The 115,343-nt window shown below is 50.4% G+C and carries 108 protein-coding genes (2 of these 108 cut by a window edge); 18 read left to right on the top strand and 90 right to left on the bottom strand.

The annotated features are described in order from the left end of the window. From T458_RS41715 to T458_RS57215, 4 genes are all read right to left on the bottom strand, one after another. Nucleotides 1-1,011, bottom strand: partial view of a DUF3900 domain-containing protein gene (locus tag T458_RS41715; RefSeq protein ID WP_084568034.1) — the 5' portion only. 126 nt of this gene lie to the left of the window's left edge; 1,011 of the gene's 1,137 nt are visible here — the first part of the coding sequence; its start codon is at nt 1,009-1,011; its stop codon lies off the left edge, out of view. Between the two features lie 142 nt (nt 1,012-1,153). After that, nucleotides 1,154-1,309, bottom strand: a complete 156-nt coding sequence (locus tag T458_RS57210; RefSeq protein WP_023557015.1) for a hypothetical protein — start codon at nt 1,307-1,309, stop codon at nt 1,154-1,156. A 58-nt stretch (nt 1,310-1,367) separates the two neighbouring features. After that, nucleotides 1,368-2,636, bottom strand: coding sequence for a DEAD/DEAH box helicase (locus T458_RS41720; protein ID WP_023557016.1), 1,269 nt, complete (start codon nt 2,634-2,636; stop codon nt 1,368-1,370). A 114-nt stretch (nt 2,637-2,750) separates the two neighbouring features. Further along, a complete protein-coding gene (locus T458_RS57215; protein ID WP_023557017.1) occupies nt 2,751-2,894 on the bottom strand; it encodes a hypothetical protein in 144 nt (47 codons plus the stop codon). A gap of 129 nt (nt 2,895-3,023) precedes the next feature. Between T458_RS57215 and T458_RS41725 the strand changes: the two genes are divergently transcribed. After that, nucleotides 3,024-4,109, top strand: coding sequence for a phosphodiester glycosidase family protein (locus tag T458_RS41725; protein ID WP_031305810.1), 1,086 nt, complete (start codon nt 3,024-3,026; stop codon nt 4,107-4,109). 57 nt (nt 4,110-4,166) lie between these two features. Here the strand turns inward: T458_RS41725 and T458_RS41730 are convergent, their stop codons facing one another. Next, nucleotides 4,167-5,738 carry an ABC-F family ATP-binding cassette domain-containing protein gene (locus T458_RS41730; protein WP_023557019.1) on the bottom strand — a complete coding sequence of 524 codons (1,572 nt, stop codon included), beginning with the start codon at nt 5,736-5,738 and terminating at the stop codon, nt 4,167-4,169. A gap of 25 nt (nt 5,739-5,763) precedes the next feature. After that, nucleotides 5,764-6,627, bottom strand: coding sequence for a HEPN domain-containing protein (locus tag T458_RS41735; protein ID WP_023557020.1), 864 nt, complete (start codon nt 6,625-6,627; stop codon nt 5,764-5,766). Nucleotides 6,628-6,802: 175 nt separating this feature from the next. On the opposite strand from T458_RS41735, the gene T458_RS41740 reads away from it, so the two are divergent. Together T458_RS41740 and T458_RS41745 are read left to right on the top strand one after the other, a co-directional pair. Further along, nucleotides 6,803-6,952, top strand: a complete 150-nt coding sequence (locus T458_RS41740) for a small acid-soluble spore protein P (protein ID WP_023557021.1) — start codon at nt 6,803-6,805, stop codon at nt 6,950-6,952. A gap of 123 nt (nt 6,953-7,075) precedes the next feature. Next, the gene (locus T458_RS41745; protein ID WP_023557022.1) at nt 7,076-7,801 is read left to right on the top strand and encodes a hypothetical protein; all 726 of its coding nucleotides are present in this window, start codon (nt 7,076-7,078) and stop codon (nt 7,799-7,801) included. Nucleotides 7,802-7,826: 25 nt separating this feature from the next. Here T458_RS41745 and T458_RS41750 read toward each other — a convergent pair whose 3' ends face one another. From T458_RS41750 to pdhA, 5 genes are all read right to left on the bottom strand, one after another. Further along, the gene (locus T458_RS41750) at nt 7,827-7,991 is read right to left on the bottom strand and encodes an aspartyl-phosphate phosphatase Spo0E family protein (RefSeq protein WP_023557023.1); all 165 of its coding nucleotides are present in this window, start codon (nt 7,989-7,991) and stop codon (nt 7,827-7,829) included. 134 nt (nt 7,992-8,125) lie between these two features. Next, the gene (gene lpdA / locus T458_RS41755; RefSeq protein WP_023557024.1) at nt 8,126-9,535 is read right to left on the bottom strand and encodes a dihydrolipoyl dehydrogenase; all 1,410 of its coding nucleotides are present in this window, start codon (nt 9,533-9,535) and stop codon (nt 8,126-8,128) included. A gap of 6 nt (nt 9,536-9,541) precedes the next feature. Next, complete coding sequence (locus tag T458_RS41760) at nt 9,542-10,948, bottom strand: dihydrolipoamide acetyltransferase family protein (protein ID WP_023557025.1); 1,407 nt, start codon at nt 10,946-10,948, stop codon at nt 9,542-9,544. Nucleotides 10,949-11,052: 104 nt separating this feature from the next. After that, a complete protein-coding gene (locus tag T458_RS41765; protein ID WP_023557026.1) occupies nt 11,053-12,033 on the bottom strand; it encodes an alpha-ketoacid dehydrogenase subunit beta in 981 nt (326 codons plus the stop codon). A 3-nt stretch (nt 12,034-12,036) separates the two neighbouring features. Beyond that, nucleotides 12,037-13,122 (bottom strand): pyruvate dehydrogenase (acetyl-transferring) E1 component subunit alpha, encoded by a 1,086-nt coding sequence (pdhA, locus tag T458_RS41770; protein WP_023557027.1) that lies wholly within the window; start codon nt 13,120-13,122, stop codon nt 12,037-12,039. Nucleotides 13,123-13,412: 290 nt separating this feature from the next. Here pdhA and T458_RS41775 point away from each other — a divergent pair, with 290 nt between their 5' ends. Further along, on the top strand, nt 13,413-14,147 hold the full coding sequence (locus T458_RS41775; RefSeq protein WP_023557028.1) for an alpha/beta hydrolase: 735 nt from the start codon (nt 13,413-13,415) through the stop codon (nt 14,145-14,147). Between the two features lie 7 nt (nt 14,148-14,154). Here the strand turns inward: T458_RS41775 and T458_RS41780 are convergent, their stop codons facing one another. Next, on the bottom strand, nt 14,155-14,346 hold the full coding sequence (locus tag T458_RS41780; RefSeq protein WP_023557029.1) for a hypothetical protein: 192 nt from the start codon (nt 14,344-14,346) through the stop codon (nt 14,155-14,157). A 93-nt stretch (nt 14,347-14,439) separates the two neighbouring features. Further along, entirely contained in the window at nt 14,440-15,477 is a 1,038-nt protein-coding gene (gene ltaE / locus T458_RS41785) for a low-specificity L-threonine aldolase (RefSeq protein WP_023557030.1), read from the bottom strand. Nucleotides 15,478-15,590: 113 nt separating this feature from the next. Here ltaE and T458_RS41790 point away from each other — a divergent pair, with 113 nt between their 5' ends. Continuing rightward, entirely contained in the window at nt 15,591-15,893 is a 303-nt protein-coding gene (locus tag T458_RS41790) for a HesB/IscA family protein (protein WP_023557031.1), read from the top strand. Between the two features lie 66 nt (nt 15,894-15,959). On the opposite strand, the gene T458_RS41795 is transcribed toward T458_RS41790, so the two are convergent. The 4 genes from T458_RS41795 to yneA all read right to left on the bottom strand — a co-directional run bounded on the left by T458_RS41795 (nt 15,960) and on the right by yneA (nt 19,393). Then, nucleotides 15,960-18,194: a HelD family protein gene (locus tag T458_RS41795; RefSeq protein ID WP_023557032.1), complete on the bottom strand. Its 2,235-nt coding sequence runs from the start codon at nt 18,192-18,194 to the stop codon at nt 15,960-15,962. A 43-nt stretch (nt 18,195-18,237) separates the two neighbouring features. After that, a complete protein-coding gene (gene crcB, locus T458_RS41800; RefSeq protein ID WP_023557033.1) occupies nt 18,238-18,615 on the bottom strand; it encodes a fluoride efflux transporter CrcB in 378 nt (125 codons plus the stop codon). Nucleotides 18,616-18,727: 112 nt separating this feature from the next. Further along, nucleotides 18,728-18,925, bottom strand: a complete 198-nt coding sequence (locus T458_RS41805) for a DUF896 domain-containing protein (RefSeq protein ID WP_023557034.1) — start codon at nt 18,923-18,925, stop codon at nt 18,728-18,730. Nucleotides 18,926-19,009: 84 nt separating this feature from the next. Next, nucleotides 19,010-19,393 (bottom strand): cell division suppressor protein YneA, encoded by a 384-nt coding sequence (gene yneA / locus T458_RS41810; protein ID WP_023557035.1) that lies wholly within the window; start codon nt 19,391-19,393, stop codon nt 19,010-19,012. A gap of 176 nt (nt 19,394-19,569) precedes the next feature. Here yneA and lexA point away from each other — a divergent pair, with 176 nt between their 5' ends. Next, nucleotides 19,570-20,193 carry a transcriptional repressor LexA gene (gene lexA / locus T458_RS41815; RefSeq protein WP_023557036.1) on the top strand — a complete coding sequence of 208 codons (624 nt, stop codon included), beginning with the start codon at nt 19,570-19,572 and terminating at the stop codon, nt 20,191-20,193. Between the two features lie 67 nt (nt 20,194-20,260). On the opposite strand, the gene T458_RS41820 is transcribed toward lexA, so the two are convergent. Next, the gene (locus T458_RS41820) at nt 20,261-20,743 is read right to left on the bottom strand and encodes a DUF456 domain-containing protein (RefSeq protein WP_023557037.1); all 483 of its coding nucleotides are present in this window, start codon (nt 20,741-20,743) and stop codon (nt 20,261-20,263) included. A 195-nt stretch (nt 20,744-20,938) separates the two neighbouring features. On the opposite strand from T458_RS41820, the gene T458_RS41825 reads away from it, so the two are divergent. Next, complete coding sequence (locus T458_RS41825; protein WP_023557038.1) at nt 20,939-21,574, top strand: LysE family translocator; 636 nt, start codon at nt 20,939-20,941, stop codon at nt 21,572-21,574. A 1,371-nt stretch (nt 21,575-22,945) separates the two neighbouring features. Here T458_RS41825 and glnA read toward each other — a convergent pair. The 7 genes from glnA to infC form a co-directional block, all read right to left on the bottom strand. Beyond that, nucleotides 22,946-24,280, bottom strand: coding sequence for a type I glutamate--ammonia ligase (glnA, locus tag T458_RS41840; protein ID WP_023557041.1), 1,335 nt, complete (start codon nt 24,278-24,280; stop codon nt 22,946-22,948). Nucleotides 24,281-24,313: 33 nt separating this feature from the next. After that, a complete protein-coding gene (locus tag T458_RS41845) occupies nt 24,314-24,724 on the bottom strand; it encodes a MerR family transcriptional regulator (protein WP_023557042.1) in 411 nt (136 codons plus the stop codon). Nucleotides 24,725-24,882: 158 nt separating this feature from the next. Next, nucleotides 24,883-26,160 (bottom strand): methionine gamma-lyase family protein, encoded by a 1,278-nt coding sequence (locus T458_RS41850; RefSeq protein ID WP_023557043.1) that lies wholly within the window; start codon nt 26,158-26,160, stop codon nt 24,883-24,885. Nucleotides 26,161-26,167: 7 nt separating this feature from the next. Then, complete coding sequence (gene hflX, locus T458_RS41855; protein WP_023557044.1) at nt 26,168-27,460, bottom strand: GTPase HflX; 1,293 nt, start codon at nt 27,458-27,460, stop codon at nt 26,168-26,170. Nucleotides 27,461-27,510: 50 nt separating this feature from the next. After that, a complete protein-coding gene (locus T458_RS41860; RefSeq protein ID WP_023557045.1) occupies nt 27,511-28,467 on the bottom strand; it encodes an AAA family ATPase in 957 nt (318 codons plus the stop codon). 40 nt (nt 28,468-28,507) lie between these two features. Next, the gene (locus T458_RS41865) at nt 28,508-29,284 is read right to left on the bottom strand and encodes a DUF4184 family protein (protein ID WP_023557046.1); all 777 of its coding nucleotides are present in this window, start codon (nt 29,282-29,284) and stop codon (nt 28,508-28,510) included. A gap of 9 nt (nt 29,285-29,293) precedes the next feature. Then, nucleotides 29,294-29,782, bottom strand: a complete 489-nt coding sequence (gene infC, locus T458_RS41870; RefSeq protein WP_023557047.1) for a translation initiation factor IF-3 — start codon at nt 29,780-29,782, stop codon at nt 29,294-29,296. 145 nt (nt 29,783-29,927) lie between these two features. Here infC and T458_RS41875 point away from each other — a divergent pair, with 145 nt between their 5' ends. After that, nucleotides 29,928-30,410, top strand: a complete 483-nt coding sequence (locus T458_RS41875) for a MarR family winged helix-turn-helix transcriptional regulator (RefSeq protein WP_023557048.1) — start codon at nt 29,928-29,930, stop codon at nt 30,408-30,410. Between the two features lie 48 nt (nt 30,411-30,458). Further along, nucleotides 30,459-31,688 carry a multidrug effflux MFS transporter gene (locus T458_RS41880; protein WP_031305815.1) on the top strand — a complete coding sequence of 410 codons (1,230 nt, stop codon included), beginning with the start codon at nt 30,459-30,461 and terminating at the stop codon, nt 31,686-31,688. 71 nt (nt 31,689-31,759) lie between these two features. On the opposite strand, the gene hfq is transcribed toward T458_RS41880, so the two are convergent. The 9 genes from hfq to miaB all read right to left on the bottom strand — a co-directional run bounded on the left by hfq (nt 31,760) and on the right by miaB (nt 42,580). Further along, nucleotides 31,760-31,999: an RNA chaperone Hfq gene (gene hfq, locus T458_RS41885; protein WP_007719110.1), complete on the bottom strand. Its 240-nt coding sequence runs from the start codon at nt 31,997-31,999 to the stop codon at nt 31,760-31,762. 29 nt (nt 32,000-32,028) lie between these two features. Beyond that, complete coding sequence (gene miaA / locus T458_RS41890; protein WP_031305817.1) at nt 32,029-32,988, bottom strand: tRNA (adenosine(37)-N6)-dimethylallyltransferase MiaA; 960 nt, start codon at nt 32,986-32,988, stop codon at nt 32,029-32,031. Beyond that, entirely contained in the window at nt 32,985-33,770 is a 786-nt protein-coding gene (locus tag T458_RS41895) for a class I SAM-dependent methyltransferase (RefSeq protein ID WP_023557051.1), read from the bottom strand. Before T458_RS41895 ends, miaA begins: the two co-directional genes overlap by 4 nt. Nucleotides 33,771-33,819: 49 nt before the next feature. Then, complete coding sequence (gene mutL / locus T458_RS41900; RefSeq protein WP_023557052.1) at nt 33,820-35,814, bottom strand: DNA mismatch repair endonuclease MutL; 1,995 nt, start codon at nt 35,812-35,814, stop codon at nt 33,820-33,822. A gap of 30 nt (nt 35,815-35,844) precedes the next feature. Next, a complete protein-coding gene (gene mutS / locus T458_RS41905; RefSeq protein ID WP_023557053.1) occupies nt 35,845-38,421 on the bottom strand; it encodes a DNA mismatch repair protein MutS in 2,577 nt (858 codons plus the stop codon). 79 nt (nt 38,422-38,500) lie between these two features. Next, on the bottom strand, nt 38,501-39,787 hold the full coding sequence (locus T458_RS41910; protein WP_023557054.1) for a putative amidoligase domain-containing protein: 1,287 nt from the start codon (nt 39,785-39,787) through the stop codon (nt 38,501-38,503). Between the two features lie 138 nt (nt 39,788-39,925). Beyond that, nucleotides 39,926-40,486: an outer spore coat protein CotE gene (gene cotE, locus T458_RS41915; protein WP_023557055.1), complete on the bottom strand. Its 561-nt coding sequence runs from the start codon at nt 40,484-40,486 to the stop codon at nt 39,926-39,928. 134 nt (nt 40,487-40,620) lie between these two features. After that, nucleotides 40,621-41,064, bottom strand: coding sequence for a YlbF/YmcA family competence regulator (locus T458_RS41920; RefSeq protein WP_023557056.1), 444 nt, complete (start codon nt 41,062-41,064; stop codon nt 40,621-40,623). Between the two features lie 4 nt (nt 41,065-41,068). Beyond that, entirely contained in the window at nt 41,069-42,580 is a 1,512-nt protein-coding gene (gene miaB, locus T458_RS41925; RefSeq protein ID WP_023557057.1) for a tRNA (N6-isopentenyl adenosine(37)-C2)-methylthiotransferase MiaB, read from the bottom strand. Between the two features lie 298 nt (nt 42,581-42,878). Here miaB and T458_RS41930 point away from each other — a divergent pair, with 298 nt between their 5' ends. The 5 genes from T458_RS41930 (at nt 42,879) to T458_RS56940 (ending at nt 48,720) form a co-directional block, all read left to right on the top strand. Further along, complete coding sequence (locus T458_RS41930; protein WP_051410075.1) at nt 42,879-44,705, top strand: sigma-54-dependent Fis family transcriptional regulator; 1,827 nt, start codon at nt 42,879-42,881, stop codon at nt 44,703-44,705. Between the two features lie 138 nt (nt 44,706-44,843). Continuing rightward, entirely contained in the window at nt 44,844-45,920 is a 1,077-nt protein-coding gene (locus T458_RS56925) for an ABC transporter ATP-binding protein (protein WP_023557059.1), read from the top strand. Nucleotides 45,921-46,030: 110 nt separating this feature from the next. Next, on the top strand, nt 46,031-46,831 hold the full coding sequence (locus T458_RS56930) for an ABC transporter permease (RefSeq protein ID WP_252989852.1): 801 nt from the start codon (nt 46,031-46,033) through the stop codon (nt 46,829-46,831). A 1-nt stretch (nt 46,832) separates the two neighbouring features. Continuing rightward, a complete protein-coding gene (locus tag T458_RS56935) occupies nt 46,833-47,612 on the top strand; it encodes an ABC transporter permease (protein ID WP_122914106.1) in 780 nt (259 codons plus the stop codon). Between the two features lie 25 nt (nt 47,613-47,637). After that, nucleotides 47,638-48,720 (top strand): polyamine ABC transporter substrate-binding protein, encoded by a 1,083-nt coding sequence (locus tag T458_RS56940; protein ID WP_144083857.1) that lies wholly within the window; start codon nt 47,638-47,640, stop codon nt 48,718-48,720. A 63-nt stretch (nt 48,721-48,783) separates the two neighbouring features. On the opposite strand, the gene T458_RS41950 is transcribed toward T458_RS56940, so the two are convergent. Together T458_RS41950 and T458_RS41955 are read right to left on the bottom strand one after the other, a co-directional pair. Then, a complete protein-coding gene (locus tag T458_RS41950; RefSeq protein WP_023557061.1) occupies nt 48,784-50,262 on the bottom strand; it encodes an aldehyde dehydrogenase family protein in 1,479 nt (492 codons plus the stop codon). A gap of 32 nt (nt 50,263-50,294) precedes the next feature. Beyond that, nucleotides 50,295-51,662 (bottom strand): putrescine aminotransferase, encoded by a 1,368-nt coding sequence (locus T458_RS41955; protein WP_023557062.1) that lies wholly within the window; start codon nt 51,660-51,662, stop codon nt 50,295-50,297. Nucleotides 51,663-51,943: 281 nt separating this feature from the next. On the opposite strand from T458_RS41955, the gene T458_RS41960 reads away from it, so the two are divergent. From T458_RS41960 to cbpB, 3 genes are all read left to right on the top strand, one after another. Then, nucleotides 51,944-53,185: an S-layer homology domain-containing protein gene (locus tag T458_RS41960; protein ID WP_023557063.1), complete on the top strand. Its 1,242-nt coding sequence runs from the start codon at nt 51,944-51,946 to the stop codon at nt 53,183-53,185. 117 nt (nt 53,186-53,302) lie between these two features. Continuing rightward, nucleotides 53,303-54,145: a lipoate--protein ligase family protein gene (locus T458_RS41965; RefSeq protein WP_023557064.1), complete on the top strand. Its 843-nt coding sequence runs from the start codon at nt 53,303-53,305 to the stop codon at nt 54,143-54,145. A 269-nt stretch (nt 54,146-54,414) separates the two neighbouring features. Further along, nucleotides 54,415-54,885 (top strand): cyclic-di-AMP-binding protein CbpB, encoded by a 471-nt coding sequence (gene cbpB / locus T458_RS41970; RefSeq protein WP_023557065.1) that lies wholly within the window; start codon nt 54,415-54,417, stop codon nt 54,883-54,885. Between the two features lie 47 nt (nt 54,886-54,932). On the opposite strand, the gene T458_RS41975 is transcribed toward cbpB, so the two are convergent. From T458_RS41975 to T458_RS41985, 3 genes are all read right to left on the bottom strand, one after another. Continuing rightward, complete coding sequence (locus tag T458_RS41975; RefSeq protein WP_144083858.1) at nt 54,933-55,988, bottom strand: YheC/YheD family endospore coat-associated protein; 1,056 nt, start codon at nt 55,986-55,988, stop codon at nt 54,933-54,935. A 136-nt stretch (nt 55,989-56,124) separates the two neighbouring features. Further along, complete coding sequence (locus tag T458_RS41980; RefSeq protein WP_023557066.1) at nt 56,125-56,685, bottom strand: tRNA 5-(aminomethyl)-2-thiouridylate-methyltransferase MnmM; 561 nt, start codon at nt 56,683-56,685, stop codon at nt 56,125-56,127. Nucleotides 56,686-56,724: 39 nt separating this feature from the next. Continuing rightward, a complete protein-coding gene (locus T458_RS41985; RefSeq protein WP_023557067.1) occupies nt 56,725-57,474 on the bottom strand; it encodes an MBL fold metallo-hydrolase in 750 nt (249 codons plus the stop codon). Nucleotides 57,475-57,526: 52 nt separating this feature from the next. Between T458_RS41985 and T458_RS41990 the strand changes: the two genes are divergently transcribed. Continuing rightward, nucleotides 57,527-58,567 carry a YkvI family membrane protein gene (locus T458_RS41990; RefSeq protein WP_023557068.1) on the top strand — a complete coding sequence of 347 codons (1,041 nt, stop codon included), beginning with the start codon at nt 57,527-57,529 and terminating at the stop codon, nt 58,565-58,567. Between the two features lie 62 nt (nt 58,568-58,629). On the opposite strand, the gene T458_RS41995 is transcribed toward T458_RS41990, so the two are convergent. From T458_RS41995 to ispG, 51 genes are all read right to left on the bottom strand, one after another. Then, entirely contained in the window at nt 58,630-59,496 is an 867-nt protein-coding gene (locus T458_RS41995) for a 2-oxoacid:ferredoxin oxidoreductase subunit beta (protein ID WP_023557069.1), read from the bottom strand. After that, nucleotides 59,468-61,246: a 2-oxoacid:acceptor oxidoreductase subunit alpha gene (locus tag T458_RS42000; protein ID WP_023557070.1), complete on the bottom strand. Its 1,779-nt coding sequence runs from the start codon at nt 61,244-61,246 to the stop codon at nt 59,468-59,470. The genes T458_RS41995 and T458_RS42000 overlap by 29 nt, the downstream gene beginning before the upstream one ends. Nucleotides 61,247-61,772: 526 nt before the next feature. Further along, nucleotides 61,773-62,033 carry a stage V sporulation protein SpoVS gene (gene spoVS, locus T458_RS42005; protein ID WP_003385776.1) on the bottom strand — a complete coding sequence of 87 codons (261 nt, stop codon included), beginning with the start codon at nt 62,031-62,033 and terminating at the stop codon, nt 61,773-61,775. A gap of 117 nt (nt 62,034-62,150) precedes the next feature. Then, nucleotides 62,151-62,945 (bottom strand): TIGR00282 family metallophosphoesterase, encoded by a 795-nt coding sequence (locus T458_RS42010; RefSeq protein WP_023557071.1) that lies wholly within the window; start codon nt 62,943-62,945, stop codon nt 62,151-62,153. Between the two features lie 96 nt (nt 62,946-63,041). Beyond that, entirely contained in the window at nt 63,042-64,586 is a 1,545-nt protein-coding gene (gene rny, locus T458_RS42015; protein WP_031305822.1) for a ribonuclease Y, read from the bottom strand. A gap of 283 nt (nt 64,587-64,869) precedes the next feature. Further along, nucleotides 64,870-65,517, bottom strand: a complete 648-nt coding sequence (locus T458_RS42020) for a RecX family transcriptional regulator (RefSeq protein ID WP_023557073.1) — start codon at nt 65,515-65,517, stop codon at nt 64,870-64,872. 73 nt (nt 65,518-65,590) lie between these two features. Beyond that, nucleotides 65,591-66,649 (bottom strand): recombinase RecA, encoded by a 1,059-nt coding sequence (gene recA / locus T458_RS42025; protein ID WP_023557074.1) that lies wholly within the window; start codon nt 66,647-66,649, stop codon nt 65,591-65,593. A 161-nt stretch (nt 66,650-66,810) separates the two neighbouring features. Continuing rightward, complete coding sequence (locus T458_RS42030) at nt 66,811-68,400, bottom strand: DEAD/DEAH box helicase (RefSeq protein ID WP_023557075.1); 1,590 nt, start codon at nt 68,398-68,400, stop codon at nt 66,811-66,813. Nucleotides 68,401-68,407: 7 nt separating this feature from the next. Then, the gene (locus tag T458_RS42035) at nt 68,408-69,649 is read right to left on the bottom strand and encodes a competence/damage-inducible protein A (protein ID WP_023557076.1); all 1,242 of its coding nucleotides are present in this window, start codon (nt 69,647-69,649) and stop codon (nt 68,408-68,410) included. Between the two features lie 109 nt (nt 69,650-69,758). Then, on the bottom strand, nt 69,759-70,334 hold the full coding sequence (pgsA, locus tag T458_RS42040; protein ID WP_023557077.1) for a CDP-diacylglycerol--glycerol-3-phosphate 3-phosphatidyltransferase: 576 nt from the start codon (nt 70,332-70,334) through the stop codon (nt 69,759-69,761). Then, a complete protein-coding gene (rimO, locus tag T458_RS42045; protein WP_023557078.1) occupies nt 70,335-71,681 on the bottom strand; it encodes a 30S ribosomal protein S12 methylthiotransferase RimO in 1,347 nt (448 codons plus the stop codon). A gap of 114 nt (nt 71,682-71,795) precedes the next feature. After that, the gene (locus T458_RS42050) at nt 71,796-72,677 is read right to left on the bottom strand and encodes a helix-turn-helix domain-containing protein (RefSeq protein WP_023557079.1); all 882 of its coding nucleotides are present in this window, start codon (nt 72,675-72,677) and stop codon (nt 71,796-71,798) included. A gap of 12 nt (nt 72,678-72,689) precedes the next feature. Further along, nucleotides 72,690-73,469, bottom strand: coding sequence for a YmfK family protein (locus T458_RS42055; protein WP_023557080.1), 780 nt, complete (start codon nt 73,467-73,469; stop codon nt 72,690-72,692). 108 nt (nt 73,470-73,577) lie between these two features. Next, nucleotides 73,578-73,847, bottom strand: a complete 270-nt coding sequence (locus T458_RS42060) for a DUF3243 domain-containing protein (RefSeq protein WP_023557081.1) — start codon at nt 73,845-73,847, stop codon at nt 73,578-73,580. Between the two features lie 100 nt (nt 73,848-73,947). Further along, entirely contained in the window at nt 73,948-74,682 is a 735-nt protein-coding gene (ymfI, locus tag T458_RS42065) for an elongation factor P 5-aminopentanone reductase (RefSeq protein WP_023557082.1), read from the bottom strand. Nucleotides 74,683-74,691: 9 nt separating this feature from the next. Further along, the gene (yfmH, locus tag T458_RS42070; protein WP_023557083.1) at nt 74,692-75,984 is read right to left on the bottom strand and encodes an EF-P 5-aminopentanol modification-associated protein YfmH; all 1,293 of its coding nucleotides are present in this window, start codon (nt 75,982-75,984) and stop codon (nt 74,692-74,694) included. Between the two features lies 1 nt (nt 75,985). Next, a complete protein-coding gene (gene yfmF / locus T458_RS42075; RefSeq protein ID WP_023557084.1) occupies nt 75,986-77,281 on the bottom strand; it encodes an EF-P 5-aminopentanol modification-associated protein YfmF in 1,296 nt (431 codons plus the stop codon). A 119-nt stretch (nt 77,282-77,400) separates the two neighbouring features. Then, nucleotides 77,401-77,556, bottom strand: a complete 156-nt coding sequence (locus T458_RS57220; protein WP_023557085.1) for a hypothetical protein — start codon at nt 77,554-77,556, stop codon at nt 77,401-77,403. Between the two features lie 55 nt (nt 77,557-77,611). Beyond that, nucleotides 77,612-78,778 carry a stalk domain-containing protein gene (locus T458_RS42080; RefSeq protein ID WP_023557086.1) on the bottom strand — a complete coding sequence of 389 codons (1,167 nt, stop codon included), beginning with the start codon at nt 78,776-78,778 and terminating at the stop codon, nt 77,612-77,614. An 81-nt stretch (nt 78,779-78,859) separates the two neighbouring features. Then, nucleotides 78,860-79,816 (bottom strand): ABC transporter permease, encoded by a 957-nt coding sequence (locus T458_RS42085; RefSeq protein WP_023557087.1) that lies wholly within the window; start codon nt 79,814-79,816, stop codon nt 78,860-78,862. After that, nucleotides 79,816-80,886, bottom strand: coding sequence for an ABC transporter permease (locus T458_RS42090; protein ID WP_023557088.1), 1,071 nt, complete (start codon nt 80,884-80,886; stop codon nt 79,816-79,818). Before T458_RS42090 ends, T458_RS42085 begins: the two co-directional genes overlap by 1 nt. After that, complete coding sequence (locus T458_RS42095) at nt 80,879-82,393, bottom strand: ABC transporter ATP-binding protein (RefSeq protein ID WP_171819401.1); 1,515 nt, start codon at nt 82,391-82,393, stop codon at nt 80,879-80,881. Before T458_RS42095 ends, T458_RS42090 begins: the two co-directional genes overlap by 8 nt. Before the next feature lie 116 nt (nt 82,394-82,509). Beyond that, on the bottom strand, nt 82,510-83,571 hold the full coding sequence (locus tag T458_RS42100; protein WP_023557090.1) for a BMP family lipoprotein: 1,062 nt from the start codon (nt 83,569-83,571) through the stop codon (nt 82,510-82,512). Between the two features lie 39 nt (nt 83,572-83,610). Continuing rightward, the gene (locus tag T458_RS42105; protein ID WP_023557091.1) at nt 83,611-84,336 is read right to left on the bottom strand and encodes a GntR family transcriptional regulator; all 726 of its coding nucleotides are present in this window, start codon (nt 84,334-84,336) and stop codon (nt 83,611-83,613) included. A 219-nt stretch (nt 84,337-84,555) separates the two neighbouring features. Next, nucleotides 84,556-86,934, bottom strand: a complete 2,379-nt coding sequence (locus T458_RS42110; RefSeq protein ID WP_051410076.1) for an FtsK/SpoIIIE family DNA translocase — start codon at nt 86,932-86,934, stop codon at nt 84,556-84,558. A 121-nt stretch (nt 86,935-87,055) separates the two neighbouring features. Next, on the bottom strand, nt 87,056-87,286 hold the full coding sequence (locus T458_RS42115) for a YlzJ-like family protein (protein WP_023557094.1): 231 nt from the start codon (nt 87,284-87,286) through the stop codon (nt 87,056-87,058). Then, nucleotides 87,283-88,119, bottom strand: a complete 837-nt coding sequence (locus T458_RS42120) for a ClpP family protease (RefSeq protein WP_023557095.1) — start codon at nt 88,117-88,119, stop codon at nt 87,283-87,285. The genes T458_RS42115 and T458_RS42120 overlap by 4 nt, the downstream gene beginning before the upstream one ends. A 151-nt stretch (nt 88,120-88,270) precedes the next feature. Further along, nucleotides 88,271-89,947, bottom strand: a complete 1,677-nt coding sequence (locus T458_RS42125) for a ribonuclease J (protein WP_023557096.1) — start codon at nt 89,945-89,947, stop codon at nt 88,271-88,273. A gap of 139 nt (nt 89,948-90,086) precedes the next feature. Then, on the bottom strand, nt 90,087-90,971 hold the full coding sequence (dapA, locus tag T458_RS42130; protein WP_023557097.1) for a 4-hydroxy-tetrahydrodipicolinate synthase: 885 nt from the start codon (nt 90,969-90,971) through the stop codon (nt 90,087-90,089). A gap of 39 nt (nt 90,972-91,010) precedes the next feature. After that, nucleotides 91,011-92,237, bottom strand: coding sequence for an aspartate kinase (dapG, locus tag T458_RS42135; protein WP_023557098.1), 1,227 nt, complete (start codon nt 92,235-92,237; stop codon nt 91,011-91,013). An 11-nt stretch (nt 92,238-92,248) separates the two neighbouring features. Further along, nucleotides 92,249-93,289: an aspartate-semialdehyde dehydrogenase gene (locus tag T458_RS42140; protein WP_023557099.1), complete on the bottom strand. Its 1,041-nt coding sequence runs from the start codon at nt 93,287-93,289 to the stop codon at nt 92,249-92,251. Between the two features lie 56 nt (nt 93,290-93,345). Next, nucleotides 93,346-93,942, bottom strand: a complete 597-nt coding sequence (locus T458_RS42145; protein WP_023557100.1) for a dipicolinate synthase subunit B — start codon at nt 93,940-93,942, stop codon at nt 93,346-93,348. Continuing rightward, nucleotides 93,935-94,837: a dipicolinate synthase subunit DpsA gene (gene dpsA, locus T458_RS42150; RefSeq protein ID WP_023557101.1), complete on the bottom strand. Its 903-nt coding sequence runs from the start codon at nt 94,835-94,837 to the stop codon at nt 93,935-93,937. Before dpsA ends, T458_RS42145 begins: the two co-directional genes overlap by 8 nt. A gap of 135 nt (nt 94,838-94,972) precedes the next feature. Beyond that, on the bottom strand, nt 94,973-95,233 hold the full coding sequence (locus tag T458_RS42155) for a YlmC/YmxH family sporulation protein (RefSeq protein ID WP_023557102.1): 261 nt from the start codon (nt 95,231-95,233) through the stop codon (nt 94,973-94,975). A gap of 80 nt (nt 95,234-95,313) precedes the next feature. Further along, on the bottom strand, nt 95,314-96,573 hold the full coding sequence (locus tag T458_RS42160; protein WP_023557103.1) for a M16 family metallopeptidase: 1,260 nt from the start codon (nt 96,571-96,573) through the stop codon (nt 95,314-95,316). 113 nt (nt 96,574-96,686) lie between these two features. Next, nucleotides 96,687-97,667 carry a polysaccharide deacetylase family protein gene (locus T458_RS42165; RefSeq protein WP_023557104.1) on the bottom strand — a complete coding sequence of 327 codons (981 nt, stop codon included), beginning with the start codon at nt 97,665-97,667 and terminating at the stop codon, nt 96,687-96,689. A 137-nt stretch (nt 97,668-97,804) separates the two neighbouring features. Next, complete coding sequence (gene pnp / locus T458_RS42170) at nt 97,805-99,946, bottom strand: polyribonucleotide nucleotidyltransferase (RefSeq protein WP_023557105.1); 2,142 nt, start codon at nt 99,944-99,946, stop codon at nt 97,805-97,807. Nucleotides 99,947-100,207: 261 nt separating this feature from the next. Next, the gene (rpsO, locus tag T458_RS42175; RefSeq protein WP_023557106.1) at nt 100,208-100,477 is read right to left on the bottom strand and encodes a 30S ribosomal protein S15; all 270 of its coding nucleotides are present in this window, start codon (nt 100,475-100,477) and stop codon (nt 100,208-100,210) included. A gap of 138 nt (nt 100,478-100,615) precedes the next feature. Then, entirely contained in the window at nt 100,616-101,557 is a 942-nt protein-coding gene (locus T458_RS42180) for a bifunctional riboflavin kinase/FAD synthetase (protein WP_023557107.1), read from the bottom strand. Nucleotides 101,558-101,559: 2 nt separating this feature from the next. Continuing rightward, the gene (truB, locus tag T458_RS42185) at nt 101,560-102,486 is read right to left on the bottom strand and encodes a tRNA pseudouridine(55) synthase TruB (RefSeq protein ID WP_023557108.1); all 927 of its coding nucleotides are present in this window, start codon (nt 102,484-102,486) and stop codon (nt 101,560-101,562) included. Further along, nucleotides 102,479-103,474 carry a DHH family phosphoesterase gene (locus T458_RS42190; RefSeq protein ID WP_023557109.1) on the bottom strand — a complete coding sequence of 332 codons (996 nt, stop codon included), beginning with the start codon at nt 103,472-103,474 and terminating at the stop codon, nt 102,479-102,481. Before T458_RS42190 ends, truB begins: the two co-directional genes overlap by 8 nt. Beyond that, on the bottom strand, nt 103,464-103,829 hold the full coding sequence (gene rbfA, locus T458_RS42195; RefSeq protein ID WP_023557110.1) for a 30S ribosome-binding factor RbfA: 366 nt from the start codon (nt 103,827-103,829) through the stop codon (nt 103,464-103,466). Before rbfA ends, T458_RS42190 begins: the two co-directional genes overlap by 11 nt. Nucleotides 103,830-103,851: 22 nt before the next feature. Continuing rightward, nucleotides 103,852-104,133 carry a DUF503 domain-containing protein gene (locus T458_RS42200; RefSeq protein WP_023557111.1) on the bottom strand — a complete coding sequence of 94 codons (282 nt, stop codon included), beginning with the start codon at nt 104,131-104,133 and terminating at the stop codon, nt 103,852-103,854. Beyond that, on the bottom strand, nt 104,133-106,667 hold the full coding sequence (gene infB, locus T458_RS42205; protein WP_023557112.1) for a translation initiation factor IF-2: 2,535 nt from the start codon (nt 106,665-106,667) through the stop codon (nt 104,133-104,135). Before infB ends, T458_RS42200 begins: the two co-directional genes overlap by 1 nt. Nucleotides 106,668-106,688: 21 nt before the next feature. After that, on the bottom strand, nt 106,689-106,988 hold the full coding sequence (locus tag T458_RS42210; protein ID WP_023557113.1) for a YlxQ family RNA-binding protein: 300 nt from the start codon (nt 106,986-106,988) through the stop codon (nt 106,689-106,691). Then, complete coding sequence (gene rnpM, locus T458_RS42215) at nt 106,985-107,275, bottom strand: RNase P modulator RnpM (protein WP_023557114.1); 291 nt, start codon at nt 107,273-107,275, stop codon at nt 106,985-106,987. The genes T458_RS42210 and rnpM overlap by 4 nt, the downstream gene beginning before the upstream one ends. Before the next feature lie 2 nt (nt 107,276-107,277). Beyond that, on the bottom strand, nt 107,278-108,369 hold the full coding sequence (gene nusA, locus T458_RS42220; RefSeq protein ID WP_023557115.1) for a transcription termination factor NusA: 1,092 nt from the start codon (nt 108,367-108,369) through the stop codon (nt 107,278-107,280). A gap of 42 nt (nt 108,370-108,411) precedes the next feature. Continuing rightward, nucleotides 108,412-108,870 carry a ribosome maturation factor RimP gene (gene rimP, locus T458_RS42225; protein WP_023557116.1) on the bottom strand — a complete coding sequence of 153 codons (459 nt, stop codon included), beginning with the start codon at nt 108,868-108,870 and terminating at the stop codon, nt 108,412-108,414. 172 nt (nt 108,871-109,042) lie between these two features. Continuing rightward, the gene (locus tag T458_RS42230) at nt 109,043-113,353 is read right to left on the bottom strand and encodes a PolC-type DNA polymerase III (RefSeq protein ID WP_023557117.1); all 4,311 of its coding nucleotides are present in this window, start codon (nt 113,351-113,353) and stop codon (nt 109,043-109,045) included. Between the two features lie 103 nt (nt 113,354-113,456). Beyond that, complete coding sequence (locus T458_RS42235) at nt 113,457-115,202, bottom strand: proline--tRNA ligase (RefSeq protein WP_171819403.1); 1,746 nt, start codon at nt 115,200-115,202, stop codon at nt 113,457-113,459. A gap of 58 nt (nt 115,203-115,260) precedes the next feature. After that, nucleotides 115,261-115,343, bottom strand: the 3' portion of a protein-coding gene (gene ispG, locus T458_RS42240) for a flavodoxin-dependent (E)-4-hydroxy-3-methylbut-2-enyl-diphosphate synthase (RefSeq protein WP_023557119.1). It continues 988 nt past the right edge of the window; the window shows 83 of its 1,071 coding nt (coding positions 989-1,071); its start codon lies off the right edge, out of view; it ends in the stop codon at nt 115,261-115,263.

Genomic DNA, 115,343 nt, shown 5'->3' on the forward strand with positions numbered 1-115,343 from the left:
GGGTTTGACAAATTCCACTGGAGAGACCCCTCGCTCGAACTGCAGCATTTCTCCCTCCAGCAGCACCAGATAACGACCGTTTACCTTGGCAATATGCAGACTCGATCCATAATCTGCGAGCAAGGTGCGAATCGTCATGTGATCCAGCTTGAATTTCAGTTCTACTTCGGGCTGGCGATCCGTAATGATCTGCATGGCTTCCATCACCGTCTCATGCTCCCATTTTTCCGCCAGCTCTCGCTTGGGACTTGCCGCGATCAGTTCGATGGCTTCTTCCTCGCGCAGCCGTTCTTCCGTCTCTTCCGGATAGGTGAAGGCAATATGCTGTCTCGCCAGGGAGATCACTTCTTCGGAGACCAACTGCGGAACCGATTGCGGGTATTCGATGAAACGCAGAAATTCCTCAAAGTAACGAGCGTGAGAAAACTGATGAATCTTTACATGATAGGGGTCATTCATCCCTGATTCAATCATATACGGATACATGATCGATTTCATGTTTTTCGCGTTGATGGCCATTTGCACATTGGCAATCAGACTTTTTTCGTCGGTAATGACGGCTGTTTTTTGTTCAAAATCGCATTTGAGGATAAACACGTACCGTTCGTCCAGCAGCTCCAGACGCGTCCGCACGATGATCAGCACGCCTCCCCTCACCTGCGAGGTGCGCAAATACGACTGAACCAGCTCCTGGCAAGGCTCTTTGCTCTCTGCTGACGTGTCTGCCTGGACTAACCGCGAAAGCAGCGCGTAGTTGGGGTTGGAATCAAGCGGATGGCCCGGCTCGAGGACGAATCGCCCCAGTTTCGTCGGGGTGCCGTCGCTGCGCGGATTTTCTTCCACTTTTCTCTTGGCGATACGGGCAAATTCACCGTCCAAAAAGTCGCGAAGTTCGCTCTTCTCGTACTCATCGGGATTCAGATGCCTCGTCATTCTCACCAGTTTGGGAGAGTCCTCACTCTCCGGCTGCTCGATCAAATAAAAGGACAACCAATCTATATGAAATTTCATCATCATTTCGCTCCTGTCTTTACTGCAACGAAATGATTATATCAAAAGGCGCGCATGCGGTCAGGCTTTTTCAGACAAAGAAAAGAGCGGAGCGCGTCTGCCGTGATTGATTCACCGCATCGCTCCGCTTTTTACCAAATAGCTACTCCGAGATCGGCTCCTGTTTGGCCTTCTCCATCATGTCCTTGCGTTCATTGGCTTCGCTACGAAGCGTCTGACGCTCCTGCTTCGTCAACACCTCGCCGCCGACAGGACCGTTTACCAGCAAGTCTTCTTCATGCAAACGATCTTTGCGCATGGTTCCCTCCAACAGACAAGAGTAATGTCTGTTCTACTTTGTTCCATTGATGCGCTTTCTATGTACGCGGCTTGCCGATTTTTCCGTTTTTCGTTCCTGCTCCCGCTTTGGAGACAGCAGGCTTCGACTTTCCTGTTTTTGCTGGTTTTTGCCGCGTTTCCGTTTGTTTCTCTGCAGGCTTGCCGCCACGACTTTCTTTCGGATCTTGCAACGCTCCGTGCGCCATGATTTTTTCTGTAATGCTCAAGCCCGTCTGTTTGGCAAATTTGCGGATGATAAACAGCTCCTGGGAAGTGATCACGGAAAAAACCAGTCCAGCCCGTCCCATGCGCCCTGTACGCCCGCTGCGGTGCACATACGTATCTGCGTCAGGGGCCGGGTCGTAGTGAACGACGCACTCCACACCGGGAATATCGATCCCTCTTGCAGAGACATCTGTCGTAATCAGAACGGGAAATACGCCATCACGAAATTGTTGGATCGTGCGCGCCCGATCCTCCTTCGTGGCCTCCCGATGCAGCAAACGGCATGGGAGGTGATGGTAATTCAGTTTGGAGACGATTTCATCCACCTTGTCAATCTGATTGACGAATACAATCGACGAACGCACATTCACGAGACGCAGCAGTCGGCGCAAGGTATCCACCTTTTTACGCGGATCGGTCAGCAGATACAGATGGGCGACTCCTTGTGCTCCCTCAGGTGCCGAAGCGCGGATGACAACCTCGTCTTTGGTGACCGCCGAGGCCTGGTCGATGATCGCTTCCGGAATCGTCGCAGAGAAAAACAGCCGCTGGGTGTCGCGCAAGGTCCGCTTCATCACATCGAATACAGGTTTGCCGAAGCCTGCATCCAGCATACGGTCAGCCTCGTCGACTACAACCGTTTTGACTTCATGCAGCTTGACTTTGCGCTGATCAATCAATTCCAGCAGCCTGCCTGGCGTGGCTACGATAAGCATCGGTTTTTTCTTCAACTTCTCGATCTGGCGCTTTACATCCACGCCCCCGATCAGTGGGAGAACAGCCGTATCTTGCCCAGGGAGCAATCCCTCAGCCACTCGGGCGATCTGCATGACCAACTCATGCGTCGGAGCCAATACAATGGCCTGTACATCCTTTTTATCGATATCTGCCTTGGACAGAATCGGCAGCAGATAGGCATAGGTTTTGCCTGTTCCGGTCGGCGATTCGACCAAGGCGTCTTTTCCTTCCCATATGACAGGAATCGCCTCTGCTTGCACAGGGGTCGGCGTCTCCATATTTTGTTCACGCAAACGTTCGAGAAGTGGTGCAGCAACATGTAAATCAGCAAACGTGGTACTCACAAGAACCCTCCTGGCATGAAAATCTTGCATTGGGTAAGCTTACCACACTTTGCCCGGAGAAAACAGAGGTCACGCAACAAGGCGAAATCCTTTTAGGACCTCGCCCGTTCAACCCTATCCGTTATTGGAATCCATACGGGTCTCCTGCTTTTCCTGCAGGTCGTGTCGATCCCGGCTTGTTGTCTGATTCCGGGTCCCTTTATCACTATTTTGGTACTCCTCTACTTCCTTCTGAAATTCTTCGTCGTATCCTCGCACAAGCCTCACCTCCTGCCTTTAGCTTTCCCGGCAGCCACTTTTCTTCATTCCTTGTAACTTTTTACCCGATTTTTCGTCCTAATGTAGTAGAAAGTTATCCGAGAAAGTAGGAATGACATGAGTGACACGATTCATACCTTATCGCGGACCCGTACGCGCAAAAAAGCCGCTCGGCGTAGACCCCTGCGTTGGGTGAAGCGTTTTTTTCTTGTTTCTACCCTCTGTTTTACCACTTTGGCCTTTTTGGGACTTCTTTTTCTATTTGGAACCAAGACAGGGGTAGAACTTCGCGAATGGGCTGCCGGTACCTTGCTGACCACGCAGCATGATTACTGGGCTCCGTACACTTTTTTACCTGAAGAAAAGCTGCAGGCTCTGAAACAGCAAATTACGAATCCAGAGGTGATCAATTCGGTTCCGGAGTCGGAACCAGATCCGCAAACCGACGTCATTTACGGACCCTTGCCTGTGCCAATGCCTGAACCGGAAAAACCGCGTGAGTTGATCGAAATCGAAGATATATACGTATCCAAGGGCAGTTATTTTTTCAGAGGCAAAATCATGTACATCAGCGATCCCAATCGGGTTCATCTTCTGGTGACCAACCGCAAGGACCGTGGGGATCTGCTGGACGAGTTCGCGAAAAAAACCAATGCACTTGGGATCGTCAATGCGAGCGGATTCCATGATCCAGACGGATACGGAAAAGGCGCTACTGCCTACGGAGTCGTGATCAAGGATGGGAAAATCCTGCAGGGCTACAATCCCAGATCAGGAGAGACCGCCCTTGGCATCACATACGATGGAAAGCTGGTGACAGGCAGCTACAGTGCCGAACAACTGGTCAAAATGGGTGTTCGGGATGCCATGAGCTTCCGTCCACAGTTGATCGTAAACGGCAAGAATCTCTTCGCAGACAAGCCTGCTAAAAGCTGGGGCATTCAACCGCGCACCGCGATCGGACAGAAAGAAGACGGAACGATTGTTTTCGCAGTTATCGACGGCCGCCAGCCCAGTCACTCCATCGGCGCCAGCATGAATGACATGGCCGAGCTTTTGGAGCAGCGCGGCGTCGTGACCGCGATGGCGATGGATGGCGGTTCCAGCTCGATGATGCTGTATAACGGAGAGGCAATCACCAGTACCTCTTCCCCTTATCATCGCGGGCGGTATTTGCCCAACGCATGGGCCGTGATGCCTGAGAGCGCTGAATAAAACAAATGCAAAACAGGCAGTCCCGAGAGATACCCGGGCTGCCTGTTTTCTTCATGCTTACAATTTAATGGGTGCCTTGCTCTGTGCCAGGCTCCATTCTTCTACATTCCATACCTGCGTCACCCAGTCTTCGTAGAATTCCGGTTCGTGGCAGACCAGCAGGACAGTGCCTTTGAATTCTTTTAATGCACGTCTCAATTCTTCCTTGGCGACAACATCCAAGTGGTTCGTCGGCTCGTCAAAAACCAGCCAATTGCTTTCACGCTGGAGCAGCTTGCATAGACGCACCTTCGCCTGCTCGCCCCCCGACAAGGCGTTCATGTTGCGGTTGATATGCTCGTTTTTCAAACCGCATCGAGCCAATGCGCCACGCACTTCATGGTTGGTCATGGAAGGAAATTCATTCCATACCTCGTCCAGGGCTGTGATCGGTTTGGCCTTTACTTCCTGTTCAAAGTAAGCAGGATGCAGGAAATCGCCGCGTTCCAGCTTGCCGCCGAGCGGAGGGATGATACCCAACAAGGTTTTGAGCAGCGTAGATTTTCCGACACCGTTCATCCCGACAATCGCGACTTTCTCGCCACGCTCCAGCTTGACGCTCAGCTTGGGCAGCAAAGTGTGGGAATACCCGATCTCCAGATCCTCTGTCTCGACGACGAAGCGGCTGCTCGCACGGGATTCCTTGAAATGAAAGGTCGGTTTCGCAGCTGATTCCGGTTTGTCGATGCGCTCCATCCGGTCCAGCTGCTTCTGGCGGCTTTTTGCCCGACCTGTCGTGGAGGCACGCGCTTTGTTTCGCGCAATGAAATCCTCCATTTTTGCAATCTCTTCCTGCTGCCGCTCAAATGCGTCGATGTGCTGGCTGCGCTTCATCTCAGACTGCGCCAGGAATGATTCATAGTTCCCTGTATAGCGGTTCAGCTTCGTAAATTCCAAATGATAGATCACGTTGACGACCTCGTTCATAAAGGACGTATCGTGAGAAATCAGCATGAATGCATACGGATATTCTTTGAGGTAATTCTTCAGCCAGACGATATGCTCCTCGTCCAGGTAGTTCGTCGGCTCATCAAGCAAGAGCACAGTCGGCTGCTCCAGCAGCAATTTGGCCAACAGTACCTTGGTGCGCTGTCCCCCCGACAATGAAGCGACATCTCGATCCAGTCCGATCGCGCTCAATCCCAGCGCGTTAGCGATCTCTTCCACCTTGGCATCGATCAGGTAAAAACCGCTTGTCTCCAGACGATCCTGAATCTCGCCCATACGCTCCAGCAGCTCTTCCAACTCCTCGGGAGAGGCGTCCGCCATTTTTTCCCCGATCTCCATCAATTCCTTTTCTTGCTCGAGCAATGGCGCAAAGGCATCCTTTAGCACATCACGGATGGTTTTTCCCGCTTCCAGCTTGGTATGCTGATCCAGATAGCCATACTGGACTTTCGGCATCCATTCGATGCGGCCGTGGTCTGCCATGTTTTGGCCCGTTAAAATCCCCATCATCGTCGATTTCCCGGTTCCATTAGCCCCGACCAGACCTACGCGGTCTCCGGGCTGCAAACGAAAGGAGACATCGCGAAACAAAATGCGGTCCCCAAATCCGTGGGACAAGTTTTCCACTATCAAGACACTCATAAATTCCTCCTGATTGTAAGCTCACTTAGGCGTTTAGCGTAATTCTTTCAAATCGTTTGGGAGAGTAGCGCTTCACATAGTCCTCACCAGCCATAATCAAGTGATCCAAGCGAACGCGCAGCTCCTGCACAGTGATTCCTTCCATCGCCGTATTTAAAATGGCCGATCGCGCCATCATCCGCAGCAGGTTCACTTCATTGCTGATTTTTTGCCCAAATATTTTTCCGCTGTGAACGATCTCTGAGCGCTGATTATACGATTTTTTGATGAACTCGGCAATCCTTTCCCGCTCTTCAAACGTGGTACCAAAATAATAAGCCATGCGCAGGCGCAATTTATAGGTGATCTCCCCTTTTTTTCCGTCAGGGGCAAAGAGAGATTCCAAGGCAATCCATAAATCGAGCAATTGGTCTTCTGTTCTCTTTTTTTCGAGCGACAGTGTATATCTGCGAAAAGCCAACGAAGGCAGCTTTTGATCCAGCAGAGAGACGAAGATCTCCTGGGCATTGGAATCAAAAACAAACCTGTTGCCATCGAGTGAGCGTTTCAGATAATTGATTCCGAACATATCGGGTTGAATCGTAACCACATAAGGGATCGAACAAATTCCATTCATTACAGACATGTTCAATTTGCCTTCCATTTCTTCGATCCAATCCTGATCATCCTTGATTCTCATATCGGGGGTATCCGCGACGAGAAACAGGCTCATGGGATCAACCCGTTTATCAAACAATCGTTTGTTTTCGTCCATTTCATTGCGCAGGTACTTGGAAGCCAACTCGTATGGTTTTTCCGCCCCCGCTACAAGGTAGTAGGAATTCGGTAGCTCCATCCGAAACGGTTTGGGTGCGATGGAATTAAAAACCGGTGCGATTAAAAGCGGCATGTGATCGCTCCTTTCAAAGGCTAACAGGCACGATATTGTTCTCTCTTTAAGTTAACATAATAAATATTATGTTGCATAGTCGTGAAGCGGACATGCTTCTCTATAGAATACCAGCATTTCCTATGTTTCGTCATCATTCACTTGCATCAAACTAATCTGGAAGGAGCTGATGAGTATGGACAAGGATTTACAACTCGATCAAAATCCGCACGAAGTCTATAATAATGAAGCAAGGCCCCTCGAGCAAACCGGAGAACCAATGCCTGGTACAAAAAAAGTAAAGCAGGAAAATCATTCGCGCCAAATTCGAACCAGAGAAGGGTAACACTCATGCCCGGCACACAATGCCGGGCCTTTCCACTTCCATTTATTTACAATAAAAAATATTGAATTGTCCCACAAGATTGTTCTATGATGGATTTACCATTTTCTTTGGAGGTTACGTACGATGACCCTCATTCCACTAAAAGGCATCAATAGTCCGCTTTCCCGAAATATTCATTTTCGTGTATCCCCTTTGTTTGAAATGGCGGCAAGCCTCCACACCTTGGCCCAGACTTCACCACCCGAGCCATTTGCAGAGTGGGCGGAAGAGATCATAGCGAATTTTCACTCAGAACGGCTGGTTAAGGAATGGGAATATTTCAAACCGGTTTTTCGGTACGGAATTCCGGAAATATTCGACCCAGTGCAAAATCCAGACCTCCATTCCAGCCCGGATTTATACTCCTACATCGTCCATCTGGAGACAAGATCGTTTCAGCACAGTCTGGTGCCCTTGCTTCAAAACTGGTCCCTTCATCATGAAAAGCCTGCAATCACCGAGGATATACATAGAGATCCTGACTATGTCAAAGGGCGTTTCAGCCTCTTTCTCTCTTCCTATTGGCAGCTATTTTTTGAAGCCATCTGGGAACAATTAGCTCCTGCATTTGACCAAGAGGCGAAGAAGTTACAGGCAGCATGCCATGACAGCTCAGCCTTGGCAGCATTCCTGCAAGACGTCTGTCCATCGTTCACCTATCTGGATGATCAGCTCCAGATTGCCCTCCCCGTTTCTGAGCCGGAACAAAAACCGGAACATATCCTCTTGTATCCCAGTCATTTTTATCGCTCGACACCTTTCTTATGCCAAAAAGGATCAAGCGTGCATGTCCAATATACGCTGGGATAAGCTCCTTTTATCCAATAAAAACGCCCTACGAAGGGCGTTTTTCGTATTGGCGCATGTGCGCAACAATAAGTTTATCGAGTTGTTGGCTAATCCTTACAATTTCTGGGTCCAGAAAATTGTATCCTGCATTTTTCGCGGCACTCTCCAGCTTTTGGCGCAAGTCATCAATCATTTTACTCGTAATCTCCATGCTGCCGACCCCCACCCGCACTATATCTCCCACTATTTTACAATAAATCAGGGATGGTGGAAAGGGTAATATGTGGTAAAAAGTAGCCTTGCACCATTTGGGTACAAGGCTACTTCGTCATCTCACATGGAGACTTATTTCATCACGTGGATTGGGTGGCCCAAGGCGAGCTCAGCCGCTTCCATGGTCACTTCACCCAAGGTCGGATGGGCATGAATGGTCAATTCAATGTCTTCTAGTGTCGCGCCCATTTCGATCGCCAATCCAACTTCAGCGATAATATTGGATGCTTCCGGCCCTACGATTTGTGCTCCGAGAACCAGCTTGGTTTCCTTGTCAGCGATCAGCTTCACATAGCCTTCCCCAGCATTGACGGAAAGAGCGCGGCCATTGGCCGCAAACGGGAACCGGCCAACGATATAATCGAGACCTTGCTCTTTTGCTTCCCGCTCGTTGATGCCGACGCTGGCAATTTCCGGATCGCAGAATACAACAGCTGGGATCGCTTTGTAATCTACTTCGGAAGGTTTGCCCGCGATTGCCTCGGCAGCCACTTTCGCTTCATAGGATGCTTTGTGTGCAAGCGCAGGTCCTGCCACGATATCCCCAATCGCGTACACGTTCGGGATATTGGTGCGGCCTTGCTTATCGACGACAACCAAACCTCTGTCTGTCAGGTTGATCCCTACTTCACGCAAGCCAAGCTCATCTGTATTCGGACGGCGGCCTACGGTCACGAGGACGTACTCTGCTTCGATTTGCTGTTGTTCGCCCTTCACTTCCGCCTTGACGATTACACCGTTCTCTGTCTCTTCCATGCCTTGTGCCAATGCCTTGGTCTTGATCTCTACGCCCAGCTTTTTCAGCTTGCGCTCAACCAATCGCGGCATGTCAGGCTCAAAGCCAGGCAGGATCTGATCAGAGCCTTCCAGGATGGTGACTTTGGTTCCGAACTTCGCAAAAACGGTACCCAGTTCGATACCAATGTAACCGCCGCCGATGATCACGAGGCTTTTTGGCAGTTCTGTCAGGGAGAGAGCTTCCGTGGAAGACAGCACTCGTTTGCCAAACGGGAATGCCGGCAGTTCAATTGGACGGGAGCCAGTCGCGATGATGCAGTGTTCAAAACGATAGCGGTTCACATCATAGCCGTGGAAGACCCGCACTTCATTTTCGGTTACGAACAGGGCTTCCCCTGGAATAACCTGGATTTTATGCCCCTTGAAGAGGGACGCAACGCCGCCAGTCAATTGTTTGACGATGCCGCTTTTCCACTCTTGCACTTTGGCAAAATCCACTCGTACATTATCCATGGTAATTCCCATGTCTGCCGTATGTTGTGTATGCTCATACGTATGTGCTGCGTGGATCATCGCTTTGGATGGGATGCAGCCCACGTTCAGGCACACGCCGCCCAAATCCGCTTTTTCCACGACGGCAACCGTTTTCCCCAGCTGAGCAGCACGAATGGCTGCTACATATCCGCCGGGACCAGCACCGATGACGAGGACGTCTACTTCTGTTGTAAATTCACCTACTACCATAGTTGTTTATCCCTCCATGACGAGCAGCGTAGGGTTCGCAAGCAGCTGCTTCACGTAGTTGATGAAGCGCTGTGCAGGCTCACCATCTACCAGACGATGGTCAAAGCTGAGCGAAAGCGACAGAACCTGACCCACTACGATTTCTCCGTTTTTCACCACTGGTTTTTCACTGATGCGTCCTACTCCCAGGATCGCAACATCAGGGTGGTTGATGATTGGTGTGAAGAACATGCCGCCAGCAGAACCGATATTGGTGATGCTGAAGGTAGATCCTTTCAACTCGTCTACAGTTGCCTTGCGATCACGCGCTTTTTTCGCCAGTTCGCCGATCTCGTCTGCGATTTGGAAAATCGACTTGCTGTTTGCCGCTTTGACGACAGGAACAAGCAGTCCGTCTTCAGTGGAAGTTGCGATTCCGATGTTATAGTACTTCTTGTAGATGATCTCTTGTTTTTCATCATCGATAGAAGCGTTCAATTCTGGGAACTTCTTCAGACCCGCTACGACCGCTTTTACGATCATCGGCAGATATGTCAATTTGACACCGCGCTCTTCTGCGAGTGGTTTCGCCTCTTTGCGCATTTCCACCAATGCCGTTACGTCTACTTCATCGAAGATCGTAACATGCGGCGCGGTATACGCCGATTTGACCATCGCTTTGGCAATCGCTTTGCGCATTCCTTTGAGCGGTACGCGTTCTTCCACTTCCCCGCCTGCTGCAGGTGTGTAGTGAACGGTTGGGGTAGCTGCAGCTTGGGAAACCCCTGTGGCTGCAGGTGCTTCTGCCGCCGGTGCAACCGCTGCTGCATCCGCTTGTGCTGCTGCCGGAGCTGCTGCCACGGCTCCGCCCGCGACGAAGCGGTCCACGTCCTCGCGTGTGATGCGGCCCAGTTTGCCTGTTCCAGGAACGGTCACCAGAGCAACGCCTTTTTCACGTGCATATTTGCGAACAGATGGTGTCGCCAATACGTGCTTGCGGTCAATTGGCGCAGCTGTTGCAGTCGCTGTCGCCTGACCCATTGGTGTCTCCAAAGCCTGATTTGCATTTGCGCTCACTTGGGAGCCGATGTCGCAGCCTGGCTCCATTTTGTCAGCAGAGGCTGCAGGTGCTGGAGCTGCTTCTGCCGCAGGAGCGTCACCATGACCATGTTCTGGCAAGTTCGGGATTTCACCCTCTACTTCAAACTCGATCAGAGGATCTCCAACCACACTGACAGTGCCTTCTGTCACCTTCAACTCGATGACTTTACCCTTTACAGGGGATGGAACCTCAACCACTGCCTTATCATTTTGCACTTCCATGATTACTTGGTCTTCTTCTACGCTATCTCCTGGCTGTACGTGCCACTTGACGATTTCGCCTTCATGGATGCCCTCGCCCAGCTCCGGGAGTCTGAATGTAAAACGACTCACGCTATTCTCCTCCTTCATAAACACTTCCGTAATGAAAACAGGTTTGTGCCAAAAGAAGGCGGAAAGCTCTCAACTTTTCCGCCAATTGTATCCTTGTTGCTCCATTAGAAGTCGAGCACTTGGGTCAGTCCATCCACGACGCGTTTCACGTCAGGGAGCCATACATCTTCTGCCTGAGCAAAAGGATATACGGTATCAGGAGCTGTCACGCGCAGGACAGGTGCTTCCAGATGAAGAATGGCGCGCTCATTGATTTGCGCAATGATTTCTGCTGCTACACCGGAAGTTCTTTGAGCCTCTTGTACCACGATGGCACGGTTGGTCTTCTTCACGGATTCGACAATGGTATCGATGTCGAGCGGGCTGATGGTGCGCAGGTCGATTACTTCTACCTTTGCTCCGCGCGCTTTCTCGATTTCTTCAGCCGCTTTCAGGCTGGTATGAACCATCGCACCGTACGTAATAATGGTAACGTCGCTGCCTTCTTTCACGATGTTCGCTTTTCCGAGCGGAATGGTGTATTCACCCTCGGGAACCTCTTGACGGAAGGAGCGGTAAAGCTTCATGTGCTCCAGGAACACAACAGGATCATTGTCGCGGATTGCGGAGATCAACAAACCTTTTGCATCGTATGGATTGGAAGGGATTACGACCTTCAGACCAGGCGTTTGCAGCATCAGACCTTCGAGGGAGTCTGCGTGCAGCTCTGGTGTTTTTACCCCGCCGCCAAAAGGAGAGCGGAATGTAACAGGGCTGGTAAAGCGCCCGCCGGAACGGTAGCGCATACGTGTTGCTTGGGAAGCAATCGCGTCAAAGGTCTCAAATACAAATCCGAAGAACTGGATTTCCGCTACGGGACGGAATCCATTGATGGAAAGACCTACTGCCAATCCGCCAATTCCGGACTCAGCCAGTGGTGTATCAAATACGCGCTGCTCGCCGAATTCAGCTTGCAGGCCTTCAGTAGCGCGGAATACCCCGCCGTTTTTCCCTACGTCTTCCCCAAAGACGAGTACGGTTTCATCGCGTTTCAACTCAACGCGCATTGCATCCGTAATGGCTTGAACCATTGTCATTTGTGCCATGGCTTACTTCGACTCCTTCGCCAGGTATTCTGCCTTTTGTTCTTCCAATGCTGGTGGCAGTGTCTCGAACATAACATCGATCAGTTCGGATACTTTCATTTTTGGCGTTTCATCCGCCTTCTTGATTGCATCTGCTACTGCTTGTTTCGCTTCTTCGATGACAGCTTCTTCGTCTTTTTCGCTCCACAAGCCTTTGCTCTCGAGGAATTTGCGGAAGCGGATCAGCGGGTCATTCAGTTCCCACTCGCTTTGCTCTTCACCTGTACGGTAGCGAGTCGGGTCATCCCCTGCCATCGTGTGCGGGCCATAACGGTAAGTCAAGGCTTCGATCAGGGTCGCTCCTTCGCCGTTTACGCCACGCTCTCTCGCTTTTTGCACTGCGTAGTAAACAGCCATGATATCCATTCCGTCAATGCGCTCGCTTGCGATACCTGCTGCAACCGCTTTAACCGCGATATTTTCAGAAGCAGTCTGCTTTTCAAATGGAAGGGAGATCGCATAGCCGTTGTTTTGCGAGAAGAAAATAACAGGCAACTTGTACACACCTGCGAAGTTCATGCCCTCGTAGAAGTCACCTTGTGAAGTCGCACCATCACCAAAGTAGTTGATGGCTACACGCTTTTCACCGCGCAGTTTGTAACCCATCGCTACCCCAGTAGCCTGTGTGCATTGCGCAGCGATAATGATTTGCGGCATCAGGACATTGACGCCTTCTGGAATGCGTCCGCCCTCGATATGACCGCGGGAATACAGGAATGCTTTATGCATCGGGTATCCATGCCACACCATTTGCGGAATATCACGGTAGCTCGGCAGGATAAAGTCTTCTTTGGAAAGAGCTGCCTCGGAACCGATCATGCTTGCTTCTTGTCCTGCTACAGGAGCGTAGAAGCCGAGACGTCCTTGACGGTTCAAACTGATCGCGCGTTGGTCCCACACGCGGGTAAAGACCATTTTACGCATCAGTTCGCGCAATTCATCATCGGAGAGCTTTGGCATCAAGTCAGGACGAACTACCGTCCCATCCGGTGCAAGAATTTGCAGCGGGGTGTTATTGCCTGTTTGTTCAACAGCAGTGGATACGCTCATCACATTTCACCTCGTCACTAGATTAAGGGGCTTTCGCGACTCCCCGAAGTTCCTATGGCAACCAAGCGATTGCTCAGTCGTCAGTCGTTAGGGAATCTCGCCAGCTTCCTTTGTTGATTGTTGTCGCTGTTACAGTACCCTGTTATACCTCAGAAGAAAGTCTGTTTAATGTGTTATAGCATTGATATTACAGGGTTTATTTCCTTCCTGTTATCATTTACTATAAAAGCTGTATCATTTTTTTTCAAGCCTTAAGTTTATTTTGTGGAAAACGTAGGAGGCCGTAAAACGTGTCAGATTATGTAAAACGCACGATTTTCAAGGAAGAAGTCCCCAGCCAATACGTAGATGCTCCTCGCCTGGTCAAAGTGTACGCACCCCCAGGATACAATGAACTTCTTTCGTATCCAGTCGTCTATTGCCAGGATGGAAATGACTTTTTCACGATGGGAAGAATCGCGACCATCGCCAATCAATTGATCCTCGAAGAAGGCATCGAGCCCTTCATGATCGTAGGCGTATCTGTCGAGCGAAGCAAACGCACCAGCGAGTACGCTGCCAATGGTTTCCGCACGGAAGCCTACAAACGCTTTTTTACAGACGAATTGCTCCCCTATATTGAGGAGCGTTATCCTATCCGTCGCGATCCTTCATCACGTGTCTTGGCAGGTGATTCTTTGGGCGGGACCGTATCCCTTCATCTCGCGTTGGATCGACCTGATCTGTTTCCAAAGGTACTATCCTTGTCCGGCGCTTTCTTTCAGCCTACGTTGGACGCTTTGAGCATGAAGGAGAGCTTGAACTGGCTGGACATCTGGATGGTCGTCGGTTTGGATGAGACGGCAGTGGAGACACATAGCGGGACATTTGATTTTATCTACTGGAATCGCGAAGCCAAGCAAATCCTGGAGCAAAAAGGTGCGGCTGTCTCCTATCGCGAGAAGCCGGGAGATCACGTCTGGGGCCTTTGGCAAAAAGAACTGCCTGATGGCCTGCGACACTTCTTTCCTGCCTCTCTCCTGTAGCAATCGTCTACAAGCCGTTGATTTCCTGAATTTGCTCGTACTCATAATACCTGCCATCTGCCAGATAGATCCCCTGGTGGGTGGCTTGTTCGATTTCTCCGGCTACTTGTGTGTCGTTGTTCAGCACAATATTGACGATTTTACTCTCGTCGCGCTGCATCTGGTTTTGAATGCGTTCCCGATCCCTTGCTGAGATCATTCCCTTCCCTCCATTTCCAAATGATTGGATTATCCCTAGTATTTCATAGGCGGCTGTGATTTACACAACTGCCCGGACAATAATAGAAGCCCCCTACAGACGGAGGGGGCTTTCTTCCAATACGCTTGTGATGATTTCCAGAACACGGGAAATATCGTTCTCACTGATGTGGCGATGCGTTGTAAAGCGCGTCACGTACTCATCAAAATCGCTTGCCAGGACCCCTTTATCGCTCAAACGCGAGATGAAATCCACGGCTGTCAATTGGCGGGAAGCCGTATTGACCAGTACGATATTGGTGTCTACCGGCGCTACATCCAGCCCAAGCTCACGCAGGCCTTTTTCCAGTTGTTGGGCATGGGTGTGATCTTCTGCCAGACGTCCCGTCATCTGCGTAAGGGCAATGATCCCCGGCGCCGCCAAATAACCTGCCTGCCGCATGCCGCCTCCCAGCTTTTTGCGCCACCATCTCGCTTCAGCGATAAAATCCCGATCTCCTGCCAGAATCGAACCAACAGGGGCACTCAAGCCTTTGGACAAACAGACCTGAACCGTATCCGTGTACTTCGTCAACGCGCGGACATCGACGCTGAGTGCTGCCGCCGCGTTAAACAATCGCGCTCCATCGAGGTGCACCGGGACCCGGTGCTTCTGTGCCACATCGTACACTTCTTTCATCTGCTCCGGTGTCAGAATGGCTCCTCCCGCCCGATTATGCGTATTTTCCATACAGATCAGCTTTGTTCTCGGGAAGTGAATATTGTTCCCGCGGATGGCCTTTTCCACATCGACAGCGTTCATCGCGCCGCGCTCGCCTGGCAATGTTCGGGTCTGGACTCCAGCCAAAGCTGCCATCGCCCCGCTCTCGTAGTAGAACAGATGGGATTCGGCTTCCAGAATTACCTCATCACCATTGACACAGTGGGTCAAGACTGCCACTTGATTCCCCTGCGTGCCGCTCGTCACAAATAAGGCAGCTTCCTTTCCCAAAAGGTCTGCCGCGATCTCCTCCAAACGATTGACAGTAGGGTCCTCCTGATACACATCGTCTCCTACTTCAGCCTGTGCCATCGCGAGTATCATTTCTTCGGTTGGTTTCGTCACCGTATCACTGCGCAAATCGATCTTCATCTCTAGAAGTCCTCCTCTATCAGACAGTACGAGTAAACTTTCCACATTGCATCTGCAATTCCCTCTTTGCTAATATGGAGAAGAGACTTTATTCCAGTTAGGAGACTTGCCCCATGAAGGTAAAAATTACCCGTAATGCAGCCAAGCAACTGAACACCGTATTGGAACAGGAAGAAGACAAGGAATTGAAGCTGCGTGTCTACATAACGCATTCCCACGGCGATCATGCGCATTACGGCCTCGCTTTGGACAAAGCTGGAGACGACGATGCAGTCGTGTCTACGGATAAAGAAATCGATGTGATTCTGAAGAAGGATGAACCTCTTTTGGACGGAATCGTGATTGATTATCTCTACCTGCCGCAAGAAGGCTACGTGATTACCAACCCTTCCAAAGGAAATCACGGCGATCACTAAGATTTTGGCAGACAACATGAGAAGCCCCCCAGCAAACGGTTTTATGCCGCAGCTGGGGGCTTTTGCCTATGTTGTCGTATACAGCTCTTGTGGCATGCGAATCCATAATTGCCCGGGTTGATCTGGGTTGCCCGTCACGACCAACCGGTGTACGGGACGAGTCATCGCTACGTACAACAGCTTCGCATCCCATTCATTGCGTTCGTATTGTTCCACATCCACCAGAATGACGACATCAAACTGCAATCCCTTTGTCAGAAAAGCAGGCATGACCGTAATGCCTCCCGGAAAATGCTTGTCTTTACTGCTTAACAAGGTCAGGGATGGGATCTGCGCCTTGAGCGATTTGTGCGCCCGCTTGCTTCCGGCGATGGTCTTGGTCACGATAGCGATGGAGCGGAAGCCTTCATCCATATATTGTTTGACACGGCTGGCAATCTGCTCCCACATGTCGTTGCGGGACGACTGGAGGAGCATTTCTGGCCGTTCTCCATAGCGCAGCACAGGCTTGGCAAGTACGGTGATGGGCAGATCAATCTGCTTCAGGATCTCATTGGCACAGCGCATGATCTCGACCGTAGAGCGATAGCTTTGCGACAACGTATACATGCTCGCTCTCGGCTGCAAAAAAACGCCTTGGGTCAGCTCATCCCAGGAATGGATTCCGCGATAGGCGTGTATCCCTTGGGCAATATCTCCGACGATTGTCAGTGAGTTCGCCTTTGTCGCCAGCGCAATGACGGCAATCTCCAGCGCACTCAGATCTTGCGCTTCGTCAATGACGGTGTGGTCGAACTGTCCAGCGCCGTCCATCCCCTCAACCAGATGATGCAGATACAGCAAAGCAGCGATGTCCTCGACCTCGATTCTTTCCTGTGCGAACAAGGCGTGGGAGGAGCTGCAGGTGTCCTCGATTACATCATCGCTGATTTCCGTCGGGGCTAGTCTGCGCAACAGAGATGGCTCAGACATCAGCTCTCGATAGGAGGCGAATACATCCAGGCGCGGAAAGGAGACCATGTAAGTGTCGAGGATCTGATCCAGCATTTTTTCATATTTCGCCAAGCCTTGTTTATCCAAATCGATTTTCAGTTCACGCAAATGCGCGTAAAAATGCTTGTTCATCTCCTGCTTCAAATGCTTGCGCAGCGCATCCACCCGGCGGTGGTACGGAAGATGAGAGAAAAGCTCCATAAAGCTCTTCTTGATGAAGCTGCCCTCTATCGCAAATACTTGCTTGGTTCGCGAGAAGACGAAACTCAGCTTTTTAAAGGGAATCCGTGTATCCATAATATAGTGGATGTACTGCTCCAAGGCTTGCTTGCACGCCAACGATCCTTTGAAGCGGAGTCGATTCGAGGCCACCTCCTGCTCACGTGGCTCTTGTTCATCGTCAAAAAACAGCGCCAACGGTTTATCTGGACTTGTAATGCGCCATCCCTTCGGCAGCATGGGTTTGACCAATTTCGCTGCCCAATCCACAAAGGTGGACTGCATTACATCATCGACACCCAGTTCGGGCAGGACCTCGGAAATATAGGTCAGAAACATCCGGTTAGGGGCAAATACCATGAATTTTTTTGACTGCATGGAGTCCTGGTAATTGTAGATCAGATAAGAGAGCCGATGCAATGCGATGGTCGTCTTCCCGCTTCCAGCCACACCCTGCACGACGATCGGACGTTCCTTTTCAGCACGGATGATGTCATTCTGCTCCGACTGAATAGTCGCGACAATATCCTTTAAGCGGCTGTCATTCGTCTCGTTCAGATTGGCCGCCAAAAATTCGTCAATGAAGCCTTCCTGCAAGAAATCATCCGGATGGCTCATTTCCCGGTTGATCGTCTCCTTGACCGCACCGTCATAAATCCCCGTAATTTTCCCATTCTCAATGGCAAAATTTCGCTTCAAAGTCACCTCGCCGCGCACGATCTCTCTGCCCATCCGGTAAAAGGCGTCCTTGCTCTCACCCGAGTAGTAAAGACTGGCAATCGGCGCGCGCCAGTCCACCACAATGGAGTCAAACGTGTCGCTTCGAACCACTCCGCGCTTTCCTATGTATACCGAATCCCGTTCATACACTTCGTCTTTGATAAAATCTACGCGGCCAAAATACGGCTTCTCACGTCCATGCTCTTCCAGATACCGCAGTTCTTTTGCTTTGGAAAAATTGACAACCTGCTTAACGTAGTCATCTGTTGCCTCTCGGATGTCTTCTCGCAACGATGAAATCTCGTGGTCGATCAGGTCTATCGTTTCTTCCAGCTTTTTCTGCTCGTGTTCGTAATCCGGATGTCTCATGTGATCGATTCTCCTCCTTTCATGGCGGGAACCACGCCCCTCACTATGCTGTTCCAGAAATTTGACGTGCCAACCAAATACCCGCTCCACATGACAACAGCCCTGCAATTACGCTCGCTGACAGGTACATGATCCCTCTCCAATAGTGCCCCTCTCCCCAAAAACTGACGACTTCGAGTGAAAAGGTGGAAAAAGTCGTAAAGCCGCCCATCACCCCGGTGGCAAAGAGAAGATACCATTCGGGCGAGAGTAATCCCCGTTCCTTTCCCCAGACCGCGAGCATACCGATGCAAAAGGAACCGAGTACATTTGCCAGCCATGTCCCCAACGACCATCCAGGTTGATTGGCCAAGAGAGAGAGCCCATAACGAAACAGCGACCCGATCGCACCGCCTACAGCTACGGCAACCCAGCTTATCATGCTGAACCTCCTTTCGACTCATCCTTCGACTATCATCAATCCGTTTTTTCAGAACAAGAAAGACATCCAAGCCTCGTGCGTGGATGTCTTTCTTGTATGCGTATCTGTTATCTTACTGTTTCGGACCGTTTTCTTCAAGGTCTTCTACGTAACGAATCGAATCCAAATTCGCCTTCAAAGATAGTTTTACAGCATCAATATACTTTTGGCGAAGCGCCTTTTGCTCGAGTTTTTCTTCCTCGGTCAAGCCTTCTTCGCGCGATTTTTTCACAAGTTCGTTAATTCGTTTGATTTCCGCGTCACTGACCACTGTCTGGTTCCTCCTACTCTGTCGTCATGCGGCTTTTATTATATCATACAGCCGAAATTGCGCAAAGCAGGCTGAGCGCAACGACTACGACATAGGAATGAGCAGGGTTTGTCCCGGATAGATAATAGGACTCTCCAGTTGATTGAGAACTTTGATCTCTTGAATCAATTGATTCACATCCATGTTTGTTTCATCCTGATATCGCGTCGCCAGCTTCCACAAGCTGTCTCCATCCCGTACAGTTACCTCTTGGGTCTCGGGAGCGACAGTTTGAACAGATACTATCCTTTGGTCTGGCGAGCTTGCAGAGCCTTGTGCCTCGGAAGCAAACACCAGTTCGCTCAGCATGTAAAAAAAGAGAGTAAATGTAAGGATAAAGAGCAAGGCTTGTCCACGCGTAATTCCGAAGCGAACGGGGCGGGGCTCTTTCTTTGCGAAACGATTATTATATGAATGAGTCATGTGCATCTGTGATCTCCTCCTGCAAACGTATGTTCCTTTTCTAGTTCTCATCATAAATGCGAACATACGTTCATGTCAAGCGGAATCATGACAAAAATCAAAAAAAACGAACTTATGTTTGTCGAACGCAAGATCCCATGGTATAATATTGAAAACATGATCGAGAAAACAGAGGTGTTTTCATGTCTAAATTATCCAATCGGCAGCAAGCCATTATCGACTTCATTCGCAAGGAAGTTCGGGACAAGGGGTATCCTCCCTCCGTCCGTGAGATCGGCGAAGCCGTCGGACTCGCTTCAAGTTCCACCGTTCACGGCCATCTTGCACGTCTGGAAAAGAAGGGCCTGATCCGTCGGGACCCTACCAAGCCTCGCGCTATCGAATTATTGTCCGAAGAGGATCGCTTTCAGGACAATTTCGAAGACTATGTGGTTCGCGTGCCTGTCGTGGGGAAGGTTACAGCCGGTCAACCGATCACTGCAGTGGAAGACGTCGAGGAGTACTTCCCGTTGCCGGAGAACATCGTTACTTCGGACAAGGTGTACATGCTTCGCGTATCCGGAAACAGTATGATCGAAGCAGGGATTTTGGATGGCGACTACGTAATCGTTCGTCAACAAAATGTAGCGAACAACGGAGATATTGTCGTCGCCATGACGGAAGAAGACGAAGCTACAGTCAAGCGTTTCTTCAAAGAAAAGAACCACTTCCGACTGCAACCGGAAAATGCTACGATGGAACCGATCATTTTAGACAACGTGACCATTTTGGGAAAAGTAATTGGCGTTTACCGTCTGATTCACTAGGGATCATGGTATCGCAAAAAAAGACAGCCGCGGCTGTCTTTTTTGTACTGTTGCTTCCCCAAATAGGCTAGATCGCCAGGAAAAACCATATGATCATGGCAATCTGGATCACGACCTTCACTACTGCGCTGCTCAGAAATCCGATCAATGAACCCAGCCCCGCCTTTAAAGCTCGTTCGAATGGTTGGTTTTGCAGCAGCTCGACGGCCACAACCAAGATGAACGGCATGATCAAAATGCCAAACGGCGGAAAGACGAACAGCCCCACGATAATGCCCACAACCGCCGCAAACGAGGACCACTTCGACCCTCCATACCTTTTGACAAAGTACATATTCGTCAGTAAATCAGCGCCGTACATCAAGATGCTCAATGCCACCATCCCCCACCAGAAGGAAGCGGGAAGCCCTTCCCCTGGACTGGCGAGAAAGAAATGGTAGAGCAAAAAGCCTCCCCATAACAACAGGGTATCAGGCAGCACAGGCATAAAGATGCCGACAATACTCAGGATAAATAGCGCTACGATGACAATCCACAGCAGTATCTCCATGTTTTGCACTCCTTTCTACAATGGGTATACGAAACAAGCCGTTCTTTTGTTGCATGCAAATATCATAGATGCGATTGCAGATCATTGTGAACTCGCGAAAGTGGCTACTGAAAAATGGCCCAAGTGGATCTTAAATCACGATGCCGTTTCATGGTAAAATAACGAGTATCAGAAAATAGATGTGGAGGGAAACCAATGTTTGAGCTTGCTACCTTGGGGACGTTTATCGCATTTGTCATCGGTCTCTTCCTGATCCCAGGCCCCGCCGTCCTCCTGACCATCACACGCACCATTCAGGCAGGCCGAAAAGGCGGAATACTCGCAGGACTTGGAATTGCCACTGGAGACTTCATTCATACCTTATTTGCAGCTTTGGGCCTTTCCGCCATTTTGATGCATTCTTCCCTCGCTTTCAACATCGTCAAGTATGCGGGGGTTGTCTATCTCCTCTACCTCGGGGTTCGCGCTTTGCTGGAAAAGCCGCAGGAATCGGAAGAAAAACAAGTACAGGAGGCCCCGAAGGAATCCGCGTGGCGTTCGTACTCGCAGGCAATCATGGCGGAAGTGCTCAATCCCAAAACGGCGCTCTTCTTTCTCGCCTTTCTCCCGCAGTTTGTCCATCCTGAGAACGGAGCATCCTTTGCCCAATTTATGGTCCTTGGTCTGATCTTTGTCGTACTCAGTGTTCTTTATACTACCGCTATCGTACTGAGCATACGTCCACTTAGCGTTCTGGTCAAAAAGATCGCGTGGATCAACCCGTGGAAGAACAAAATCGTCGGTCTGATTTATTTTAGTCTTGGACTGAAGGTTGCCTTGGATTCGAAGTGAGTTTTTGGAAAACAAGAAAAACCAGCTGACCGATAAGGGCTTTGCTGGTTTTTCCTGTTCTCGAAGGTTTACCATAAAGAAAAGGCCTTGCCGAGTTGGAGATTCCCTAAAGTGAGGTGGTTTCAAATGAAGTCTTTATTATTTTTTGTACTAGCTACGATCCTATTAATTGCCAGTGGACTTATTTACACCACAGAAAGATTCATCGCTTACTATTCTTGGATTGGCCAAATGCAAGCTCATACAGGCAGCTTCCCTACTTATCCAGAGCTTCCCACATTCGTCACGAATGGATTTGTGCCATTTTTCCTTGTTGGCAGCGTCGTCTTATTTGTAATTGGGTTTCGCTGCAAATAGTTGACATAATAAATGTTATGTGAATAATCTGTCCCATCGTGTTTCAAGTGCGACTAAACATCGGAATATGTAGCGTCCTAAACAACCCCTTGCACTTTGGCTCATTCCCATCTGACGAAACACAAGCATCTTCGGCTGAACACCCATAATCGTATCGCCGCGACGAAGAGTCCAACTCTAGTTCAAGCTCCCGAATGTTCGCATCTACCTCATCCAGCAACGCCTGGCGACTCGTTAACGGAGTCCTTCGCGAAGACGAGATTGTTAAGTCTATACCGTGCGGCTTCCAACCGAGATTCTGGCAAACTTGACAACAGTCGGCGCGTCCCGGCTTACTCGTGTATGACATTCCCGACCAGCAATGCTTTGTTCAACATCGGTTTGTCCCTCCTCGCGCAAGCAAGTCGTCTTGCCCTGCTCCACTACGCGAATGTATACTACGTGCGCTCCCATTCTTGGAAGAGTGCGAAGAATATGTTCATATCCTTCACAGAGTAACTTCCATGTAGCTTTATAACTCCATTTCTTGCGTTAAAAGTCCCTATGAATAAAGAGAGAGGAGAGAGTAATTTGAATGATATGTTCTCAATTTTTATAGTAATAGCTCTTTTTATGGTTTTTAAATATAGTTTCACTAAGCGAAATAAGGATTTGTACTGGTAATAAAAATAATTATTTTTGGTTTCTCTTTTTTAATGATTGCCTACCCAATCGACTGGAACCGAGACATCGTACATCGATAATATTATCCATCGATTTCCATTAGACTTCCTCATCATTTACCAACTTAAGCCGGAGAGCATGTTCGCCGATCCATTTCAGGACGCCACATAAGGAACAAGCCTTCCGCAGATCACCTTTTACTGCTTCCACCAGGTAAATCGTACCAGCATTGTCTTCCATGCCCGAATCACGAATGAGATCATGGAATGCCCTCAGTTCGTGTATTACGAGCACTGGCTACTCGGCCAATAAAATAACCCTCACACCTACTGGCGCAAGGGTTAACTACCATTAATACAGAGTCATGTACTGCGTGCGCTCCCACTCATGGACGCGCGTGCGGAACATATCCCATTCGATTTCTTTCGCTTCCACGAAGTGAATCAGCGCATGTTCGCCAAGAGCATCGCAGATGACCGGGTCAGCCTTGAGGCATTCGATCGCCTCTTTCAGGGTTGCCGGCAGGTTGGAAATGCCGTTTTCTTCGCGTTCTTCTTCGTTCATCACGTAGATGTTGCGATCTACAGCTGGTGGTGCCGCCATTTTGTTCTTGATGCCGTCCAAACCGGCTTTGAGCATCACAGCCAGAGCCAGATAAGGGTTTGTGGCTGGGTCTGGACTGCGTACTTCAATACGTGTGCTGACTCCGCGAGAAGACGGAATGCGAATCAGCGGAGAACGGTTTTTGGCAGACCAAGCAACATAGCAAGGTGCTTCGTAACCGGGTACGAGACGCTTGTAAGAGTTCACCAGCGGGTTTGTGATGGCGGTAAAACCGCGTGCGTGCTTCAGGATACCCGCCAGGTAATGCTTGGCCGTGTCGCTCAAGCCCAGCTCGTCCTTCTCATCGTAGAATACATTTTCCTTGCCGCGGAAGAGAGACTGGTTGGCGTGCATACCAGAACCTGCTACACCGTAGAGCGGTTTAGGCATGAATGTCGCGTGCAGGCCGTGTTTTTGAGCGATGGTTTTGACAACCAGCTTGAACGTCAAGATCTGGTCTGCAGCCTTCAGGGCATTCGCGTATTTGAAATCGATCTCGTGTTGACCTGGAGCTACTTCGTGATGGGACGCTTCTACTTCAAATCCCATTTTCTCCAGAGTCAACACGATATCGCGACGGCAGTTTTCACCGGTGTCGAGTGGTGCAAAATCGAAGTATCCTCCCTGGTCATTCAAATCCAGCGTTGGTTCGCCTTTTTCATCCAGTTTGAACAAGAAGAATTCAGGTTCCGGACCGACATTGAAAGCGGTGAAACCCATTTCTTCCGCTTCTTTCAAGGCGCGCTTCAGAATGTAGCGCGGGTCTCCGGCAAAAGGAGTGCCATCTGGGTTGTAGACGTCACAGATGAGACGTGCTACCTTGCCATGCTCATTCCCCCAAGGGAATACCACCCAAGTATCCAGATCCGGTACCAGGTACATGTCGGATTCTTCGATGCGGACGAAGCCTTCGATGGAAGAACCGTCAAACATCATTTTGTTGTCGAGAGCTTTCGGCAGTTGAGACAGAGGGATTTCTACGTTCTTGATCATCCCCATCAGGTCAGTAAATTGAAGACGGATGTATCGGACATCCTCTTCTTTGGCAAAACGCATGATGTCTTCTTTTGAATACTTGCTCACATTTCTCTCCTCCTGTCTCTAGTACAACCTATATCAGTGGAAAAAGCGTGAAAGCTCTCCACGTATCAATGCGTCCTCGCCGGGGCGGGCAGCATTGCGATACATGATTTGTTGTTTGAGCAACTGACGCAGCTCCTTGTCGGTCATCTCTTTGCGCTTGGACTCGGACTCTGCTGTGACCTTGGTCTGTTCCTGGACGGGTTCATGCATCTGCAGAACTTGTTTGATCCCTGCAATGTTGAGTCCCTTTTCAATCAGTGCCTTGATTTCCAACAGCCGATCCACATCGTTGAAAGAAAAAAGACGCTGTTTCCCTTCGGTGCGGGCAGGTTTGATGAGGTCGTTTTGCTCGTAGTAGCGGATTTGCCTCGCTGTCAGATCCGTCAACTTCATGACGATCCCAATGGGAAAGAGGGCCATATTACGGCGAATGTCATCACTCATGACTTGTCCCTCCTCTATGGTATTTCTTCTCCCCTATTCTATGCAATCAGATAATTCCTGTCAACGTGTGTCAGAAAAGATCACACAAAAAATCACAGGACACACAAAAAGCAGCGGCAGCCCCTTCGATGAGGCTATCGCTGCCTGTGTGTAGCTGATTAGGTCCCCGGCAGTTCAAGCAGCCCTTTCTCCAGCATTCCATCGATCGCTGTGAGTATTCCCACTTTTACATGGGAATAGGTCAAACCGCCCTGCACAAATCCCAAGTACGGGGGACGGATGGGTCCATCTGCGGAGAACTCGATGCTCGCTCCTTGGATGAAGGTTCCCGCTGCCATGATGACCGGATCCGCATACCCCGGCATTTCACTGGGGTAAGGCGTCACATGCGCATCGACTGGAGCTGCTTTTTGTATGCCCTGGCAAAACGTAATCAACCGTTCTGCAGTGCCAAAAGCAACCGACTGGATCAAGTCGGTCCGTGGCTCATGCCAAAGCGGATTGGTCTGAAAACCCAAACGTTCCAGCAGTGCCGAAGAGAAGACTGCTCCTTTCAACGCTTCCCCGACGACGTGGGGAGCGAGGAAAAAGCCCTGATACATCTCCAGTAGCGAATAGAGAGAAGCTCCCCCTTCCGCTCCGATTCCCGGAGCTGCCATGCGGAAAGACGCCAGCCGGACCAAGTCCTCTCTCCCGACGATATAACCGCCAGTTTTCACCAATCCGCCGCCCGGGTTTTTGATCAGCGAACCCGCCATGATGTCCGCACCTACCTGGAGGGGTTCTTGCAGCTCTGTAAACTCGCCGTAGCAGTTGTCTACGAACACGATCAATTCCGGATTGATCTCCTTTACATAGCGGATCATTTCCTCAATCTTGGCGATGGTAAAGGATGGACGATCCGCATATCCGCGCGAACGCTGAATCCCGATCACCTTGGTTTTCGGAGTAATCGCACGACTAACAGCATCGAAATCAATCCCGCCACCCTCTTGAAGGGGCACAAAACTGTAGCCAATTCCGTAATCCTTGAGCGACCCTTGTCCCTCTCCGCGCACCCCGACGACCTCTTCTAAGGTGTCATAGGGCTTTCCGGTGATGTACAGCAGGTCATCCCCAGGACGCAGGACGCCAAAAAGCGAAATCGCGATCGCATGGGTCCCGGAAATAATATGCGGACGGACGAGGGCCGCTTCGCCTCCGAATACGTCCGCGTAGATGGACTCCAGAGTCGAACGGCCTGAATCATCATATCCGTAGCCTGTGGACGGGGCGAAGTGAAATTCGTTCACCCCGTGTTTTTGAAAAGATCGCAGCACTTTTAATTGATTGGCGTCTACCACATCGGCAATCTCCTGATGACGACGTGCAATCATCGCTTCTACTTCTGTTACGAGGGGGCGAAGCTGTTCCCCATGAGAAAAATATTGAAACATACCTTTCTTACCAACTCTCTTCTACAGTCTCTGGAGGGTCCAGGAGAAACGGCGCGATTCGTCCGTAGATCGGATGATCCCGGTTGACCCGCACCTTTACCCGGTAGGACTCCTCCTCTTCCTCGTACTGCTGCTCCATCTCCACACCTTCACGATGCAGCAGGGATAAGATGTCACCGCGTTCCACCGGTATTTTTAAGGTAAATTGATCGAAGGAAGCCATGACAAACGACTCGATCCGCTCCAACAGCCGCCGCTGATCTTCCTTGCTCAATGCGGATACCAGGATGGATTCTTCGGCAGGCGGCAGATAAGTGCCTTCCCGCACAAGATCCGCTTTATTGAACACCACTAATTCGGGAATCTGCTCTGCCTTCAGCTCTTTCAAGATCCGGTTCACAACCTCCATGTGAATTTCCAGATCCGGATGGCTGCTGTCCACTACGTGCAGGATGAGGTCCGCTTCCTTCACCCCTTCCAATGTGGAGCGGAAAGCTGCGACCAGCGTAGTCGGCAAATCCTGAATAAATCCTACCGTATCCGTGAGCAGTACTTCCATCCCATTCGGCAGCTGCAGTTGACGTGTCGTAGGGTCAAGTGTTGCAAACAGCTTGTCTTCTTGCAGCGTTTCAGCCGTGGTCAACTGATTGAGCAGGGTAGACTTCCCGGCGTTCGTATATCCGACCAACGCTATTTGAAAGACGCTGTTTTTCTTGCGCCGCTCGCGATGCAGCTGGCGCGTCCTGACCGTATCTGACAACTGCTGCTTCAACTCGCTGATCCGCTTGCGAATATGCCTTCTGTCGCTTTCCAGCTTGGTTTCCCCCGGACCGCGCGTCCCGATCCCGCCTCCGAGCCGGGAGAGCTGTTTGCCTTGCCCCGCGAGACGGGGAAGCAGGTAATTGTACTGGGCCAGCTCGACCTGGATCTTCCCTTCCCGGGATTGTGCCCGGCCTGCGAAGATGTCCAGAATCAGCTGCGTGCGGTCGATCACTTTACAGTCAAATACCCGATCAAGATTGCGGGTCTGACTTGGAGACAGCTCATCGTTGAAGATGATCACGTCGACATCCAGCTCCTGTGCGCGATGAGCGATCTCCTCGATTTTCCCGGAACCCAGATACCAGGCGGAGTCCACGCGGTCGCGATTTTGCGTGATGACATCCAGCACCTCTACTCCTGCTGTATCTGCCAATTCATGAAGTTCTTCCATGGATAGACGCATCCGCTCTACATCGCGGTTATCCAGGAGACAGCCAACCAGGATGGCTGTCTCTTGCGTTTTAATCATTTCGCTCACGAAACCCCGTCCTTTCTACACCCCTTATCATACCACATCCTGGGTGTACGCTACGATGTCGTCCAGACAAAATCCTCCGGCACCAAGGTCATAATGTCTTCCCGCGTCAATTCCTGAACAGCCAAAAGGCGAATTGCCTGTTTGCGGATCGCCTGCTCCAACGCATTGCGCACATAGCGGGCGTTGCTGAAATTGGTCTCGAATATGTCATTTTGCTTGGCCTTGACATGCTGCTTCAGCTTTTCCTTCGCCCCGGGAGACAGTTTATACTCCTTCGCCTCGAGCATGGAGTCTGCGATTTTCATCAGTTCGTCTACCGTATAATCTGCGAATTTCAGATGGATCGGAAAACGGGAGGGCATGCCCGGATTCAGTTCCAGAAAAGAATCCATCTCATCTGTATAACCAGCTAGTATGCAGACAAAATCATTTCCGTGATCCTCCAGGGCCTTCGTCAAACAATCGATCGCCTCTTTGCCAAAATCTTTTTCTCCGCCCCGCGCCAATGAATACGCCTCATCTATAAAAAGGATGCCTCCCAACGCCTTCTTGACCAGCTCTCGCGTCTTTTGAGCCGTATGCCCGATAAACTCCCCCACGAGATCAGCCCGCTCCACTTCGATGAGGTGCCCTTTGCTTAAAATCCCCATCTCGCGGAATATCCTGCCGAAGATGCGGGCGACAGTCGTTTTTCCGGTTCCCGGGTTCCCCTTAAACACCATGTGAAATACTTGCTTTTCCAGCTTCAACTGATGCTTTTCGCGTTCCTTGTTCATCCGCAGAAGTGCATGAATTTCATACATCAGCTTTTTGGCTTCCGTAAGTCCAATCAGTCGCTCCAAATCATCAAAGGCGGCCGCCACATTGCCGGGAGCCGTCGTCCGAACCCGATCCACCAACGTTTCTGGTTGTTTGACCCGCTCTGGTCGGTGAAATACCACCTGGATGCGATGCGGTACTTTCTCATCGTAGGTTTCGGTTGAAGGTTGATAGCCGGTCGGTTTCACCTGGGATCACCTGCCTCTTGGTCATACCATAGTATACTCATCAAAGAGGCAAACCTGCCCTATTTTTTGACACCCACCTGTCCCAAAGCCACGAGACAATGAGCAATCCAAGCAAGCTTCCAGACAAAAATGGAACGATGCTCGACAGTAGATCAGAAAAAGGCAGCACTCCCTTCTTGACCAGGGAATGAATGCCTGCAAAGACAACACCAACGCCGCCGACACATATCCAGTAAAGCCATTTTTGCAAGGGTGTGCAGACCCGCTGGAAGGACAGCCTCCTGTTCATGAAGCAAAGACGACTGAGATGGATTGCAATGGCCCCGAGACCCAGCAACGTACTCCCATGCTGGAAGAACTTGAACACCGGAACCTCTCTACCCGCTACGTACAGCGTTTCCTGGAGGAAAGCCAGATTGTCTACAGCGTAAGCTCCCTGATGGGTAAAGGAGTCCCAGACAATATGGCTCAAGCTTCCCAAAAGGGCAGAATAAACAAAAATCACGATTGATCGCCATGATGTGGGACGCCACGCTGTCATCGCCAGCGGCAACAAGCCTTTTCGGCACCATTCTGGCAGACAAGTGAGCATAGGCCATTTAACCACCAGGTGGAATAAAAAGGAAATCACAAAAACAAGTGGCAGGTTAAAGAAAAACAAGCCTGCAATCGTATGGCTGTAAACACTGTATGGCTGCATGCGCAGAAAGTACTCAAAATCGGGAGACATGCTCCCGAATACCAAGGCAGAAAAGGAAAACCAGCGATTCTTGTAAAATGGCAATACAATGGCGGGATGAGCGAACGTAAACGGCATAATCCAGCCTCAATCCAAAGGCTTCATGACGGCCATCACCTGTTTGCCGCTCACCTGAATTCCCTTTTCCTGTCTTCCGAAGTGAGCCAGATCCCGGACCAACTGCTCGATGATCTGCTTGGCCTCCTGGCTTTCTTTTTTCTCCAGTCGTACCACCAATTGCACGATGTCACCGGAGGTCAAAATTCGCTCCGCTTGCCGCTTCTTGGTATCGTAATCATGATCTTCGATGAAAGCGCTCAAGCGAATTTCTTTCACCTTGGCACCCTTTTCCTGCTTTCGGTTCTTTGCTTTTTCCTTGTCGGCTTTCGCTTTGAAATCAGCATGGCGTACAAGCTGGCAAGGCGGAGGACTGCTCGCAAATGACAGGCAGACCAAATCCACTCCCAACTCACGGGCAATGCGCAACGCTTCTTTGGTCTCCACGATCCCCCGTTCTTCCCCGTCTATCCCAAACAATTGCACTTCACTTGCTTTGATCTGTTCATTCTTCATCATGGCAAATGCTCCTTGCGATTATCATAACTTGCTATTCTGAAGTATGAATCAGAAGCGCCAACCTTGCAACCTGCGTATTGACACTTTCCCGTTCATCCGCTATAGTTGCGATTAATTAGCATGCTAACTAATTGGAGGGAACATCGTGGAGGATTATGATCACTCGGAGTCGCTTACGGTTTTGATGAAACGAGTGCTGAAGCAACATCGGCAAAATGTCGATTTGCTCATACAAAAATACGAGGTTTTTCCTGGGCAACCACCGATTTTGCTGCGATTGGCCAAGACCGACGGACTGATTCAGAAGGATTTGGCTGCGCATATTCACAGCAAACCGGCTACCGTCACCAGCATGCTGACCCGGATGGAAAAAAACGGTCTCGTCAAGCGACAGACGGATCCGAACGACCATCGGATCTCGCGGGTTTACTTGACGGAAAAAGGGCGCCATGCTGCCAGCTGCGTCAAGGAAGTAATGCGCGAGTTGGAGTCCAGATGTTTTCAAACATTCAGCAAGGAGGAAAAGGAGCAGTTCGGACGCATGCTGTTGCAAATCCAATTAGAGATGAATGATTTCTATGAAGAACACCGCTCCTTGCATCTGCTCTTGGATTCGGAGGAGGAATAAAACTCCTTGCCCCATGCACACTTTAAAGAGAAAGGTTTGACATTCAAAATGACGGAAACTGCCAAAAAATTGGAAGCTCCCGAGCTTTCGGCTAATCGGTCACGCCGATTATGGATGGCAATTGTTTTAGGATCATTGGTAGCATTCGGTCCACTCTCCCTGGATATGTACCTGCCTGCGCTGCCCATCATCGCGGAGAACATGCAGAGCAGTACCTCCATGGTTCAGCTCAGTCTGACGGCATGCCTGATCGGACTCTCCGTAGGCCAGCTTTTCGCCGGACCCATCAGTGACGTACGTGGCCGTAGAGGCCCTCTGTTGGTCGGACTCATTATTTATGCCATCTCTTCGATTCTCTGTGCGGTAGCCCCATCCATCTGGACCTTCGTCTTGCTCCGTTTCATTCAAGGCTTGGCCGGAGCAGCAGGTATTGTAATCGCCCGTGCAATGGTCCGAGACATGTATGAGGGAAGTGAGTTGACCAAGTTTTTTGCCCTCCTGATGCTCGTCAATGGGGTAGCGCCCATCGCCGCTCCGATTTTTGGCGGACAACTGCTTCACTTTACCTCCTGGGAAGGGGTTTTCATCGTCCTCAGTCTAATCGGCGTGCTCATGTTTGTGGTAGTCATGTTTGGACTTCCAGAAACGCTGCCCACCGAGAGGCGCTCGAAAGCTGGATTATCCAACACGCTATCCACTTTTGCTCGCCTGGTGAAAGATCGCAACTTTATGGGCTATGCCCTTGCCCAAGGACTCGTGACTGCCGCGATGTTCGCCTATATATCGGGTTCTCCCTTCGTGTTTCAAGAGATTTATGGCGTATCACCCGCGATGTTCAGCGTCATTTTTGCTGTCAATGGCTTGGGCATCATTCTCGCCAGCCAGATTACAGGACGTCTGGCCGGGAAGGTGACAGAACTGAAGCTGTTCATTTTCGGCATTTCACTAGCTACCGTCAGCGGTCTGGTTCTGCTCGCAATGATCTTGTTGCAAGGCAATCTGTTCGCACTTCTCGTTCCATTGTTTTTCGTGGTTTCCAGTGTCGGGATTGTGGGAGCTACGGGATTTTCCCTCGCCATGCAAAACCAGAGCCAAGCGGCGGGAAGCGCATCAGCCTTGCAAGGCTTGATCTCCTTCATCAGCGGCGGACTGGTGGCTCCTCTTGTCGGTATCGGGGGAAGCTCGACGGCTGTACCGATGGGGATCGTCATTGCGGCTACGACTATTTGCGCGGTGCTCGTGAATACCTTTTTGATTCGTTCTCGAAAAAACGCTTGAAAAAAAGACAAGGATGCTCGTTGCAACTTCCTTGTCTTTTTTCTGGGCTCTTTTTTCCGGGGCTATCCTGGTTACTGCTGGTTGTTTTCCTGTGACATCAGCGATACTGGCCGTTGCGGGGTGAACGTGGAGATCGCATGCTTGTATACGAGTTGCTGCTTGCCTTCGCTATCAATCACAATCGTGAAATTATCGAATGCTTTAATGTAGCCACGCAATTGAAATCCGTTCACCAAATAGATGGTGACCGCGATGTTTTCTTTCCGCAAATGATTCAAAAACGTATCTTGAATATTGATCGTCTGTTTCATGGACACTACCCCCTAAAAGGACTTGTATGTTATATATTCGGCAATTGTTGAAACTTTCCTGCCAATATATGCTTGATAGTTTGTTCGACTTGCGGCTTATCGGCTGGATCCGTCATGTCAAACCACTCGATTTCACTCATTCGCCTGAACCAGGATAATTGGCGTTTGGCAAAGTGACGCGTTCGCTGTTTAATGTCATTCACGGCTTTCTCCAGTGTAATTTCTCCATACAGATAGGGGATCACTTCTTTATACCCCAATCCCTGCATGGACACGAGAGAGGCATCCAACCCCTGATCCAGCAATCGGCGCACTTCCTCCACGAGACCCGCCTCTATCATCAGATCGACCCGATGATTAATCCGCTCATACAATTTTTCGCGTTCCATCGTCAGACCGATCATCACGAGATCATAAGGAGATTGCTTGGCTCGAAGCTGAAAATCGGACATCTTATACCCGCTGCTCTCAAAGACCTCCAGAGCCCGGATGACACGCTTGACATCATTGGGATGCAGGCGCTCCGCCGTAATGGGATCGATATTCGCCAGACGCGCATGCAGGGCTTCTACCCCTTCCGTGTCCGCCAGGCGCTGCAGACGATCACGCAATTCCGGGTCTTGGGGTGATTGCGAGAATTGAAAACGATGTGTAACGGATTCTATGTAGAGGCCCGTACCGCCGACGATAAAAGGAAGGTGTCCTCGCTGGTTGATCTGTGTGATGAGTCTTGTGGCGCTCTCTTGAAACTGCGCTACAGAGTACTCCTCTGACGGTTCGATAATATCGATCAGATGATGGGGAACGCGGGCCAAATCCTGCGGCGACGCTTTCGCCGTGCCAATATCCATGCCGCGGTATACCTGCATGGAATCTCCCGAAATGACTTCTCCATCGAACTGTTCAGCCAACTCCAGACTGAGGTCTGTCTTCCCTACTGCTGTCGGGCCTACGATCACGACAAGCTTTTCTTTTCGTTGCAAAGTCACTCCCCTCCATCTATCTCTTTGTAACTGTACACGACATGCTGACCACGAACGCGAACAGGCGTAAATCCGAATTTTTCGTGCAGGCGGCTCGTTTTGCCTTCCTTGATTACGACCCGTTTTCTTGCGACCCGCAAAGCTTCATGAATCGCATCCTCGTGTAACGAGTCCGTATTGGCGTGCTCGCGAATTCCTGCGATCCCCGTCGAGCTTTCCACGGTCGTTTCAAACATCGGATCGAAGTACACGACGTCAAAGGAATCATCCGGCATGTCTTGCAACAGCTCCAGATGATTGCCGCAGCGAACCTCCACCCGCCGCATGGCTTCACACAACTCGACTGCTTCAGAGGTCCACCTCTTCAACCCGTCTTCGACCAGGATCGCGATCAACGGCTGCGATTCAATACCGACGACTCGTCCCGCTGCTCCTGCAGCATAGGCAAATACAATAGCGTCCGCGCCCAAACCCATCGTAGTATCCAAAATGTGATCGCCTGGATGAATTTGGCAAGCAGCAAGCATAGTATCAGTATCACCGCGCACAAGGCGCTTTATACGAAAAGCAGCCGTATTAGGATGAAAAAAGAATGGCTTTTTGCCCGGTACCTCCAACCTCGCTCCCCGTGCAGAGACAACGAGAAGTTCATCCTCACCATGACGTCTTCGCAGTTCCTGCAAGGACAGATCTCCCCGCTTCTGCACACGCAATCCGAAGCGCTCCGCCAACTGGTCTGCGTGATTCAGGGTGTTTTGGTCAGGTTCAAGTCCGGTGGTTATAATCATTGCTGTGTTCCACTCCTGCCTGTTGCGTCTGTTACCCGTACTGCCTGATTTACATGACTCGCTTGAACATCTTTTCCAGATCATAACCGGAAAAATGAATGATGATCGGTCTGCCATGGGGGCAAGTAAAGGGACTGGTAGTCGTCCGCAATTGTTGGAGCAGGCTTTCCATCTCGGCATGCGTCAAAAAGCGGTTTGCCTTGATTGAAGCCTTGCACGACATCATGATGGCTGCCTTCTCCCGCATCAAAGCTACGTCAGCCTGGACATGCTCTCCAGCCTCCAAAACAAACTGGATCAATTCCTCGATGACCTCAAGCTCCGCGCCTTCCGGAAACCAGTGGGGATGGGCACGTACGAGAAAAGTTCTGCTGCCAAAGGTCTCGATCTCGAGTCCAAAAGATTGCAGCAGCGGCAACCGTTTTTCCAGCCGCACCGCTTCCGCAGCCGTACACTCCACTGTGTGGGGAAAGAGCATGAGCTGGCTGGCCACGCTTTCCTGCCGCAGCTTTTCCATGAAGTACTCATAAAAAATCCGTTCCTGCGCAGCGTGCTGGTCAATCAGGTACATCCCGGTGTCGTTCTGTGCAACGATATACGTGCCGTGAACCTGCCCGACCGGATAAAGAACAGGGACTGCCGATTCATCTGCTTCCCCCTCCGCCTCTTCGGCGGCTGCAATCGGCACTTGCAGCGCAGCAACTGGCTCCGGCATAGTCGGTTCCTGCTCCATGACATTTGCTTCACTAGCTGCTTTTGGCCATTCATTGTATCCTGCACCCGATTCTTTGATCGCCGGTGGAGACGGCTCTTCTGCCATGGTTGTGGTGGTCATCGCCGTAGGGGCTTGCATTGCGCTCGACGTCGGCTCTTCGAAGAATTCTCGACTCACATACGGCCGCCTTTTTGACATGTCAGAATTGCTTGGCATGACGACATCCCGTTCTTTTGCCAGTGTGACAGCTTGAGGGGCAAACTGCAACTCAAACTGCGGCTGCTCGACTTGAGTCACGACTTTCGCCTTAGGTTGGGTCCCCATGGGACGGACGATCCCCAAACCTTGGCGCAAGGTTTCCTTCACCGATTGTTCCATCGCGTTGCACAGTTCCTCTTCCTTGCTGAAGCGAGCCTCCAGCTTTGCCGGATGGACGTTTACATCGACCAATGTCGGGTCCATCTCAATTTGCATAGCGACGATTGGATAGCGTCCGATCGGCAATAAGGTGTGGTAACCGCGCAAAATCGCATGGTTCAATGACAGACTGCGCACATAACGCCCATTGACGAGGGTCGACAGATACGAACGATTCGCTCGCGTCACCTCGGTTTTGGAGATGAAGCCGCTCCAACGAAAATCCAGCGTCTCCCCCGAGATGGGGAGCAGCAGCTTGGCGATTTGCACCCCGTAGATCGCTGCCATCACATGCAGCAGCTTTCCATCGCCCGAGGTTTGCAGCAGAGTCTTTTGATTATGCGTAAAGGTAAACGCGATAGAGGGATGCGTCAAGGCAAGCCTGTTGACAAAATCCGAGATGTGACTAACCTCTGTCGCGATTGATTTCATGTATTTCAGGCGGGCTGGCGTATTGTAAAACAGGCTGCGTACACATACTTCTGTCCCTTTGACCGTGGCGACATCCTTCTCCTCCACAATCTGTCCGCCTTCGATCCGAAGCAAGGTTCCGACCTGACTGCTGGAAGGACTGCTGGTCAGTTCGACGCGCGAGACAGCGGCGATACTGGGCATCGCCTCACCGCGAAAGCCAAGCGTACGAATCCGGAACAAATCCCGCGTAGAGCCAATTTTGCTGGTCGCATGTCTCTCAAATGCGAGTCGGCAGTCCTCTCTGTCCATCCCTTGCCCGTCGTCCACAATGCGGATCAGCTCCAGACCGCCTTCCTCCACATGGACTTCGATATGGCGTGCCCCCGCATCGATTGCATTTTCCACCAGCTCTTTTACGACTGAAGCCGGCCGTTCTACGACTTCACCCGCTGCGATCATATTAGCCAAATGCTCATCCAATAGCTTGATTACACCCATGCCGCTCCTCCTTTCTCGCTCCGGCCTGCCTTATTTCAGACGTTTTTTCCACTCAAACAGCTTAAGCATTGCATCCATCGGAGTCGTTTGGTTCAAATCCAATTCACGCAGCTCTGCCATGATTTCCTGTTCTTCCGGCGGCAATGCTGGTGCTGGAGGAGCTTCTTCGCGCACTGCTGCGACAGGTGCGCTCCACATGGACTCAAACGACATTTGCACATCGGACGCAGATGTTGCAGCACCTGCCTCCAGACCTTCCAGAATCTTGCGGGCGCGATCAATCACCCATTCCGGCATCTTGGCTAGTTCGGCTACGTGAATTCCGTAGCTTTTATCGGCCCTGCCTTCTTCGATCCGGTGCAAAAACAACAGCTTTCCTTCCCGCTCTTCACATCGAGCGTTTACATTGACAACACCTTTCAGGATGTCAGCCAATCCGGTCAGCTCATGATAATGCGTTGAAAACAGCGTCTTGGCACCAATTTTTTCACAAATGTACTCGATCACTGCCTGGGCCAGAGCCATCCCGTCATAGGTCGAGGTTCCCCGTCCGATCTCATCGAGCAGGATCAAGCTTTGTGCCGTTGCTTTTTGCAGCGCGTGCTTGGTCTCCAGCATCTCCACCATAAAGGTGCTATGGCCCCCGGCGAGATCATCTGCCGCACCAATCCGGGTAAAAATCTGATCGACCAGTGTCAAGGTTGCAGACTTGGCCGGAACAAAGCAGCCAATTTGCGCCATCACGGTAATCAACGCGATCTGGCGCATATACGTGCTCTTCCCTGCCATATTCGGACCTGTGATCAAAAGGACTTGGCGTTTGTGTGGATCCATCTGCACGTCATTGGCAACGTATTTCTCCTGATCCAAGACGGCTTCCACCACCGGATGACGGCCATCTTCAATGGCGTACTCCCCATTTTCGGAAAACTGCGGCCGCACATACCCGCGCTCATCGCTGACGGTCGCGAAGGCCTGCAGAACATCCACTGCTGCGATTCGCTCTGCCAATTCCTGTATCCGGGGGATCTGTTTGGCCATCTCATTGCGAACAGCCGAGAAAAGCTGGTACTCCAGCTCGATCATTTTGTCTTCTGCTTCGAGAATCAGGGCTTCCTGCTCTTTTAGTTCAGGCGTGATATACCGCTCTGCATTGGTCAGGGTCTGCTTTCGCTCATAGCGTCCCGGCGGTACATGGGGGATGTTGGCTTTTGACACCTCGATATAATAGCCAAACACTTTGTTATAACCGACTTTCAAGGAACGAATTCCAGTCGCTTCGCGTTCGCGCTGCTCGAGCTGGGCGATCCAGGTTTTCCCTTCCCTGCTTGCGGTGTGCAGCTTGTCCAGATAAGCATCGTACCCCGTGCGGATGATGCCCCCTTCCCGCACGGATAACGGCGGATCATCCACCAAAGCCTTGCGCAAAACGGCGACGAGATCCTCGCACTCATCCATCTCGGCAGCCATTTGGCGCAACACAGCCGCATCTGTTTGCAGCAACAGCTGCTTAAGCTGAGGGACTGCTTCCAGGGAGAGGCGCAGCTGCACCAGATCGCGCGCATTGGCGTTCCCGTACGAGATCCTGCCTGCCAAACGCTCGAGGTCATAGACGCGATCCAGGCACGTACGCAAATCCGAACGCAGAAGCATATCACCTTTTAGTGCTTCGACTGCCTCCAGACGGGCCGTCAGCTCTTGGATATTGCGCAGGGGACGCTCGATCCAGCGGCGCAGCAGACGTCCGCCCATCGCTGTCTCTGTTCGATCCAACAGCCACAGCAGGGAGCCTTTTTTCGTCTTGTCGCGAATGGTTTCGGTCAGCTCCAGGTTGCGCCGCGAAAAGCCGTCCATCTGCAGGTACTGTCTCGCATCGTAACGCTTGATAAGACGCATATGAGCGAGGCTTCGTTTCTGTGTGGTTCCTATGTAGTACAAAAGGGCATTGACAGCGGTACGCATCGCCAGGTCGAGTTCCTTCGCCTGTTCCTGATACTGCGTATCGACAGCAAAAGGATCAAGCTGGCTGTTCTCGATCATCGCAGTGGGAATCGTCGTTTTCGGGTATTCTGCAAGCCCGTAGAAAACAAGCTCTTTGGGGCGGAACTGCAATGCTTCATCCAGCACCAACTGTCCGGTGCCCGACAAGGAAGTGACGTACATCTCCCCTGTACTCATGTCGCAGGTGGCTACACCGCTTCTCCCTTCGACCTCCGCGATGGCGGCCATATAGTTATTCTCTTTGTCTGTCAGCCATTTGCCTTCCATCATCGTCCCCGGTGTGATGACCCGGGTCACCTCGCGACGGACGACACCCTTCGCTTCTTTCGGGTCCTCGACCTGCTCACAGACAGCCACCTTGTACCCCTTTTTCAGCAGCTCGGCGATATAGCCGTCTGCTGCATGATGGGGAACACCGCACATGGGGATGCGTTCCGCCCCGCCTCCCTCCCGTCCGGTCAGAGTAATCTCCAGTTCACGAGAAGCCAGCAAAGCATCCTCAAAAAAGAGTTCGTAAAAATCTCCCAATCGGAAAAATAAGAAAGTATCCGGATAATCTTTCTTGATCGCCAGATACTGTTGAATCATGGGGGTATATTCAGCCATTGGTTTCTTCTCCTACATGAAAATCTCGTTTGTTATTATACCATGATTCAGAGGGAAAGTTGAAAGATTCCAGCACACCCTAGACCAGTTTCCACGCGATGCGCAAATCTTGATCAGCAGCCCAGGTCTCCCCTGAGAGCAGGTGCGTAAAGTACCGATCCAAATGAACCTGGGAGGGGCGATAACCGGGTAATGCGCGAAGCTCTCTCCATATCTGTCCGACATAGGAGATTAATGTTTCTTTTTCTCCGCGATAGTAGGCTCTGATGAGCTGAGGCTGTACGTGTGGCGCCGCACGCAACCGATCATGATGGGTCGCAATCAGACGCGACAGATGAAGAATTCCGCGTGTCAGGACGGGGTGGACCAGCCAGCTTGGCAAAGTCCGGTATTCAAAACCGTACGCTTTCTCTCTCACATCTCCCAGAAATCCGTAGCGTTCTCTGCGCCGAAGACATCCTCCGTCTTCTATCAAAACAAGCGGCAGAGCCAGATAGGCATCCAATTTTCTGCGCAGTGCAAAGGTAGGAGTAAGTCCGCTAAAGTGGATATGTCCCCCTATCGGGTAGCCTTCAAATGGCATACCTCCCGCAAGCCATTGGATGCTGCGTTCTGTTATTTTTTGGTGAGCCAGTCTCAGCGCCTTCTCGATAGCCTCGAACAACAGATCAGGATGAACTTGAGGCTCGGGACGAAGCTCCGCGACCGGATGCTGATGCATAGCAAGCTCTTCCCGGTAGCGAGTGGTATCACAGCCCACGATACCTGCTATCTTCAGATAATCAGATGCCAGGGCCATCCCCCCGTCTTCTCGTCTCAATGCGAATTCCGGGTCAGCTCCTAGCAACAGCAGTTCCTGGTTGTGCATGGCTTGCCTTTTTTGCCACGATTCTCGGGCGCGCCGCAAAAAAACATCCGCTGACTCTGCAGGCCAGTCAGGAGTAATGCTTGCCACCTTGGCACGATGAGCGGATACAGCGTAAATGAGCACCTGGCCCGCATCGATCCCTGCCGCATACAAGCTGCGCGTTGCCAGATTTTTGACCAGGTTCACTTCCGGGTCCTGAGTGGGCCAGGAAATCGGCTCAGAGTCAGTCTGTTCCCAAGTCTCTCGGAGCCATTGCGGCTGCTCGGCACGGCGAGTCACTTCCAAAATGTGATCCTGATACAAGCTGACCAGGTAAGCACGCCACCCGGGAAGGGGTTTTTTCCTTGCCGTTACCGGAAGGCCGCTCAAGTGCAGAAGCCATCTGCCCGCTTGCGGACGCCGTAAGAAACTCACTGCTTCCTTGACATTAGCCGTCATGAGCTGAGCCCTGTTCACCACGGATAGCCGGGCATCGCTGGCCGATACACGCATGATCATTGCCCTCACGCTCCATTCGTTGATTCTATAGCCTATGTTGGCGCCCAGAAAAAGTGAGTCCCTCATGCTCCTCAGAATAGCGACCAGAGCAAGAATACGTGCATAAATGAAAAAAAAGAGGAGATATGCCTCTCCTCTTTAGTCCAGCTCGTCGAGCAGTGTTGACGAATCAAAGTCGTCGAATTCGTCGCTGTTCTCTTCAAAGTCGCCCAAGAGATGGAAGTCCTTGTCGTCGCAATTGTTGCAGACAACAACGCAGACTTTTGTTTCTCCAATTACTTCTACAGCAAATTCACTTTCTACTCGGACTGTGATCGTACCGCCGCCACTCAACTCAGCTTTGACGCACTTGGGCTGCTCAATTGCGCGAGCTACGATTTCCAGATCCCCTCTGCAGTTCTTGTCGAAGAACGTAAGCGGAACGAGTACGGAGAACTTGACAGTTTCCCGCTTGACTTCAGTCTGCGTGTTATTTGCAAACGAGAACCACAGGTTGACGTCATACGTTCCAGATACTTCAACCGCGTCTCCGACTTTCTCTGCCTGGAAATTGGTGTTGATAATCCAGCAACCCAGGATCGTCGAAGGAGTTTGCGACGGAATAATAGTGTGGGTAGTCGAAGAAAATTTATGGCCTTTGCCGCAAACGGCTTTCGCGATCAGTTCTCGGCACTGTAGATCTTTGTCTGAACCCGACATTTCGTTACCTCCTCCATACAACGTTTCTGTACATTTGTATGCAGGGCATTCGACTAGGGTGCAAACACCCAGCTTCATTTTGCGTAAGAAGTTGTTCGGGTACCGACGCGATTACAGCCGCCTATTCTTCTATTCTAGGAGCAGCAGTGGTCGCCATGCTTCTTTTCAGGACCGCCGCCTGTCTCGCCTGTCAATGGGTTGCCGCCTGTATCCAGGATAATGCGCTCGGATACAGTGTTCGTGATGACGTTGGTTACCATCTGCAGCAAGTCATTCACATCTACTTGAGATTGTTTAAATTCGTTTACAAGCGGAATCGAATCCAGTTCTTCTTGCAACTCATTGAATTCCGCTTCCAGCTTTTTGACCAGATCCGGTTTGTTGATGGACTCAAACATGACCATTTGTTTTTGTTTTTGCTTCAACTGATCGATGAGCTCCTGAACACGGTCATGGTGCTTGATCTGCAGTTCTGCCCGCTTGAAGAAATCAACCTCATTGGTGCGAGAAATCATCGTAGCGAGTTCGCGTGCTTTATCCAGAATTTCTTTTTGTGTGTACATGTTTGTCTGCTCCATTTGCTTACACCTCTATTTTTGTCGCGATTTCTCCGTGAAGTGTCCACGTTTTCGCATCTGTAATGTGTACATCGACATACTGCCCGATCAGGGAAGAATCTCCTTTAAAGTGAACCAGCTTGTTTGTCCGCGTACGTCCAGCCAGCACTTCTTCGTTGGTCCGAGACACGCCTTCGACGAGAACCTCGAGTGTCTTGCCTTCCAGCTTTTTGTTTTGCTCAAGTCCGATTCGTGCCAGCACTTCATTGAGACGGTGGAGGCGCGCCTTCTTGACTTCCATCGGGACATTGTCTTCCATGACCGCAGCTGGAGTTCCCTCGCGTGGGGAATAGATGAAGGTGTACGCGAAATCATACCGCACTTCTTCCACCAGCGAGATCGTTTCCTCGAATTGTTCATCCGTCTCTCCAGGGAAACCTACGATGATGTCAGAGGACAAGGAGACGTTCGGAATCGCCGCTTTAATTTTACGCACCAGCTCCAGATAGTGTTCACGGGTATATTTGCGCGCCATCCGCTTCAATACCTCGCTGGAACCGGACTGAACAGGCAAGTGGATCTGCTCCACCAGATTACCGCCATGGCTCAGCACCTCGATCAAATGATCGTCAAAATCACGGGGATGGCTAGTCGTAAAACGCACACGCGGAATGTCGATTTTGCGAACCTCGTCCAACAAGTCGCCAAAACCGTACTTGATGTCCTCGAAGTCTTTGCCATACGCGTTGACATTTTGCCCCAGCAGCATGATTTCTTTGAAGCCTTGCCGCGCCAGATCGCGAACCTCCGCGATCACATCCTCAGGACGCCGACTGCGCTCCTTGCCGCGGGTATAAGGAACGATGCAATAGGTGCAGAATTTGTCACAGCCGTACATAATATTGACCCACGCCTTGGTGTTGCCTTCGCGCAGCTTCGGCATATTCTCGACGATATCGCCTTCCTTGGACCAAACCTCGATCACCATTTCCTTGCTGAACATGGCATCGCGCAGCAGCTCGGGCAAACGGTGAATGTTGTGGGTACCAAAAATCAGATCGACTTGCTGGTAGCTTTTCAAGATCTTGTTGACGACTTTTTCTTCCTGTGACATGCAGCCGCAGACACCTAAAATCAGATTGGGGTTGTTGTGCTTCAGCCGCTTCATGTGCCCCAGCTCGCCAAACACCTTGTCCTCCGCATTTTCCCGGATCGCACAGGTATTGAACAGAATGACGTCAGCCTCTTCGATTTCTTCCGACGGTGTATAGCCCATCTGCTCCAAAATGCCGGAAATCGTCTCGGAGTCATGCTCGTTCATCTGACAGCCATAGGTGCGCACATGATAACGCTTCCCTTTTCCGATTTCCCGCATCTCTTCAGAAATCGTGAAGTCGTAGTGAACCTTGATTTCTTCTTTCCCGCGCTGCTTGGCATCCTTCAGGGAAGGAGCTTGAAAATACTTGGCGAAATCAGCCGCCGTTTTCGGAGACTTGCCGGATTTTAAGTCCACAGTCGCCTCTTTCGTCTCTTTCATGATGTATCACCTCAACTGAAATTGTAATCAGACATGTGCCAATACAGAATTATATCATTTTAGGCGATTCATCGCGAATCAGAATTAGGCAAAATATGTACAAATGCTCAGGAGACCACTGAAGAAGACGAGCTACCTCGGATCCGCAGAACTTGAAAGCCTCCGCCTTCTTTCTCTACTTCCATTCCCTCGTCCTCTGTGATATTTTTTAAATATTCTCACAAATGGAAATCTGTTGCAGAGTTTCACATTGCTTCTTGCATGGATGCCTGTGCCAACTTTTCTTTCGTAGGAGGGTATGTCCTTGAGCTTATTAAGTGACTTTCAGGAAATCACTCAACAGGTGGCAGTTGCCATTTCTGCGGCATTGCAAATTGAGACCGAGATCGTAGACGATCAGATGACGATCATCGCAGGCACAGGTTTTTACGAAAAACGGATCAACAGCAAAGAAGAAAACGGACAGATTGATGCCGGGTACTTGTACGGAAGAGTGATTACGACCAACCAGCCCTATTTTATCGAGGATGCGCGCAATGATCCGCAGTACGATCCCTCGGTACTTCAGGGTGTTACCCAGGAACTGGCTGAGCTCTGCTCGCCGATCCAGTACAAAGGACAGGTAATTGGCGTCATCGGACTCATCGCGTTCAACGAATCACAGCGGCATAGACTCATCCACAACCGCCTAGCCTACCTCACCTTCCTCCAACGAATGACCGAGCTTCTGACAAGTAAAATTGCCGAGCAAGAGGCGTGGAATCAATGGAAAAAGACGTTTGTTCAGCTGGAAACGCTCATCGAATCCATCCCCGAAGGCATCCTGGCTATCGATGAACGCGGCATCATCACGACCTGCAACATGACAGCTGAGCAGCTCATAAAGAAACAAAAACACGAATTGATCGGCACCCCCTTGCAAGCAATCTGGCATCAATCCCCCATGCTGCAGGTCCTGACAAATGGGATCGGCTACATCGAACAGGAAGAAATCTACTCCCTCGAAGATCACGACATGCATTTTATCGTCACCGCCCGACCAATTCGGGTCAATAACCACATCGCCGGAGTTGTCGCGTCTTTTCGCAGAATGGTAGACATGCGTCGGCTGGCATATGTGCTGACCAATGAGCATAAGAACCTCTACTTCTCGGAATTGCAAGGCAAGAGCCGCGCCCTCGCACTCGTCATTAAGCAAGCTGAACAGGTCGCACGTGGCACATCCAATATATTGATCACAGGAGAAAGCGGCACAGGCAAAGGAATGCTGGCTGCCGCCATTCACTCAGCCAGTTCACGCCGCTCTGGACCATTTATCATTGTCAACTGTGGCGCCATCCCGGAAGCCCTGCTCGAAAGCGAACTGTTTGGCTACGATGCAGGGGCTTTCACAGGAGCCAAACGCGAGGGCAAAGCAGGCAAATTCGAGTTGGCAGACGGGGGCACGATCTTCCTCGATGAGATTGGCGACCTGCCACTCCATCTTCAGGTGAAGCTGCTGCACGTTCTACAGTCCAAGCAGGTAGAGCGCGTCGGCTCCAATAACCTGCGCCCCGTCGATATACGGGTGATCTCTGCGACGAACAAAAACCTGGAGCAAATGGTCAGTGACAAGGAGTTTCGGGAAGATTTGTACTTCCGCCTCAACGTCATTCCCTTGCATATGCCCCCTCTGCGTGAACGTTCCGATGACATTCCGCTGTTACTCGATTACTTTTTAGCCAAATACAGACAACTCTTCAATCACCCGGTTCTTGACTTTACACCCCAGGTGAAAGCTGTGCTCCGCCATTACCACTGGCCCGGCAATGTTCGCGAGCTGGAAAATGCAGTCGAATACGCCGTCAATATGGAAACCTCTCCTTATATCGGTCTGGAGAGCATTCCCACTCGCATCAAACAGCATCACAGCATCAGCGCTATAGCCACTCCAGGCGAAAACGAGCTCCCGCTTAAAGAACGCATCCGTCGTCACGAGCGCCAAATTCTTTCCTCCCTGCTGCAGCAGCACGGCCAATCGCTGGAAGCGAAAAAGTACATCGCAGAGAAGCTGGAGATTGGTCTCGCAACTTTGTATCGAAAACTGGAAGGACATAAACTTCTCAATGATGAGAAAGTTTTCTAGTTTTCAGGAATCTACAATTTCCGTCTCGGCAGACCGGTTTCCTTTTCCCGCATGGTGAAAAGCACTGTATCTTGTCTTACACCATTGGCACCATTCTTGCTAATCTAAATTTTCAGATATTTGTAAGGGAGGATTCTCATGAGTGGTCTCATGGTAAAGCTGCAGCACCTCGTGAAGCAATTTGGTACTCAAACCGTAGTCCAAGATCTGTCCCTTGATATTGAGAAAGGGGAATTTCTTACTTTGTTAGGACCCAGCGGCTGTGGGAAAACGACCACACTACGAATGATCGCCGGTTTTGAGCAGCCCACTTCTGGTGAAATCATGCTGGATGGTCAATACGTCCACAATCTTGCCGCCTACCAACGTGACGTCAATACGGTTTTTCAAAGCTACGCCCTTTTTCCTCATCTCACAGCTTATGACAATGTTGCCTTTGGTCTTCGCGTAAAAAAAGTTCCTAAACAAGAAATCGAGAAGCGTGTCAAGGATGCCCTTCGGCTGGTCCAGCTGGAAGATTATGCGCGTCGCAAGCCTGACCAGCTCAGCGGCGGACAGCGACAGCGCATCGCCATCGCTCGCGCCCTCGTGAATAATCCGAAAGTACTCTTGCTCGATGAACCGCTTGGCGCCCTGGATCAAAAACTTCGCAAACAGATGCAGGTCGAGCTAAAGCACCTGCAAAAACAGCTTGGCATCACTTTTGTCTTCGTCACGCATGACCAGGAGGAAGCGCTGACGATGTCGGACCGCATCGGAGTCATGAACCAAGGATTCCTGGAGCAGGTAGGTACCCCGGCTGAAATTTACGAGCGCCCTTCCACGAAATTTGTAGCAGGTTTTATTGGGGAAACGAATCTCTTGCACGGAACAGTTAGAACGCGTGATCATCAGCATCTGCTGGTCGAATGTGAAGGGGTGCAGGTAAAGGCGCCCTCTGCAAACGTTGCGGAAAATGAATCGGTCACGATCGCCATCAGACCGGAAAAATCAGTTCTATCCTTGGAGCCGTCCCACAATGAGCAGCTCGTTCAACTCAATGGAAGATTGACCGAACGGATTTACTGCGGCGGTTCTACCCGTACCATCGTCACTTTACATAGTGGTCAAACATTCGTTGCACTGGAAAAGACGGATCAACTCCTGCCTGCGGCTGTCGGCGATGAATTGTTTGTGCAGTGGCAACCCAATCACGGGGTGGTGGTAACACGATGAATCCCCCAGTACTCGACAATGCTCCTGCAAATCAACTGCAAAATGAGACCAAGCTCAAGCACCAGATCGACTACGGCAAAGCTTGGACGATTTGGCCTGTATTTATTTGGATGGTCCTACTCTTTCTCTTGCCGATGATCCTGGTTTTCGCCGTCAGCTTTTTTTCACGGAGTTCCTTTGGTGGAATTGGATTCCCGTTGACGTTGGAAAATTACTCACGATTTTTTGATCCCCTCTACTTCAAAATCATCTGGATATCCTGTGTTCTCGCCTTTTATACAACGCTCTGTTGTCTCGTACTAGGTTATCCCTTCGCCTACATCATCGCTCGATCTCCGACGCAGTATCGCAATATCCTTTTACTCCTCATCATCGTGCCTTTTTGGACTAACTCTCTGATCCGAACATATGCCTGGATTGTACTTTTACGGACAGAAGGCGTTATCAATACCTTTCTTTTGCAGCTTGGACTGATTGAACAACCGCTCTCCCTCTTGTACAACGAGTCCGCAGTCCTGATCGGACTTGTCTATACTATGCTCCCCTTTATGGTTTTGCCATTGTACGCTTCTATCGAGAAGCTGGAGCGTTCCTTGCTGGAAGCATCCAAGGATTTGGGAGCCAAACCATGGCAGACGTTTTGGCGAGTGACGCTGCCGCTCACGACGCCGGGGATTCTGGCAGGTTCCCTGCTGGTGTTCATCCCCTCATTGGGCTTGTTTTTCATTCCTGACCTGATGGGAGGAAGCAAGACCATCCTGATCGGCAACCACATCAAAAACCAATTCCTTACCGCACGCGATTGGCCCTTCGGTTCTGCCAGCTCGATCATTCTCATGATCCTGACTCTGGTGTTTATTGCGGTTTACATCAAGATTACCAAAGACAAACAGGGAAAGGAGTTGGTATAGTATGCGCCTCTCACTTGCAAACAAGCTCTCTTTTCTCTATGCGTCCCTGATCTATTTGTTTCTGTATATGCCCATTGCGATCCTGATCCTGTACTCTTTCAACCAATCCAAGCTCAATGCAGTCTGGACGGGCTTCACCTTTGATTGGTACCTCAAGCTGATGCAAAACACCGAGGTGCTTGAGGCGATGAAGACATCGCTTGTCGTCGCACTGATCAGCACGATTGCGGCCACTATGATCGGCACACTTGCCGCAGTAGGGATGTATCGATACCAATTTCGCGGCAAAACAGCGCTTGATGCCATGCTATACTTGCCGATCGTCATTCCCGAGATCGTCATGGGCATTTCCTTGCTCGCGTTATTCTCCCAATTCGAGATCCCGCTTGGTTATCTTACGCTGATCGCTGCCCACATTACATTTTCCATCCCTTTCGTCGTGGTCGTCGTGCGTGCTCGCATGGCTGGATTTGACCGGAGTATCGAGGAAGCGGCTATGGATCTCGGTGCGACGCCATGGGGGACGTTCATCAAAGTCACCGTTCCCATCATTGCTCCCGGGATTCTGGCAAGTGCTCTCCTGGCTTTCACCCTTTCGATTGACGATGTCATTATCAGCTTCTTCGTTGCAGGTCCTTCCAGCTCCACGCTGCCTTTAAAGATCTTCTCGATGGTCAAATTCGGAGTCAGTCCCGAGATCAATGCCTTGTCTACCTTGATGTTAGTTGTCACTTTATTTCTGGTTATCATCGCGGAACGAATCCGGATGAGGAAAAATTAGAGAACACATATAGGGGGGTGCCTTCATGGTCAAGTGTTGGAAAAACACGATCACGTATTCCGCAATCGCTTTATCGTTGGCCGTCACTGCGGGCTGTAGCACATCTTCATCCACTTCGGGCGGAACCACAGCGGAAGGACTGGATAAGGAGCTAAATGTATTTAACTGGTCTGAATATGTTCCTGAAGAAGTGATCAAGAAATTTGAAGAAAAGCATGGGGTCAAGGTCAATTACAGCACCTTCTCCTCAAATGAAGAAATGTTAGCCAAGGTATCTGTTGGGAAGGGCATCTACGATCTAACCGTTGCCAGCGATTACTACATCCAACCGATGATAAAGGAAGGCATGATTCAGCCTATTGACATGAATAACATCCCCAACTACAAAAACCTGGCTGCAGATTACATCAACAAGGAACACGATCCCGGCAACCAGTACAGTATCCCATACATGGGAAATACCGTATCTCTCGGATACAACCCGGATAACATCACGACAGAAATCACAAGCTTCGCCGATTTATGGAAACCGGAATTGAAAAGTCAGATTGTGATGGTAGACGATCAGCGCTTTATTCTCGGCATGGTTCTGAAAACTCTTGGCTATTCCGGAAATGAAACGGATCCGGCCCGATTGGAGGAAGCCAAACAAAAAATGCTGGAGCTGATGCCCAACATCAAAGCCTTTGACAGCGACAGCCCCAAAACCTTGATGGTGAATGGAGAAGTAAATGTCGCCTTTGTATGGGGTGCGGAAATCGCGCTGGCCCAACGTGAGAAGCCGCAGTTCAGAACGGTGCTGCCCAAGGAGGGACTGATGATCTCCTTTGACAACTTCGTCATCCCGACCGGTGCCAAGCATAAAAAAACAGCAGAAGCATTTATCAACTTCATGCTGGAACCGGAAATAAATGCGGAAATATCAAAGTCCTTCCCCTACATCAGCCCGAACAAGGAAGCGCACCCGTTGATTGACAAAGACATCATGAACAATCCAGCCATCTACCCTCCCGAAGAAGAAATGAAAAAGGTAGAAAGCATAAAGGACATTGGCGATGCGATCAAGCTGTATGACCGCGTCTGGTCTGAAGTGAAAAGTTCTCAATAATGAGATGAATGAAGACAAAAGAGACGGGGAAGGAGCTCCCCGTCTCTTTTCGTTCTGATTCCCTTACTCGCGAAACCATCCGATCGGCTGTACCTGGAGATTTACATTAATCTGCTTGACCTCTGTGTACGCCTCGTAGCCATAGGTCCCCAACTCGCGGCCGATCCCGCTCATCTTGTATCCGCCCCACGGCGCTTCGTTAAAAGTGGGGTGATACGTGTTGATCCAGGTAATGCCTGCCCGCAGCTTCCGAATGACACGTTGTGCTTTAGCCCCATCGTTGGTAAAAACTCCTCCTGCCAATCCATACCTGGTGCTATTTGCAAGCCGGATCGCTTCTTGCTCCGTGGTAAACTTTTGCACCACGAGTACCGGACCAAAAATCTCTTCCTGCACGATTCTCAGGTCTTGACGATCTACTGCAAAAATCGTGGGCTCTACAAAATAGCCATTGCCCCTTCCTCGATCCGTCAATCGATTTCCCCCGCAGAGGAGCTGCGCCCCTTCATCGCGTCCAAGCTGGATGTAGGCGAGCACACGCTCCATATGTTCTTTTGAAATCAATGGACCCATTTCCGTCTCTGGATCGGCTCCATCCCCCACGACGATTTTTTGAGCACGTTCCACCAGCCGCGCGAGGAATGGCTCGTAAATCTCCTCTTGCAGTAACAACCTTGATCCAGCCGAACAAACCTCTCCCTGATTGGCAAAAATCGCGAAGAGCGCATAATCGACGGCAGTTTCGAAATCGGCATCGGCAAAAACGATATTCGGGGATTTCCCTCCAAGCTCAAGAGAAAGCTTCTTCACCGTGTCAGCCGCATTTTTCATAATGGTAATCCCGGTCTCCGTCCCTCCGGTGAAGGCTACTTTGTCCACGAGCTCATTGCGAGATATCTCATCTCCGACGACGCTGCCCGGCCCTGTCACCAGATTGGCCACGCCTGGCGGAAAACCAGCCTGTTCCAAACATTCAAACAGCATGATGGTCGATAAAGGGGTCAGATCTGCCGGCTTCAACACCAGTGTATTTCCTGCTGCCAGTGCCGGAGCAATTTTCTGTGCATTCATTACCAGTGGATAATTCCAGCAGGTGATGGCGCCGACCACCCCAATCGGCTCACGTACGACCATCGCTGAAATATCGTCCGGAACATCATAGGTCTGCCCCTGAGGTTTCGTGCAGAGTCCGGCATAATAACGGAACTGGTTGACGGCATCCGATACATCATAACGAGATTCACGCAGCGGCTTTCCGTTGTTGCGTGTATCCGTCTGGGCAAACTCTTCTGCCCGAGCTTCAATCAGATCGGCGACCTTCCAGAGCAGCTCTGCCCGATCCCTCGCCTTGCTATCGCCCCATCCACCTTCATCGAATGCAAAACGCGCTGCCTTGATCGCTCGCTGCGCATCTTCACGCGTCCCCTTTGCGGCCAGAGCGATCACTTCTCCATTCGCAGGATTGCGAACCTCGAATGTTTCCCCCGAAGAAGAATCCACCCACTCTCCATTGATAAAAAGCCGGTTAGCCTTCACTGTCATGACCGAAGCCTCCTTTACTGCATATCTCCCGATTAACGAGCTATCTTCAATTCTTTCGCCAGCTGAGCTATACCTTCCTCAATGCAGGCTAGCACGTAATCCACTTGTTGGTAGCTGATTACCGCTGGTGGCTCAATTCGAATGACTGTCGCATTATTGATGGTGCCGCCTACCAGGATTTTCTTTACGAACAACATTTTGGCCAAGGTGTAGCCGAGGCTATTATTGGCGAATTCCATGCCGATCAATAACCCTTTCCCGCGTACAGCAACCAGCACTTCCGGGTACTGCTGCCGGATTTCATCCAATCGCTGCATGATGTAATCGCCTTTCTCCTTCGCCATCTGCGGGATGTTGTCTTCAAGAATCGTCTTGATTCCGGCGATCGCACCCGCGCAGCAAAGCGGATTTCCCCCAAAAGTCGATGATCCCAAAAGGAACGGGTTCTCTTCCATTTTGCCCCACCATTTTTTCTTCGCGACCATGGCAGCAATGGGCATGACACCGCCTCCAAATGCTTTGCCGAGCGTCATGATGTCAGGTACGACATTCCAGTGATCGACACCAAACATGGTACCTGTGCGTCCCATACCTGTCTGGACTTCATCTACAATCAAGAGACATTCGTACTTGTCACAAATCTCGCGCAGACGAGGCAGAAAATCATCCGGGGGAATATTGACTCCCCCTTCTCCCTGTATCGGTTCTACGATAACTCCCGCGACGGTTTCCCCTGTCGCGATCAGCATGCGAATCGCCTGATCGACCGCGTCAGCATCTCCGTAGGGAACATGTTGGAAGCCCGGAACCAAGGGCGAATAGGGCTCACGAAACGTGGATTTACCGGACGCTGACAGCGATCCCATCGTTTTGCCGTGGAAGCCGCGCTCCATCGAAATAAAGTATTTTTTGCCTGTCGCCAAGCGAGCCAGCTTCAAGGCCATTTCATTCGCTTCCGTGCCGCAATTGACCAGATAGGAGTGTTGCAGATCTCCTGGGGTAATCGCAGCTACAAGCTTGGATAAATAACCTCGCAGTGGATCGACCATCTCCTGACTGTGCAAGGCATAGCGTTTGAGCTGTGCCTCGACAGCCCTGACTACATTGGGGTGGCGATGTCCCAAAAGATAAACACCATAGCCGCCCAGACAATCGACGTACTCGTCACCCATCGTATCCCGAAATACAGCACCTTCATCTTCCCACTCCACGACAGAAAAGTCCGTTGAGACGGATTTACGGTGTGTCAGGATCGCCTTTGTCACATGATTCGTAAAATTTTCCACCGAGTCAGCAACGATCTTTTTCTTCTGTTCAACCGTCAGTGTCTCACTCTCGATCAGCTCCAACATCTCTGTTGCCATGGCAAGCGCTTCGTCACGGGATTTTTGATGCATCATATCCACCTTCCTTGTTCTCGATATTCATTGTTATAACCTAGCAAGAATGGTGCCACCCAAATCATTCAAAGAATCTGGAAAATATGCGGTCAAAATGGGGAACGGAAGAAATGAAATGAGAATGTTCTTCTTGTTTTTGAGAATGCAGGATTCTAGGAGATGCTTCCGACTTTTTACCCATTTTTGCCAAAATAGGTCCCGGTAGATGCAACATTCCCTTGTCCCTTGGCGTCTGAATAGCTGCCGGACCAAAAATTATAAAATGATTTGAGGAGGTCACCATGAAACGAGCCATAAGCTTCTTCTTAGCGGTGATGATGGTCTTTACGCTGGTTCCTTTCGTGAGCGCAGCATCCCCTTCTTTCGTAGACGTCCCTCGCAACCACTGGGCGTACAAAGCCATTACTGATATGGCGGAAAGAGGGATCATCGTCGGCTACGATGACAAGAGATTCCGTCCCAACAATCTGGTCACACGTGCTGAATTCGCCAAAATTATGATCGCAGCCGCGGATGTCGATATTGACCGACGCAATGTATCTCAAACCTTCCAGGATGTACCGAAATCCCACTGGGCGTTCTACTATGTGGAGTCCGCCAAGCCATATCTGACCGGCTACAAATCTGGCAGCAAGTACACGTATAAGCCAAACGAAGCTGCCGTCCGCGAAGATATTGCCGTAGCGATGGTGCGCTTGCTGGGCTACGACAAGTCAGTGAAAGCCGACTTGAATGTTTTGAAAAGATTCCGTGACGATGACCGCATTTCACCGAACTTGCGCTCCTACGTCGCCATTGCGATCCAAAAGGATCTGATGCAAGGCTCTGACAATCGCTTCCGTCCGCTGGATGCCATTACACGTGCAGAAGCAGCATCTCTGCTCCACCGCGCTTTGATCGAGCGTAAAAACAATGATGAATCCAAAGTGGTGTTCCCGAATCCAACACCAACACCTGAAAAACCAGAACTGCCTGCAACGGTGACTGACAACTTCTCCAACACCGAGCTGAAAAACTGGAAAACAGACAGTGCCACCGGTACTTGGGGTGTTATCAATAAACAGGTAACTGCCATCGAGATAGATAAGGATATCGAGCATTTCTTCCTGCCGCTTAATTGGAAGGAATCCACCGAGCCCGAAAAGTATGAGCTCATCGTCGATGTCATTCCATCCGGCACCAATGGCTATGGCGGGGGGTTCTTTAACGGGGTCAAGGATAACGCGAATGTCGTTTACGTGCAAAAAGATCGTGTTATCCTGGGCAAAGTAACCGATGTCGAAGATGATGATGTCGATGTCATCGCTTCTGGCAACTACAAATTGAAAGCAACCAATCGTCTGAAGGTTGTCGTCAACGGAACGACTGTTTCGATCTATATGAACGACCAATTCCTGTTCTCCCAGAAACAAGTGAAGCAGGAAGGCACCAAGCTGGGTCTGTACCTGAAAGCGGAAGCAACGAAGGATGCTCCTCGCAAAATGACCTACCTGGATAATTTTACCTTTAAGGCTTTTGAATAGTACGAACAGAATGGCTAGCCCGACACGCGTGATGCGGAGTCGGGCTTTTTCATGCATAGTAAAGAATCGGGTGCCCATGTATAATGGGATAGAAGCCTTTCAGAAGGAGTTTTTCAGATGTCTATTGTCCTGACTCAACCATTTCGCTGGATGGATTCCGGCATGTATACACACAGTCCTCTCGAGCCCTTGATCCGGGATGAAGCGCTGACAGCCAGCTTGCGTGAAGCCAATGCTGCTCCGGTCATCCACCTGTGGGTGTACGATCGAGCCCTCTATCTGGGGCGTCGCGATGCGAAGCTGCCGCATCTCGAACACGCACTGCGACTTTTTGGAACAAAAGGCTTCGGCTGCGTTCTGCGTTCTTCAGGGGGCGCGTGTGTACCGCTCGATGCAGGAGTTCTCAATCTAGCTTGTCTATTGCCTGATACGTCGCTGTCCATCGACGCCTTTTTTTCCTTTGTGTCCCAACTTCTCGGAGTAGGACTTCAGCAGTATGGAGCGATAGAGTTTGGTGAAGTAACAGGTTCTTATTGTGCTGGTGACTATGATTTTGCGCTTGGCGGGGTAAAAATTGGCGGGATGGCTCAGCGTCGTACACGATACGGCTCCATTCTGCAGCTATGTATCAATGTGGAGGAATCACCGCGCGGAGAGTGGATGGAAGCTTTTTATCGCGAAGCCGGGCTTGAAGAAATGGAGAGTCACAAACCCATTCCGTATATCGACGGCAAAACCGTAGGCAGTATTGCTGGTTTGACGGGGCGTGACGTCAGTGTTGCCGATGTGAAAGAGCAGTTGATGTCCGCAATCGCGCAACATTGGCCTGTCCAAGCGGTTCCTTTTTCGGTTCCAGCTGATTTGCACCAGGAATCGACCCAGCACCTTTCTCAACGTCTGAATCTGTTCGCGTATACTGCCGAGGAATTATCCAATCCTGATTGGCATTTGCCTGAGTAAAAAATTCCTGCAAGCTCCTAATGTATCTGCCTTATTGATGCTGCATACTGAAGGCAGGAACCATTTGTTCCACACCTCGATTTTTCTTGCCTGGCGTCCTGTCGTCAGGTTTTTTTATTGTTTTGGGGAATGGCCCAACCGAGCCAAGATTTCTCACGTAGACCTACCGTTTCCCGCTGTCTTGCGGTATCATAGAAGGGGTATCGGATTTCTTTATGAATGAATCATGAACTACCTGCCCTAGATGAAAGAAAAGGTGGTGGATCCATATGAGTCAAGATTTTTCCCTGTTACATACACCCATCAAAGATCTGATTATTGCTTCCACAAAAGTTGCCCATGTACAGCTCGGAAATTCCCTTGAACACGCGTTGCTCGTCTTAATCAAAAGCGGTTATTCGGCCATTCCGGTCCTGGATCATCAATATCGGCTGCACGGACAGATCAGTACGAATCACATTTTAAATAAAAGCCTGGGACTCGAGCGCTTTGAGTACGAACGGATGTCGGAACTGATTGTAGACGATGTCATGGACACCAAAATTCCTCGCTTGAAGGATACAGCAGAATTTATGAAAGCCCTGGAGGTCTCCATCAACCATCCCTATGTTTGTATTGAAGACGAACAGAACATTTTTCAAGGAATTCTGACCCGTAAATCCATTCTTGCCCTGGTGTATCGGCATTTTCGCAATTTGCCCTACCCGATGGCGGACAATCAACCCACCACGCAGGCTTGAAGCAGCTCGCTTGAGAAGCAAAGACGGAGGCAAATGCCTCCGTCTTTTTACGTGCCTGCATAGAAGGATCGCGCATATTCCAGAGGATGGCGGTACGTCTGTTTGAACATCCCCTTTTCTCCAGCTTTAAAAAACGAATATCGCTGGTCGCGCACATTTACCTCGATTAAAAAAGGATTTCCGTTCTGGTCAATCCCCATGTCCATCCCCAAATCGGCAAGCGAGGGAAAATGGCTTCCATAGACTTTGGCAATTTCCACTGCTGCCACCTCGATTTGTTCGCGTATCTTTTCCTGCTGCTCTCGGGAAAAGGTTTCATCCATCACGACATGCAGCGGATACGCCCTGCCCCCGCGTGACAAATTGCTCAATTTATTCTTCCGATTCGCTACCTTGGCGACCATCCCGCTCACGGTCCATTGCCGCTCCCCGTTCTTTTGAACGGAGACGCGAATATCATAAGTCTTTCCCTCGTACCGAGCCAGGGGAATTCCCTGTTGAATCAGAAAGCGCCTGTTGCCCACCCATGTTTTCACGAACGAAAACAACCGCTGCCTGGACAGCGTTCTGCGAATCTTGGATGAAATAAAATGATAGTCATTTCCTTGCTTCTCAATCCGCCCGACCCCGATTCCGACCGATCCAATCGCCGGTTTTACATAGACGATTCGGTAGGCATCCAAAAACTTCCTGAGATTGGCGGGTGAATAGGGAACCGTGCGCGGAAGGAAAGCTCGTATCTCCGTGTTTTTCCACAACATTTGGTGGACCTTTCTTTTATCACGGACGACCAATCCGTTAAATACCTTCCTTTTTTTCCCTAATCGAGCAATGATGGCACGCGCCTTTTTGTCGCCGGTCAATACACGGTTATGAATGACACGCGGGACATGAACGAGACGGGGGATCAATTTTCCACCGTTCCAGAAATATCCGCGAACCCTCCCATCCCCTTCCAGCACATGCCGCGGGTGAAAGAATACGGGCTCCAGTCCAAGCTCTTTTCCGATTTCTACATAATAAGGCAAGCGTTCGTATGACTTGTCTCCCCGAATCCCCTTCTGTATGATCTCCCAATCCAACATTATGCCGATTCTTTTCACAGAGATCCCCCTTGCAAGAATTCCTCTTTCTAGGGTATGTGCCGTCAGCGAATGGGGCGTGCCTATTTTTCAAACTTCTACACCGTTCGCCGTGCTTGTCAAAGCCTGCGCTTGCCCGGGAAAAGAAGACGGAGATTTATTCTGCCCTACGCTCGATTGCCAGCAAAAAAGGAGCTTGATTCTGCTGATTGAGATACTGATATTTCAAGACAAGAAAACGGCGTTGGTCGAGTGACTGGCAAAAGCTTTCCACCGCGTCCTTCTCTACTGCTCCTGCGGAATGTCCCCAATAGATCATGATCGTCATGATCCCGCCTTTGCGCAACAACTCCAATCCCGCTTCTATAGCACGCAGGGTGCTGGGAGCCGTCGTCGTGATTTCCTTGTCCGCACCCGGCAGATATCCGAGATTAAACATGATCGCCCCAGCCTTCAGCTGCAAATCCGCTATTTTTTCATGACTGCACTGATTCAGTTCGACCTGCTGGGATGCGCCCTGCTGTTCCAGGCGCTCTTTTGTCTTGGCAATCGCCTGGGGCTGAATATCATAAGCGATGACCGTTCCCTGCTCGCCGACTAACTGGGCGAGAAACAACGTGTCATTGCCGTTCCCCATAGTGGCGTCGATTACGTTTTCTCCTTTTTCTACACGCTCTCGAATGAGTTGGCGTGCAACCTCCAATACGTTTGGAAACATGATGTTCTTCTCCTCTTCGCAAAAACGATTCCTTCGGAGCTACAGGTCGATTTGAAGCCCGATCTGCGCAATATGGCACGGTCCGTTCTGGTATGCCTGCGCTTGACTCTTCACTTCTTCGACTTGATACTCCGCGTACAAATGGGTGATCAACAGGGAGCGGCACACCAGCTCTTCCGCTACTTGAGCCGCCTCACGCACCGAGAGATGCCCTTTGGGTTCTCTCGGCTTGTTGTGATCTAGATAGGTCCCCTCGCAAATGAATAAATCCGCGCCATCGGCGAAGCCATGCCACTTCGTATTAGGGCCACTGTCTGCCCCGTAGACGAGCACTTTTCCCGAAGCTTCCAGGCGCATGGCAAAACAGGGATCTCCATCGCCGTGATCCGTCCGCAAAAAGGAAATCTGCATATCCCCGATGTTTATTTGTGTTTTCTCATCGATGGGATGAAAGGTGGTTGCCTGCTTGTACGGCAATGCCTGCGCATTGGCAATTGGCTGGGCAGGAGCATAGATCGGCAAAGGTTTGTCTTTTGGCCGTTGGGAAAACAACTGATGGACCATGATGCCGTACTGCAAGACTCCTACATCTGCAATATGATCGTGATGATAGTGGGACAAGAGCAAAGCGTCTAGCTGATGAATCGGCAAATGATTGCCCAATTGAGCCAATACGCCGCTGCCGCAATCAAGCAAAATGCTGGCGGACTGAGTCTCCACCAGGTAACCGGGGGTCGCACCATTGGGACCCGGATAGGGGGATTGATACCCCAGGACAGTAATACGCATAATTTGTACACTTCCTTTCATAGAATGGAAAAAGTGGGACAGGAGGTCTGAGATGCAAGGATCATGGAAAACAGCATGGCAGATCGCTTTTACCTATATGGGTACCGTCGTGGGAGCCGGATTTGCCTCCGGAAAAGAAATCATTGAATTCTTTGTCCAATACGGCCTGCAGGGGTTGGTCGGCGTCCTTTTGGCTACTTGCCTCTTTATCTGGGCGGGCATTCGCGTCATGTTAATCTCCTATCGAATCCAGGCGGACTCCTACCAAGCCGTCAGTACTTACCTGTTCGGACATCCCTTTGGTACGGTGTTCAACGCCCTGCTGCTTACCGTACTTCTAGGTATTACATCCGTCATGCTGGCAGCCACCGGCTCCATTTTCTGGGAGGCCTTTCAACTGCCATCACAGCTCGGGATCTGGATTAGCATGATCGCCATTTTCTTTGTTACCCGCAAAGGCTTATTCGCCATTCACCGGGTAAACAGCATTTTCGTCCCTTCTCTGGTAGCCTTTACTTTTCTGGTCTTTTGCTATGTACAGCCCTGGGAAAGCCAAGTGATTATTCAAGTAGAATCTCTTCGTCCCTGGGCCTGGTTGAGTTCACCTTTATACTATGTTGCCTTAAACGTATCTCTTACACAAGCCGTCCTCGTCCCGATTGGACGGCAGAGCAAAAGTGAAAAGCCTTTGATCGCAGGCGGCATTATTGGAGGGCTCGGTATTGGTTTGCTATTATTACTCGCGTTTGCTTCCCTTTCCGTCAAAATGCCCGGCATCTCGCATACTGAAATGCCCATGATCGCTTTGCTTCAAGGCTTGGGGCGAACGATTCCGCTGCTCTTTTCCCTGCTGGTCTACGCGGAAATTTTCTCGACGGTTGTGGCCAACGTATTTGGATTATCGGAACAATTGCGGCTCGTCACCAGGCTGCGCTCTACAACCATCCTGATTGGAATCCTAGTGATCAGCTATCTGGTCAGCTTTATCGGATTCAGCTCCTTGCTTCGCATTCTCTACCCCTTGTTCGGACAGCTTGTGCTGTTTTTCCTCGTCATGCTCTTCTATCGTCAATGGCGCAGTCGAATGTCATAGCCGGAAAACGTGGAAAAAGGGGCAGTTCCCAATCGGAACCGCCCCTTCTTATCGTCCAAACCTTACGCGAATTCAGCAACCAGTTTCGCAAAGTCTTCTTCAGACAAGCGAATGTCTTGATTAGCCAAACCTTGTTCTTTGAAGCCATTAACCAGCGCTTCGTAAGGTTTTTGCTCTGTATTTTGATAGATCAGGCCTGTAATCAAGCCTTTGTGTTGCATCGAAGCAGACATCGCTTTGACACGGTCATGCGGATCGTAGCCTTCGATTGTATCTACTGGAACGATGTTCTCCTTGAACCAGTCGTATGTGTTTACCTTGTTGTAGGTTACACAAGGGCTGAATACGTTGATCAGGGAGAAGCCTTCGTGTTGGATCCCTTTTTCGATCAGTTCTGTCAAGCCTTTCAGGTCGCTGGAGAACGATTGTGCAACAAAAGTTGCTCCTACAGACAGCGCCAGCTCAACTGGAGAGATGGAAGCTTCGATAGAACCAGCAGGTGTAGACTTGGTCACAAATCCAGTTGCAGAACGAGGAGATGTTTGACCTTTTGTCAGACCGTAGATTTGGTTGTCCATCACGATATACGTGATGTTCATGTTGCGGCGGATCGCATGGACAGTGTGGCCCATACCGATCGCGAAACCATCACCGTCACCACCAGCAGCGATAACAGTCAGTTCACGGTTTGCCATTTTCACACCTTGTGCGATTGGCAGGGAACGACCATGGATTCCATGGAGACCGTAGCAGTTGATGTAGCCGGAGATACGGCCGGAGCAACCGATACCAGAGATTACGGCCAGATTTTCAGGTTCCAGACCTACGTTCGCAGCAGCACGTTGAATCGCAGCTTGAATGGAGAAGTCGCCACAACCTGGGCACCAGTTCGGCTTTACATTATTTCGAAACTCTTTCATAGTTGCCATGTTTAGTCAGCTCCTTCACTTCAGCATAGATTTCTTTCGGCAAGAATGGGTTACCGTCGTATTTCAGAACGGATTTGATCTTGTCCGCGCCACCTACGTTTTGTTTCAGCAGGTTGGTAACTTGACCTTGAATATTGTGCTCAACCACAACTACTTGTTTTGCTTTCTCCATCAGTGCTTTCATTTCATCAGCAGGGAATGGGTGGAGCAAACGAATTTGTGCATGGTTTACTTTCAAGCCATCGTTCTCAAGGCGAACTTTCGCCTCTTGAATCGTACCGATTGTAGAGTTGATACCCACGATCAATACGTCAGCATCTGTGTGTGGTGCATCCGCAACAACCGGTTTCTTAAACGTTTTCAGCACGCCTTGCAGCTTGCGCATACGTTTATCCATTTGTTGCACACGGTTTGCAGCATTTTCAGAAGGACGACCGGTTTGGTCATGCTCAACACCTGTTACGTGGTGCAGACCGTATTTTTGTCCAGGGATAACACGAGGAGAAACGCCATCTTCTGTTACTTCATAACGCTTGAAGAGGTCATTTTGCTCTTTCTCAGGCAACTCTTGTCCAGCCAACAGTTTTCCGCGGCGGATTTCTACTTGGTTGTAGTCGAAAGGAGTCACAGTCTGTTTACCCAAGGACAGGGTCAGGTCTGTCATCAGAATGACAGGGAGTTGATATTCTTCCGCGATGTTGAATGCCTCAACCGTATCATAGAAGCATTCTTCTACTGTACTTGGCGCGATGACAACTTTCGGAACGTCACCGTGCGTACCGTAGATCATGGCATTCACGTCGGATTGCTCGATTTTGGTCGGCATACCTGTCGAAGGACCGCCGCGTTGTGTATCTACAATGACGACTGGCGTTTCTGTAATACCCGCCAGACCGATCGCTTCCATCATCAAGGAAAGACCAGGACCTGCAGATGCAGTAAGCGCACGAGCACCAGCAAAGTTTGCACCGATTGCCATGGTGACCGCAGCGATCTCGTCTTCTGTTTGAATGACTGTACCGCCGAATTTAGGCAGCTTTTTGATCAGATATTCCATTACCTCAGAAGCTGGTGTGATCGGATATGCAGGCATGAAACGGCAACCTGCTGCTACTGCACCAAGCGCGATCGCATCGTTCCCGATCAGGAACAGTTGCTTTTGAGGGTTGGCTTTTTCCAATTGGAATTCAGGCAGTTGGCCGCCTGTCAATTCTGTAACGAATTCAAATCCGCGGCGAATCGCGTCCATATTCTTTTCAACGACTTTTTCACCTTTGCGGAGGAACATATCTTCGACGATAGGACGGAAGCTTTCAACCGGAATTCCCAGAATCGCACTGGAAGCACCGATGGAAACCATGTTTTTCATCAGAGATGTGCCGAGCTCATCTGCGATTTCGGTAAGAGGAACAGTCAAGAAACGTACTTCTTTCAAACCGTCCGGCAGTTTTGGGTTGAATTTCGCATCAGCGATAATGATACCGCCTTCACGAAGTTCGTGCGCGTTAAAATCGATAGTTTCTTGGTCAAATGCAACCAGAATATCGAGGTCGTCAGAGATTGCGCGCATTGGCGTTGTACTCACACGAATTTTGTTGTTTGTGTGTCCACCTTTGATTCGGGAAGAGAAGTGGCGGTAGCTATACAGATGGTACCCCATCCGGTTCATTGCCATCGAGAAGATCTCACCAGTACTCTCGATACCCTCCCCTTGTTGTCCTCCAACTTTCCAAGAAAGTTGACTAATCATTCAGATTCCACCCTTTCAGTGACTGTGAGAAAAAGCAGCTTATCCTATCCATTTATTCGATAAGATGTGACAATATTGTGCATTGACAGTACCAATTGTAGTCCTGTCCATGTAAAATTGCAAGTGCTTTTACTCTACTTACTTTTGACCTGAATCGAATTTTGAACTTTGGTTCATTAATATCCTCATGTATCATTGTAGCACGTTTCGGAAAACACGCAACTCATTTCATCGTACATTTTGCATTCCATTCTTTTCTTCAGCCACCATGCATGAATCCCTGCTCCAATATAGAAGAAAAACTACGATCCTTCTACCATCAGAATGGCCTCTTTGCCTGGCTTTCATACCCTATTTACACCGTATCAGGCGGATACCTCTCCTCATCAGAATATGTTAGGAGGCTTCATTCCGGCATCATCAGCTTGCCCATGACTGCTTGTCTTTTTGGATGGACTTTTTGGACAAATGAAAAAACCTGTTCATTCTACGAACAAACAGGCAGGCCAATCGGCTTGTTGTATGATTATCTGGGCTCAACGATTAGTTTGATTGCAGTACGTTCCTCTCCATCAATCACGATGTCGGTAAAGGCTGGAATACAAATGAGGTCAACTCCACTCGGCGCTACGAACCCTCGTGCGATTGCTACGGCTTTCACAGCTTGGTTAAGCGCCCCAGCACCAATGGCCTGGATCTCAGCCGCCCCGCGTTCGCGAAGCACTCCAGCAAGGGCACCAGCAACGGAATTGGGGTTAGACTTTGCTGAAACTTTTAATACTTCCATCCTTTTGAACCTCCCGTCTGATCGGAATCCTGTCATCATTAGAATGATATTCGCATAACCCCTAAAAATTCCTGCTAATCCCAAAGAAAGATTCAAAAAATTCAATTCTCTTCTTTATTATTCCATAAATAGATGGTCTGAGTCAATTCGGATCCGTTCCAGTTTTTTCGCGTGCCCTGTCGTTTTATCGAGAGTAATGACGACAGCATTGAGCTGGGCTGGATCTGGCGCCACTTCAAAGCGTTCGGGAAGCTGCGTCAAAAACTTGCGAATCACAGCCTCTCGTTCCATACCCAATATTCCATTGCTCGGTCCGCACATCCCCACATCACATAAAAATCCGGTTCCTTGCGGCAAAACGCGCTCATCTGCTGTCTGTACATGTGTATGCGTGCCGACGACAGCACTGACCCTGCCATCCAGATACCAGGCCATGGCTTGCTTTTCGGATGTCGCTTCAGCATGAAAATCCACAAAAATCAACTTGGTACGCTTGCGGGCTTGTTCAACCAGCGTGTCTGCCATTTGAAACGGACAGTCCAGTGGCGGCAAAAACGTGCGTCCTTGCAAATTAATGACGGCAAGCTCGCCTTCGGATTGCTTTACATATGTAATACCGCTGCCAGGAGCACCTTGCGGAAAATTGGCCGGTCTGATCAAACGCGGCTCGCTGTCGATAAACTCATAGATGTCCCTTTGATCCCAAGCGTGATTCCCCAACGTAATCGCATGAACGCCGCCATCGAAAAGCTCCTTGGCGATCTTTTCGGTAATGCCCCGTCCATGGGCAGAGTTTTCTCCATTTGCGACAATAAAGGTTGGCTGATATTTTCGCTTAAGCATGGGAAGGTAGTTCTTCACGATCTCTCTCCCCGGCGATCCCATGATATCCCCGATAAATAACAACTTCATTCGTTCTCACCTCGTTGCTAGTATACACTACTTCTTCTGCGATTAGAAAATCGCGCTGCCCTGAAAGAAAAAAATAAAGCGGCTTTTTGAGCCACTTTATTTTGCATACTCGACTGACCGCGTTTCACGGATCACCGTTACTTTGATGTGTCCCGGGTAGTCAAGTTCATTTTCAATTCGTTTGGTGATATCGCGTGCAAGGCGCGTAGCTTCGGCATCGTCAATCTTGTCAGGCTGTACGATGACGCGAATTTCGCGGCCTGCCTGAATCGCATACGATTTCTCCACACCCTCGAACGACTCGGAGATTTCCTCGAGCTTTTCCAAGCGACGAATGTATGTCTCCAGTGTCTCCCGGCGGGCACCCGGACGTGCAGCCGACAATGCATCTGCTGCAGCAACGAGCATGGCAATAACAGAAGTTGGTTCTGTATCTCCATGATGGGATGCGATACTGTTAACCACCACATGATGCTCATTGTACTTCTTCGCCAACTCTACGCCAATTTCGACGTGAGAGCCTTCGACTTCATGGTCAATCGCTTTTCCAATATCGTGGAGAAGACCTGCCCGTTTGGCCAGTTTGACGTCTTCCTTCAGCTCGGCAGCCATCAATCCTGCCAGGTGAGCCACTTCCATCGAGTGCTTCAGTACGTTTTGACCATAGCTTGTGCGGTAGCGCAAACGTCCAAGGATCTTGATGAGATCAGGATGCAAACCATGTACTCCAGTTTCAAAGGTAGCTTGTTCCCCGTATTCACGAATCCGTTCGTCCACTTCGCGACGAGCTTTTTCCACCATTTCCTCAATGCGGGCCGGGTGAATTCGGCCATCCGCCACCAGCTTGTCCAAAGCCGTCTTGGCAATTTCTCTGCGAATCGGATCAAATCCGGACAGAATCACGGCTTCTGGCGTATCGTCAATGATCAGGTCAATTCCTGTCAAAGTCTCCAGTGCACGGATATTTCTACCCTCGCGTCCAATAATCCGTCCCTTCATCTCATCATTAGGCAGCGTAACAACAGATACAGTTGTCTCTGCTACGTGGTCCGCTGCACAACGCTGAATGGAGGTCGTGATGATTTCACGGGCGCGTTTGTCTGCCTCTTCTTTTGCTTGCGTCTCGATCTCTTTGATCATGACGGCCATCTCATGGCGAACGGTGTTTTCCACTTCGGTCAGGATAATGCTTTTCGCCTCATCCTGGGTCAGCCCGGAAATGCGCTCCAGCTCGGATACTTGATCTTTATATAATTGCTCTACCTTGCTTTGCAACTCCGCGATGGCACGGTCACGCTCGGACAATTCCTCTTCCTTGCGTTCCAATTGTTCCATCTTTCGGTCCAACGCCTCTTCCTTTTGAAGAATGCGGCGTTCTTGACGCTGGATTTCATTGCGGCGTTCGCGCAATTCGTTTTCCGCTTCGGAACGAAGTTTAAACACTTCATCCTTCGCTTCCAGCACCTTTTCCTTTTTCACGGCTTCTGCGTCCCGCTTCGCCTCTTCGACGATCTGACGGGAAGCTTCCTCTGCACTGCCGATCTTCGCTTCCGCAATCGACTTGCGGACGAAGTAACCGACAGCCAAGCCGATCAGCAAGGTAAGTAGCGCAATGACTACGGTTATGGTTGTTGGTTCCATAGGCTCTTTCATTTCACCTCCTTATTGTAAGACATCTCCCCGCTTTCCAAGCATTCGTTTTTCATGGAGTGCCGCTTGTCGATTCCGCTCGGCTTCGAACATTCGACTAAAAAACAAGACCGATGTGACTCGGTCCGCTGAAGCCGCACAATCATTGCACGGGTTTTCAGTTGTTCCACAGGCAACGAGTGAGCAAATCAGCGTAAATGGTATGATACATCTAGTAAATACACACCTATTTTATTCTTTGTGAACAAGAATTGTCAAGAACATGCAAATGGAGTCAGCCCTCATGATCCGTACGCTGACGCATTTCGCCTCTGATTTGCTGGACAATCGAATGGGAAAAGCCTTTTCGCATCAGCATGGAGAGGAGTTTTCGCTCTTCGTCAGGATTCGGCTTTCCTGTCAGACGGCGCAGCTTTTTTTCGATTAGCGCGCGTGCCGCAGCTAATTCGTCTTCTCTCGTAACCGCGCTAACTGCCTCTTCTACGATGTTTTTTTCTACTCCTCTCTGCTGCAATTCCATGCGTAGCATATACGAACTCCTTGGCTTGATGCGCAGCCGCTCGTCGACCCACTGGCGGGCGAAGGCCTGATCATCTAAGTACCGCTGTTCCTTGCACCGCTGGCATACTTCCTCGGCGATCGGAGAAGAGAATCCCTTCTCCAGGAGATAGGCTTGAAGCTGGCTGCTTGTACGCGGTCGGATTCCGAGATAGCGCAATGCCGCCAGATATGCTTTGTGCTTCTCCTCTGCAAGTACGACTTCTTGGAAAAACGCCTCGTCGACTTGGGTTCCTTTAAACAGGTTGTATTTGACCAGAATATCCTCGTGCACGGAAAAGGCAAAGGAATCATCGACATAGATATGGTAGCGCTGCTTCTGTTTCTGATCCTGATGGACACCGGTAATGGTCCCGTTTTTCATCCTTTTCCTCCCCTGCTGACGTAAGCAAAACAGCCTGTCTTACCCCGACAGGCTGCTCGTACTTCTATCATCATTAGTCAAGATCGAAAGTCGGTTCCTCATCCTGCTCCGGGTCATGAACCGGTTCTGAGGCAGGAATCGAATTGGGATTGAGGCTGTAGTACTCGCGCACTTTGGCTTCAATCTGAGATGCGATATGCGGGTTCTCTTTCAAGAAGACCTTGGAGTTCTCGCGGCCTTGCCCCAAACGTTCTTCGTTGAACGAGTACCAGGCTCCGCTCTTCTGCACCACATCAATCTCTGCGCCGATATCGAGAATGCTTCCTTCTCGGGAGATCCCTTCGCCGTACATGATGTCCACTTCTGCTACTTTAAACGGAGGAGCGACTTTATTCTTGACGACCTTGATTTTGGTTCTGCTTCCCAGGATGTCATTGCCCACCTTGATAGATTCTGCTTTGCGGACATCAAGGCGCACACTGGCATAGAATTTCAGGGCGCGTCCACCTGGTGTAGTCTCAGGGTTTCCGAACATTACGCCGACTTTTTCACGCAATTGGTTAATGAAGATGGCGATGGTTTTGGACTTGTTGATCGCACCGGAGAGCTTGCGCAACGCCTGCGACATCAAGCGTGCCTGCAGACCTACGTGGGAATCTCCCATTTCACCCTCGATCTCCGCTTTCGGTACCAGGGCAGCGACCGAGTCAACGACAATAATATCAACTGCACCGGAGCGCACCAGCGCTTCCGCGATCTCCAGAGCTTGTTCCCCAGTATCAGGCTGGGAAAGCAGCAATTCGTCAATATTCACCCCGAGTTTGGCCGCATAGACCGGGTCCAAAGCGTGCTCGGCATCGATAAAGGCTGCTTGTCCGCCCTGTCTTTGCACTTCAGCAATCGCATGCAAGGCGACAGTGGTCTTACCGGATGATTCCGGACCGTATACTTCAACGATGCGGCCGCGTGGGAAACCGCCTACGCCCAACGCGATGTCTAGGGCAAGTGCACCGCTGGACACGGTAGATACCTGAACATTGGCTACTTCTCCCAGTTTCATAATGGAACCTTTTCCGAATTGTTTTTCTATCTGACGCAAGGCACTCTCCAAAGCTGCGCGACGATCTGACAAATGATACACACCCTTTCAGCTTTTCGCTTCAATTGTTCTTGTCTTCATCATACATCGAGACAGAAGGGTTTGCCAAGTATTTTTTGCGAACAAATATTCGCATATAAAAACAACCATCCTCACGCTACGATTCAGGAGGATGGCTGTTGACAGACTGGTGCTTAGGAGCGTTTGGCTCCGCGCGGTTTTGCAGGCTCCAGATTAATGCGCTTGCCGTTGATCCGCGTCTGGCGCAGCGATTCATAGACGAAGGCTGCGACATCTTCAGGAACCTCAACAAACGTAAAATTCTCGAAAATGTCAATCCGACCTACTGCTTTGCCTGGGATGCCGACGGATTCGGAAATCTCGCGTACGAGATCTTGCGGCTTCAGGTTGGCATTTCGGCCTACGTTCAGGAAGAAGCGAACCATGCCTTTGGCGGCTCCAGTCTCCCCGAAATTGTACGCTTCCGGCTCCTTCGCTTCGCCTACTTCGCTATGGAAGGAGAGATGAAGTGCCGCTGCCGCGATTTTTTCCGCTGGATACTGCTCCAAAAGGGAATTGGTCACCTTTTGATACATCTCAGCGATCGCATCGCTTTCCAGCAAGCTGATCAACTGCTCGCGCAATTGTTCCTGCTTGCGTTCCGCCACTTCCTCGAGGGACGGCACGTTGCGGGACAGTACCTGCGCCTTGGTCTGCTTCTGGATGAACATCATCTGTCTGACTTCACGCGGGGTAACCAGCGTCATCGCGATTCCCTTGCGTCCAGCTCGTCCCGTACGGCCGATGCGGTGGACATAGCTCTCCGAGTCTTGCGGAATATCGTAGTTGATGACGTGGGAAACGTTGCCCACGTCAATGCCCCGGGCCGCCACGTCTGTCGCGATGAGGAATTCGATCGAGCTTTCACGGAAGGCATTCATGACCTTGTCGCGTTGAGCCTGCGACAAATCCCCATGCAAACCATCTGCCAGATAGCCGCGGGATTGCAGCATTTCAGTCAGTTCATCTACACCGCGCTTGGTGCGGCAGAAGATAATTCCGAGCTCGACATCTTCACTATCGAGAATTCGGCACAAGCTCTCCAGTTTGTTGCGCTCGAACACCTTGTAATACACCTGCTCGATCAGTGGAGCCGTTACCTCTTCACGACTGACAGCGATGGTCTCAGGGCTTTTCATGTAGCGTGTAGCCAGTCTTTTGATCTCTGGTGGCATGGTTGCGGAGAAGAGCAGTGTTTGGCGTTCCTCCGGCATATGATTGATAATCGTTTCGATATCATCGACAAAGCCCATGTCGAGCATTTCATCCGCCTCATCCAGGATGAGTGTATGTACGCTTTCCAGCTTCAGAGTTTTGCGGCGTAGATGGTCGAGGACGCGGCCTGGTGTTCCGACTACGATCTGAACGCCCTGGCGCAGGGCGCGGATTTGATGACCGATCGATTGTCCGCCGTAGATTGGCAGTGTACGCACTTTATTGTACTTCCCGATGCGCAAGAGCTCACCTGCAACCTGAATCGCCAACTCGCGGGTCGGCGTGAGAATGATCGCCTGCACGCGGTTAGCCGGAGTGACTTTCTCCAAAAGTGGAATACCAAAAGCCGCTGTTTTACCTGTTCCGGTCTGTGCTTGACCGATCAGATCGCCGCCCTCCAACACCTTAGGGATACAAGCCGCCTGGATCGGCGATGGTTCTTCGAAGCCCATGTCGTGAATGGCTTGAAGAATGGATTTATGTAAAGGAAAATCAGAAAACATCGTCATGAATACGTCACCTTTCTTTTTGCATTTGCAGCGCATAGAACAGCGCATATTTTGCGGCACGCTTTACGATGGCATGTCTCTTTCCAGCTAGCCGCAGTTCCTTCACCACTGTAGGCAGCCCTTCTGCCGCAATCCCGATATAGACCAATCCGACTGGTTTGCCTTCTGACGGATCGGGACCGGCTACTCCGGTTACCGACAGGCCGTAAGTAGTGCCAAACTTCTCTCTTACATTTTCCGCCAGGATCAGCGCTGTCTTCTCACTGACAGCACCATCCGTTTGCAGCACTTCTTCTGGTACATCCAAAAAGCGATGTTTCACCTCGTTGGTGTAGCAGACAATACCACCATTGTATACGGCAGAGCTGCCGGGCACCATGGTGATCAACGAGGCCAGTGAACCACCCGTGCAGCTTTCGGCGCAAGCGACAGTCTCTTGCCTGCGCTTCAATTCCTCCACCCATACCTCGTGAAGGGATGATTCTCCGGTCGCATAGATATATTGCCCCAATCTGCCGCGAATTTCCTGCTCTACTGGCAAAATCAACGCTTCTGCCTCCTCGATTGTCGCAGCCCGAGCAGTAATTCGAAGTGTCACCTCAAATTCTTTGGCATAAGGAGCGATCGTCGGGTTTTCCTGTTTCTCGATCAGATCGAGAAGCTGGGCTTCAAGCGCGGATTCCCCGATTCCGTAAAAACGCAGCACACGCGAGTGAAATACCTGCTTGTCAGGCAATAGTTGGGTCAGATACGGCATCACGTACCTCTCCACCATCGGGTACAGCTCACTCGGTGGACCTGGCAAGAGGACAAAGGTGCTGCCAGCGTGAGAAATCCCCATCCCAGGAGCCATGCCAAAATCATTCGCGAACACATGGCTGCCCTCAATAACGAGTGCCTGTTTCCGGTTGTTTTCTGTCATTACCATATTGCGCTGTGTAAAAAAAGCTTCAATGGTTGCCATCGCGGGCTGATTCGTTTCCAGTCCAACACCGATGTGTGCTGCGACTGTCTCCTTGGTCAGATCGTCTTGCGTTGGACCAAGGCCACCGGTAAAGATAATCAGGTCAGATCGGCTGGCGGCGTGCCGGATCGTCTGCAGCAACCGCTCGGTGTTATCCCCCACAACTGTGTGGAAATAAACCCCGATGCCGATTTCCGCAAGCTTTTGAGAAAGGTACTGTGCATTTGTATTGGCAATCTGCCCTAGCAAGAGCTCAGTTCCAACCGCAATGATCTCCGCTCTCATGTCCCTCATCCATTCTCTTTATGAGTAGAAATGCATCTAAAAAGACAGTCTACCACCGACACTCTTCCACGAAAAGCCTCTCATTGAAAAAAGAGACCAATACTCGCATTTACGAGTATTGGATCACGTTGCGATTCTTCGCAAAGTAGTCGTACCCGGAGTACAGGGTGATAATGACCATGGCCCAAATGGCGACCTGGTCAAACGGAATGCCAAAAATCGCAAAGGGAAAGTTGCGAATCATCACGACCGTAACCGCGACGATTTGCACCCACGTTTTTAGCTTGCCCAAGGCGCTGGCAGCAATCACCTTTCCATCGGCAGCCGCGATTAACCGCAGCCCCGTTACGGCAAACTCCCGGCTAATAATGATGATCGCAATCCATGCTTCCATTCTTTGCATTTCCACAAGGGAAATCAATGCCGCAGAAATGAGCAGCTTATCTGCCAGCGGGTCCAAAAACTTCCCCAGGTTCGTCACCATTTTGTTCTTTCGGGCGATATATCCGTCAAGTCCGTCTGTACTGGCCGCCAGGATGAATACCAAAGCCGCAATCAGCTCATTATACGTCATCGTCAGGCTACCGATGGTAAACGTACCGATGTTGTAACGCACCAGCAGAAAAAACATTACTACCGGAACAAGAAAGATCCTGAAGAGGGTGATGCGGTTGGCGAGATTCACCTATACTACCTCCCCGGCCAAATCATATTCATAGGAGTGCGTGATCTTCACCTTGACCATTTGCCCAAGTTCGCCTTTGAAACCAGACACAAATACCTCTCCGTCGATTTCCGGAGCATCGTATTGGGCACGGCCCACATAGATATCATTGCGCCCCTCGTACCGTTCGATCAGAACATCCAAGACTTGACCGACGAAACGGCTATTTCGTTCGCTTGCGATTTCCCGCTGAATTTCCATCAGGATGTTCGCGCGCTTTTCCTTGAGCTCTTCGTCCACATGATCGGGGAGTCGAGAAGCTGGAGTATCATCCTCATTGGAATACGTGAAAACACCCAATCGATCAAACTGAATATCCTTGACAAACTGGCACAAGCGCTCGAAATCCTCATCTGTTTCTCCTGGGAATCCGACAATCAAAGACGTGCGAAGTGCCACATCAGGCACCTGCGCCCGAATTCTTGCCACCAGCTCGCGAATATCTGTCTGACGTCCCGGACGGCGCATTCTCTTGAGAATGTGGTCCTCCGAGTGCTGCAGCGGCATATCCACGTATTTGCACACCTTCGGATTGCTGGCAAACTCTGCGATCAGCTCATCCGTGAAAAATCCTGGGTACGCGTAATGGAGTCGAATCCACTTGATCCCCTCGACTTCTGCCAAACGGTGCAGCAACTCAGGCAGCATATGCTTACCATCGTAAATATCCGTTCCGTAATTTGTCGAATCCTGCGCAATCAGGCTGATCTCAACAATTCCCTGCTCTGCCAAATGACGCGCCTCTTCCAGAATAGATTCGATGGAGCGGCTGCGGAAGCCTCCGCGCATCAACGGAATACTGCAAAATGTACAAGCATTGTCGCAGCCTTCCGCAATCTTGATATAGGCAGAATACGTCCCCTCTTTTACTTTGCGTTTCACGACATCTTCGTACGCAAAAATTGGATTTCCTACGTAGATGGGCCGCTTTCCTTCCAAGGACTCTTCGATGATCCCCGTGATGGACATAAAATCACCTGTTCCGACAATGCCGTCCACCTCAGGAATCTCGCTCAAGATATCCTCTTTGTAGCGTTGTGTGAGACAGCCTGCCACCACAAGTGATTTTAGCTTTCCAGCCTCTTTCAATTCCGCCATGTCGAGAATCTTGTTGACCGATTCTTCCTTGGCAGCATCGATGAAGCCACAGGTATTGACGATGACTACGGTCGCCTCATCGGGGTTATCGACCAGTTCATAGCCTTTCTCATCTATCAGATGGGCCATCATATCCGAATCGACGAGATTCTTCTCACAGCCCAATGTTACAATTGCCACTTTTTCTCGCGACCCTAGCTTTTCTCCCATTTGTTTTCCTCCAATTGGTCATACCAGCCCTTAAATTGCACCTACTCAGTATAATATAAGCTCAAAGGAAGTGTCAAAAAGGACAAAAGCTAAGAAAGGCAAGCATTTGCTTGCCTATTGTGCAGCCGCCTCTTTCACTGCAATGACAATGTCCGACGGCATTGACTTCATTTGGGAAGTATCCACAGCAACTCCATTAACTGTCAATTCGACCTTCATCGGTTTACCCAGGCGCACATAAGCGGTTTTGCCCAGTTCAACGGTCTTTTCCTCACCTGTCTTCAATTCTCCGGATGCAGCATATTTCTTTCCTTTCGCTTCCGACACACCGAACCAGCTTCTGTCATCCGTCACTTTCAGTTTCACGGAAATTTTATCACCGCCCTGCAACGCGTAATTGTACAGGGAGCCTTGCTGTGATTCGAAGGTTACCTGAACGGTCGGAGTTTCCACGACAGGAGGGGTCTCCGTAGCAGGATTAGGGGTTGGTGTATTGGCAGGGGGGGTGGGCAGATGAGCGATTGGGGAATTCCCTCCTTGCCCAGGCGGATAATATTCCGCTCCCGGATTCACTTTTTCACCGGGAATAGGCAAGCTTACTCCACCTTCGTTGTTGACGAGTGCGTAATACGAAACGCCGACGATTAATGCAACAAACAAAACCAGCAGCGTCTTGGTAATCCATCGGCTTGCCTGCATCGGGTTGCTCGCGGTGGCTACCCTGCGTCTGCGCAAACGCTCCACCTGTTCAGTCGGTGGCTGCGCTGGCAAATCCGATTGGAAATGGTCCATAAGATGATTCGCGTCAAGTCCCACTGCTTCAGCATAGCTTTTGATAAAAGCGCGCGCGTAAAAGTGACCAGGAAGTACGTGAAAGTGGCCTCTCTCGATCGCTTCCAAATAGCGCTTTTGTATCTTGGTGATTCGTTGGATATCGTCGAGTGTTATTCCTTTTTCCTCGCGGGCCCTTTGAAGTACTTGACCTAGCTCAGACACAGCTTACCCTCCTTAATTCATGTCAAAATGTTCGAAGCCGCGATTGTTGATCAATTCATATGTAATCTCCTCATCCGGATGATGCCGCAACTCGATGATGTAATGAAAATCAGACATTTCGTACTCTGACTCTCTTGCGAAAATATCCGGATGCTCAATAATTTTCGCGGCAGGGAAATTCATGATCTCTCGTAGCAAAGAATAGTGTTTTTCTGTCGAACGAAGGGTGGAAACAATCCCATCTATTAAATATACATGATCAGTGGACATCTCATCAATGGCTAACGAGCTTCTTACGGTTTGACGCAAAAGTGTAGAGGAAATAAACGTCCAGCGCTTATTGGCAGAAACACTTGCCGCAATCATGGATTCCGTTTTTCCGACACGAGGCATGCCTCGAATTCCAATTAATTGATGACCTTCCTTTTTCAGGATTTCGGACATGAAATCAACCAGAAGACCCAGTTCTTCACGTACAAAACGAAATGTTTTCTTGTCCTCACTGTCTCTTTCTATATATCGGCCATGTCGAACTGCCAACCGATCAAGCATGGTCGGTGGACGGAGCCGCGTTATGGTTATGTTGTCCATTTTCTGCACAACATTGCGTAAAACCTCAATTTTTTCATCATCATCCGTCAAAAGCAACATTCCCCGGCGCATGGTGTCCACACCGTTAATTGTCACAATATTAATATTCAGCATACCTAAAATAGAAGCTACGTCCCCCAACAAACCGGGACGGTTGCGTGAGATTTCGTATTCCATGTACCACTCTTTTTTCGCTTCCATATCTTATCCTCTCCGACACCAAAATTGCCTTCATATGATAGTATAACATTTTCCCAACATTCGACAATCGAGAAAAGAAAAATCCCCAAAAGTCGGGGATTTTATCCGTTAGTTGCCACGGTTGATGTTTTCAGGGTTTTGAACCAGCTTGACCATCAAAGAAGCAAGTGCTTGCTGCTGCTCCTTGTCTCCTGCGTCCCACAGCTGTTTCAACAAACGCTCTTGATCGTTCTTCGGATCTACTTGTTCAGACAAATAGCCGCCAATTTGGTACGCCACGTTCTGCAGGGTTTCACTTTCCATGCCCGCTTGTTTCGCCTGCTCTACTCGATCGCCGAGAAACTCTTTCCAGTCACGAAAATTTTCCAGAATCGACATGTGGACATTCCCTCCCTTTGTATGTTGTGGGCGATACAAACCCACACAAAGGTAGCGTTCCTTCTTTGTGGACGAACTATGCATGTCTCCCTGCCGGCACTCAGGTATACCAGCCGCCGTTAGGACTGATAACCTGCCCGTTTACATAGCTGGCGTCTCCAGACAACAGGAAGCGCACGACGGAAGCGACTTCTTCCGGTTTGCCAAGGCGATTTGCCGGAATCTCATCCGCGATCGCTTCGACCTCATCAGGGGAAAAACGCTCCATCATTCCGCCCTGTATGGCGCCTGGCGCGACGGCATTGACGGTAATCCCATTCGGAGCCATTTCCTTCGCCAACGCCTTGGTAAAGGTGTTGAGTGCTCCCTTTGTCAAGGAATATAGCACTTCACAGGAACCTCCTGTGAGCCCCCAGACCGATGTGATATTCACAATGCGTCCGTACCGTTCGCGAAGCATTGCCGGCAAGGCAAGCTGTGTCACGAGAAAGCTGGAACGGACGTTGAGTGCCATCATCTCATCGAACTGGGGGATCGTGACATCCGTAAACAGTCCGACATGGTCGGCAGACGCATTGTTGACGATCAGCAAAGGAGGCACCTGCATCTGCTGGAACATGTGCGAAATCTGTTCCGGGTAGCGCAAATCAGCTTGCAGGGTTACGGCTGGCACACCGAGTTCCTGGCAGCGTTGCAAAAGCGGAATGAGTTTTTCCCCTGACCGATTGTAGTGCAGGTACAGAGGAACGCCAACCCGGGCCAGTGCTTCTCCAATCGCCAGCCCGATCGTTCCTGACGCTCCTGTAACCAATGCCCAAGGACTTTGTGGATTCATGAATTTTCCCTACTCCTGCTCCGCGGCAGAACGAACAATGGAGACAGCCATTTGATCGAGCTGAAAATGCTCCTTCATGCGTTTTTCCACGTCTTCTCTTGTAATGGACTCCAATACAGGAACAACTGAAAAAAGATCATTTCCGTTAAACTTGAATTGGGTGAACTGATTGGCGATAAATTCTACGGAATTGAGACCGCGCATAAAATTGCCGATCTTTTTGCGCTTCGCCCGCTCGAAAGCATCCTGTTCAATCCCTTTTTGTTTCCATTCTTCTATGATCGTTTTAATCGTCTCAACCAACTGATCCGGATCAGGAGTATCGCCGCCGAAGATCGAATAGGCATAATCCTGCTCGCAGCTATAGTCGAAGTCGAAGCTCTCGGTAATCAAGCCGCTGTCATACAGCTTCTCATAAGCGGATGAGCTGCTGCCGAGGACGATGTCCAACAGCAGTTTGGTTGTCAGATCACGCTTGAGCAGCGCTTCCCCTGACAGACCGTTTTCTATTTCCTTGATCCCGATCATGCACTTGGGCAGCCCGACGGCCAGATTTACTTCTACGCGGTGCTGGGCTGGTGCGGGCGGTTCCTCAGGAAAAATACGCGTGATCTGCGGTGCAGGCGGAAATTCCTTCCCAGTCTGATTCTTTTGGATCAGCTTCATCACGGCTTCAGCATCAAAAGAGCCGACTACCAGCAAAAGCATGTTGGCTGGATGATAAAAGGTCTCATAGCATTGGTACAGATATTCCTTGGTGATGTGTGAAATCGTCTCAATGGTTCCGGCGATCTCGATATTGATCGGGTAATTCTGGTACATGGCTTTCAGCAAGTTCATATACACTTTCCAGTCGGGATTGTCATCGTACATCGTGATCTCCTGCCCGATGATCCCCTTTTCCTTCTCCACACTGGCATCTGTAAAATACGGCTCCTGCACGTAGTCGAGCAGCAGATTCAGGTTCTGATCCAGCTTATCTGTGCAGGAGAAGAGGTACGCAGTACGGTTAAAGCTCGTAAACGCATTGCAGGAAGCGCCGTTTTTACTGAATTCGTGCATCACGTCCCGGTCTTTTTTCTCAAACATCTTGTGCTCCAGAAAATGAGCGATCCCATCCGGCACATTGATTTCTTCCCCGCTCCTGGTGCGAAAATGGCTGTCGATCGAACCATAGCGAGTCGTGAAGACGGCGTATGTTTTGCTAAATCCCTGCTTGGGAACGAGGAACACTTTCAGGCCATTCGCCAAGGTCTCATGGTAGACGGTTTCTTTTACTTGCTCAAAAACAGTGGTTTGCACCTTACGCCTCCCCTTTCTTATCGCGTAAAAGGTAGATCATATCTATTTTTACTTGATCGGCTACACGCTTGATATCATCGATGGTCACGGTTTCAAACGCTTGCAAAAGCTCATTCAAAGGTCGCCTGCGTCCACTCACGACGCCGTTGTACGTATACTCGATCATCATCCGGGCACTGTCCAACAGCTCGCGGAACTGGTTGGTCAATGTCGCGCGCGTCTGGCTGAGTTCTTCTTCGGTGATTTTTCCTTGCCTCATCAAATCCATCTGCGCCTTGATAATCTCTACCGCCTGGTCATATTTTATCGCTTCGATCCCGGACATGATCATCATGATGCCTTTGTGGCTTTCCAGCCGGGAGACGGCATAATACGCAAGGCTTGCTTTTTCCCGTACGTTTACGAACAGCTTGGAGTGGGGAAAGCCACCCAGGATGCCGTTGTACATCAAAAGGGCCGGATAGTCATCATCCTTATAGGCGATGTTGGTGCGGCAACCGATGTTCAGCTTGGCCTGACCTACATCCAGCCGATCTACGACCGTACGCTCCTGCTCGACGTTTTTGATCGGACTCGTGACCTTCAACTCCTTCACAGCGTTGCGCTGCAGCGGAATATGCGTCTCGATCGCCTTTTTTACCTGCTGTTCATCTACGTCCCCGACTACAAACAGATTGATCGGATTGGAGGTTGTGATCTCCTGGAAATGCCGATACAAATCTTCCCCTGTAATCGCGGGCAGATCCGCTGCTCTACCCTGTACCAGCAAGGCGAACGGCTCATCCTTGCACATCTCCTCCGTGACTCGCTGGTTGGCGTATTTCATCTTGTCATCAATCAGACTCTCGATTCGCTTCCGCAGGGTTTCCTTTTCTTGCATTACATACTTGGGCAAGAATGCTCCATTCTCCACGCACGGCCTAGTCAGCATGTCACCGACGAACTGAATCGCTTCCTCCAGTAATGTCGACGCTTGGGCCAGGTATTTTTCATTCGGCACTTCCATGTAGATTTGCAGGATCTGACGTTCTCCTTTTTTCGTAACATCTACATCAAAAATAGCCCCATACAGAAAGTCCAGGTATGCCCGCAGGCGTTTGGTCTCCTTGAACCGGGCAGTAGCTCTTTTCATCACCATCGCCAACAGAGCAGTTTTGGTCACGGTCTCTTCTGACAATTCCTGCTCAATCATCGTCACGATCGTCGTTGTCTTGAATTTTTCAGTTTGTAAAATATGTACGTTCATCCCATTGATTTGGGAGCTTGTAAATGCGATCTCGTGTACTTGGGTCCCCATACATGATTCTCCCTTCTGCGTCAGATCACTCCCCTCTATTGTAACCAATTGACAGGCAGGCGAGTAACCAAAACTTGTATGAAAATGTAAAAGAGGAGCAGATTCGCTCCTCTCAGGCTTTAAAAATCTGTATAATCCCACTCGCGGACTTCATCAGGAAGCATTTTCTCCTCAACAAAACGGCCGCAATCAGATTCCAGACAAAGCATTCCGTCCAAGTGATCATCGTGAAACGGGAGACCGTGGTTTCCGCCACAGTAAGGACATGTCCACATGAAGAGCCCTCCTTTCATTCGTAAAAGAACATGCTCTTCTTAGTTTGTCCCATTTTTATGAAAGACCTGTGACTTTATGGCGTTCCCAGAAACGAAGATACGGGTAAGGATCGATCGCCTGATTGTTCCGGGCAAGATAGAGCCCAAAATGCAGATGAGGAGAAAACACACCGGTTGTCCCCGGTTTGCCATAGCCAGTCGCCCCGACGAAACCAATCAATTGCCCGGCTTTGACATGACTCCCTACTTGCAGTCCTGGAGCATAAGCGAGAAGATGGGCGTAATACATCTTGTAGGCCCCGCCTGCATCTGTAATGTTGATGCGCCAGCCGCCATATGTATTCCATCCAATTCGGTTAATCGTGCCGGAGGATACGGCATAGACGGGGGTTCCACTCGGTGCCATAATGTCGACTCCCTCATGAGAACGCACGGTCCCATTCCCGCTTTCCGTCCATTCGCGGTCGGAACCATAGCTCGAGACAAACGGTTCGTACCCGCTATGCGCGGCAAATGGAAAGACAAAATGGTCCCGCAGCAATCGCTGATCACCGGCAACATTGGTTGGTCTAAGCTCAGCTTTCTTAGCTTGATCGGTGAGATAGAGAACTTGTCCGGCCAGCAAGGTATCAGAGGACAAGTTATTGTTTTTCATCAATGTATCTATGCTGACCTGATAGCGCTTGGCAATCAGATAAAGGCTGTCCCCTGTCTGTACCACATACGGGTTCGTAGCACTTGCTGTTGTTTGTTTGGCTTTTGGTGTCCAAACGGCTGCTACACGTGAGACGGCATTCCACTCCACTCGATAACCCAGTGCTTCACTCACGAAGCGAACCGGGATTAGTGTCCGTCGATTCACAATTGTAGCGGGAACATCAAGCGAGACTTGTTCTCCGTCTATATGGGCAAAAGAACGATCGATCGGAATAATGATTTTTTTATGCTCTTTCCTGATTTCCACCTGGCGTTTTTGCGCGTCATAACCAACCTTGGCCCCTGTTTTTTCCGCAATGGCCCGAACCGGTACCAGCATGCGGCCATTTTTTTGCAAGGGCTGTACATCTGTCTCAATTCCAATCCCGTCGATCATCAGAGAAATCTCCGGTCCTGGCTTCCCCCTTGCATCCACGCTCTGCACCCAAAGTCCGGCAATCAAGAAAAAAACGCCTAGAATTCCCGACCATAGACGGATGCTGTCTGTATGTATACAGCGATTCATCTAATCCCTCCCCCTGTGCTATGCTTTCGAAGCCATTATCACACAGGGATGGAGCCGGGTTCTAGGCGTAAAAAATGTTAACTAGCGTGATCCTGTCTCGTACGGTTTACCAAGTGCTGCAGGAGCACTGGATCGCCCTACGAAACCTGCCATGACGAGAATCGTCAAGACGTAAGGGAGCATGAAGATAAATTCGGTTGGTACGTATTGGGTCAATCCGTACACCTGCACCAGCGCTTTGATAGCTTGTGCGATCCCGAAGAATAGTGCCGCTCCCATTGCACCGGCAGGGTGCCACTTCCCAAATATCAGGGCGGCGAGAGCGATAAAGCCTTGCCCGGATATCGTGTTGTGGGAAAAGTTGCTCGTCGTGGTCAAGGTGATGGTCGCACCACCCATCGCAGCCAGAGCACCACTGATCATAACTGCAATATAACGCATTCTCTTGACGTTAATTCCGACGGTGTCTGCTGCACGCGGATGCTCCCCTACCGCACGCAGGCGGAGTCCAAAGGAGGTCTTGAACAGCAAGAACCATGTCAGGAACACGATGATAAATGCGAGAAAGCTGGTAGGGTACGCCTCGAATAGAGCATGACCGAGGTAGGGAATCTGGGCCAAGCCCGGTATTTCCCATTTATCGAAAACCTCAGTAAGTGTCGTAGTTTGACCGGCCCCGTTGTAAATGATTTTGGTCAAATAGACAGCTAATCCTGCAGCCAAAAAGTTAAGTGCCACACCGCTTACCACCTGGTCGGACTTGAATGTAATGGACGCCACGGCATGAGGCAAGGCAAAAATGGCGCCGGCTATCGCTGCGGCGACAAATCCGATCCAAGGTGCAATCGAGCCGGAATCCTGTATGACGTTGGTGATAACGGCACCGGTGAATGCACCGATAATCATCATTCCCTCGAGCGCGATGTTGACTACCCCAGACCGCTCCGAGTAAAGTCCTCCCAATGCCGCAAAAATCAAGGCAGTGGAAAACACGATGGTATCATGAACGAGGTTACTGGCGACGGTTGCCCAATCCATCAGTTTCCACCCTCCTTCTTCTTCAAAATAGGCTTCACAAAAACTTTCACGATTCCATGTGCGGCCACGAAGAAGATGACGGACGCGATGACGACACGAATTAATTCGACGGGCACTCCTGCCGTAAATTTGATGCCCGCTGCGCCAAAGCTGAGGATTCCAAACAGGATCGCTCCCAGGATAACCCCGATAGGCGTATTGCCACCGATCAGGGCAACCGCAATACCATCAAATCCGTATCCCGGCTGTGCAGTAAGAATCGCCTGGTAATGGAAAACACCTAGAATCTCCGCAGCCCCGCCAATCCCCGCAAATAGACCGCTAATGAACATGGCTTTAATGACATTGCGATTGACGTTCATGCCTGCGTATTCGGAAGCATGCGGGTTTAGACCAACAGCACGCAGTTCGTATCCGGTTCTCGTTTTCCACATAATAACATAAAAGAAAATGGCGGCCAGAACGGCAATTAACGTGCCCCAATGCAAGCGGGCATTGTCAAACATCTGTGATAACCAGGTAATCGTGATGATCGCTGAATCATGGACCATCTCAGAGCGTTGCTGCCCTTTTGGGACGAAGAAGGAATTCATCACCCAGTTGGCGAGATAAAGTGCAATCCAGTTCATCATGATGCTTGTAATGACTTCGTTCACACCGCGTTTTGCCTTCAAGTAACCTGCGACGGATCCCCATAGCCCCCCTGCAATCGCACCTGCCAGGATCGCGAGTGGCGCATGGATGAATGCCGGAAGCTCAAAGGCGACGCCAACTGTTGTCGCAGCTACCATGCCAACAATAAATTGACCTTCCGCACCAATATTAAACAGCCCAGTTCGGAACGCAAAGGCGACTGCGAGCCCCGTAAAAATCAAAGGGGTAATTTGGCGGATTGTTTCCCCGAAATTGTAGGCGCTGCCAAATACCTTTTCAACGAGGGCAGTATAAGCCAGAATCGGGTTAAATCCACCCGCCAGCATGGCAATCGCGCCAACCAGCAGGCCAAGGATGATAGCAATGACCGGGACGAGGAACGATTCCTTGGTAAAAACGGCAATAGCTTTATTCATCGATTCCTCCTCCTTGCTTGCGATTTCCGCCAGACATCATCAAGCCCAGCTCTTGCTCTGTGGTCGACTTCGCATCGACGATCCCTACGATCTTTCCTTCGTAAATCACGGCGATTCGGTCGGAGACATTGATAATCTCGTCCAGCTCCAGGGAAAGCATCAATACCGCTTTACCTTTGTCCCGCTGATCGACAAGTCTGCGATGAATGAACTCAATCGCGCCGACATCCAAGCCGCGCGTCGGCTGAGCCGCAATCAAAAGATCCGGATTTTTATCCACTTCGCGGGCGATGATCGCTTTTTGCTGATTTCCCCCGGACAAGGCCCGTGCCGGTGTGTGGATGCTCGGTGTACGCACATCGAATTCCTCGATCAGTTTCGCTGCATGCTTGTCAATGGCTGCATAGTCGAGGAAGCCGTTCTTGTTGAACGTGGGATGAAAATACGTCTCCAACACCATATTCTCACTCATGGTGAAATCAAGAACCAACCCGCGCTTGTGGCGATCCTCCGGAATGTGCGACAAGCCTGATTCGGAGATGTCACGCGGCGTATGGTTGGTGATATCTTTGCCGTTCAGAAGAACGCGGCCCGAATCAGCTTTGCGCAATCCCGTCAAGACCTCGATCAGCTCACTCTGCCCGTTGCCATCCACCCCGGCGATCCCCAGAATCTCTCCGGAACGAACTTCGAAGCTGATGCCGTTTAAGGCGTTTACTCCCCGATTTCCGCGCGTGACGACGTTCTCTACTTGCAGGATCGGTCCCTTTGGCTGTGCTTCCTGCTTGTCCACACTGAAGTTTACTTCCCGTCCGACCATTTTGGCTGCCAAATCATCTGGATTGGTGTCTTTCACCTTGAGGGAATCGATGACCTTGCCTCGGCGGATGATTGTCACTGAATCGCACACTGCCATGATTTCTTTCAGCTTGTGCGTGATCAGGATAATCGTTTTTCCTTCCTTGACGAGGCTCTGCATGATTTCAATCAGCTCATTGATTTCCTGCGGTGTCAAAACAGCAGTAGGCTCATCAAAAATGAGAATGTCAGCGCCGCGGTACAGGGTTTTTAAAATCTCAACCCGCTGCTGCATTCCTACGGAAATCTGTTCGATTTTCGCATTTGGGTCCACTTTCAAGCCATATTGATTGGAAAGTTCCTCCACAGCCTTTACAGCCTTCTTAATATCTATCTGTAACCCGCTTTTCGGTTCATTTCCTAACACAATATTTTCTGTCACAGTAAATGTCTCAACCAACATGAAATGCTGATGCACCATGCCAATCCCCAGCTCGTTCGCAACGTTGGGACTGGTAATCTTAACCGGCTTCTCGTTAATGAGGATTTCGCCTTCCTCCGGTTGATAAAGACCAAATAGAACGTTCATCAGTGTAGATTTACCTGCGCCGTTTTCACCAAGCAGCGCATGTATTTCCCCTTTTTTCACGGAAAAAGAAATGTTGTCGTTGGCAACAATTCCGGGGAAACGCTTCGTTATTCCTCTCATTTCAACAACAGTTTTTACCGATTCCAACCACGTTCACCCCGTTTTTATGGGTCTAGTAGGTAAAGAACAAGGCCAGTTGCTCGAACCAGCCTTGCTCGCTTACAGCCTCGTCATCATTACTCAGCAGGGACTTTGATTTCACCTTTGACGATTTTTTCCTTGTACTCGTCAACCAGCTTCAATACGTCTGCTGGAACGTTTTTGGTGGATGTATCAGCCAAGCCTACACCGTCTTCAGCCAAGCCCAGCCATACGATTTTGCCACCTTCAAATTTACCGTCGATCACGTCTTTGGATACACGGTGTACTGCTTCATCTACGCGTTTTACCATGGAAGTCAATGTGATGTCGTCGCCAAATGTCAGGGATTGGTCTTTGTCAACACCGATTACCCAAACGTCTTCACCTTTGGATTTGCGGTTTTTCCCTTCATTGAACACGCCGTCGCCAGTACCGCCAGCTGCGTGGAAGATGATGTCTGCGCCTTGACCGTAGATTTGGGAAGCAGCAGATTTTCCTTCATCTGGCTTATCGAAGAAACCAGTGTAGATTTTGATTACTTCAACGCTTGGATCGGCAGCTTTTACCCCTGCTTCAAAACCAAGCTCAAAGCGTTTGATTACCGGGATTTCTACGCCGCCAACAAAACCGACTTTTTTCGTTTTGCTCATTTTCGCAGCTACGACTCCAGCCAAGAAGGAACCCTCATGTTCTTTGAACAGAACGGATTCTACGTTTGGAGCGTCAACCTCAGCATCGATGATTGCCAGTTTCGAATTTGGATTTTCATCCGCTACTTTTTTCAGATGGTCACCCATCAAGAAACCGATACCCCAAGTCAGATCCCAACCGTCTTTTACAAACTGGGTCAGGTTCGGTACATAGTCTGCATCACTCGTAGATTGCAGGAAGTTCACATTGCCTTCTGGCAGATTCAGATCTGTACGAAGTTTTTGCAGTCCTTCCCAAGCGCTTTGGTTGAAGGAGTTGTCGTTTACGCCACCAACGTCCGTAACCATACCGACTCTTGCCGTTGCTGCCGGTGCCGGTGCTGCTCCTTCTGTGCCACCTGCGTTTCCTGTTTGTCCTTGAGGTGCTTCTGTTTTGCTGCCGCAACCAGCCAGTAAAAGCGAGAGGCTGAGGGTTGCAACAGAGAGGACGGAAAGAACCTTTTTCATGCGAGATTACCCCCTGTTTTTGATAGAAATGAAAATTGTTTACATCCGTCTGCGAACGACATGGAAGTGAATCTTGTCTGCCCGAAAGTAGTTGTGGGAATACAAGATCGGCCGCTCGTTCTCATCATAGTGGATCTGCTCGAGCAGTAACAATGGAGTGGATCGATCACAGTGCAGCAGGTTGGAAACCTTTTCATTGTAGCCCATCGGTTCGATCTGGGCGACTGCATACGTGATCCTGATTCCTGTAGTACTCTCCAACCATGTAAAGATGGATTCTCCCCCTGCGGAATAACCTTTGGACGCAAGATGTGCGGGAATACGGTCGATACAATAAACCACGGGCAATCCATCAGCGGTGCGAATACGCTCGATCATCAATACGCCTTCGCCCTGCTTCAGGGATAGTCTTTTCCGCTCCTCTTCTCCAGACTCTTCAAAAGCAGTCTTCAAAATCATCGTCCCCGCCTTGTACCCTTGACGCTCTATCGCGTCTGTCACACTAAAGAGTTCCCCAATTCCTCCAGAAAAAACAGGTTTGGAGTTAATAAAGGTGCCCACTCCGTGTCGGCGAATGACGATTTTCTCTTCTTCCAGAAGGCGGAGCGCCTCGCGTAGCGTCGCCCTGCTTACGCCCAACTGCTTTGACAGTTCGGCTTCTGACGGAAGTCGCTCACCAGGCCGCAGTTTCCCAGACTCGATATCGCTCTTGATTTTATCCATTACCAAGAGAAACAAAGAGCGAGAATTCCCTTTTATGCTCATTGTCATTCACTCCTGCTGTCCACTAGCCATTCCAACAGGTAAGACGTCAGACCTCTATTTCCTGAAAGACGGCATAACAACAATTTCCTTTAATCTCGTAAGAATTTTAACCTAGGGGCGAACATCATGCAAGCCATATTTTCGTGAACAACATTGCTGTTATCGAAAACATGGCCTGCTTTTTACTTCACCGTATTTCTCTTTATTGGGTAAATATGGTTATGAGATATGGGTTTCTATGGAAGGTCGAGGAAGGCGAACCTCCCGTGGCTTGCTTCCTTCATAGGGACCTACAACGCCGTTTGCTTCCATCATGTCGATCAATCTTGCCGCTCGGGTGTATCCTACACGGAGTCTGCGCTGCAGCAGCGATGCAGAAGCTGTCTGGGCCTCCAGGACAACCTGTACAGCCTGATCGTATAAATCATCATCCACGACAGGCTGCTGATCCTCCTGCACATCGCCTGGAATCATTTCTTCATTGTATTTGGCTTCCTGCTGGTTTTTGACGAAGTTGACAACTTCCTCGACTTCTTTATCGGAGACAAAGGCTCCTTGTACTCGAACAGGCTTGGAGGCGCCCATCGGCAAGGAGAGCATATCGCCCCTTCCCAACAGCTTTTCCGCCCCGCCCATGTCTAGAATCGTCCGCGAGTCTGCCATCGAGGATACGCCAAAAGCGATGCGGGAAGGAATATTTGCCTTGATTACCCCCGTGATCACGTCGACGGATGGACGCTGGGTTGCAATGATCAGATGAATACCGGACGCACGCGCCATCTGCGCCAGGCGACAGATCGCATCCTCTACCTCCCCTGGTGCCACCATCATCAGATCCGCCAGCTCGTCCACGATCACCACGATGTAAGGGAGCGGGGACTCAGGCGTATGGGCATTGTACATTTCGATATTGCGGCAGCCGGATTTGGCGAACAGATTGTACCTGCGTTCCATCTCGGCGACTACTTTTTTCAGGGCGACAGACGCGCGCTTCGGATCTGTGACCACCGGGGCAAGCAGGTGGGGAATGCCATTGTAGACATTCAGCTCAACCATTTTCGGGTCTACCATCATCAGCTTGACTTCGTCCGGCTTTGCCTTGAAAAGAATACTCATGATCAGACCATTAATACAGACGGATTTTCCGCTGCCGGTAGCACCCGCAACCAGCAAGTGCGGCATCTTGGTTAGGTCGGCCACGATTGGCTCGCCTGAAATATCCCTGCCTAGTGCCACTGTCAGTTTTCCAGGGGCGTCCTGGTATTGGGGGGATTCTAGAACCTCCCGCAAGGATACCACGGCTACTTCTGAGTTGGGCACCTCGATGCCAATTGCCGATTTCCCAGGGATCGGCGCTTCGATCCGAATGTCCTTGGCTGCCAGAGCCAAAGCCAAATCATCGGTCAGACTCACGATGCGGCTAACTTTTACACCCGTAGCAGGCTGAACTTCATATCGGGTCACGGCAGGACCGCGATGCACCTCTGATACGGTGGCATTTACTCCAAAGCTTTTCAACGTCTGAACGAGTTTGACTGCATTGGAAGTATGGTCAACATCTTTGGCTGAACCAGCCGGACGCGGCCTAGACAGCATATGTAAGCTTGGCAATTCATAGGGTACCGTGTTGGCAGGTGATGCGTCATGCTCCAGCGTCCCGAAAATCTCCTCGTCTCCTTCCAGCCTAAACGTAATCTCGTGTTCCGCATTGGAGACAGATTTGTTGTTCTGCGGCGCCGCTATAGGCCGCTCATCTGCTGCATGCAATTTGTCCGTAAAATCGTGAATGACCGGCTTGATCGGCGTCTCAGCGGGAGGCTCTGCATCCCAGGGAAGGGAATGGTCGCGTGCACTTGCCTGTTCGGATGCGGCATCAGGCGGCAAAGTTGGCTCTGTTTGCTGTCCCGCCATCTGCTCTTGCTTGGCGGCCTTGGCCTCTTGCTTCCTCTTCTCGCTCTCCTCCTGCATCAAATGAACAGACTCCTTGACTGTATCCTTGGCTTTGCCGTACATTCGGGCAGCCTTGTCACGCAAGAACATCAGAATGTCGACGTAGGAGAGGTTGAACAACAGCATGAGACCGACCAGGAAGAGAAACACAATGATGATCCCAGTTCCGATCGTTCCTACCAGTCCATTGCTGATGGCAAATACGATCGCTCCCAGCATCCCGCCGCCAACTCCGGTTGTCGATACCCGTTGGCTATGATCCAGCCAAAGCCTATCCCAGGTGACTCCCAGGATGCTCTGGTCGGCAAACTTCCCGTCAGCCGTGATCTGTTTGTAGAGTATCAAATGATCCCAGGTAAACACAGCGAGCGCGATAAAGAGTATTCCTAACACTCGGAAGTTCAACTGCGGCTTCTGACGGGTAAACATCATGTAGAGCGCCATGCCGATCAAGAAGACCGGAATGGTAAAATCCCACGATCCCGCGAAAAAGCGGAAAAGGAATGCCAGGATGTTTTTCCCCAAAAAACCGCTTTCCAGAAGTCCAATGAGTGACAACACGATGATGACGAGTCCCAGCAACTCTATTTTGACAACCGAGGCCAATGCCGCACTTGATTGCTTTTTTCCTCTTCTACTCACTGGCACGCCTCCTTTTGCTTTTCTTCAAAATATTGCATGAGATTGTAAAAAGGCAGCCGGCTGCTGTTCGGCTGCTGTTCGCACATCATCAGTATAACACAGGAAATTCATAGAAATACAGGACTTCTTAGGAGAAAGCGTCCGGATGAAAAGCTATCATTTGACCGGGAGCGCATTTGGGATTGAGATAGTCCTGAGGAAGCGGACTGATCATCCGTACGATCCTGCCCTCAAAGGGGCCAGTCGGTTCCACCAGCATGGTCATGTGGCCGATCGTAACTTCCTTCAGTTCTTGCTTTTCCACCTGATCCATGTTGGCGAAGACCGTCTCCATCGGTACGACCGAATGCAAAATCATTGCAACACCTTCTCTTCGGTGCGATTCTTTTCGATCAGCTCGTTCAATTTTTTCAAGGCCTTGCCGAGCCCACCCACTTCATCGATTAGACCGTACTTGACGGCATCAGCGCCGATCACATTGGTTCCGATGTCGCGTGTCAATTCTCCCGTGCGCAGCATCAAGTCACGGAATTGCTGCTCGCTGATTTTGGAATGGCGTGCGATGAAGCTGACCACTCGCTCCTGCATCTTATCAAGATATTCAAAGGTTTGCGGAACGCTGATGACCAAGCCCGTCAGGCGGATCGGATGAATCGTCATGGTAGCCGTTTCGGCAATGAAGGCATAATCTCCTGCTACCGCGATCGGTACACCGATGCTGTGTCCGCCACCCAGTACCAGGGTGACCACAGGCTTGGACAGCGAAGCGACCATTTCCGCGATCGCCAGGCCCGCTTCGACGTCCCCGCCAACCGTATTCAAGATAACCAGTACGCCCTCAATCTTGCTGTTCTGCTCGGCTGCAACCAATTGCGGGATCAGGTGCTCGTACTTGGTTGTCTTGTTTTGCGGCGGCAGTTGGATATGCCCTTCTACCTGTCCGATGATGCTCATGCAGTAAATGTTGCTCTCTAACTGAGGGACATTCGTCTGGCCCAGCTGTGTAATGGAATCAAGCAATTTTTTCTTGGATTCGTCCGGAGCATTTGGCGCAGCTGCAGGTTCGCCAGGCGGCACTGCTCCAGGTTCCTGTTCCTCTCTCGAAGCCGAAGCTCGAAGGTTGGCATTTAGGTTTGCGTTGCTTGCAAAAGGTGGCCGATTCAAATAATCGGAGAGTCCGCGATTTGACATAATCATCCTCCCTCACTTTCCTCGTTAGTATGGTTAGGCGAAGGGAAAAAGATGCACAGATGGCAGGTATCCCGCATCGATTTTGCCCAAACAAAAACAAGCAAGAGCGTCCTTTTGATAAGGATCTCTTGCTTGTCTGGACTTACATGAGCTACACTTCCATGATAATCGGAAGGATCATTGGGCGACGGCGCGTCTGTTCGAACAGAAAGCGGCCCAACACTTCCTTCACATTGTTTTTCAAGGAGGACCACTCATTTACATTTTCTTCCATGCATTTCACAAGTGTTTGGGTGACGATGCGATTAGCCTCGTCCAGCAATTCTTCGGACTCACGTACATACACGAAGCCGCGGGAAATGATGTCGGGACCGGACAAAATCGTACCGTTTTGTTTGCTGAGCGTAACGACAACTACCAGAATACCATCTTGAGAGAGTAATTTGCGGTCTCGTAATACAATATTCCCCACATCTCCGACTCCCAATCCATCGATCAGCACAATGCCTGCGTGAACCTTGCCGCCATAGCGGGCGTTGCCACCGGAAATTTCAACGGTGTCTCCGTTGTCCAGCAGGAAAATGTTTTCCGCCGGAATTCCGACCTGCTCCGCAAGAATCGAGTGGCTCTTCAGCATGCGATATTCGCCATGAATAGGGATGAAGAACTTGGGCTTCATGAGATTGAGCATGAGGCGAAGATCTTCCTGACTTCCATGACCGGATACGTGGACGGTTCCGTTTGGTCCATGGCCGCCATAAATGACCTCAGCGCCAATGCGAGAAAGCTGGTCAATTGTGCGCGCTACATATTTTTCATTCCCGGGAATCGGGGTAGCGGCAATAATCACAGTGTCTCCTGGAAGAATATCGATTTTCCGATGGGCGGATCGGGCCATGCGAGTGAGCGCCGACATCGGCTCTCCCTGACTTCCAGTAGACAGAATCACCACCTGCTCGGCAGGCAATTTATTAATCTCATCCGTATCCACAATCAAACCGTCCGGCACGAAAAGATAGCCTAGATCACGGCTGATATTGATTACATTTTGCATGCTTCTGCCGACAACGGTCATTTTACGGTTAAATTGCACGGCAGCATCCACGACTTGTTGGATCCGGTGCACATTGGACGCAAAGGTGGATACGACGATGCGGCCTGTGGATTTGCTGAACACGTCTTTAATCGCAACCCCAACCGAACGTTCTGATCCGGTAAAGCCAGGACGCTCTGCATTGGTGCTGTCCGAGAGCAAGCACAAAACGCCGCGCTCGCCGATCATCGCCATTTTCGCTAAATCTGCTGTCTGGTTGTTGATCGGCGTCTGATCAAATTTGAAATCTCCCGTATGAACAATATACCCTTCAGGTGTATCCAGGCATACGCCGACACAGTCAGGAATACTGTGGTTTACCCGGAAAAAGGTAGCCTTCATGCTTCCGAGGACGATCTCCGAATCACTGTTGATCAATACGCGCTTCGTATCGTTTAATATGCCCGCTTCCTTCAATTTTGCATCGATGAGTCCGAGGGTAAGCTTGGTTGCATAGACTGGCACATTGAGGTGCTTTAAGAAATAGCTCAACCCACCGATGTGGTCCTCATGGCCATGCGTAATGATGATCCCCCGAACTTTTTCGCGATTTTCCTCCAAGTAAGTAATGTCTGGAATCACCATGTCAATTCCCAGCATCTCTTCCTCCGGGAATTTCAATCCAGCATCAATTACTACGATGTCATCATCGCATTGTACCACGTACATATTCTTCCCAATTTCGCCGACTCCGCCCAGGGCGAAAATGAGAACAGAGTGATTCGACTTTGCCAAAACATGTAACCTCCTATATTTAGTTGTCATTGTACACTCAAAAAATAACCGCCCCAAATCACTTGTTTTCATTATACCCGAAGTGAAAACGTGAACACAAGAAAAAAGAGCCATTCACGATGAATGGCTCTTGGTGCAATTATGCATGTTGGGTTAAATGGCCAAGTAAGGAGTGTACGAACGCTTTTTCCTCTTCGTTCAGCTCCACCAAGGGCAGTCGAACTCCGCCCACATGAATCCCCAATTTGTTCAAGGCTTCTTTGGTCGGTCCCGGACTCGGGTAGGCAAACAATCCTTCAAAGATTGGCATCAGCTTGCGATGCAGACTCGATGCTTCGTTTAAGTTGCCGTCAAAAAAGGCGTTTACCATCTCCTTCATTTGACGACCTACGATGTGACTGGCAACACTGACGATCCCTACACCTCCGATAGACAATACCGGCAGTGTCAGGCTGTCATCGCCGCTGTATACTTCAAATCCCTCCGGTGCATGCTCGATGATCGCCGCGATCTGACTTAAATTTCCAGATGCTTCCTTCATGCATACGACATTGGGCAGCTGTGCCAGTCGCAACGTGGTTTCAGCCGTCATGTTGACAGCGGAGCGGCCGGGTACATTGTACAGCATGACTGGCAGATCCGTCACGGAGGCTATTGCGTGAAAATGAGCATACAGCCCTTCTTGGGACGGGCGGCTATAGTAAGGCGCTACTAGCATAATCCCGTCCACGCCCAAGCTTTGAACTTCCTGTGTGAATTCTACACTCGCTTGTGTATTGTTGCTACCCGTTCCGGCGATTATATGGCATTTGCCTTTCGCGTAGCTGACTACATGCTGGAAGAGATCCAGCTTTTCTTTCTGAGACAGAGTCGGGGACTCTCCCGTCGTGCCGCTGACGACAATTCCTTCGCTCCCTGTCTCCAGCAAATGATCGATCAGACGTTCGGTTTTCTCATAATCAACCTGGTTTTGATCATTAAATGGCGTTACCATCGCGGTAACCAGTCGGCCAAAACGTGCCACTGCCTATCCAACTCCTCTATCAATGGTCAGAATGGAAACCTACACATGATGTTGATGCAGATGGAATTGTTGATGCAAAGCACGGACAGCCCTTACCATATCTGCCTCATGTACGAGTACCCAGATGGTCGTATGCGAATCTGCCGACTGCAAAATCTGAATATCTTCATGAGTCAAAGCCTCAACGATTTGAGCCATTACTCCCGGTACACCCGTCATTCCGGCGCCAATCACAGAAACCTTTGCACAGCATGGCAGCAGTTGGGGCTCATAGCCCATCTCTGTCAACAATCGTGCCGCTTTCTCTCCTAATTCGTCATGGACCGTGTAGGCGACTCCCAACGGATTTACGTTTATAAAATCAACACTGATGTTGTGTGTCGCCATCGTCTTGAAGACCTGGAGCTGTGTATCGTACTGTCCCTCTTTATTGGCAACCTTAATCTGTGTAATGTTGGGTACATGCGCGATTCCCATTACGACCCGATCATTCACCGCATACCCCAACTTGCCGATCTCCAGCATCGTTGTGACCAATGTACCGGGATCGTCCGAAAACGTCGAGCGTACACGAATTGGTACGTTCGCCTGCATCGCAATCTCTACAGCGCGCGGATGAATGACTTTGGCACCCAGATGCGCCATATTGCAAATCTCCGTATAGGTAACGGTGGTCAGGGGTTGCGCTTCCTCCACGATCCGAGGATCTGCCGTCATAATTCCTTCTACATCCGTAAAAATGTCCACCATTTCGGCTTCCAGTGCCACCCCGAGCGCGGTCGCTGTCGTATCGCTGCCCCCGCGCCCCAAGGTCGTAATCTCCCAATCTTCTGTGCGTCCCTGAAAACCAGGTACGATGAGTACATTCCCTTCCTGCAGCTCCTTGATCATTCGTGCAGGGTCGATATGGTTAATCTGAGCCTGGGTAAAATCATCGCTGGTTACGATATTCGCCTGGCCCCCAGTTAATATCTTCGCTTTTATCCCACGCGCATGCAGCATGCTGCACATCACTGTTGCGGAAATGATTTCGCCCGTGTGCAAGAGCAAATCCATTTCTCTGCTTGGCAGTGTATTTCCGTTGCTTCGAATGAGCTGCAAAAGTGTATCCGTAGCGTAGGGATCGCCCTTGCGTCCCATCGCCGAGACGACCACGACGAGGGAATATCCCTCGTCTATCGCCTTTTCTATATGGTAGATTGCCCTCATTCGGCAATCCTCCGTCGTCAAGGAAGAACCACCGAACTTCTGGACGAGAATCTTCACAAACCTCTCCCCTATGCTCTTGCTTTGATGAGTTCCTCAGCGATTTGCACCGTATTCCAAGCAGCACCTTTCAGCAGGTTGTCTGAAACGATCCACATATGCAGGCCGCGAGGATGATGGAGGTCACGTCGTACACGACCGACAAAGACATCAAGCTTCCCTGTCGCATCAGTAGCGAGCGGATATTGTTGCTCTTCTGGTACATCTACAAGTACGATGCCTGGGGCTTTTTCCAGGAGGGATTTGACTTCAGCCAAATCGTAATCGTTCTTCAGCTCTACGTAGACTGATTCACTGTGTCCATATACAACTGGAATACGTACGCAGGTTGCGGAAACATGGACCTGATCATCTGCGAAGATTTTTTTCGTTTCATTAATCATTTTCATCTCTTCGTAAGTAAATCCATTTTCCGTAAACACATCGATTTGCGGAATGGCGTTAAATGCAATCTGATGGTGTACAGGAAGCTTTCCGACCGGCAGAACTTCACATGTCGGCTCCTTGCCATCCAGCACTTCACGGCTTTGCGTAAGCAGTTCGTTGATGGCCGACTGACCAGCACCCGATACTGCTTGGTAGGTGGACACAATAATCCGATCTATTCCATAACGATCATACAAGGGTTTCAGAGCGGCTACCATCTGAATGGTGGAGCAGTTGGGGTTCGCAATAATCCCATTGTGCGCCAGGGCAGCATCCATGTTTACTTCTGGAACAACCAATGGCACTTCAGGATCCATGCGGAAGGCACTGGTATTGTCGATGACTACGGCACCATGGCGCACAGCGTGATGAGCCAGCTCCTTGCTGACCGAACCGCCTGCGCTGAACAGGGCGTAATCAATACCAGCGAAACTTTCCGGAGTCGCTTCTTCCAGAACCACTTCTTGCCCCTTGAACATGACAGTCTTGCCGGCAGACCGTCCGGATGCAAGCAGCTTCAATTGTTTAATCGGAAAATTGCGTTCTTCCAGAATTCGAATCATTTGTTGTCCGACTGCACCCGTTGCGCCCACGACGGCAACATTATAAGTCAGTTGGTTCGCCATCTCTTACTCTCCTCCTAATCGCGAAAAACAAGTCAATTGGTTTTTCTCTAGTGTTTTTAGTAGTTGAATCTCTCGATAAGCAGGGGCTGCAATTGTCGCCCTTCCATAGCAGCTATGCACGTCTCCACGAGCAGGTCCATGCGTGCTACCAGTGAGTTCGGCTTTTTGTCCGGAGCATCTTGCCCGAACGGGACGAAGTAGATATTTTTGGCTGCCAACAGCTTGGCAATATTGGCTGCATTTAATCCCAGTCCATCGTTGGTGGATATGGCGACAACCAGCGGTCGCAGGTTGCGCATCGTAGCTTTCGCTGCCATCAGTACTGGACTGTCCGTAATCGCATTGGCCAGGCGGCTGGTCGTACTCCCCGTGCAGGGAGCAATCAGCATGACGTCGAGGAGTTTCGACGGCCCTAGAGGCTCGGCTTGAGGAATGGTCGTAATCAGTTCCTCTCCCGTGATCTCCTTGATTTGCTGTTGCCAGCTCTGCGATGTGCCAAAGCGAGTATCTGTTGTCATCACCGTATTGGAGACGATGGGAATAACTCTTGCCCCTTCATCTACAAAACGCTGGATTTGCGGCATCGTTTCTTCAAATGTGCAGTGCGAACCGGAAAGACCGAATCCAATGGTTTTTCCCTGTAGTTTACCCATGCTGATTCCCCCTGGATCTCGTTTGCTCCGCAATCAGACGCGACAAGGTCTGGGCCATGATTTGTCCTGCGGTTTTTGGTGCAACGATTCCGGGCAGTCCGGGTGCGAGCAGTGCCTTGATCCCCCGTCTTTCGGCGTAGCGAAAATCTGTGCCACCCGGTTTGGAAGCGAGATCGAGGATAAACGCCGACTGCGGCATTTGAGCGATTACCTCTGCTGTCAGGATTAATTGCGGGACCGTATTGAAGACAAAATCAACATTCGTCACGTGCTGCCGTACTTCGCCTATATGGAAGGGAGTCAATCCCATCTCATAAATGCGCGCCAAGTGTTCCTGACGCCTTGCTCCAACTTTAACACGAGCTCCAAGTGAGTGTAAGGCCCGAGCCATGGATAACCCGGTACGGCCCAATCCCAAAACCATGCTGTTCGAACCGTGAATCGTAATATCCGTGTTTTGGATCGCCATCATCAGCGCTCCCTCTACGGTAGGGATGGAGTTGTAGATGGCTACATCATCACGATCCAGCAGTTCTACCAACGGAATGTTCTTGGGTTCCAACAGTCCGCGCAGGTATGGTTTGGCCATTCCCGTGTATACCACGCAGTGCTTTGGCAGGCTGGCAACATGCTCTTCTTGCAGCTTTAGTTGCTTGGAGCAAAAGATGCTTTCTACATAACCAGAGTCATCAGTTCCGACAATGGGTAGGATGAGGGCATCCGCGTCTTTCAACACATCGCATGTTAATGGTCTCTTCGTTGCCCCTGTGAAATTGCTTTCCAGGTTGTCGAAGCCAATTAACGTCACCATCGCATCCAGTTGAATGCAGCGTTTAATCACTTCCAACTGGCGCGCGTCGCCGCCGATGAAGGCAACATGTATGCCCGTTAGCATGCTGCGTTCCCCTTTCCACACATTTTACTGCATCTTGATTGAAACGCAAGGGTTTTTCCGTACGAAACGTAAGTCGCGAAACGTTGTAGTCTACCTCCATCCTATTCTCTCGCCCTTGGTTCGGTGACACTGAGTCTACTTTTGAGCCGTTTGATTCTCAAGCGGTTTCAACTGGATGATGATCATGTCCGGCCCAATTTTGATGATGGAGCTCCACGGAATCACAATATCCTCTCTTTTCTTGCCTAAACCCAAAAAGCCGCCACCAGACAAAAGAATGGACTCAATCGTCCCGTTTTGCGGATCGATGATCAGATCAGAGTCGCCAATCACACCCATCCTCTCACCTGTGTCCAATCCTATGATCTCTTTGCCACTCAATTCGCTTAAGCGCATAGACGCATCTCCCTTTGTCCACGTGGTTTACTGTTGATATACGCAAAAAAATCCGGGCTATGCCGGATTTTTAACAAGCATCACATGGATGCAAGCACATCATTTTTCACATTTTCCGGGAAGCCCTCCAAAGGACTTACCATTGCCAGCGCCATCTTGCTGCGGAACAGTTCTTGCGCTACCGCCAAGACGGATTCATGGGAGACCCGGTCGATTTTGGCGATGATTTCATCGAGGCTCAGGTGTCGGGAGAGCAGTAATTCGTTCTTGCCCAGACGGCTCATGCGGCTGCTGGTGCTCTCCAGGCTTAGCATCAGGCTTCCTTTCAACTGTTCCTTTCCTTTGTTCAATTCTTTGTCCGTAATGCCGTTGACGGTCACATCATGCAAAATGTTGGTGACAATGTCAAATACCTGCCCGACGTGCTCAGGAGCCGTTCCCGAATAAATCGTAAACGAGCCCGTCTCTTTATAGGAAGAATGGTATGAATAGACCGAATAAGCCAATCCCCGCTCTTCGCGAATTTCTTGAAACAATCTTGAGCTCATGCTTCCCCCGAGTACATTGTTCAGCAGGATCAGCGAGTAGGTATTCTCGTGCCCAACCTGGAAGCCAGGAAGGGAGATGCACAAATGAGCCTGTTCAGTTGCTTTATTATGTCCGATGATCTCACCCGAAAACGGGGGCTTCGTCAGGCTGACTTCACTTCCCTTTCGCGAAAACCCGGAAAAGCGCTTTTTGATCTCCTCGATCAACGCGTCATCAAAATTGCCTGCTACCGTAATCACGGTATTCCCCGGCAGATAACGCTCCTCAATGTATTGGACAAGATCGTTCCTCTTCAGGCTTCGCAGGACATCCTCCGTCCCCAGAATCGAGTAGCCGAGCGGATGTTGACCGAAGCTGGCTCTGCTGATCAGATCATGCACCAGATCGTCCGGCGTATCTTCATACATGCTGATCTCCTCGATGACGACATTTTTCTCCTTCTCCAGTTCTTCAGGGTCAAAAACGGATTCAAAGAACATATCAGCCAGCACAACCAGAGCTATTGGCGCGTGCTGATCGAGCACACGGGCATAGTAGCAGGTGTACTCTTTCGAAGTAAACGCATTCACGTTACCGCCGATCTCATCGAACGTCTCTGCAATTTCTTTGGCAGAGCGAGTAGCAGTACCTTTGAAAAACATGTGCTCCAAAAAATGGGAAATGCCATTATTCTGTTCATTTTCATATTTCGAACCGGTCCCCACCCATATTCCGATGGCTACAGAGCGAACGGACGGAATTTTCTCCGTCACGATTCTCAGACCGTTTTCACAAGTATGACGTTGTATCACAAAAATCCTCCTTGGCGAATCTTATCGTCTTCGATCCTCATAGGCAGATCTGCACCCGTAAACACGTCTAACTATAGCAAACTTCCAGTCTCACCACAACAAAGGAGCATGCTTCAGGATTGTTTGGGCAGGCGGCTACTGGAGAGGAGCTCTGATACGGTGGTAGGAACAAGCCCTTTTTGCTTGGCGAGTGTCAGCAATTGGTCCAGGCTGGCCTCCGATGCCGCGGTCGGGTGCATCAGAACAAGAACGCCATTTTCCATTCGTTTGCTGATTCTTTGGATGACCCAGGAAGGTGAAGGCTTCTTCCAATCGACTGTGTCTGCAGTCCACATGATCGTCTGCATGTCATAAGAGGAGCGAGCAATATCCACGACACGCTGATTAAACGATCCGGATGGAGGCGCGAAGAGGCTGGGCTTGATTCCGACTGTCTTCTCAATCACTTCCTGCGTTCGCTGGATTTCTTGATGGATTCTTTCTACGCCCAGGTGCTTCATATCGGGATGAGAATAAGCATGATTGCCAATTTCATGGCCGCGCTGCGCGATTTTCTTGGCTTCCTCCGGATACTTCTTCACCCAGGAGCCATCGAAAAAGAAGGTTGTTTTGACCTGATGTTTGTCCAGCGTATCCAGCATGGAATCCAGGTACTCATTCCCCCATGCCACGTTGATCATAAAAGAGATAGCGGGTTTTTTGGGATTGCCGCGATAGATCGGATGCGCCCCCAGCTGCTTGAGCGTGACAGCCGGTTCTACTTCCTTGAAAACAAGCGATTCGGGACCAGATTGCTTGGATGCAAGCATTTTTTCGAGGGACGCCTCTACATCCACCATCAGTCCGTTGTATCCCGGAATCGCTTTCCATGTAGGGTCCACCTTTGCATCCACCGGCGCTTCTTCCCGTCCCGCTTTCCACGTTTCGATCATCTGGCGCAAACGTTCCTTCTCGTCCCCCGCAGCGGTTGCAAAGACAGCTTCCTTCTCCTTCACCGCATTTACATAACGAGAAATTGGCTGACCATTCATCAGGAATGTCAAAAGCACTGCGATACCAATTGCGAACCACAGCCTCCTCTTGCCCTTCGTCATAGGACCCTTTCCTCCTCCAAAACGTACAAGTCTCTCTTTGTCCACTCTATGTTTGCGGCAGGAAAGTTAGACGAAAAAAGAAAAAGCTTCCGTACGCGAAGTGTTCTTCGAGTGACGAAGCCTTTTGGGTGGGACTATTATTCTGCTTGCGCAGGTGCTTCCTGTTTTGCCGCTGCCTGCTCTTTGAGGACAGCCTTGCGGGAAAGGTTGACACGACCTTGGTCGTCAATTTCCGTAACCTTCACTTCAATTTTATCGCCTACAGCGACGACATCCTCGGTTTTGGCTACGCGTTCTTCCGCCAATTGAGAGATGTGGCACAATCCTTCCTTGCCGGCAAACAGCTCTACAAATGCACCGTATTTCTCGACGCGCTTGACGGTGCCCAGATACATCTGGCCAACTGCCACCTCGCGAACGAGATCTTCAATGATTTGTTTCGCACGCATGTTTGCTTCATGGTTAATAGAGGCAATAAAGACGCGCCCATCCTGCTCGATGTCGATTTTTACGCCGGTTTCCTCGATGATCTTGTTGATCACGCGACCTTGAGGACCGATGACATCACGGATTTTTTCCGGATTGATTGTCATTGTCATAATTTTAGGCGCGAATGGAGACAGTTCTTTACGCGGTTCGGAGATTGTGCTCATCATGTGCTCGAGGATGTGCATACGTCCAATTCGCGCTTGCTCCAACGCCATTTGCAGGATTTCACGATTGATCCCGGAGATCTTGATATCCATCTGGATTGCCGTCACACCAGCTTCTGTACCGGCTACCTTGAAGTCCATATCTCCGAGGTGGTCTTCCATACCCTGGATGTCCGTAAGAATGGAGAAGGTGTCTCCGTCTTTTCCCATGATCAAGCCCATCGCGATACCCGCTACAGGTGCTTTGATCGGCACACCTGCGTCCATCAAAGCAAGAACGCTGGCGCAGATTGAGGCCTGCGAGGTAGAACCATTGGACTCAATTACTTCAGAAACCAGACGAATGGTGTATGGAAACTCTGTTTCACTCGGAATGATCGGCTCGATCGCCCGTTCACCCAATGCACCATGACCGATCTCACGGCGGCCAGGAGGACGCAGTGGACGCGCTTCCCCTACGCTGTACGGCGGGAAATTGTAGTGGTGCATAAAGCGTTTGGACTCTTCCAGACCCAATCCATCCAGAATTTGCACGTCACCCAAAGCACCCAATGTACAAACACTCAGTGCTTGTGTCTGTCCGCGAGTAAACATCCCGGAACCGTGTGTGCGGGCCAAAATGCCGACTTCGCTGGAGAGGGGGCGGATTTCATCCAATGCTCGTCCATCCGGGCGTACTTTTTCATCGGTAATCAAGCGGCGCACTTCATCCTTGACGATATTGCCCAGTACTTCGGAAATCATTTTTTCCTTTTCGGCATACATCTCCGGATCTTGTGCAGCGAAGTGCTCCAGCGTCTCCGCCTTGATTTGATCGATGGCATCGTAGCGTGCCTGTTTTTCTTCGATGCGTACAGCTTCCTTCAACCGTGCTTCTGCGACGGCGCGAACTGCCTGGTCAATCTGCGGATCAACTTCGTGCAGAATGACTTGCATTTTTTCTTTGCCGATCTCTGCGACGATCTTGTTTTGGAATTCAATCAGTTGCCTGATGACCTCATGTCCTGTCATGATCGCTTCGAGCATGATTGCTTCCGGCACCTGGTTAGCGGATGCTTCCACCATGTTGATGGCACTGTGGGTACCTGCAACGACGAGGTGAATGTCGCTCTTCTCCGCTTGCTCGACAGTCGGGTTGATAATAAATTGACCATCTACGCGTCCCACGATCACACCCGCGATCGGACCTTCAAAAGGAATTTCTGAGACGCACAGCGCTGCGGATGTTCCGATCATCGCGGCGATTTCTGGCGAACAATCCTGATCGACAGACAAGACAGTGTTGACGATTTGTACATCGTTACGGAATCCCTCTGCAAAAAGCGGGCGTACAGGACGGTCGATCAAGCGGCTGGCGAGAATCGCTTTTTCACTTGGACGTCCTTCTCTTTTAATGAAGCCGCCGGGGATTTTCCCGACTGCGTAGAGACGCTCCTCATAGTTGACAGTGAGCGGGAAGAAATCAAGAGCTTTAGGTTCCTTCGAGACCGTCACCGCAGACAGAATTGCCGTATCGCCGTACCGAACCAGTACCGAACCCTGAGCCTGTTTGGCCATTTTGCCAAATTCCAGCGTCAGTTTGCGGCCTGCCAGTTCAAACTCATATGTACGGTATTGTTGCTCCATGTTGCTAGCAGTCCTCCTTCACGACAATGTGCAGTTCTACACTTTGTTTTCTACCTGTATGTATTATTTCCTGCCGCAGGTAAAATTAAATGGATACCATTGGCAGCCTTTCGGGGTAATAAAAAAAGCTTCAATTTGAAGCTCGTACGAAGGGTGCAGCCCTGTATACGTCCATGTATTAGTTGGGAAGCCCGCCACACTTGGCAGCGGGCCCCCCGACGTAGGAAAAAGCGGGAAAACCCGCTTTTTGCATGACGTACCTTAGCGGCGCAGACCCAGACGGTCTACCACAGAACGGTAACGTTGAACATCTGTTTCTCTCAAGTATGTCAACAGGTTACGGCGTTGACCTACCATTTTCAACAGACCGCGACGGCTGTGATGGTCTTTCTTGTGCGTACGCAGATGTCCGTTCAGGTTGTTAATGTTCTCGGTCAAGATAGCGATTTGCACTTCCGGCGAACCGGTGTCGTTCTCGTGAGTACGGAACTCTTCAATCAGTTGAGTTTTACGTTCTTGAGACAATGCCATCTAGACTCACCTCCTTGTTTTGTATACCATGCAGCCGAGTCTGCCGTCGGTGAGAATCGGACAGCCAAGCTGTGGTTATCTGTACAACGTTATGAATTATATCATATCGATTTATGGAATGCAAAGCGAAATCAGAAGCTAGTAGGACTCCGAGAACCTCTTCTTGGCGGTGACCACGTCTTGTTGAATCTGCGCAATCAATGCATCTACCCCGGCGAATTTTTGCTCTTCGCGGATGAAGAAGAGAAACTCGATTTCTACTTCTTTGCCGTAAATCTCCTTGGAGAAATCAAAAATGTGCACTTCTAGTGATTTTTCTTTCTTCTCCAGCTCAAAGGTTGGCTTGATCCCGACGTTCATCACTCCAAAATACGTCTCCTGATCTACGGTAAAGCGAACGCCATAGACCCCGTTTTTGCCAATGAGATAGGGACGCAGTGCCGCGACATTGGCGGTCGGAAAGCCAATCGTGCGCCCCCGCTTGTCACCATGCACGACGGTCCCTCGCACTTTGTAGGGACGTCCCAGCAAGTGGCGGGCCTGTTCCACATCCCCATGGTGCAGGTATTCGCGAATGACCGTGCTGCTCACCTTTTCTCCCAAGCGATTGACTGGCCCGACTATGTCCACGCCATATCGGCCCTGGCTCATCTCTTGCAAAGTCTGCGCTGTCCCCATGCCCCGATGACCGAATGTGTAGTCAAAGCCGACGACTACGTGGCGGCAAGAAAGAGGCAGCAGGCACTCGTCGATGAAATCCTCAGGGTAAACGGCAGCAAACGAAATGTCAAATTGCATGACGTACGTGGTATCCACGCCCATTTTTTCAAATTGCTCCAGCTTGTCCGGCAAGGGTGTCAGATAGTGGTTGTAGCCGCTTTGCCCCAGCACTTCCCGCGGATGGGGATCAAACGTCAAGACGGTGCTTTGCCAGCCGTTCGCCTTTGCGATATCAATGGCCTTCTGGATCACTCTGCGATGGCCGAGATGGACTCCGTCAAAATATCCTAAGGCGATCGCAGAGGGATTCGGTTCATGGAAGTCAGTAGGTATTGGATATGACAGGGAAATGGTTTTCACAGTTACACCTCGGAAGGAAAGACTTTTTCGGCTTTGGCATAGAGGCCTTTATCCCCTCGGCAAACGCGATGAATCCCGAGTAGCTGTTCGCCGGAAAACAGGCAGATCAAGCTCCCTTCCTTGGCATCCACAGCGGGCAATCCTGTCGGGAGTCCGTTCAAAACGGCTTTGACCCGCTCCGGTTTCACCTGGACGAAGGGAAGGAAAGAGACTGCTTCGCGGATGGAGAGCATGGGTTGGGACAGATCTCCTCCATGTGCTGCCAATTCTTCCAATGTTGCCAGCGGAATCGCATCCTGCTCGGTAAAAGGACCGCTTTTGATTCGCCGCAACAGCTTCATATGGGCAGGATACCCCAGAGCACGCCCAAGGTCAACACATAACGTGCGCATGTATGTCCCTTTGGAGCAGGTACAGGTAAAATGGACATCTACCATGCCATGCTCCACACAAACCTCGTGCAAGACCAGGTCATAGATCGTGACCTTGCGCGCCTGCCGCTCCACGACAGTTCCTTCCCTGGCCAGGTCGTACAGGCGTTTCCCGTTCACTTTTACCGCTGAGAACATCGGGGGCACCTGCTCGATTTCCCCCAAAAATTGCTGAAAAACCGCCTTGACTCGCTCCTCGGTAATCGAAGCAGTATCCACTTCCTGCTTTTCCACCATTTCTCCAGTAGCATCTTCCGTCGTGGTGGTATACCCGATACGCATGACGACATCGTAACGCTTGGGCAGCTCCTGCAAATATTCAACAAGCCGGGTAGCATGACCCAGGCAAATCGGTAGCACCCCGGTCACTTCCGGATCCAGCGTGCCGGTATGCCCCACCTTCCGCGTGCCGTACAGGCGGCGAATCCTCGCTACGCAATCGTGAGACGTCATACCAGCTGGCTTGTCAATCACCAACACACCGCTTACGTTACTCATGTTCCTTCACTCCTAGAGCTTCACCGACTGCGTGCCAAACTCTTTTTTGTACATCTGCTACCTCGCCGCGGATCGTACAGCCTGCTGCCTTCGCATGTCCGCCTCCTCCAAATTGTTTGGCAATGACGGCGACGTCCACTCGGTCTCGCGCTCGCATGCTCACCTTGATAGCACCGGGTTCCGACTCTATAAAAGTAATGCCTACCTCGACTCCTTCGATGTTGCGGCAGTAGTTGACCAGTCCGCCAGCATCCTCGCGCTGTGCCCCTGCTTCTTCAAAATCGGCGGGCTGAACGGTAATGGAGGCTACCTGATTTTGATGCGTCAGAATGAGGGTCTGGAGAGCTCGGCGAAGGATATTCACATGCGCCAGAGTGATTTCCTCCAGACAGCGCTCCGCCACTTCTCCAGGTTTTACCCCGTATGTAAGCAATTGTGCAGCGATTTCCATCACCCGAGGGGAAGTATTGGAGTAGCGAAAGCCTCCGGTATCTGTCAACAGGCCCGTATAGATGCACAAGGCCAGCTCTTTGTCAAAAGGAACCCCTGCTTCAACGGCAACATCATACAAGATCTCGGCAGTCGCTGCTGCATCCGTCCGTATCAGGTTGAATGTACCAAAGGCGTCATTCGTCGGGTGATGATCGATATTGAGCAGTACCGCGTCAGACGCAAAGAGAGACCGTACATCACCCATCCGCGACTCATCGGCGCAGTCGACGGCGATTACGGCCCCGAACGTCTCATCTAGCGGTTGCTGGGATAGATTGCGGAGAAGCTCAAAGCGAGGGAGGAAGGAAAATTTCTCGGGAGTCTCTCCTTCATTGATCACGATGTATGTTTTTCCTAATTTCTCCAGAATCAAAGCGACTCCTAGTGCCGAGCCGGTCGCGTCGCCATCTGGATTGACATGAGAAAGAACCAGGAAGCGGTCATGTTCCTTCATGAATTGTGCCGCTTCCTTGATCTGTTCCTGATTATGATTCATCCCGTTTTTCCCCTTCAGTGGAGATTTCCCGCAGGATTGTTTCGATTTTGCTGCCGTAGTCGATGGACTCATCCAGCTTGAAAACAAAGTCAGGGATATGGCGCAGTTTGACGCGCTTGCCGATCTCTGTGCGCAAATACCCTTTTGCCTTATGCAGTCCGGCGAGAGATGCCTTGCGCTCTTCCTCGCTTCCAAAGATGCTGACAAAGACCTTAGCCAATTGAAGATCACTTGTTACCTCTACATCTGTAACGGTCACAAAGCCGACGCGAGGGTCTTTTAATCCTCGTTGCAAGACGATGCTCAACTCTTTCTTGATCTCCTCGCCTACGCGACTCATGCGTGTTTTGTTCATTCTATTCACCTCCGTCGCCTGCTTACTCATAGTATTCCGTATCCGCAGCAATCAACTCTACGCCGGGATGGATTTCCACGAGTCGAATCGCGGCCTGAATCTCCTGTTGCAAAAAAGAGACCTCATTAGCAACGGCAGCGATACCCAAGACGGTACGCTGCCACTGCTCCTGGTAAGCCACCTCTGCTACGGAGAGGTTGAATCGACTCCGCAGCTTGCCGATCACACTTTTGACGATGGCTCGTTTCTCTTTCAAGTTTTGGCATGCGGGCAGAAACAGTTCAATCCGCGCACCTACTACCATTATTGCTTCACTTCTACCATGACGAATGCTTCGATCACATCGCCAACCTTGATGTCGTGGAATCGTTCCAAGGTCAAGCCACATTCATAGCCAGCTGCAACATCTTTTGCATCGTCCTTGAAGCGCTTCAAGGTATCGAGCTTGCCTTCGTAGATTACAATACCTTCGCGAATCACGCGGGCACCAGCATCGCGGCTCAGTTTTCCTTCCGTTACATAGCATCCGGCAATGTTCCCGATCTTGGACACCTTGAACACTTCACGGATTTCAGCCTGGCCGATGATGTTCTCTTTATACACGGGATCCAGCATCCCTTTCAGGGCTTGCTCAATCTCTTCAATAACCGTATAGATGACGCGATGCAGTCGAATATCGATCTTCTCTTGCTCAGCCATGCTGCGTGCGTTTGGCTCAGGACGTACGTTAAAGCCAATCACGATTGCGTTGGACGCATTTGCAAGTGTTACGTCAGATTCAGTAATCGCCCCAACACCGGTATGAATGATTTTCACACGCGTACCGTTCACATCGATTTTCTCCAGAGAGCCACGCAGAGCTTCCACGGAACCTTGAACGTCCCCTTTTACAATCAGGTTGAGCTCTTTAATGTCTCCTTCCTGAATGTGTTGGAACAGATCGTCCAGGGATACACGCGTGTTTTCACGGCGCTCGGATTCACGCTGCTTGGATGCGCGAGCTTCACCGATTGCACGAGCTTTCTTCTCATCTTCAAAGACCATGAATTGATCCCCGGCTTGAGGCACATCATTCAGACCCGTGATTTCAACCGGTGTGGACGGACCCGCTTCTTTCAGACGGCGACCTTTGTCGTTGACCATCGCACGTACACGGCCATGAGCGGAGCCTACTACGATCGGATCACCTACACGCAATGTCCCATGCTGAACCAGAATCGTAGCGACAGGACCGCGTCCTTTGTCCAGCTCTGCTTCGACGACAGTACCGCGAGCGCGTTTGTCTGGATTTGCTTTCAGCTCCTGAACTTCGGAAACGAGCAAAATGTATTCGAGCAACTCCTCGATACCGATGCGTTGTTTGGCGGAAATGGGCGAGAAGATGGTGTCGCCGCCCCACTCTTCAGAAACCAGCTCGTACTCGGTCAGCTCCTGCTTGACGCGGTCGATGTTTGCCTCCGGCTTATCAACCTTGTTGACCGCTACGATGATCGGTACCCCAGCTGCCTTGGCATGGCTGATCGCTTCGACTGTTTGAGGCTTAACGCCGTCATCTGCTGCAACGACCAGGATGGTAATATCCGTGATTTGCGCACCACGAGCACGCATTGTTGTGAAGGCCGCGTGACCAGGTGTATCCAGGAAGGTAATCTTCTTCCCTTTGATTTCAACTTGGTACGCACCGATATGCTGCGTGATTCCGCCTGCTTCCCCTGCGACCACATTCGTGGAGCGAATGGCGTCCAGCAAGGTTGTTTTTCCGTGGTCAACGTGACCCATGATCGTAACGACTGGAGGGCGCTCCTGCATTTTGTCTGGTTCGTCCACTTCTTCCAGCGTTTCGAAATTGGTTTCGTCGATAACGATCTTTTCTTCGACCTCGACGTTGTATTCCGCACAAATCAATTGGATGGCATCGCTGTCCAAATACTGGTTAATCGTTGCCATAATACCCAAATTAAACAACTTTTTAATGATTTCCGCCGGTTCCTTGCGCAGTTTTACCGCCAACTCGTTTACTGTCAGCGAGTCCTGGAAGGTAATTTTTGCAGGTGGTTCCAATACGGGACGAGGCGTTTGCTGACCACGTCCGCTATGGCGGTTGCGTCCTTGGTTGCGGTTATTGCCGCCGCGGAAAGGCTGGCTCTTCTTATTGTCTTCAAACGTTTTCTTGGTCGGAGGAGCTTTCTTGATCTTCTCGCGTTTTTCCAAGCCAACATTGGAAGGAAGCTTCACTTTGTCCTCAAACTCTTCTCCAGTACGGCCTTCAACTTGTGCATCCGCAGTTTGGTTTTGCGGCCGTGGCTGATTTTGAGGGCGATTCTGGTTTTGGTTTTGTGGCCGCTGGTTTTGCGGTCTTTGCTGATTGGATGTCTGCGGCTTGCGGTCAGTCTGTTTTGCGGGTTGACTTCTCATATGGTTTGGTTTTCTCTCCTGATTCTTCCCCTGATTTTTCCCCTGTTGAGGACGTTGCGAATCTGAACGCTTGCTGTTGCCCGTGCTGCGTTCGCGATCTGCTGGACGATCAGCCTTGGCTGGCTGAGCAGACGAGCCTTGACCTGCTTGCTGTGAACGAGCTTGTTGTCCTCTGGAGTCACTGGGGCGTCGTTGATCGTCTGCTTGTTTGGCTTTCGTCTCGGATGCAGGCGCTGTGCGCGGTTCCGGTTTAGCGGCCCCGGCTCTCAGCTTCGCCATGTGATCCTCGATCTTCTTGATCGTCCCTTCTTCCATGATACTCATATGGTTTGCCACTTCGATATTTAAACGCTTAAGCAAATTAAGGATTTCCTTACTGCTCATGTTGTGTTGTTTGGCATATTCATACACACGTGTCTTCAATGAACTTCACCCTTTCGTAAGTTAGGTGAGCAGACGCTGAATGCTTTCCGCCAACTTCCCATCCGTTACCGCCACGGTTACTCGCCCATCTTTTCCGATCGCGTGTCCCAGTGAATATCGGTCTGTCGTGGTTACACATGCAACACCGTAGTAGGAACATTTGTCTTGTACTTTTTTGGCGGTATTCCCAGATGCATCAGCCGCGAGCAACACCAGTCGGGCCTGACCGCTGCGAACAGCCTGCAGGACCAATTCCTCTCCGGTAATAATTTTCCTTGCCCGCATTGCCAATCCGAGTAGCTGCGCTGCCTTTGGGTTCATTGACCCATCATCTCCATCCACTGGTTACGAAAGGTATCATACTTTTCTTGAGAAATGGTGATGTTTAAGGCGCGTTCCAGCACTTTTTTCCATTTTCCCGATGCAAACGCATCCGGTTTCAGGCAGCTATCTTGCCGACACACATAGGTACCGCGTCCTGCAGCCTTGCCAGTCAAATCGATGACAATCTCTTCTTCTGGTGTCCGGACTACGCGGATTAATTCCTTTTTCGGAAACATTTCTTGGCAGACAATGCATTTACGCAAAGGGATCTTTTTTTGCTTCATGATTATTCGTTGTCCGCTCCTTCATCGTCTTCTGCCTCTCTCGGATAGACGATGCCTTCTTGTTCCGCTTGCGACTCACTCTTGATGTCGATCTTCCAGCCAGTCAATTTGGCAGCAAGGCGGGCGTTTTGACCGCGTTTGCCAATCGCGAGCGAAAGTTGATAGTCAGGCACAATGACACGGGTCACTTTATCCGCGGCATTCACCTCGACATGCAGCACTTTCGCCGGGCTGAGTGCATTCGCGACATACTCGGACGGATCTTCAGACCAACGTACGATGTCGATTTTCTCACCTTTCAATTCCGTCACAATCGTCTGGACGCGCATTCCTTTTGGCCCTACACAGGCACCAACAGGGTCTACGTCTGGATTGATGGAATGAACAGCGATTTTAGAGCGGTCTCCAGCTTCACGAGCCACGGACTTGATCTCTACGACGCCATCGTAAATCTCAGGCACTTCCAGTTCAAACAGGCGCTTCAGCAGGCCTGGATGTGTGCGGGATACGACAATCTGTGGACCTTTCGTGGTCTTTTCCACTTTGATAATGTACGCTTTAACCCGATCCTGCGACTTGAATTCCTCGGAAGGCATTTTTTCTGTGATAGGCATAACAGCTTCCGCTTTTCCCAGATCAATATAATAATTGCGTGCATCCATGCGCTGTACGACACCTGTCACGATGTCATCTTCGCGCTCGATAAACTCGCTGTAGATCAAGCCGCGTTCTGCCTCGCGGATGCGCTGTGTGACGACCTGTTTCGCAGTCTGAGCAGCGATACGGCCAAAGTCACGTGGAGTTACCTCGATTTCGACGATGTCCTCCAGGCGGAAGTTCGGATCAATCTCTTGTGCTGCTTCGAGGGAAATCTCCAGTCTCGGGTCAAGCACTTCCTCCACCACGTTCTTACGCGCGAACACGCGTACCAGTCCAGAATGACGATTCACATCAACCCGCACGTTTTGAGCAGAGTTGAAGTTTCTTTTGTATCCAGAGATAAGAGCTGCTTCAATGGCCTCGATCAGTATATCTTTGGAGATGCCTTTCTCTCTCTCAATGGCTTCTAAAGCCTCAATAAAATCGCCGTTCATGACTTTCGTTGCCTCCTCCTTTACTACCACCAACCCTGTCTATTAAAAGACGATTGCCATCCGGGCCGTGTCTATTTGTTCTTGGGAAATGACGTACGTTTTTTTCGCTTCCTTGACTGTAAGCTTGCTATCCTCGAAGGAAATCAGTTCGCCTTCAAAGACAGTAGCTCCTTCTATCGGTTCTTTGGTCGTAATGTGAACATGTCGGCCGACAGCTTTCTTGAAGTCCTTATCGTTGCGCAACGGACGTTCAGCGCCCGGTGACGAGACTTCCAGGAAATATGCAGTAGGAATCGGGTCTGATTCATCAAGTTTCTGGCTTAATTTCTCGCTCACAAGGGCACAGTCTTCGATGTCAATATTGCCGACTTCATTGTCGATGAACACGCGCAGAAACCAGTTGCTTCCTTCTTTTTTGTACTCGATGTCAACCAGTTCCAGCCCCATCTCGTTCACAATGGGTGTGACCAGTTCGGTGACAATGTCCGTTACCTTGCTCAAGCAAGTACCTCCTTATCAGGTTTGAAATGAAGCATGAGGTCTAGCCAGAAAGAAAGAGTGGGTTTCCCCACTCTCGATCTGTCATGCGTATAAAACCAGTATTTCCAAAAAAATTATAGCATAACAGCCCTTCGCTGACAACCTTTGGATAACGCAGGTCCTGTCAGCATGCTTAGAATAAGGAAAGCTGGTTGGATTCCGGCAGTCCTTGCAATGCTCCCTGCTCTTCTAGGTACTCCAGAATCGTCTTGGAGATGCGGGAGCGGGACAGAAGATCCTCTTTGGAGAGGAATTCGCCTTCTTCTCTCGCTTTCACGATGTTGAGCGCGGCATTGGTACCGAGACCAGGAAGGGCATTGAACGGTGCCAGCAGGGAATTGCCCTCGATCAAAAAGCGCGTTGCATCCGATCTGTAGAGGTCCACGTTGGCGAAAGAGAATCCGCGCTCGACCATTTCCAGCGCCATTTCCAAAACAGTGAGCAGAGCTTTTTCCTTCGGTTGGGCGTCATGTCCCTTGCCCTCGATCTCCTCGATTTTTTGTCGGATCGCCGCCGAGCCTTTGACCATGAGCGGAATATCGAAGTCGTCCGCACGCACAGTAAAGTAGGTTGCGTAGAACTCCAGCGGGCGATGCACTTTGAAATAAGCGATCCGCACGGCCATCATGACGTAAGCGGTAGCATGCGCTTTGGGGAACATGTACTTGATCCGTTGGCAGGATTCAATGTACCAGTCCGGCACATTGTTTTTGCGCATTTCCTCCTGATCTTCTTCGGGAACGCCTTTTCCTTTACGCACTGACTCCATGATCTTAAATGCCCGCGATGGCTCCAGACCCTTATAGATCAAGTAGACCATGATGTCGTCACGACAACCGATAACATCAGGGAGTTTGCACGTACCGTTGCGGATCAATTCCTGGGCGTTGTTCAACCAAACGTCGGTACCGTGGGACAGCCCTGAAATCTGCACGAGCTCGGCAAAGGTAGTCGGCTTGGTGTCTTCCAGCATCTGCCGCACAAATTTCGTCCCAAATTCTGGAATTCCAAGCGTGCCCATGTTTGTCCCGATTTGTTCCGGCGTCACACCCAATGCCTCGGTGGAACTGAAAATCGACATCGTTTTTTTGTCGTCGAGCGGAATGGTTTTCGGGTCCATCCCCGTCAAATCCTGCAGCATCCGAATCACTGTCGGATCGTCGTGTCCGAGGATGTCCAGCTTCAGCAAATTGTCGTGGATCGAGTGGAAGTCAAAATGCGTCGTGCGCCACTCCGATTCATTGTCATCCGCCGGGAATTGGATCGGACAGAAGTCCTCGATTTCCATGTAATCAGGAACAACGATAATGCCGCCCGGGTGCTGTCCGGTGGTTCGTTTCACACCCGTACAACCGTTTACTAACCGGGCAATTTCTGCATTTCGCAGTGTCAGCCCCCGCTCATCCGCATACTTGCGTACATAGCCGTAGGCGGTTTTTTCAGCAACGGTGCCGATGGTTCCCGCGCGATATACATAGTCTGCTCCGAACAGCTCCTGTGTGTATTTATGGGCTCGCGGCTGGTAATCACCGGAGAAGTTCAAGTCAATATCCGGGACCTTGTCCCCTTTGAAGCCAAGGAACGTCTCGAAGGGAATATCCTGCCCATCCTTCGCCAGACGCGTACCACATGAAGGACAATCCTTGTCTGGCAAGTCAAACCCTGACGCGATCGAACCGTCCGTAATAAATTCGCTATGCTTGCACTCCGGACAACGATAGTGCGGCGGCAGCGGATTTACCTCGGTAATCTCCGACATCGTAGCGACGAAGGAAGAGCCTACCGATCCCCGCGAACCAACTAGATAGCCGTCCTGGAGCGATTTGGTCACCAGACGCTGTGAAATCAGGTAAATAACCCCGAATCCATGCTTGATAATGCTGTTCAGTTCTTTTTCCAGGCGTTTTTCGACGATTTCCGGCAACGGGTTGCCATATAAGGATGTTGCCCTGTCGTAGCACATTTGCCGCAATTCCTCATCTGCCCCTTCGATGTTCGGGGTGTACAGCTTGTCGGGAATCGGGCTTACATCCTCGATCATGTCCGCGATCAGGTTGGTGTTGGTGACCACTACCTCATGCGCCGTCTCTTCTCCCAGGAAAGAGAAGGCTTCCAGCATCTCGTCTGTCGTGTGCAGGTAGAGAGGCGGCTGGTTGCCTGCTGTCGGATCACCCTTTGAAAGCAGGAAAACATCGCGGAAGATGTGATCCTCCGGGTTGAGAAAATGGACATCTCCTGTTGCGACCACTGGTTTGCCCAATTCCTTCCCAAGGTCCACAATCATGCGATGATAGCCTTTCATCGTCTCCAGCGAAGGAATCTCCTCATTGCGCAACAGAGGCGAGTATTGAGAAACAGGCTGCAGCTCCAGATAATCGTAATAAGAGGCGACCTCTTTGAGCTCTTCCGGTGACTTCCCGCGTAGAATAGCCTGCATCAGCTCACCCTCTTTGCAGGCTGTGCCGATCAACAACCCTTCCCGGTGTTTGTTCAACTGGCTGCGTTGAATCCGCGGCCAACGGTAGAATGTCTCGACGTGTGAACGACTGACGAGCTTGTAGAGGTTCTTCAAGCCCTCCTTGTTGCGCACCAGTATCGTCGCATGGAAAGGACGGCTGCTTTTGTAATCGGCATCCTCGTTGCTCTTTTCGTTCAATTCGGCCAACGACTGAATTGACGCCTCGCGAATATCCTTGAGCATCTGCTGGAAGACGTGGGCCAAGGCGACTGTATCGTCCAAGGCACGGTGGGCGTTGACCAGTTCGACATTGAACTTTTTCGCCAGTGTTCCCAGACGGTAATTGCGCATTCCCTTATACATCATACGAGCCAGCGGCAGGGTATCAAGGAACGGATTACTCCACGGCTCCATACCGACACGTTTGGCGCAGGCATTGATAAAGGCCTTGTCAAACTCTGCATTGTGCGCGACCAGGACCGCATCCCCGGTAAACTCCTTGAATTTGCGCAGGACGACGTCCAGGGTCTCCTTTCCTCGCAGCATTTCGTTGGTAATTCCCGTAATTTCTGTCGTCTTTGGCCCGATTTCCAGCTGCGGATCAATTAATTCCGTCCATTGGTCAATGATTTCGGACCCCTTCATTTTGACGGCCGCAATCTCGATAATGGTATGTTCAGCTGCATTTAGCCCCGTTGTTTCCGTATCGAAAACGACGAATTCTGTATGTTCGTCGATCAGACGATTGCTTTCTTCAGTAAGGTTGTAGACGATGTCTATGCCATCCTCCACCACGTAGGCTTCCATGCCCAAAATGCATTTGATGTTGTTTTTCTTGGCTACGGAATAGGCTTCCGGAAAAGCCTGTACGACTCCGTGGTCCGTAATCGCGATGGCGGGATGTCCCCATTTCGCAGCTGTGGAGACCAAAGATTTGACGGAAGCAACAGCATCCATTGCACTCATCGGCGTATGGCAGTGAAGCTCGACACGCTTTTGCTCCGCCTTGTCTTTGCGAATGACCTGCTCAATCTGATTCAAGTCATTGGCATTCATGACCAGCTCGCGGATGAACGTATCGTGCTGCACGCTTCCCCGCACTTTTACCCACATGCCATCCTTCAGTACTTCAAGCATTTTTACATCTTCTTTATCTCGTGAAAAGATTTTTACCGTCAAGGAATCCGTGAAGTCCGTCACACAGAAGGTCAGCAAATGACGTCCGCTGCGCAGCTCCTTCAATTCGACGTTGAACACCGCCCCTTGAATCGTCACGCGCCGCTCTTCTTCCTGAATCTCCTGGATCGGAATCGGAGCGTCCTTGATTTCATATCCGATCATCATCGAAGTAATCGCTTCAGCCTTGTCGCCGTTCTTGCTCTCCCGATCCTGCTGGACAGCCGTCATAACGACTTCAACCAAAGCCCGTTCTTCCTCATCTCTTTGTTCGGCAAATGCCTTGTACGCCTCATCGCTCTCCTCGGCGTGAAAGGAAAAACGCGGCAAGCAGCCTGTCGTCTGTTCGAAGGCAGCGATCAATTCGCTGTCCGCCTTCTTTCGTTTGACCATCTCGACGGTCATTTCAGTCGGCAAATACACCTTCACTTCTTGCAGTTCCACTTGTTTTCTCGCATTGCGCATCGTAACTGCCAAGGAATTCAGGCTTGGTTCCAGCCGCGTCAGCAAAACACCCCAGTATTCCTCTATCACCATATCCATAGGGGGTATTTGACGGTAGCGGAAATTCGCATCGACTTCGGCCAGATGAGAGAAGCTATTCGTCAAGCGCTGCATGAACGCCTGAAACACCTGAGCTGGCAGGAGGGATGGCAATGTAAAATGAAACACCCATTTTTTGTTTTGCTTGAAAAGCTCCAGTTTATCAATTTGGCCGTCAAGGAAAAAACGCTCCACCCATTCATCTGGAATACCCATCTGTTTGACCAAAAGGGAGAAGCGTTGTTTTTGCTCTTGTAAACGATCCACGGTACTCCCACCTTCCCTTTGACAAGAAAAAGAGGTACTCCCTTGGTATCAGGGAAGTACCCCGTATATTTCGACAAAAACCGGCTTATTTCCTGCTGGTTATTTATTCGCCAAACAGTTCTTGTCCCGTGTGGTCAATGCTTGCCAGCAGAGCTTTTACTGTTGGTACAAGCTCGTCCAGCTTGACTACATGGTTTTCTCCGTTTTTGCGTACGCGCACTTCAACGGTTCCTTCTTGTGCCGCCTTGTCTGAGACGGTAATACGCAGCGGCAGTCCGATCAGATCTGCATCTTTGAACTTCACGCCTGCACGCTCTGGACGATCGTCAAATAGCACTTCGATCCCCGCACGTTGCAATTGTTCCGTGATCTGTTCACTTGCCTGGCGCTGTTCCTCCACTTTTACATTGACTGGGATGACATGCACGTGGAAAGGAGCGACAGCTACTGGCCAGATAATGCCATCATCGTCGTTGTTTTGCTCGATGACAGCCGCGATAGTCCGGGATACGCCGATTCCGTAGCAGCCCATAATCATCGGCTGGCTTCTACCGTTTTCGTCGAGGAAGGTAGCGCCCATCGCCTGTGAGTACTTGGTACCCAATTTGAATACGTGACCAACCTCAACGCCACGTGCGAACTTGATCGCTCCCCCTGTGCGCGGGCATTTGTCCCCTTCGGTAATATTGCGCAGATCCGCAAATCGGGACACCGCAAAATCGCGGCCAGGAGCGACGTGGATGAGGTGGTAGTCGGTTTCATTGGCGCCGACGATGCCATCATGCACATCCTGCACGAATTGGTCTGCAATGATTTCCACTTTCTTGGCATCGAGACCGACAGGACCCACGAAGCCCGCCGGAGCACCTGTCAACTCGCGCAGCTCGGCTTCGGAAGCCATGCCTACATGTGTGGCATCATAGAGATTTTTCAGTTTTACTTCATTCAATTCGTGATCTCCGCGAACCAGGACCATGACAAGTTGGTCGTCCACTCGGTAGATCAGACTTTTGATAATCTTCTTTGCTTCTACGTTCAGCGCCTGGGTCAATTGCTCGATCGTTCTTACATCTGGTGTATGAACTTTTTGCGCAGCAGGCACTTCTCCTTCTGGCTTCGCGGATGGTGTGTACACCACTTCCGCCTTTTCCAGGTTGGCAGCAAAATCGCCCTCTTCAGAATAGGCGATCGTATCTTCCCCGATTTCGCACAAGGCCATGAATTCATAGGTGCCTTTTCCGCCGATCGCTCCGGCGTCTGCCTCTACTGCGCGGAAATTCAGTCCGACACGGGTGAAAATGCGAGTGTAGGCGTCGTACATCGCCTGGAAGTTGCGATCCAATCCTTCTTGCGTCGTGTCAAAGGAATACGCATCCTTCATGATAAATTCGCGGCAACGAATCAAACCGAAGCGCGGTCTTACTTCATCCCGAAACTTGGTCTGAATCTGATAAAGGTTGATCGGAAGCTTTTTGTAGGAATTGATCTCGTCGCGTACCAGACTGGTAATGACTTCCTCATGGGTTGGACCCAGTGCAAAAGGACGCTCATGACGGTCCTGCAAACGAACCAACTCCGGTCCGTAAACATCCCAGCGGCCAGTCTGATGCCACAGCTCGGCAGGCTGCATCGCAGGCATCAACAGCTCCTGGGCGCCTGCGCGATTCATCTCCTCACGCACAATTGCTTGGATTTTATGCAAGGTGCGGATCGCCAGCGGGAGATAGGTATAAATCCCCGAGGCCAACTGGCGAGCCATCCCTGCGCGCAGGAGCAGCTTATGGCTGGCGATCTCCGCGTCAGCAGGCACTTCCCGCAAGGTAGGGATCAACATTTGACTTTGCTTCAACACGTGCGTGTCCTCCTTATGCCTTTACAGCAATCAACTTCTTTATCGAATCGATGCACTATTTGACTTGTTCTTTCACGATTTCGTCGATTTCCTTCATCAACTCTTCAAACAGTTCGTCTTCCTTCACTTTTCGCACAA

Origin of the sequence: Brevibacillus panacihumi W25 (assembly GCF_000503775.1) — a bacterium.
In the GTDB taxonomy this organism is placed as follows: Bacteria; Bacillota; Bacilli; order Brevibacillales; family Brevibacillaceae; genus Brevibacillus; species Brevibacillus panacihumi_A.

Coding starts and splice junctions, on each gene's coding strand:
- T458_RS41745 (WP_023557022.1), top strand. CDS start 7,076: ATGACCCTCATTCCACTAAAAGGCATCAATAGTCCGCTTTCCCGAAAT.
- T458_RS41790 (WP_023557031.1), top strand. CDS start 15,591: ATGAAGGTAAAAATTACCCGTAATGCAGCCAAGCAACTGAACACCGTA.
- rny (WP_031305822.1), bottom strand. CDS start 64,586: ATGGAACCAACAACCATAACCGTAGTCATTGCGCTACTTACCTTGCTG.
- T458_RS41865 (WP_023557046.1), bottom strand. CDS start 29,284: ATGCCGTTTACGTTCGCTCATCCCGCCATTGTATTGCCATTTTACAAG.
- T458_RS41985 (WP_023557067.1), bottom strand. CDS start 57,474: ATGCGTATTACTGTCCTGGGGTATCAATCCCCCTATCCGGGTCCCAAT.
- T458_RS42140 (WP_023557099.1), bottom strand. CDS start 93,289: ATGGCGAACCAACTGACTTATAATGTTGCCGTCGTGGGCGCAACGGGT.
- T458_RS41730 (WP_023557019.1), bottom strand. CDS start 5,738: ATGAGTGTCTTGATAGTGGAAAACTTGTCCCACGGATTTGGGGACCGC.
- mutL (WP_023557052.1), bottom strand. CDS start 35,814: ATGGGTGTAATCAAGCTATTGGATGAGCATTTGGCTAATATGATCGCA.
- cbpB (WP_023557065.1), top strand. CDS start 54,415: ATGAGTCAAGATTTTTCCCTGTTACATACACCCATCAAAGATCTGATT.
- T458_RS41895 (WP_023557051.1), bottom strand. CDS start 33,770: ATGATTATAACCACCGGACTTGAACCTGACCAAAACACCCTGAATCAC.
- mutS (WP_023557053.1), bottom strand. CDS start 38,421: ATGGCTGAATATACCCCCATGATTCAACAGTATCTGGCGATCAAGAAA.
- T458_RS41750 (WP_023557023.1), bottom strand. CDS start 7,991: ATGGAGATTACGAGTAAAATGATTGATGACTTGCGCCAAAAGCTGGAG.
- yfmF (WP_023557084.1), bottom strand. CDS start 77,281: ATGGGGACCCAAGTACACGAGATCGCATTTACAAGCTCCCAAATCAAT.
- pdhA (WP_023557027.1), bottom strand. CDS start 13,122: ATGAGCGTATCCACTGCTGTTGAACAAACAGGCAATAACACCCCGCTG.
- truB (WP_023557108.1), bottom strand. CDS start 102,486: ATGAGTAACGTAAGCGGTGTGTTGGTGATTGACAAGCCAGCTGGTATG.
- T458_RS41965 (WP_023557064.1), top strand. CDS start 53,303: ATGTCTATTGTCCTGACTCAACCATTTCGCTGGATGGATTCCGGCATG.
- hfq (WP_007719110.1), bottom strand. CDS start 31,999: ATGAAACAGACGATCAATATTCAAGATACGTTTTTGAATCATTTGCGG.
- T458_RS41780 (WP_023557029.1), bottom strand. CDS start 14,346: ATGATCTCAGCAAGGGATCGGGAACGCATTCAAAACCAGATGCAGCGC.
- T458_RS41995 (WP_023557069.1), bottom strand. CDS start 59,496: ATGGCAACTATGAAAGAGTTTCGAAATAATGTAAAGCCGAACTGGTGC.
- T458_RS56925 (WP_023557059.1), top strand. CDS start 44,844: ATGAGTGGTCTCATGGTAAAGCTGCAGCACCTCGTGAAGCAATTTGGT.
- T458_RS41795 (WP_023557032.1), bottom strand. CDS start 18,194: ATGAGACATCCGGATTACGAACACGAGCAGAAAAAGCTGGAAGAAACG.
- rimO (WP_023557078.1), bottom strand. CDS start 71,681: ATGGGAGAAAAGCTAGGGTCGCGAGAAAAAGTGGCAATTGTAACATTG.
- T458_RS41990 (WP_023557068.1), top strand. CDS start 57,527: ATGCAAGGATCATGGAAAACAGCATGGCAGATCGCTTTTACCTATATG.
- T458_RS42000 (WP_023557070.1), bottom strand. CDS start 61,246: ATGATTAGTCAACTTTCTTGGAAAGTTGGAGGACAACAAGGGGAGGGT.
- ymfI (WP_023557082.1), bottom strand. CDS start 74,682: ATGAATCCACAAAGTCCTTGGGCATTGGTTACAGGAGCGTCAGGAACG.
- T458_RS42020 (WP_023557073.1), bottom strand. CDS start 65,517: ATGAAAAACGGGACCATTACCGGTGTCCATCAGGATCAGAAACAGAAG.
- T458_RS42115 (WP_023557094.1), bottom strand. CDS start 87,286: ATGATTTTGCATTCGGTCGTACCGATGGAGACGGTCTTCGCCAACATG.
- T458_RS41740 (WP_023557021.1), top strand. CDS start 6,803: ATGGACAAGGATTTACAACTCGATCAAAATCCGCACGAAGTCTATAAT.
- T458_RS42100 (WP_023557090.1), bottom strand. CDS start 83,571: ATGAAAAAGGTTCTTTCCGTCCTCTCTGTTGCAACCCTCAGCCTCTCG.
- rpsO (WP_023557106.1), bottom strand. CDS start 100,477: ATGGCATTGTCTCAAGAACGTAAAACTCAACTGATTGAAGAGTTCCGT.
- T458_RS42085 (WP_023557087.1), bottom strand. CDS start 79,816: ATGGATTGGGCAACCGTCGCCAGTAACCTCGTTCATGATACCATCGTG.
- T458_RS42080 (WP_023557086.1), bottom strand. CDS start 78,778: ATGAATCGCTGTATACATACAGACAGCATCCGTCTATGGTCGGGAATT.
- T458_RS42200 (WP_023557111.1), bottom strand. CDS start 104,133: ATGGTAGTAGGTGCGCGGATTGAACTGTTTCTGCCCGCATGCCAAAAC.
- dpsA (WP_023557101.1), bottom strand. CDS start 94,837: ATGCTAACGGGCATACATGTTGCCTTCATCGGCGGCGACGCGCGCCAG.
- T458_RS57210 (WP_023557015.1), bottom strand. CDS start 1,309: ATGCGCAAAGATCGTTTGCATGAAGAAGACTTGCTGGTAAACGGTCCT.
- T458_RS41955 (WP_023557062.1), bottom strand. CDS start 51,662: ATGATGCATCAAAAATCCCGTGACGAAGCGCTTGCCATGGCAACAGAG.
- crcB (WP_023557033.1), bottom strand. CDS start 18,615: ATGATAAGCTGGGTTGCCGTAGCTGTAGGCGGTGCGATCGGGTCGCTG.
- T458_RS42035 (WP_023557076.1), bottom strand. CDS start 69,649: ATGAGAGCGGAGATCATTGCGGTTGGAACTGAGCTCTTGCTAGGGCAG.
- T458_RS41825 (WP_023557038.1), top strand. CDS start 20,939: ATGTTTGAGCTTGCTACCTTGGGGACGTTTATCGCATTTGTCATCGGT.
- lpdA (WP_023557024.1), bottom strand. CDS start 9,535: ATGGTAGTAGGTGAATTTACAACAGAAGTAGACGTCCTCGTCATCGGT.
- nusA (WP_023557115.1), bottom strand. CDS start 108,369: ATGAACGGCGATTTTATTGAGGCTTTAGAAGCCATTGAGAGAGAGAAA.
- T458_RS42210 (WP_023557113.1), bottom strand. CDS start 106,988: ATGAACCCAAAGGCAGCGCAGCTACTCGGATTGGCAATGCGGGCAAGG.
- T458_RS42145 (WP_023557100.1), bottom strand. CDS start 93,942: ATGGGTAAACTACAGGGAAAAACCATTGGATTCGGTCTTTCCGGTTCG.
- T458_RS42190 (WP_023557109.1), bottom strand. CDS start 103,474: ATGAATCATAATCAGGAACAGATCAAGGAAGCGGCACAATTCATGAAG.
- lexA (WP_023557036.1), top strand. CDS start 19,570: ATGTCTAAATTATCCAATCGGCAGCAAGCCATTATCGACTTCATTCGC.
- T458_RS42165 (WP_023557104.1), bottom strand. CDS start 97,667: ATGACGAAGGGCAAGAGGAGGCTGTGGTTCGCAATTGGTATCGCAGTG.
- pnp (WP_023557105.1), bottom strand. CDS start 99,946: ATGGAGCAACAATACCGTACATATGAGTTTGAACTGGCAGGCCGCAAA.
- T458_RS41950 (WP_023557061.1), bottom strand. CDS start 50,262: ATGACAGTGAAGGCTAACCGGCTTTTTATCAATGGAGAGTGGGTGGAT.
- T458_RS41930 (WP_051410075.1), top strand. CDS start 42,879: ATGTCCTTGAGCTTATTAAGTGACTTTCAGGAAATCACTCAACAGGTG.
- T458_RS41735 (WP_023557020.1), bottom strand. CDS start 6,627: ATGCCGCTTTTAATCGCACCGGTTTTTAATTCCATCGCACCCAAACCG.
- T458_RS56935 (WP_122914106.1), top strand. CDS start 46,833: ATGCGCCTCTCACTTGCAAACAAGCTCTCTTTTCTCTATGCGTCCCTG.
- T458_RS42095 (WP_171819401.1), bottom strand. CDS start 82,393: ATGAGAGGAATAACGAAGCGTTTCCCCGGAATTGTTGCCAACGACAAC.
- T458_RS41910 (WP_023557054.1), bottom strand. CDS start 39,787: ATGATCATGCGTGTATCGGCCAGCGATGCCCGGCTATCCGTGGTGAAC.
- T458_RS57220 (WP_023557085.1), bottom strand. CDS start 77,556: ATGTGGACATGTCCTTACTGTGGCGGAAACCACGGTCTCCCGTTTCAC.
- T458_RS42120 (WP_023557095.1), bottom strand. CDS start 88,119: ATGTCAAATCGCGGACTCTCCGATTATTTGAATCGGCCACCTTTTGCA.
- T458_RS42155 (WP_023557102.1), bottom strand. CDS start 95,233: ATGCGCTTAAGCGAATTGAGTGGCAAAGAGATCATAGGATTGGACACA.
- T458_RS56940 (WP_144083857.1), top strand. CDS start 47,638: ATGGTCAAGTGTTGGAAAAACACGATCACGTATTCCGCAATCGCTTTA.
- spoVS (WP_003385776.1), bottom strand. CDS start 62,033: ATGGAAGTATTAAAAGTTTCAGCAAAGTCTAACCCCAATTCCGTTGCT.
- cotE (WP_023557055.1), bottom strand. CDS start 40,486: ATGTCGGGTTCAGACAAAGATCTACAGTGCCGAGAACTGATCGCGAAA.
- T458_RS41980 (WP_023557066.1), bottom strand. CDS start 56,685: ATGTTTCCAAACGTATTGGAGGTTGCACGCCAACTCATTCGAGAGCGT.
- yneA (WP_023557035.1), bottom strand. CDS start 19,393: ATGCACATGACTCATTCATATAATAATCGTTTCGCAAAGAAAGAGCCC.
- T458_RS42055 (WP_023557080.1), bottom strand. CDS start 73,469: ATGGAAGCGAAAAAAGAGTGGTACATGGAATACGAAATCTCACGCAAC.
- T458_RS41960 (WP_023557063.1), top strand. CDS start 51,944: ATGAAACGAGCCATAAGCTTCTTCTTAGCGGTGATGATGGTCTTTACG.
- T458_RS42090 (WP_023557088.1), bottom strand. CDS start 80,886: ATGAATAAAGCTATTGCCGTTTTTACCAAGGAATCGTTCCTCGTCCCG.
- T458_RS56930 (WP_252989852.1), top strand. CDS start 46,031: ATGGTCCTACTCTTTCTCTTGCCGATGATCCTGGTTTTCGCCGTCAGC.
- T458_RS42030 (WP_023557075.1), bottom strand. CDS start 68,400: ATGACGATGTTTTCTGATTTTCCTTTACATAAATCCATTCTTCAAGCC.
- T458_RS41765 (WP_023557026.1), bottom strand. CDS start 12,033: ATGGCACAAATGACAATGGTTCAAGCCATTACGGATGCAATGCGCGTT.
- miaB (WP_023557057.1), bottom strand. CDS start 42,580: ATGAAAGAGACGAAAGAGGCGACTGTGGACTTAAAATCCGGCAAGTCT.
- T458_RS41880 (WP_031305815.1), top strand. CDS start 30,459: ATGACGGAAACTGCCAAAAAATTGGAAGCTCCCGAGCTTTCGGCTAAT.
- rnpM (WP_023557114.1), bottom strand. CDS start 107,275: ATGAAGCAAAAAAAGATCCCTTTGCGTAAATGCATTGTCTGCCAAGAA.
- infC (WP_023557047.1), bottom strand. CDS start 29,782: ATGATGAAGAATGAACAGATCAAAGCAAGTGAAGTGCAATTGTTTGGG.
- T458_RS42060 (WP_023557081.1), bottom strand. CDS start 73,847: ATGTCGATTCTGGAAAATTTTCGTGACTGGAAAGAGTTTCTCGGCGAT.
- T458_RS42105 (WP_023557091.1), bottom strand. CDS start 84,336: ATGAGCATAAAAGGGAATTCTCGCTCTTTGTTTCTCTTGGTAATGGAT.
- T458_RS41850 (WP_023557043.1), bottom strand. CDS start 26,160: ATGTTTCAATATTTTTCTCATGGGGAACAGCTTCGCCCCCTCGTAACA.
- ltaE (WP_023557030.1), bottom strand. CDS start 15,477: ATGAAGATCGATTTGCGCAGTGATACGGTGACGAAACCAACCGAAGAA.
- T458_RS41920 (WP_023557056.1), bottom strand. CDS start 41,064: ATGGAGCAGACAAACATGTACACACAAAAAGAAATTCTGGATAAAGCA.
- rbfA (WP_023557110.1), bottom strand. CDS start 103,829: ATGAACAAAACACGCATGAGTCGCGTAGGCGAGGAGATCAAGAAAGAG.
- T458_RS41820 (WP_023557037.1), bottom strand. CDS start 20,743: ATGGAGATACTGCTGTGGATTGTCATCGTAGCGCTATTTATCCTGAGT.
- T458_RS41845 (WP_023557042.1), bottom strand. CDS start 24,724: ATGAGTGATGACATTCGCCGTAATATGGCCCTCTTTCCCATTGGGATC.
- T458_RS42010 (WP_023557071.1), bottom strand. CDS start 62,945: ATGAAGTTGTTATTTATCGGGGATATCATGGGATCGCCGGGGAGAGAG.